Annotated in this window: 107 protein-coding genes and 2 tRNA genes (1 of these 109 only partly in view); 45 read left to right on the top strand and 64 right to left on the bottom strand. The window is 55.2% G+C overall.

All coding sequences use genetic code 11. The features are described from left to right. Positions 1-159 precede the first annotated feature (159 nt). The 7 genes from DS901_RS15435 to DS901_RS15405 form a co-directional block, all read right to left on the bottom strand. Positions 160-1,206, bottom strand: a complete 1,047-nt coding sequence (locus tag DS901_RS15435; protein ID WP_113777797.1) for a DUF6538 domain-containing protein — start codon at positions 1,204-1,206, stop codon at positions 160-162. A gap of 152 nt (positions 1,207-1,358) precedes the next feature. Then, positions 1,359-1,433: transfer RNA gene (locus tag DS901_RS15430), tRNA-Gln, on the bottom strand. 62 nt (positions 1,434-1,495) lie between these two features. Then, positions 1,496-2,770, bottom strand: a complete 1,275-nt coding sequence (locus tag DS901_RS15425; protein ID WP_113777796.1) for a mechanosensitive ion channel domain-containing protein — start codon at positions 2,768-2,770, stop codon at positions 1,496-1,498. Between the two features lie 68 nt (positions 2,771-2,838). Then, positions 2,839-3,672, bottom strand: coding sequence for a 3-deoxy-8-phosphooctulonate synthase (gene kdsA / locus DS901_RS15420; RefSeq protein ID WP_113777795.1), 834 nt, complete (start codon positions 3,670-3,672; stop codon positions 2,839-2,841). After that, positions 3,672-5,222: a capsule biosynthesis protein gene (locus DS901_RS15415; RefSeq protein ID WP_113777794.1), complete on the bottom strand. Its 1,551-nt coding sequence runs from the start codon at positions 5,220-5,222 to the stop codon at positions 3,672-3,674. The genes kdsA and DS901_RS15415 overlap by 1 nt, the downstream gene beginning before the upstream one ends. Then, positions 5,212-5,859, bottom strand: coding sequence for an ABC transporter ATP-binding protein (locus DS901_RS15410; protein ID WP_113777793.1), 648 nt, complete (start codon positions 5,857-5,859; stop codon positions 5,212-5,214). Before DS901_RS15410 ends, DS901_RS15415 begins: the two co-directional genes overlap by 11 nt. Positions 5,860-5,992: 133 nt before the next feature. Then, complete coding sequence (locus tag DS901_RS15405) at positions 5,993-7,276, bottom strand: Na+/H+ antiporter NhaA (protein ID WP_113777792.1); 1,284 nt, start codon at positions 7,274-7,276, stop codon at positions 5,993-5,995. 116 nt (positions 7,277-7,392) lie between these two features. Between DS901_RS15405 and DS901_RS15400 the strand changes: the two genes are divergently transcribed. Then, a complete protein-coding gene (locus DS901_RS15400) occupies positions 7,393-7,983 on the top strand; it encodes a uracil-DNA glycosylase family protein (RefSeq protein WP_404932353.1) in 591 nt (196 codons plus the stop codon). Next, positions 7,976-8,752 (top strand): SseB family protein, encoded by a 777-nt coding sequence (locus DS901_RS15395; RefSeq protein ID WP_113777791.1) that lies wholly within the window; start codon positions 7,976-7,978, stop codon positions 8,750-8,752. Before DS901_RS15400 ends, DS901_RS15395 begins: the two co-directional genes overlap by 8 nt. Here the strand turns inward: DS901_RS15395 and DS901_RS15390 are convergent. The 10 genes from DS901_RS15390 to DS901_RS15345 form a co-directional block, all read right to left on the bottom strand. Beyond that, positions 8,749-9,681, bottom strand: a complete 933-nt coding sequence (locus DS901_RS15390; protein ID WP_113777790.1) for a 2-hydroxyacid dehydrogenase — start codon at positions 9,679-9,681, stop codon at positions 8,749-8,751. The two genes, DS901_RS15395 and DS901_RS15390, sit on opposite strands and share 4 nt — an antisense overlap. Further along, complete coding sequence (gene rodA / locus DS901_RS15385; RefSeq protein WP_113777789.1) at positions 9,681-10,820, bottom strand: rod shape-determining protein RodA; 1,140 nt, start codon at positions 10,818-10,820, stop codon at positions 9,681-9,683. Before rodA ends, DS901_RS15390 begins: the two co-directional genes overlap by 1 nt. Beyond that, complete coding sequence (gene mrdA, locus DS901_RS15380) at positions 10,817-12,757, bottom strand: penicillin-binding protein 2 (protein WP_113777788.1); 1,941 nt, start codon at positions 12,755-12,757, stop codon at positions 10,817-10,819. The genes rodA and mrdA overlap by 4 nt, the downstream gene beginning before the upstream one ends. Next, on the bottom strand, positions 12,754-13,302 hold the full coding sequence (locus tag DS901_RS15375; RefSeq protein ID WP_258546755.1) for a rod shape-determining protein MreD: 549 nt from the start codon (positions 13,300-13,302) through the stop codon (positions 12,754-12,756). Before DS901_RS15375 ends, mrdA begins: the two co-directional genes overlap by 4 nt. 31 nt (positions 13,303-13,333) lie before the next feature. Further along, positions 13,334-14,266, bottom strand: coding sequence for a rod shape-determining protein MreC (gene mreC, locus DS901_RS15370; RefSeq protein ID WP_113778066.1), 933 nt, complete (start codon positions 14,264-14,266; stop codon positions 13,334-13,336). Positions 14,267-14,288: 22 nt separating this feature from the next. Further along, positions 14,289-15,326, bottom strand: a complete 1,038-nt coding sequence (locus DS901_RS15365; protein ID WP_113778065.1) for a rod shape-determining protein — start codon at positions 15,324-15,326, stop codon at positions 14,289-14,291. A 314-nt stretch (positions 15,327-15,640) separates the two neighbouring features. Further along, positions 15,641-17,200: a 2-isopropylmalate synthase gene (locus DS901_RS15360; RefSeq protein ID WP_113777786.1), complete on the bottom strand. Its 1,560-nt coding sequence runs from the start codon at positions 17,198-17,200 to the stop codon at positions 15,641-15,643. 12 nt (positions 17,201-17,212) lie between these two features. Continuing rightward, positions 17,213-17,569: a cupin domain-containing protein gene (locus DS901_RS15355; protein WP_113777785.1), complete on the bottom strand. Its 357-nt coding sequence runs from the start codon at positions 17,567-17,569 to the stop codon at positions 17,213-17,215. Positions 17,570-17,791: 222 nt separating this feature from the next. Next, on the bottom strand, positions 17,792-18,208 hold the full coding sequence (locus DS901_RS15350; RefSeq protein ID WP_113777784.1) for a VOC family protein: 417 nt from the start codon (positions 18,206-18,208) through the stop codon (positions 17,792-17,794). Positions 18,209-18,288: 80 nt separating this feature from the next. After that, complete coding sequence (locus tag DS901_RS15345) at positions 18,289-19,689, bottom strand: MORN repeat-containing protein (protein WP_258546772.1); 1,401 nt, start codon at positions 19,687-19,689, stop codon at positions 18,289-18,291. A 160-nt stretch (positions 19,690-19,849) separates the two neighbouring features. Here DS901_RS15345 and DS901_RS15340 point away from each other — a divergent pair, with 160 nt between their 5' ends. After that, entirely contained in the window at positions 19,850-21,517 is a 1,668-nt protein-coding gene (locus DS901_RS15340) for an NAD+ synthase (RefSeq protein ID WP_113777782.1), read from the top strand. Between the two features lie 61 nt (positions 21,518-21,578). Continuing rightward, complete coding sequence (gene gltX, locus DS901_RS15335) at positions 21,579-22,901, top strand: glutamate--tRNA ligase (RefSeq protein WP_113777781.1); 1,323 nt, start codon at positions 21,579-21,581, stop codon at positions 22,899-22,901. Here gltX and DS901_RS15330 read toward each other — a convergent pair. From DS901_RS15330 to DS901_RS15320, 3 genes are read right to left on the bottom strand one after another with little or no spacing between them, the layout of a single operon-like run. Further along, positions 22,888-23,436: a gamma-glutamylcyclotransferase gene (locus tag DS901_RS15330; RefSeq protein WP_113777780.1), complete on the bottom strand. Its 549-nt coding sequence runs from the start codon at positions 23,434-23,436 to the stop codon at positions 22,888-22,890. The two genes, gltX and DS901_RS15330, sit on opposite strands and share 14 nt — an antisense overlap. Then, positions 23,433-25,937: an ABC transporter permease gene (locus tag DS901_RS15325; RefSeq protein ID WP_113777779.1), complete on the bottom strand. Its 2,505-nt coding sequence runs from the start codon at positions 25,935-25,937 to the stop codon at positions 23,433-23,435. Before DS901_RS15325 ends, DS901_RS15330 begins: the two co-directional genes overlap by 4 nt. Further along, entirely contained in the window at positions 25,934-26,623 is a 690-nt protein-coding gene (locus tag DS901_RS15320; protein WP_113777778.1) for an ABC transporter ATP-binding protein, read from the bottom strand. Before DS901_RS15320 ends, DS901_RS15325 begins: the two co-directional genes overlap by 4 nt. On the opposite strand from DS901_RS15320, the gene DS901_RS15315 reads away from it, so the two are divergent. Then, positions 26,622-27,308 (top strand): arylesterase, encoded by a 687-nt coding sequence (locus DS901_RS15315; protein WP_113777777.1) that lies wholly within the window; start codon positions 26,622-26,624, stop codon positions 27,306-27,308. The genes DS901_RS15320 and DS901_RS15315 overlap by 2 nt on opposite strands. Here DS901_RS15315 and DS901_RS15310 read toward each other — a convergent pair. The 4 genes from DS901_RS15310 to DS901_RS15290 form a co-directional block, all read right to left on the bottom strand. Then, entirely contained in the window at positions 27,305-29,740 is a 2,436-nt protein-coding gene (locus tag DS901_RS15310) for a GcvT family protein (RefSeq protein ID WP_113777776.1), read from the bottom strand. The two genes, DS901_RS15315 and DS901_RS15310, sit on opposite strands and share 4 nt — an antisense overlap. Before the next feature lie 83 nt (positions 29,741-29,823). Beyond that, a complete protein-coding gene (locus DS901_RS15305) occupies positions 29,824-30,798 on the bottom strand; it encodes a LysR family transcriptional regulator (protein ID WP_113777775.1) in 975 nt (324 codons plus the stop codon). Positions 30,799-32,203: 1,405 nt separating this feature from the next. After that, positions 32,204-32,279 (bottom strand) — tRNA-Ala (locus tag DS901_RS15295). 102 nt (positions 32,280-32,381) lie between these two features. Next, positions 32,382-32,708 (bottom strand): TIGR02300 family protein, encoded by a 327-nt coding sequence (locus DS901_RS15290; RefSeq protein WP_113777773.1) that lies wholly within the window; start codon positions 32,706-32,708, stop codon positions 32,382-32,384. A gap of 109 nt (positions 32,709-32,817) precedes the next feature. Here DS901_RS15290 and DS901_RS15285 point away from each other — a divergent pair, with 109 nt between their 5' ends. Then, positions 32,818-33,510, top strand: a complete 693-nt coding sequence (locus tag DS901_RS15285) for a M48 family metallopeptidase (RefSeq protein ID WP_113777772.1) — start codon at positions 32,818-32,820, stop codon at positions 33,508-33,510. Positions 33,511-33,543: 33 nt separating this feature from the next. Continuing rightward, entirely contained in the window at positions 33,544-34,191 is a 648-nt protein-coding gene (locus tag DS901_RS15280) for a GntR family transcriptional regulator (RefSeq protein ID WP_113777771.1), read from the top strand. Here the strand turns inward: DS901_RS15280 and DS901_RS15275 are convergent. The 12 genes from DS901_RS15275 to mdh form a co-directional block, all read right to left on the bottom strand. Beyond that, on the bottom strand, positions 34,188-35,024 hold the full coding sequence (locus DS901_RS15275; RefSeq protein WP_113777770.1) for a TerB family tellurite resistance protein: 837 nt from the start codon (positions 35,022-35,024) through the stop codon (positions 34,188-34,190). The genes DS901_RS15280 and DS901_RS15275 overlap by 4 nt on opposite strands. Positions 35,025-35,206: 182 nt before the next feature. Beyond that, positions 35,207-36,595 carry a dihydrolipoyl dehydrogenase gene (gene lpdA / locus DS901_RS15270; RefSeq protein ID WP_113777769.1) on the bottom strand — a complete coding sequence of 463 codons (1,389 nt, stop codon included), beginning with the start codon at positions 36,593-36,595 and terminating at the stop codon, positions 35,207-35,209. A 65-nt stretch (positions 36,596-36,660) separates the two neighbouring features. Then, complete coding sequence (locus DS901_RS15265; RefSeq protein WP_113777768.1) at positions 36,661-37,071, bottom strand: MAPEG family protein; 411 nt, start codon at positions 37,069-37,071, stop codon at positions 36,661-36,663. Then, positions 37,061-37,939, bottom strand: a complete 879-nt coding sequence (locus DS901_RS15260; RefSeq protein WP_147249948.1) for a hypothetical protein — start codon at positions 37,937-37,939, stop codon at positions 37,061-37,063. The genes DS901_RS15265 and DS901_RS15260 overlap by 11 nt, the downstream gene beginning before the upstream one ends. A gap of 162 nt (positions 37,940-38,101) precedes the next feature. After that, positions 38,102-38,446, bottom strand: a complete 345-nt coding sequence (locus DS901_RS15255) for a hypothetical protein (protein WP_113777766.1) — start codon at positions 38,444-38,446, stop codon at positions 38,102-38,104. A gap of 5 nt (positions 38,447-38,451) precedes the next feature. Further along, positions 38,452-39,627, bottom strand: coding sequence for a 2-oxoglutarate dehydrogenase complex dihydrolipoyllysine-residue succinyltransferase (gene odhB / locus DS901_RS15250; protein WP_113777765.1), 1,176 nt, complete (start codon positions 39,625-39,627; stop codon positions 38,452-38,454). Then, positions 39,627-42,584 (bottom strand): 2-oxoglutarate dehydrogenase E1 component, encoded by a 2,958-nt coding sequence (locus tag DS901_RS15245; protein WP_113777764.1) that lies wholly within the window; start codon positions 42,582-42,584, stop codon positions 39,627-39,629. The genes odhB and DS901_RS15245 overlap by 1 nt, the downstream gene beginning before the upstream one ends. Further along, positions 42,581-43,033 carry a DUF805 domain-containing protein gene (locus DS901_RS15240; RefSeq protein WP_113777763.1) on the bottom strand — a complete coding sequence of 151 codons (453 nt, stop codon included), beginning with the start codon at positions 43,031-43,033 and terminating at the stop codon, positions 42,581-42,583. Before DS901_RS15240 ends, DS901_RS15245 begins: the two co-directional genes overlap by 4 nt. A 71-nt stretch (positions 43,034-43,104) precedes the next feature. After that, positions 43,105-43,986 carry a succinate--CoA ligase subunit alpha gene (gene sucD, locus DS901_RS15235; RefSeq protein WP_113777762.1) on the bottom strand — a complete coding sequence of 294 codons (882 nt, stop codon included), beginning with the start codon at positions 43,984-43,986 and terminating at the stop codon, positions 43,105-43,107. Positions 43,987-44,053: 67 nt separating this feature from the next. After that, positions 44,054-44,587 carry a hypothetical protein gene (locus DS901_RS15230; RefSeq protein WP_113777761.1) on the bottom strand — a complete coding sequence of 178 codons (534 nt, stop codon included), beginning with the start codon at positions 44,585-44,587 and terminating at the stop codon, positions 44,054-44,056. Further along, positions 44,587-45,780 carry an ADP-forming succinate--CoA ligase subunit beta gene (gene sucC, locus DS901_RS15225; protein WP_113777760.1) on the bottom strand — a complete coding sequence of 398 codons (1,194 nt, stop codon included), beginning with the start codon at positions 45,778-45,780 and terminating at the stop codon, positions 44,587-44,589. Before sucC ends, DS901_RS15230 begins: the two co-directional genes overlap by 1 nt. A 257-nt stretch (positions 45,781-46,037) precedes the next feature. Further along, on the bottom strand, positions 46,038-47,000 hold the full coding sequence (mdh, locus tag DS901_RS15220) for a malate dehydrogenase (protein WP_113778064.1): 963 nt from the start codon (positions 46,998-47,000) through the stop codon (positions 46,038-46,040). A 159-nt stretch (positions 47,001-47,159) separates the two neighbouring features. Here mdh and DS901_RS15215 point away from each other — a divergent pair, with 159 nt between their 5' ends. The 14 genes from DS901_RS15215 to DS901_RS15150 all read left to right on the top strand — a co-directional run bounded on the left by DS901_RS15215 (position 47,160) and on the right by DS901_RS15150 (position 58,347). Beyond that, complete coding sequence (locus tag DS901_RS15215; protein ID WP_113778063.1) at positions 47,160-47,915, top strand: sulfite exporter TauE/SafE family protein; 756 nt, start codon at positions 47,160-47,162, stop codon at positions 47,913-47,915. 85 nt (positions 47,916-48,000) lie between these two features. Next, positions 48,001-48,990 carry a formylglycine-generating enzyme family protein gene (locus DS901_RS15210; RefSeq protein ID WP_181820889.1) on the top strand — a complete coding sequence of 330 codons (990 nt, stop codon included), beginning with the start codon at positions 48,001-48,003 and terminating at the stop codon, positions 48,988-48,990. 173 nt (positions 48,991-49,163) lie between these two features. Further along, positions 49,164-50,006, top strand: a complete 843-nt coding sequence (locus tag DS901_RS15205; protein WP_113777758.1) for an HpcH/HpaI aldolase/citrate lyase family protein — start codon at positions 49,164-49,166, stop codon at positions 50,004-50,006. Continuing rightward, positions 50,003-50,548, top strand: a complete 546-nt coding sequence (locus tag DS901_RS15200; RefSeq protein ID WP_113777757.1) for an NnrU family protein — start codon at positions 50,003-50,005, stop codon at positions 50,546-50,548. The genes DS901_RS15205 and DS901_RS15200 overlap by 4 nt, the downstream gene beginning before the upstream one ends. Before the next feature lie 3 nt (positions 50,549-50,551). Next, complete coding sequence (locus tag DS901_RS15195; protein WP_113777756.1) at positions 50,552-50,755, top strand: DUF1737 domain-containing protein; 204 nt, start codon at positions 50,552-50,554, stop codon at positions 50,753-50,755. Next, on the top strand, positions 50,752-51,777 hold the full coding sequence (locus DS901_RS15190; RefSeq protein ID WP_113777755.1) for a MaoC family dehydratase: 1,026 nt from the start codon (positions 50,752-50,754) through the stop codon (positions 51,775-51,777). The genes DS901_RS15195 and DS901_RS15190 overlap by 4 nt, the downstream gene beginning before the upstream one ends. 835 nt (positions 51,778-52,612) lie before the next feature. Beyond that, positions 52,613-53,002, top strand: coding sequence for a succinate dehydrogenase, cytochrome b556 subunit (gene sdhC / locus DS901_RS15185; protein WP_113778062.1), 390 nt, complete (start codon positions 52,613-52,615; stop codon positions 53,000-53,002). Positions 53,003-53,014: 12 nt separating this feature from the next. Beyond that, complete coding sequence (locus tag DS901_RS15180; protein WP_113777754.1) at positions 53,015-53,386, top strand: succinate dehydrogenase, hydrophobic membrane anchor protein; 372 nt, start codon at positions 53,015-53,017, stop codon at positions 53,384-53,386. A gap of 20 nt (positions 53,387-53,406) precedes the next feature. Beyond that, entirely contained in the window at positions 53,407-55,212 is a 1,806-nt protein-coding gene (gene sdhA, locus DS901_RS15175; protein WP_113777753.1) for a succinate dehydrogenase flavoprotein subunit, read from the top strand. After that, the gene (locus DS901_RS15170) at positions 55,212-55,550 is read left to right on the top strand and encodes a succinate dehydrogenase (RefSeq protein WP_113777752.1); all 339 of its coding nucleotides are present in this window, start codon (positions 55,212-55,214) and stop codon (positions 55,548-55,550) included. The genes sdhA and DS901_RS15170 overlap by 1 nt, the downstream gene beginning before the upstream one ends. Beyond that, positions 55,550-55,852 carry a hypothetical protein gene (locus DS901_RS15165; RefSeq protein ID WP_258546754.1) on the top strand — a complete coding sequence of 101 codons (303 nt, stop codon included), beginning with the start codon at positions 55,550-55,552 and terminating at the stop codon, positions 55,850-55,852. The genes DS901_RS15170 and DS901_RS15165 overlap by 1 nt, the downstream gene beginning before the upstream one ends. 42 nt (positions 55,853-55,894) lie before the next feature. Further along, positions 55,895-56,674, top strand: a complete 780-nt coding sequence (locus DS901_RS15160) for a succinate dehydrogenase iron-sulfur subunit (protein WP_113777751.1) — start codon at positions 55,895-55,897, stop codon at positions 56,672-56,674. Between the two features lie 31 nt (positions 56,675-56,705). Further along, positions 56,706-57,356 carry a sulfotransferase gene (locus DS901_RS15155; protein ID WP_113777750.1) on the top strand — a complete coding sequence of 217 codons (651 nt, stop codon included), beginning with the start codon at positions 56,706-56,708 and terminating at the stop codon, positions 57,354-57,356. Positions 57,357-57,504: 148 nt separating this feature from the next. Then, on the top strand, positions 57,505-58,347 hold the full coding sequence (locus DS901_RS15150; RefSeq protein ID WP_113777749.1) for an urea carboxylase-associated family protein: 843 nt from the start codon (positions 57,505-57,507) through the stop codon (positions 58,345-58,347). On the opposite strand, the gene deoD is transcribed toward DS901_RS15150, so the two are convergent. Both deoD and DS901_RS15140 read right to left on the bottom strand, forming a co-directional pair. After that, positions 58,344-59,048 carry a purine-nucleoside phosphorylase gene (gene deoD / locus DS901_RS15145; protein ID WP_113777748.1) on the bottom strand — a complete coding sequence of 235 codons (705 nt, stop codon included), beginning with the start codon at positions 59,046-59,048 and terminating at the stop codon, positions 58,344-58,346. The two genes, DS901_RS15150 and deoD, sit on opposite strands and share 4 nt — an antisense overlap. Before the next feature lie 80 nt (positions 59,049-59,128). Further along, a complete protein-coding gene (locus tag DS901_RS15140; protein WP_113777747.1) occupies positions 59,129-61,090 on the bottom strand; it encodes a protein meaA in 1,962 nt (653 codons plus the stop codon). Positions 61,091-61,215: 125 nt separating this feature from the next. Here DS901_RS15140 and DS901_RS15135 point away from each other — a divergent pair, with 125 nt between their 5' ends. The 7 genes from DS901_RS15135 (at position 61,216) to DS901_RS15110 (ending at position 67,872) form a co-directional block, all read left to right on the top strand. Then, the gene (locus tag DS901_RS15135) at positions 61,216-62,592 is read left to right on the top strand and encodes a 1-acyl-sn-glycerol-3-phosphate acyltransferase (protein ID WP_113778060.1); all 1,377 of its coding nucleotides are present in this window, start codon (positions 61,216-61,218) and stop codon (positions 62,590-62,592) included. 79 nt (positions 62,593-62,671) lie between these two features. Further along, positions 62,672-63,019, top strand: a complete 348-nt coding sequence (locus DS901_RS15130; protein ID WP_258546753.1) for a hypothetical protein — start codon at positions 62,672-62,674, stop codon at positions 63,017-63,019. A 140-nt stretch (positions 63,020-63,159) separates the two neighbouring features. Next, positions 63,160-64,434, top strand: a complete 1,275-nt coding sequence (gene ccrA / locus DS901_RS15125; RefSeq protein WP_113778058.1) for a crotonyl-CoA carboxylase/reductase — start codon at positions 63,160-63,162, stop codon at positions 64,432-64,434. A 192-nt stretch (positions 64,435-64,626) separates the two neighbouring features. After that, positions 64,627-64,842 carry a hypothetical protein gene (locus tag DS901_RS18820; protein WP_181820915.1) on the top strand — a complete coding sequence of 72 codons (216 nt, stop codon included), beginning with the start codon at positions 64,627-64,629 and terminating at the stop codon, positions 64,840-64,842. After that, positions 64,820-65,551, top strand: a complete 732-nt coding sequence (locus DS901_RS15120; protein WP_258546752.1) for a helix-turn-helix transcriptional regulator — start codon at positions 64,820-64,822, stop codon at positions 65,549-65,551. Before DS901_RS18820 ends, DS901_RS15120 begins: the two co-directional genes overlap by 23 nt. Positions 65,552-65,669: 118 nt before the next feature. Next, positions 65,670-66,305: an acyl-homoserine-lactone synthase gene (locus DS901_RS15115; RefSeq protein ID WP_113777746.1), complete on the top strand. Its 636-nt coding sequence runs from the start codon at positions 65,670-65,672 to the stop codon at positions 66,303-66,305. Between the two features lie 40 nt (positions 66,306-66,345). Beyond that, positions 66,346-67,872 carry an ATP-dependent DNA helicase gene (locus tag DS901_RS15110; protein ID WP_113777745.1) on the top strand — a complete coding sequence of 509 codons (1,527 nt, stop codon included), beginning with the start codon at positions 66,346-66,348 and terminating at the stop codon, positions 67,870-67,872. 6 nt (positions 67,873-67,878) lie between these two features. Here DS901_RS15110 and DS901_RS15105 read toward each other — a convergent pair whose 3' ends face one another. From DS901_RS15105 to trpS, 13 genes are all read right to left on the bottom strand, one after another. Next, positions 67,879-68,631, bottom strand: a complete 753-nt coding sequence (locus DS901_RS15105; RefSeq protein ID WP_113777744.1) for a TIGR02186 family protein — start codon at positions 68,629-68,631, stop codon at positions 67,879-67,881. Beyond that, positions 68,628-69,542: a sulfite exporter TauE/SafE family protein gene (locus DS901_RS15100; RefSeq protein ID WP_113777743.1), complete on the bottom strand. Its 915-nt coding sequence runs from the start codon at positions 69,540-69,542 to the stop codon at positions 68,628-68,630. The genes DS901_RS15105 and DS901_RS15100 overlap by 4 nt, the downstream gene beginning before the upstream one ends. Positions 69,543-69,670: 128 nt before the next feature. Further along, on the bottom strand, positions 69,671-70,477 hold the full coding sequence (locus DS901_RS15095) for a purine-nucleoside phosphorylase (RefSeq protein ID WP_113777742.1): 807 nt from the start codon (positions 70,475-70,477) through the stop codon (positions 69,671-69,673). Further along, positions 70,461-71,426, bottom strand: coding sequence for an ABC transporter permease (locus DS901_RS15090; protein ID WP_113777741.1), 966 nt, complete (start codon positions 71,424-71,426; stop codon positions 70,461-70,463). The genes DS901_RS15095 and DS901_RS15090 overlap by 17 nt, the downstream gene beginning before the upstream one ends. After that, positions 71,427-71,849, bottom strand: a complete 423-nt coding sequence (locus tag DS901_RS15085; protein ID WP_113777740.1) for a hypothetical protein — start codon at positions 71,847-71,849, stop codon at positions 71,427-71,429. It lies immediately after the preceding gene. Position 71,850: 1 nt separating this feature from the next. Further along, positions 71,851-72,936 (bottom strand): ABC transporter permease, encoded by a 1,086-nt coding sequence (locus DS901_RS15080; RefSeq protein ID WP_113777739.1) that lies wholly within the window; start codon positions 72,934-72,936, stop codon positions 71,851-71,853. Beyond that, positions 72,936-74,474, bottom strand: coding sequence for an ABC transporter ATP-binding protein (locus DS901_RS15075; RefSeq protein WP_113777738.1), 1,539 nt, complete (start codon positions 74,472-74,474; stop codon positions 72,936-72,938). The genes DS901_RS15080 and DS901_RS15075 overlap by 1 nt, the downstream gene beginning before the upstream one ends. Before the next feature lie 75 nt (positions 74,475-74,549). Further along, entirely contained in the window at positions 74,550-75,545 is a 996-nt protein-coding gene (locus DS901_RS15070) for a BMP family lipoprotein (RefSeq protein WP_113777737.1), read from the bottom strand. 200 nt (positions 75,546-75,745) lie between these two features. Next, positions 75,746-76,156, bottom strand: a complete 411-nt coding sequence (locus tag DS901_RS15065) for a GNAT family N-acetyltransferase (RefSeq protein WP_113777736.1) — start codon at positions 76,154-76,156, stop codon at positions 75,746-75,748. Beyond that, a complete protein-coding gene (tsaB, locus tag DS901_RS15060) occupies positions 76,153-76,812 on the bottom strand; it encodes a tRNA (adenosine(37)-N6)-threonylcarbamoyltransferase complex dimerization subunit type 1 TsaB (protein WP_113777735.1) in 660 nt (219 codons plus the stop codon). Before tsaB ends, DS901_RS15065 begins: the two co-directional genes overlap by 4 nt. Beyond that, the gene (locus DS901_RS15055) at positions 76,802-77,365 is read right to left on the bottom strand and encodes a NifU family protein (protein ID WP_113777734.1); all 564 of its coding nucleotides are present in this window, start codon (positions 77,363-77,365) and stop codon (positions 76,802-76,804) included. Before DS901_RS15055 ends, tsaB begins: the two co-directional genes overlap by 11 nt. Positions 77,366-77,440: 75 nt before the next feature. Continuing rightward, positions 77,441-77,896: a universal stress protein gene (locus tag DS901_RS15050; RefSeq protein ID WP_113778056.1), complete on the bottom strand. Its 456-nt coding sequence runs from the start codon at positions 77,894-77,896 to the stop codon at positions 77,441-77,443. A gap of 228 nt (positions 77,897-78,124) precedes the next feature. Further along, positions 78,125-79,141: a tryptophan--tRNA ligase gene (trpS, locus tag DS901_RS15045; protein ID WP_113777733.1), complete on the bottom strand. Its 1,017-nt coding sequence runs from the start codon at positions 79,139-79,141 to the stop codon at positions 78,125-78,127. An 85-nt stretch (positions 79,142-79,226) separates the two neighbouring features. Here trpS and DS901_RS15040 point away from each other — a divergent pair, with 85 nt between their 5' ends. Next, positions 79,227-79,910 carry a rhomboid family intramembrane serine protease gene (locus DS901_RS15040; RefSeq protein ID WP_258546751.1) on the top strand — a complete coding sequence of 228 codons (684 nt, stop codon included), beginning with the start codon at positions 79,227-79,229 and terminating at the stop codon, positions 79,908-79,910. Here the strand turns inward: DS901_RS15040 and murJ are convergent. The 3 genes from murJ to DS901_RS15025 are packed head-to-tail and all read right to left on the bottom strand — an operon-like array spanning position 79,907 to position 85,417. After that, the gene (gene murJ / locus DS901_RS15035) at positions 79,907-81,469 is read right to left on the bottom strand and encodes a murein biosynthesis integral membrane protein MurJ (RefSeq protein WP_113777732.1); all 1,563 of its coding nucleotides are present in this window, start codon (positions 81,467-81,469) and stop codon (positions 79,907-79,909) included. The two genes, DS901_RS15040 and murJ, sit on opposite strands and share 4 nt — an antisense overlap. Then, the gene (locus tag DS901_RS15030; RefSeq protein ID WP_113777731.1) at positions 81,466-84,258 is read right to left on the bottom strand and encodes a [protein-PII] uridylyltransferase; all 2,793 of its coding nucleotides are present in this window, start codon (positions 84,256-84,258) and stop codon (positions 81,466-81,468) included. The genes murJ and DS901_RS15030 overlap by 4 nt, the downstream gene beginning before the upstream one ends. Beyond that, on the bottom strand, positions 84,239-85,417 hold the full coding sequence (locus DS901_RS15025) for a penicillin-binding protein activator (RefSeq protein WP_113777730.1): 1,179 nt from the start codon (positions 85,415-85,417) through the stop codon (positions 84,239-84,241). Before DS901_RS15025 ends, DS901_RS15030 begins: the two co-directional genes overlap by 20 nt. 92 nt (positions 85,418-85,509) lie before the next feature. Here DS901_RS15025 and rsmI point away from each other — a divergent pair, with 92 nt between their 5' ends. The 4 genes from rsmI to DS901_RS15005 all read left to right on the top strand — a co-directional run bounded on the left by rsmI (position 85,510) and on the right by DS901_RS15005 (position 88,625). After that, positions 85,510-86,370, top strand: coding sequence for a 16S rRNA (cytidine(1402)-2'-O)-methyltransferase (gene rsmI / locus DS901_RS15020; protein WP_113777729.1), 861 nt, complete (start codon positions 85,510-85,512; stop codon positions 86,368-86,370). Further along, entirely contained in the window at positions 86,367-86,723 is a 357-nt protein-coding gene (locus DS901_RS15015; RefSeq protein WP_113777728.1) for a YraN family protein, read from the top strand. Before rsmI ends, DS901_RS15015 begins: the two co-directional genes overlap by 4 nt. 68 nt (positions 86,724-86,791) lie before the next feature. Beyond that, positions 86,792-87,736, top strand: a complete 945-nt coding sequence (gshB, locus tag DS901_RS15010; protein ID WP_113777727.1) for a glutathione synthase — start codon at positions 86,792-86,794, stop codon at positions 87,734-87,736. 163 nt (positions 87,737-87,899) lie between these two features. Then, entirely contained in the window at positions 87,900-88,625 is a 726-nt protein-coding gene (locus DS901_RS15005) for an alpha/beta hydrolase (RefSeq protein WP_258546750.1), read from the top strand. On the opposite strand, the gene DS901_RS15000 is transcribed toward DS901_RS15005, so the two are convergent. The 4 genes from DS901_RS15000 to cobU are packed head-to-tail and all read right to left on the bottom strand — an operon-like array spanning position 88,595 to position 92,005. After that, positions 88,595-90,109, bottom strand: coding sequence for a YifB family Mg chelatase-like AAA ATPase (locus DS901_RS15000; RefSeq protein ID WP_113777726.1), 1,515 nt, complete (start codon positions 90,107-90,109; stop codon positions 88,595-88,597). The two genes, DS901_RS15005 and DS901_RS15000, sit on opposite strands and share 31 nt — an antisense overlap. A 51-nt stretch (positions 90,110-90,160) precedes the next feature. Next, complete coding sequence (locus tag DS901_RS14995) at positions 90,161-90,850, bottom strand: glutathione S-transferase (protein WP_113777725.1); 690 nt, start codon at positions 90,848-90,850, stop codon at positions 90,161-90,163. A 58-nt stretch (positions 90,851-90,908) separates the two neighbouring features. Beyond that, positions 90,909-91,487 (bottom strand): histidine phosphatase family protein, encoded by a 579-nt coding sequence (locus DS901_RS14990; protein WP_113777724.1) that lies wholly within the window; start codon positions 91,485-91,487, stop codon positions 90,909-90,911. Further along, complete coding sequence (gene cobU / locus DS901_RS14985) at positions 91,484-92,005, bottom strand: bifunctional adenosylcobinamide kinase/adenosylcobinamide-phosphate guanylyltransferase (RefSeq protein WP_113777723.1); 522 nt, start codon at positions 92,003-92,005, stop codon at positions 91,484-91,486. The genes DS901_RS14990 and cobU overlap by 4 nt, the downstream gene beginning before the upstream one ends. A 147-nt stretch (positions 92,006-92,152) precedes the next feature. Between cobU and coaBC the strand changes: the two genes are divergently transcribed. From coaBC to DS901_RS14955, 6 genes are read left to right on the top strand one after another with little or no spacing between them, the layout of a single operon-like run. Next, on the top strand, positions 92,153-93,346 hold the full coding sequence (gene coaBC / locus DS901_RS14980; RefSeq protein WP_113777722.1) for a bifunctional phosphopantothenoylcysteine decarboxylase/phosphopantothenate--cysteine ligase CoaBC: 1,194 nt from the start codon (positions 92,153-92,155) through the stop codon (positions 93,344-93,346). After that, the gene (gene dut / locus DS901_RS14975; RefSeq protein WP_113777721.1) at positions 93,343-93,798 is read left to right on the top strand and encodes a dUTP diphosphatase; all 456 of its coding nucleotides are present in this window, start codon (positions 93,343-93,345) and stop codon (positions 93,796-93,798) included. Before coaBC ends, dut begins: the two co-directional genes overlap by 4 nt. Continuing rightward, entirely contained in the window at positions 93,795-94,850 is a 1,056-nt protein-coding gene (locus DS901_RS14970) for a HesA/MoeB/ThiF family protein (RefSeq protein WP_113777720.1), read from the top strand. Before dut ends, DS901_RS14970 begins: the two co-directional genes overlap by 4 nt. 43 nt (positions 94,851-94,893) lie before the next feature. Then, positions 94,894-95,676, top strand: coding sequence for a transporter substrate-binding domain-containing protein (locus tag DS901_RS14965; protein WP_113777719.1), 783 nt, complete (start codon positions 94,894-94,896; stop codon positions 95,674-95,676). A gap of 17 nt (positions 95,677-95,693) precedes the next feature. Then, positions 95,694-96,485, top strand: coding sequence for an amino acid ABC transporter permease (locus DS901_RS14960; RefSeq protein WP_181820888.1), 792 nt, complete (start codon positions 95,694-95,696; stop codon positions 96,483-96,485). Positions 96,486-96,527: 42 nt separating this feature from the next. After that, on the top strand, positions 96,528-98,555 hold the full coding sequence (locus DS901_RS14955; protein ID WP_113777717.1) for a M3 family metallopeptidase: 2,028 nt from the start codon (positions 96,528-96,530) through the stop codon (positions 98,553-98,555). A gap of 18 nt (positions 98,556-98,573) precedes the next feature. Here the strand turns inward: DS901_RS14955 and DS901_RS14950 are convergent, their stop codons facing one another. Both DS901_RS14950 and DS901_RS14945 read right to left on the bottom strand, forming a co-directional pair. Further along, positions 98,574-99,482: a cation diffusion facilitator family transporter gene (locus DS901_RS14950; RefSeq protein WP_113777716.1), complete on the bottom strand. Its 909-nt coding sequence runs from the start codon at positions 99,480-99,482 to the stop codon at positions 98,574-98,576. 42 nt (positions 99,483-99,524) lie between these two features. Continuing rightward, positions 99,525-100,055, bottom strand: a complete 531-nt coding sequence (locus DS901_RS14945; RefSeq protein WP_113777715.1) for an SH3 domain-containing protein — start codon at positions 100,053-100,055, stop codon at positions 99,525-99,527. 109 nt (positions 100,056-100,164) lie between these two features. Here DS901_RS14945 and DS901_RS14940 point away from each other — a divergent pair, with 109 nt between their 5' ends. The 3 genes from DS901_RS14940 (at position 100,165) to DS901_RS14930 (ending at position 105,066) form a co-directional block, all read left to right on the top strand. Beyond that, a complete protein-coding gene (locus tag DS901_RS14940) occupies positions 100,165-101,151 on the top strand; it encodes a 2-hydroxyacid dehydrogenase (protein WP_113777714.1) in 987 nt (328 codons plus the stop codon). 43 nt (positions 101,152-101,194) lie between these two features. Next, on the top strand, positions 101,195-102,427 hold the full coding sequence (locus tag DS901_RS14935; protein WP_147249946.1) for a hypothetical protein: 1,233 nt from the start codon (positions 101,195-101,197) through the stop codon (positions 102,425-102,427). A gap of 137 nt (positions 102,428-102,564) precedes the next feature. Continuing rightward, positions 102,565-105,066 (top strand): GcvT family protein, encoded by a 2,502-nt coding sequence (locus DS901_RS14930; RefSeq protein WP_113778053.1) that lies wholly within the window; start codon positions 102,565-102,567, stop codon positions 105,064-105,066. Between the two features lie 15 nt (positions 105,067-105,081). On the opposite strand, the gene DS901_RS14925 is transcribed toward DS901_RS14930, so the two are convergent. From DS901_RS14925 to DS901_RS14910, 4 genes are all read right to left on the bottom strand, one after another. After that, positions 105,082-105,783 (bottom strand): GNAT family N-acetyltransferase, encoded by a 702-nt coding sequence (locus DS901_RS14925; RefSeq protein ID WP_113777712.1) that lies wholly within the window; start codon positions 105,781-105,783, stop codon positions 105,082-105,084. Between the two features lie 10 nt (positions 105,784-105,793). Continuing rightward, the gene (locus DS901_RS14920; protein WP_113777711.1) at positions 105,794-106,864 is read right to left on the bottom strand and encodes an NAD(P)/FAD-dependent oxidoreductase; all 1,071 of its coding nucleotides are present in this window, start codon (positions 106,862-106,864) and stop codon (positions 105,794-105,796) included. Then, positions 106,861-107,793: an aldo/keto reductase gene (locus DS901_RS14915; RefSeq protein ID WP_113777710.1), complete on the bottom strand. Its 933-nt coding sequence runs from the start codon at positions 107,791-107,793 to the stop codon at positions 106,861-106,863. The genes DS901_RS14920 and DS901_RS14915 overlap by 4 nt, the downstream gene beginning before the upstream one ends. 111 nt (positions 107,794-107,904) lie before the next feature. Continuing rightward, positions 107,905-108,336 (bottom strand): hypothetical protein, encoded by a 432-nt coding sequence (locus DS901_RS14910; RefSeq protein ID WP_113777709.1) that lies wholly within the window; start codon positions 108,334-108,336, stop codon positions 107,905-107,907. Between the two features lie 400 nt (positions 108,337-108,736). Between DS901_RS14910 and mgrA the strand changes: the two genes are divergently transcribed. The 3 genes from mgrA to dacB form a co-directional block, all read left to right on the top strand. Next, on the top strand, positions 108,737-109,792 hold the full coding sequence (gene mgrA, locus DS901_RS14905; RefSeq protein ID WP_113777708.1) for an L-glyceraldehyde 3-phosphate reductase: 1,056 nt from the start codon (positions 108,737-108,739) through the stop codon (positions 109,790-109,792). A gap of 182 nt (positions 109,793-109,974) precedes the next feature. Beyond that, on the top strand, positions 109,975-110,571 hold the full coding sequence (locus DS901_RS14900) for a nicotinate-nucleotide adenylyltransferase (protein ID WP_113778052.1): 597 nt from the start codon (positions 109,975-109,977) through the stop codon (positions 110,569-110,571). After that, positions 110,571-111,188 carry the 5' end (the start) of a D-alanyl-D-alanine carboxypeptidase/D-alanyl-D-alanine endopeptidase gene (gene dacB / locus DS901_RS14895; RefSeq protein ID WP_258546749.1) on the top strand. Its footprint extends 849 nt past the window's final position, so 618 of the gene's 1,467 nt are visible here — the first part of the coding sequence; it begins with the start codon at positions 110,571-110,573; its stop codon lies off the right edge, out of view. The genes DS901_RS14900 and dacB overlap by 1 nt, the downstream gene beginning before the upstream one ends.

Below are 111,188 nucleotides of genomic sequence, written 5' to 3'. Positions count from 1 at the left end.
AGCACAGGTCGACAAACCTGAAGCACAGGTCGACAAACCTGAAGCACAGGACTGTGAAAATGATGACTTTAGCCTCTAAAACGCCTCTATATTTGTGTTGATTTCCGCCAACATCTGATTGTAGGCAATCACGACAGTGATTTGACCAAAGCATTACTGTCAAAGAGTTGGTGTTTGCTCCCGCCCATGAGCACGTCCAATCACCCTGATAATTTTTCGAAACAGATTAGCAATCTTAGTGTTTGATGGTTTGACTCCAAAGAGACGCTCAAAGAATGGTGGCATGTCCGTCATGGTAATGCCATTATCGGTAACGTCTGCATGTCCGGATGCTATTTGGGTGACCAGAACATCCATTGCGGCGACGCCTGCGTCGAGCTCGGCTTCCTTTTGCAGGTAGCGTTCTTTTGCGTCCAGTGCATATCCTGCATCGTCCTCAGCTCGCGCCAATCTGCGTTCAACATCCTTGATGCTGGTTTTCAATTTCTGGGCCGTGGCTTTTTGAGCCTTATATTGCTGCGTGGAAAGGCGCTGCTTTCGAGGACCGTCGCGCAACAGGCCGCAGGGCTTGCCGACCTTCTCATGATATCGATCTTGCAGCTGTTTGAGCGCAGTGGTGTAAGCTTGCTTTTCCGGGATTGGTCCCCGGGCTTTACGCGCCACTTGGAGATGCTCCCCATTCTCTGCCTCCCATTCCTCCGTCAAAACCGCGTTGCGTGATACAACCTCGCGGCATTGCAATTCCCATGCGGCCAGTTGCGCTTCTCGTTTGATCTTGTTCTTCTTCTGGGTCTCCCGGTTTTTGGAAGGACGAGGCTGCTTGGGTTTGTTGGGGCGCTTTTCCAAAATGGGTTTGGGCACCGACGACACAGCCGTCGGCGTATCCAATTCTTCCCGCAGTTTGGCAGCGGCCATCTTGCCTGCGTGGAGTTTGTTGGCGTCAAGTTTAGGATCTGATGTGTTGATGGCAAGAATGTGGAAATGTACAAACCCCTCGGCGCGGGTGATCCGGTTGCTTTTCACGCGGCTGATAAAGGTCGCGAAGTTTAAGTTTACCAGTACCGCGACAGCCTTAGCTGTGGATAACTTTTTCGTTTTTAAGCTGACTTGAACAAAATCGCCAGTTTTACCCGTGACTTCTCGAGGTAGGCGCCGCCGCCAAACATAGACAGCGCCTCGGCGCGTTACGTGATTTAGATGCCCCATTTCGGCTCCTTCGGTTACTGGAAGGATGCCGGGCTTACTTGCATGAGAACTGCCATTTACGCACCAATGTGATGCATAGATGTGATGCAGTGGGGAAAATCCACCGCAGCCCCAAAGGGCAGTTCATATAAATCAAACACTTAGGGAATGGCTGGCTGGGGTGGTAGGATTCGAACCTACGGTACACGCTACCAAAAAGCGTTGCCTTACCACTTGGCTACACCCCATCAGCGAAGCGGTGAATACTGCGAAGGGGGGCGGGGTTCAAGCCCCGTTTTTACAAAAACCGCTATTCTTTTAAACTGTCTTCGCGCAGCAGATCTTCGGAGCTTTCAAGGCCCCGTTCTGCATCGACAATCCGTGTCAGCGCGGCATCGCCTTTGGCCGCGACTGTTTCAACGCCCGTGCTTTCGGCGCTTGCTGGCTTTGTCGGCTCTTTGATCATTTGGATGGCTTGCGTTGCGTCGGGAATCACAATGCCTGCGCCTTGAAGGGCCAATTTAACTTGCCGTAGCGCTTCGCCTTTGGCGCGCACAAGTGAGCTTTCATTTTGATTAACCCAGCCTGTCACAACCAGTTCAACACCTTCGGGGTGCAGGGCTTCGATCCAGGTGTCTGCGGCAGGTTCGTCCAAGGTAAAGGGCAGGGCTTGCACCGTGTCTGCGATCAGGCCGCGGGTGGCCTTTAGATCGGCGTCGCGTTCGACCATGATCGCAAATTTAAACCGGCGCTCCGCATTCTGGCTGAAGTTAATGATTCTGCTTTTGAACACGGTTGCGTTGGGAATGCGAATATGGTTGCCGTCAAATGACAAAAGGATCGTCGCGCGGCTGGTCAGGCGGATGACCTTGCCTTGGTCGCCGTTGATTTCGACCGTGTCATTGGGACGAAATGGTTGCCGGATCGACAGCATGATTGACGCAATAAAGTTTTCGACCGTGTCACGCACCGCAAAACCAAGCGCCAAGCCGATGATCCCGGCGGCCCCTAAAATCGTCGAAAGCAGGGCTGTCGCATTCACAATATCAAGCGCGATCACGATCCCGAAAATCACAAATGCGATGCGCAGCAATTGACGGAACAGTTCGGCAATAAACAGGTTCGGGGCCAGTCGTTCCCATGGTTGACGCATGCGTGCGATCGAAAAGCCAACAAAAACCACGAAAGAAAAGACAAGACCGGCAATCAGCGCGAGGGGAAAAAAAACAATGAACTGATCGATGCGCGCGCGGAACCGTTCGATTGCGGGGTCCAATCGGCGGCCGATATCCGCAGTTTCAGTCACTTGGTTTTTGACGGCAACGACGCCGGTGATCCCACCCGCCAAGGTATCAAGCGCTGTGATTTCTGTTGCGGATGTGGTCGTGCCGCGTAAGGTGATCACCCCATCGTTCACCTGAACGGTTACATCGCCGTAATTGCCCAATTCAGCAAGAATTTCGCGCATGCGCACCGCAATATCCGCGTCTTGCTGTTCGTAATCGGGTGAGATGCCAGCGGTGCTTTGGGCTGCGGCCGGTGCCGCAAACGACAGGGCAAAAACTAGAAATACAAAAATGCGCATAGAATCCGTCCGAATAATAACTTTGGTCGATCCTATGAAGATGCCGCGCGCGGGAAAAGCCCTAAATTTTAAACGCGCAGCGGGTCAGCCTTGGCCAATGCGTCAAAGCCCATCAGGCTTTTGACCAGCGCATCCATGTTTTCGAGTGCGATCATATTCGGCCCGTCAGAAGGGGCGCTGTCGGGATCTTCGTGGGTTTCGATAAACACGGCCGCAATGCCAAGCGACACAGCGGCGCGCGCCATAACAGGTGCAAATTCGCGCTGCCCACCAGATGATCCACCCATTCCGCCGGGCTGTTGCACCGAATGGGTCGCGTCCATCACAACCGGATAACCGCTGCGCGCCATCGTCGGCAGCGACCGCATATCAGCGACCAATGTGTTATAGCCAAACGATGATCCGCGTTCGGTGAGCATGATCCGTTTGTTGCCCGTGCTTTCGATTTTGGACACGACATTGGGCATATCCCAAGGTGCGAGGAACTGCCCTTTTTTCACATTTATGACGGCGCCTGTTTCGCCAGCCGCAAGCAACAGGTCCGTTTGCCGACACAAGAACGCAGGGATCTGCATGACGTCACAGACTTCGGCAACGGTTGCGCAATGTTCGGGCGCGTGAATGTCTGTCAGGACCGGGCAACCAATGCTGTCTTTGACCGATTGCATGACCCTCAGCCCTTCATCCATTCCCAGCCCGCGCACCCCATTCAGCGAGGTGCGGTTCGCCTTGTCGTAACTGCCTTTGAACACAAATTGCGCGCCGTGGCGGGCGCAAACCTCGGCCATATGTCCGGCGATCATTTGCGCGTGATCCACGCTTTCCAGCTGGCAAGGGCCAGCGATCAACAGCAAAGGGGCGTCATTACTGACGGTGAGTGGGCCAATGTCGACGTTATGCATCAAGAGCTTACCTGTTCGCGAAGGATTGAGACGGTGATAGATATAAGAAGGTAAATACCCGAGAATATCAACAAAGCCAGCAATGTGTTTTCGAATGCGCGAGGGTATGCTGGCTCATCCGGGATCACAGGGTTCACACTTTGCGACAGATAGCGGACCTGCCGGTTTGCCTCGATCCGGGCGGTTTCCATCTGGGTGAGCGCCTGCTGCACCATAGCTGTTTGGAAGTTATAGTTTTCTTCGGCCACGCGCAGTTCAGTATTGCGCACCGCGAGCGAAACACCGTCGCCGACAGACCCGGTTAATTCTTGCCGCAATTCTGCGATCAACGCGTCAATATTTGCGATTTGGTTCCGTAGGGCCTGTACTTGAATTTCGCTCGGCCGGTCAACGTTCAGGCGTGATTGCAACACAAGGCTTAACTGTTGGCGTTCGCTTTCGAGCGCGTTGATCTGGCCCATGCGGGCCCCCGATTCACTGCCCGCATCGATTTGCTGCATGCTCTCTTGCAACGCAAGCCAAACCGCCAGTGCTTCGGCGCGACGGGCTTCGGCATCTTCGTAGCTTTGCAATGCGCCGCGCATCTGATCGGTACGCAAACGCGCCGTCAGCTGATCAACCTGTTCTTCGGCGTAAGCAATCAGAGCGGTTGAGAATTCGAAGCTGGTCACAGGATCAGCGGCGATGACCTCCATCTTGATGATGCCTTCAGTGGGATCATAGCTGATGCGCACGTGGTCAGTGTACAGTTTAAATGTTTCTTCGTTGGTCGCATCAGCCTGAAGGCGCTGAATGGAATCAATATTTTCATCGCTATAATGCGCTCTAAACCCATGTTCTGCATCCAGTCGCAACAACGCCTCGCGCGAGGCCAGATAGGATTGCACCGCAATACTGTCTTGTTGCGTTGCCATCGATGTGCCTTGAAACAGGGTGGAGAGGCCGCTTGGTGCCGCTGATGCCGATTGTGCCTGCTGGATGACGATTTCGGATTTTGTCGCGTACATCGGGGTCGCCATCGTGTAGAAATACCAGCCCGTCATAAAGGTTGGCAGGAACACGAAAAACGCGAGCCGCGTGAACATCAGCAGCATTTTGCGCCGCCGCCGGCGCGCGATGTCGACTTGAATTTGGCGGATTTCCGCAGCATGTTCCGGGTTCATTTTGAGCCCGTTTTGTGTGCTGACCTGCGCGCTGTGGCGGCGGTTCACCTTTTGCGGCAATTGAATTTGCCCTTGTTCGCCCGCGTTCTGGCTGCCCTCGGGCATCACCAATTCAAGAACCGATTTTTGTTGGAACGGATCGATGCCCGCGGCACGCAATTGGCGGACAGCATCAAATTCAGAGGTAAATGTCAGCCCACGTTTTTGCGCAACACGGCGCGCCATTCGCAGCTGGCGTGCGGTCAGACCTTCGTTGCGGATTGCATCTATTTGGGCATCTAGATCGTCAGGGTTTGTGTCGACAGGCTGCTCTTGTGGTGCAGCTTGCGTGGCAGAAGCCGCGCCGCGCCGAATGCGAAACCGTTTGACCTTGGGGTTAGTACTCATATGCGGCCTTTGCCTCTTCCAAGGTGTCAAATAGGTAGAGCTGACCGTTCTTCAAAACAGCCGCAGAGCGGACAAAGCGTTCTAACGTGGCCGGTTGGTGCGACACGATAATCATCGTGGTTGTTTCCAAACGCTCGCGTAAGATTTCGCCGGCCTTGCGGTTAAATTCGGCGTCGGTTGATCCTGGCATCCCTTCGTCGATGAGATAGATGTCGAAATCAAGCGCGAGCATCAACGCAAATGAAAACCGCGATTTCATTCCGCTGGAATAGACGCCGACGGGCATGTCAAAATATTCTTCAAGCCCGCAAAGCCAGCGACAATAGGCTTCGACATAATCGGGGTCCAACCCATAAAGCCGCGCGATATAGCGACAGTTTTCATTGGCTGACAGGCTTTGCACCACGCCGCCCATGAACCCGAGCGGGAATGAAATGCGGCAGTTGCGGGTGATGCGCCCTTCGTCCGGTTTTTCAAGCCCAGCCATCATATTGATCAGCGTGGTTTTTCCGGTACCGTTTGGCGCAAGAATGCCAAGCGAATGCCCAAGTTCAACGCGAAACGAGGCGCGGTCAAGGATCACCTTGCGCTGGGTGCCTGTCCAAAACGATTTACTGACTTGTGCAAATTCGAGCATCTGATTCCCACGGCGCCCCGATAAGGGTTTGGTTGATCGTGACCGAAAAAGGTTAATACCCGGTCACGATCATCGCCTTATGATACAGTATCGCCAAATTGCGTCGGAAATACAGCACGATCTGTGCATGTCCCTAGCCGTGCTGCTTTTGTACCTTAGCCAACTTGCCAGCGGCGAGCGAAACGACCGCGGCAAAGAAGCTAAACAGCGCACCCATTTTCGCAGCATCTTGCACAGGCACGTCGCCCAGCATCACAGCGCTATCAAAGGCGACGGCGGCAATAAACAGCGAAACCGTAAAGCCAATCGCAGCCACGCAGCCGATCACAACCAAGTCAATGATCCGCATGCCTTCTGGAAGTCCTAGCCCAAGCGGACGTGCCGCAAACCAGCCAAAGAGCAAGATGCCAACCGGTTTCCCGATCAACAGACCTGCGAGGACAAGCCAAGTCGGCGAGCCAATGGACGAAAATTCGACTCCGGCGTTCAACAGTCCAAAGAAGAACAACACGACCTCAACCGGGTGTTTGAGAAGATGTTCGATGTGGTTCAAAAGGTCGGTCAGGTACTGTTCCGCCTCGGCAAAGATACCAAATGCGCGGTCTGCATGTGGGATCGTAGGCACGATTGGCAGGAGGCCGAGAGCCGGGTGAATACCCGCTTCTTGGAAGCCATACCAGCTCGCTGCGGCCGCAACGAGATATGGCCAGAACGACAGTTTGTTGCGGACCCATGTTGAATTCGGGCGCATTTCTTTGCCGCGATCCAATTGGCGCGGCAGGCGGTTAAAGAAGTAAAATACCGCGATGGCCGCGAAGAGTGACAGCAAAAGCCATTCCGGTGCCAATTCACCTGACGGGTAGAAGATCGCCAGAATGATCAGCCCAGCCGCATCGTCGGCAATCGCCAACAGCAACAAGAAACGCACCGCAGGGTGGCCAGCGCCAAACACCAAACGCCCAACGAGGTAGCTAAATGCGATGTCGGTTGCGGTTGGAATAGCCCAGCCGTTTGCCACCGCATCATAAGTTTCCGATCCAAGGAACAGCGCAAGTCCAAGGTAAACCGCGATTGGGCCGATCATGCCGCCAAGTGTTGCGAACAGGGGCGTCGCAGCTTTTTTGCCGCGCAGGCTACCGTTTTTCAGAATAACGGCTTCCCAGACTTCTTTCGCAGCAATTGCAAAGAAGAAGGCCATCAGCACATCGTTGACAAGGTAGTGCAGCGTCAGCGAACGGTATTCGACCTGCCCATTGGCGTCATAATGGGCGTGCCCAACCCATGAATCGTGGATAAGTTCCAAATCTACAAAATGATGATAACTTGTGGGATCAATATTCGCCCAAACGAGCGCAATCCCCGCCCCGATAATCAACAAAAGTGAGTAGTTCGTTAGAAAATTCCAGACGCGATACATGCTGTCCCCCAGTTTACTTGCTTCGCAATTACCGCAAAGGTGCGAAGGCATCAAGCGTGCGACAAATTAACTTGCTGTGAACGGGCAGTTTTGCGAATTCTAGGCTGGGAGAGAGTGTGAAGTTGGGTCTCAGGCATGACATATTGTCCTGTGAATTATGCGCTGATCGGTTTGCGCAGACCCAGACGGCGCATCACCCGCGGCCTGTTGTTTGGTTTGATGCTGCACCGCGCATATTGATCGCGGGCCAAGCGCCGGGGCTGCGTGTGCATGAAGCAGGCAAACCGTTTTGGGACCGTTCAGGTGATCGACTGCGGGATTGGTTAGGGCTTGATCATGACGCATTTTACGATGTCGCAAAGATTGCGATTGTACCCATGGCGTTTTGCTTTCCGGGATACAATGCGGCGGGATCGGACCTGCCCCCGCCGAAAACTTGTGCGGACACATGGCACAAAAAGGTGGTGGCCCATCTTGGTGAAGTGCCTTTAACACTGGTTATTGGTGGTCATGCGCAGCGCTGGCATTTGCAGAGCCGCGGCAGTGTGACTGACACAGTCGCCAGTTGGCGCGACTATGCACCACGCGTGTTTCCCTTGCCTCATCCGTCGTGGCGCAATACCGGGTGGTTAAAGAAAAACCAATGGTTTGAGACTGACCTGCTGCCTGCGCTGCGGGCCCAAGTGAAAGACGTGTTAAATGACTGATCTCGATACGGCCCATGCGGCCATGGAAGCTGCCCCTGAAGACGATGCAGCGCGTTTGCGGTTTTATGAAAGGCTTGCAGATACCGAATTATTCATGCTGCTCACCGCAGAAGCCGAAGGCGATCAAGTTTTACCCGAATTGTTTGAAATTGAAGACCAGCGTTTCGCGCTTGTGTTTGACCGCGAGGAACGGCTCGCGGAATTTGTTGGCCGTGCGGCCCCCTATGCTGGGGTGCCGGGGCGTGGGTTGGTGCAAATGCTGGCCGGGCAGGGGGTTGGGCTGGCATTGAACCTAGAAGTCGCGCCATCTGCGATGCTGATCCCCGCAGAGGCTGTGGATTGGTTAGTGCAAACGCTGTCACATGCGCCAGACGAAACCGAAGCCCGCCTGACCGAAATCAACGCACCCGGCGGTCTGCCCGAAGCTGTAGTGTTGGGGCTTGACCGGAAACTCGCGATTGCGGCGGGTATGGCTAAATCTGCCTATCTGGCCGCAGCGACCTATGAGGGTGGGGCGACAGGGCATGTCTTGGCTTTTATCGATGCAACGCCGGGCGCGGAACAGGCGCTCGCCAATGCGGCAAGTGAAGTGCTGACATTTTCGGGGATCGAAGCAGGGGTTATGGATGTGATGTTTGTGCGGGCCAGCGACCCGCTCGCGGCACATCTGGCCAAGGTCGGGCTGCGTTTTGATCTGCCTGAACCCGAAACACCACATGTACCCGGCGCCCCCGGAATGGACCCGGCAAAACCGCCCAAGCTGCATTAGTACCCGCGCCCGCGATCAACACGATTCTGTAAGGGGGCGCCGTTTTCGTGACCCGCGATATTGTTGGCAATGACTTTTGCTGCGGTCTCGGGGCGTGTTGTGGCGGCGATATGCGGGGTAACGGTCACCTGCGGGTGCCCCCAGAAAACATGATCTTGCGGCAGGGGTTCAATGCGGAACACGTCAAGCGTGGCATGGGCGACTTGGCCGGTTTCAAGCGCCGCGAGCAAGGCCGCATCGTCAATCAGCGGGCCACGGCCGGGGTTGATGATAAAGGCACCCGGCGCAAGCAAGGCAAGGCGGGCCGCATTCAAGGTGTTTTCTGTCTGTGCCGTCATTGGCAGCAAGAGAATGACAATCTGTGCACCGCTTAGCGCCTTATCCAACCCATCGTCGCCGTGCAGGCAATGCAGGTTTGGAACGTTCTTTGGTGATCTGCTCCACCCGGTTACTGGGAACCCAAGCTGATGCAGCGCTTGTCCACAGGCTGCCCCCAGTGCGCCGATCCCTAGGATCGCGACCGGACGATCTGCAGCAATGGGTGGATACACATCGTTGCGCCATATACCGTCTTGCCCATGAATATGCGCGTCCATTCCCAAATGATGGCGCATCGTGTGGCCCACGACCCAATCGACCATCGCATGCGTGAGGCTCGGATCAACCATGCGGCAAAGAGGTTGGGTCAAGGTCTTGTTTTGCGTTATTTTTTCGACGCCAGCCCAAAGGTTCAACACGGCCTTACAGCGGGTAAAGGGCGTGAAGTCATCGACAGGCCCGCCGGGGCCAAAGATGATATAATCCGTGGTCTCTGCTCTGTGATCGCGACGCAGATCGGCTGTGACGCGTGCGGTCTCAAGCGCCCGCTTTAACGCGGTTTCATAGTCGTCCCAAAGATCGTCAGTCGCGGCAAACAGAATGTTGATCATTAGCGGGGCCTATGGACATGGGCGCTTTGGACAAGGCCGAAGGCAACAAGAAGAACTAGCATGGCGGAGCCACCATAGCTGACAAGCGGAAGGGGCACGCCGACGACAGGCGCAAGTCCCATAACCATCGACATGTTGACCGCGAAGAAAAGAAAAAACGTCATGGCAATGCCCAAGGTCAAAAGTGCCGCAAAGCGGTCACGATTGCCGAGCGCCGAGACAATGCAGAAAACGACAATCAGAAGATAGAGCAGCAATAACGTCGAGGCGCCGACAAAACCGAATTCCTCTGCTAATGTGGTAAAGATAAAGTCGGTATGTTTTTCGGGTAAGAAATTCAGCCGCGATTGCGTCCCTTGCATAAAACCGCGTCCGGTCCAGCCACCCGACCCAAGCGCAATTTTGGCCTGCGTGATGTGATAGCCCGCGCCAAGCGGGTCATTGGAGGGGTCAATAAACGTATCGATCCGGCGATATTGGTAATCTTTCAGCAATTGCCAAGACGTGCCTCGGCTTTCGAACACGGCAACGATCGCACCGACACCCGCACCGACAACCGACGCAAAATAGGCCCAGTGTACGCCAGCAAGAAACATCACCGTTGTCCCACCGAACAAAAGCAAAAGCGATGTACCAAGGTCAGGTTGCTTAAGAACCAACATCGTTGGGACAAGGATAAATATCACAGGCAAGGCGACCCAGACAGGCCGCGATGTTTTTTCCAAGGGCAGCCAGTCGTAGTAGGCCGCAATAAACATCACCACGGTGATTTTTGTCAGCTCTGACGGCTGCAACACCATAAATTTCAAATCGATCCAGCGTTGCGCGCCCATGCGGACTTCGCCAAAGAACTCTACACCTAGCAGCAAGATGATTGATGCCGCATATGCAACAAACGCCATGTTGCGCCAAAACCAAATCGGAACCATGGCCACGATGAACATCAATACCATGCCAAGGCCAAAACGTTTGACCTGCGGTTCCATCCAAGGTGACGTGGACCCGCCCGCGACAGAATACAACATCAGGAACCCAGCGCTCGCTACGGCTGAAATCAACATGACCAACGGCCAATTGATATACCAAATTTTGCGTAGCCCCGTGGGGACGTGCTGCGTGTTATGGGCGAGATAGCTCATGCGCGGCTCTGGGCCTTTGCACCCATGGGGATACGCGCTTCGATGCGGCGTTGTTGTTGTTCAATCTTGTCGCGTTGGTTCGCCGGATAGGCGTCAAGCGGCGGGGCACCGCCATAGAGCGCTTGTAAAATGACATCGCGTGCGATGGGCGCCGCGGCACTTGAACCGCCGCCGCCATGTTCGACGATCACCGCAACAGCGTAGCGCGGGTTATCAAGCGGTGCATAGCTGACGAAAAGCGCGTGATCACGGCGTTCCCACGGCAGGTCTTCGTTGCGGGTGACCCCGGCGGCCCGTTCTTCGGGGGTGATGCGGCGGACCTGGCTGGTGCCACTTTTCCCGGCCATTGCGTAGCCTTCGGTCAAAATGCGCGACCCGTAGGCCGTGCCGCGTCGGTTGTTGCACACATCCGTCATGGCTGCACGGATGCGGCGCAATGTGTTTTCGTTCAAGCCAAGGCTTTCTCCGCGCCCAGAGGGCTGTTCAACCCCATCAATCAACCGCACCAGCCGGGGGGCAATTTCATGCCCCGTGGCGATCCGCGCGGTCATGATTGCCAATTGCAGCGGCGAGGTGAGCACATAGCCTTGTCCGATTGACGCATTCACCGTGTCCCCGATCCGCCAATCTTCGCCCCGGACCGATGATTTCCATTCCTTATCCGGCGCAAGCCCAGAAGCCACCGCAGAGAGCGGCAGATCATGTTTGGTCCCTAGCCCAAGCTTGCGTGCCATCGCCGCCATTTTGTCGATACCGACCCGCTGGGCGATCTCATAATAATAGCAATCGCAACTTTGCTTGAGGCTGTCGTGCAAGTTGATGTTGCCATGCCCGCCGCGTTTCCAACAGTGGAAACGGATGCCGTAAACATCGGTATGTCCGGGGCAGTAGACAGTTTCGTCTGCGGTCACGACGCCGTCTTCCATTGCGGCCAACGCCGTTACCATCTTGAAGGTTGAGCCCGGCGGGTAGGTGCCCTGCACCGCCTTTGCCGCCAGCGGGCGGTATTTGTCTGCGTTCAGGCCTTCCCAATCGGCGACAGAAATTCCGCGCACAAACAGGTTTGGATCGAAAGACGGGGCCGAAGCAATCGCGCGCAGATCACCATGTTCAAGATCGATGACAACGACGCCTGCGGATTCGCCGTCGAGCCGGGCTTGGGCGTAGGTTTGTAGCCGGTTGTCGATGGTCAATTGCACGTCTTTGCCAGCGTCGCCCTCTTGGCGGTCCAATTCGCGCATCACCCTTCCGACGGCGTTCACTTCGATCCGACGATGGCCCGCACTGCCGCGCAATGTATGTTCGAGCTTGTTTTCCGCACCCGTCTTTCCAATTTGGAACTTGGGAATTTGCAAAAGCGGATCTTGGTCGTCGATCCGGCTCAGGTCGTAATCGCTGACCGGGCCGACATAACCAACCACATGCGCCAGATCAGCGCCCCAAGGGTAGACGCGGCTTTGGCCGACTTCGGCGGAAATGCCGGGTAGGGCGGGGGTATTCAGATTGATCTTTGCGACATCTTCCCAAGTCAAACGCTCAGCGATGGTGACAGGCACAAAAGGCGAGCGGCGGTGCATTTCCTCCATTGCGCGACTTAGATCCTCGGGAGCGATATCGACAATTTCAGTGAGCCGGGCGAGCACTTCGCCCACGTCGCCTGCATCCTCGCGGACCATCACAACCCGGTAGTTTTGTTCGTTATCTGCGATGGCTATCCCGTTGCGGTCAAACACCAACCCGCGCGACGGTGGTAAAAGACGAATGTTGATCCGGTTTTCTTCGGCAAGCAGGCGGAATTCGTCGGCATGTTCAACCTGCATTGACCGCATACGCCAACCCAACACGGCCATTAGCGCAATTTGGGACGTGCCCAAAACCAACGCGCGCCTGCTAATGGTGCGGTTGCTTGCGATAATATCTTTCGGTTGCCGTTTCATACACGTTGCCCTCTGCTGCCGGTTTCACCGGGTGCCACGCGGGTAATGCCAAAGACATAATGCATGAAAACTGCAACAAAAGGGTAGACTGCAATTGTCAAAATCAGTTGAAGAAGCACCATGCCCAACGGCGGGACGTTCAGCGCGAATATAGCCAGCACCAGCCGATACGTTGCAAAAAGCGCAAACATGCCAAGCGCGACACTGCTCCATTCACCCAAAAATGGCATGGCCCGAAAATCACGGTGCCGTTTGCGCAGCTCTTCTGTCAACCAAACGACCATACCCGCCCATAGGCCAGGTGGGCGCTGAAAGACCAGATCGCTTAATAGGAAAGTACCTGCGATGATCCAAACAGGGATAAATTTAGGACGGCGTACGATCCAAACAATCGTTACAGCCAAACAAAGATCAGGAGGTACGATGCGCAAGCGCCAAGGTGCGAACATGTCGCCGGGCAAGGCAATCGTTAAGATATTGGGTTCCATGCTTTGCGGGACCAATTGCACAACCATGATCACAAAGGCGATCAATACATATGTCATGCATTTCACCCAAACCTGTGGTCCGACGGGGCTAGCCATCGTCGAAATCACCCAGTGGCAGCGGCTGCGGCGCAGTGACCGGCAAGGCCGCGGGTCCGAAGAATTCAGCGCCGGGAGTCAGCAATCCACCGGGGTCTGCGATAACCTCATGCGGGTGGGCGCGGAGCACGCGCAGAAATTCCAAACGTTGATAATCGGCGGATAAACGGACACGCAACCGCTGATCCGTTCCAAGGGCGACTTGGCCGACCAAAAGATCGGCTGGGAACACGCCACCATCAGACGATGACACAACCCGGTCACCAGGCCGCACCAATCCGGTATCTTCAAGAAATTCGAGCGGCGGGTTCAGCGTGTTATCCCCGGCCAAAATCGCCTTTTGACCAGAGGGCTGAATGATCACTGGTATACGGCTTGATGTGTCGGTCAAAAGCATGACGCGGCTGGTTTCTTGACCAACCCCGGCGATGCGCCCGACCAACCCGATGCCGTCCATCGTGGGCCAACCATCAATGATACCGTCGCGCGCGCCGACATTGACCAGCACTGATTGGCGAAAGGGCGACCCGCTATCCGTCACAACAACCCCGGTAACAAAAGTCATCTGTGGATCGATGCTCACGTTGTTCAGGTCAAGCAGTTTAGCGTTTTCTTGTTCCAACTGCAGCGCGGCTTCTTTCCACGCTTTCATCTGCTGCAGTTCACGGCGGAGGTCTTGGTTTTGATCGGCAAGTTGTTGATAGCTTTGAAAATCGCTGATCAAGTGCGCAATCCCGGTGATTGGGGCCATTGCCCAATCAAACGAAGGTACAAAATTGTCGATCGCAGCGGCGCGAAACCGTTCGACCCGTGGGCTATCAATCCGCCAGACAAGGAACAAACCAAACAGCACAAGCAGGATCACCCCAACCAGCAATCTACGCAGTGGGCCGATAAAGTCTTCGCTGTTTTTATCTTTTGCCAAGGGCAATTATCCCCGGTGTGTTTTAGCTATCGTAGTCAATAACGTGCCGCAGCTGTTTTTCGTACTCAAGCGCGCGCCCGGTGCCCAAAGCCACACAGTTCAGCGATTCATCGGCCACCGAAATGGCCAGCCCCGTTTGTTCGCGCAGTGCCAGATCAAGTTGCCCAAGAAGCGCGCCACCCCCGGTCAACATCACGCCGCGATCCACGATGTCCGCGGCCAAATCTGGTGGTGTGGCCTCAAGCGCGGTCATCACAGCCTCGCAGATTTGCTGCACGGGTTCTGCAAGTGCCTCGGCAACTTGGGCTTGACTGATTTCAGTTTCCTTTGGCACGCCATTCAACAGGTCACGCCCGCGAATGTGCATCGATTGGCCGCGACCATCGTCAGGCATCCGTGCCGTGCCGATGGATGTTTTGACCCGTTCCGCCGTGGCTTCACCGATCAGCAGGTTATGCTGGCGACGCAGATAGTTAATGATCGCCTCATCCATGCGGTCACCACCGACGCGAACAGAACGCGCATAGACAATATCGCCCAGCGACAACACGGCGACCTCGGTCGTACCACCACCGATGTCGACAACCATGTTACCAGTCGGGTCCGTGATCGGCATGCCCGCGCCAATCGCGGCTGCAATCGGTTCCGCGATCAGTCCTGCGCGGCGCGCGCCAGCAGACAGCACAGATTGGCGGATCGCGCGTTTTTCAACAGGTGTCGCACCATGTGGGACACAAACGATAATTTTGGGTTTGGAAAATGTTGAACGGCGGTGCACCTTGCGGATGAAGTGTTTGATCATCTCTTCGGCGGTATCAAAATCGGCGATAACACCGTCACGCATGGGGCGAATGGCTTCGATGCTGCCCGGCGTGCGGCCGAGCATCAATTTCGCGTCTTCGCCGACAGCCAATACTTTCTTGACGCCGTCTTTGACGTGATAGGCCACAACCGAAGGCTCTGACAAAATTATGCCTTTGCCTTTGACGTAAACGAGGGTGTTTGCTGTCCCCAAGTCAATCGCCATATCCGAAGAAAATAACCCGCCAAAGCCTGCCATTCGATGGCCTTCCGTATTTTTTGTTTTGTTCAACGCGCCGTCCCTGCGCATTCGCTCCTAAACGTTATACGGCGGCTCGTGCGAGGATAGAAGCCCTAGATTTTGGCGCAAACTGGCGGGTTTAATAGTATCATATTTCGAACATATATTTTCAAATTGTGCGTCTATTTGCAAAATTATAGCATATTTGCGATATGCATAGGTCAGCGCAATTGCGCCGTTGCCAAATCGTAATAGCGTTAATGTGATTGCAAAAACGCAAATGGGCGCCCCAATTTCATGGGGCGCCCATTGCGACGAGTCGCAACTTTAGCCTACCGATCTTTGTAACTCACGCCCTTAACGTCATAGCCCGGCGCAGATTCTTCACGCCGCACAAGCAAACGGTTGAGCGCGTTGATATAAGCTTTGGCGCTGGCCACGACAGTATCGGTATCCGCTGATTGCCCGGTCGCGATACGGCCTTCTTCTTCCATCCGCACGGATACAGTGGCCTGCGCGTCGGTGCCTTCGGTGACCGCGCTGACCTGATAAAGTTGCAATCGCGCGCCATGCGGGAACAGTGCCTTGACTGCGTTGAATGTTGCATCAACCGGGCCGTCACCCGTGGCTGATGTTTTAACGTCAGCCCCGTCGATCTCCATGACCATATCGGCTGTTTGTGGCCCTTCGGTGCCGCAGACAACGCGGAGCGATTTCAGTTTCAACCGATCTTCGTCACCGCTGTTTTGATGCATCAAGGCGAGCAGGTCATCGTCAAAGACTTCTTTCTTGCGGTCGGCCAAATCTTTGAAGCGGACAAAGACGTCTTTCAACTGGTTGTCGGCCAGATCGTCGAAACCCAATTCATTCAGTTTCGCGCGCAGCGCCGCACGGCCTGAATGTTTGCCCAAGGGCAGTGATGTGCCTGACAGCCCCACATCTTCGGGCTTCATCACCTCAAATGTTTCGCGGTTTTTCAACATCCCATCTTGGTGGATTCCGCTTTCATGCGCGAATGCGTTTTTACCGACGATGGCTTTGTTGAATTGCACCGCAAAACCTGACACCGCTGCAACGCGGCGCGAGATGTTCATGATCTTCGTCGTGTCAATGCCTGTCGCGAACGGCATGATGTCGCCGCGCACTTTTAGGGCCATGACAACTTCTTCAAGCGCCGTATTACCTGCGCGTTCGCCCAGACCGTTGATCGTGCATTCGATCTGACGCGCGCCGCCTGCAACAGCCGCCAGTGAGTTTGCGGTCGCAAGGCCAAGGTCATTGTGGCAGTGTGTCGCAAAAATAACGTCATCCGCACCCGGTACAGTCGCGATCAGATTGCGGATCAAATCGGCGCTTTCAACAGGCGCCGTATAGCCCACGGTGTCGGGTATGTTGATTGTTGTGGCACCCGCCTTGATCGCGATTTCGACTGTGCGGCACAGATAATTCCATTCGGTGCGGGTTGCATCCATGGGCGACCATTGCACGTTATCACACAGGTTGCGGGCATGGGTGACGGTGTCATGGATACGCTCGGCCATTTCATCCATCGTGAGGTTTGGGATCGCGCGATGCAGCGGCGATGTCCCGATGAACGTATGAATGCGCGGAGACTTCGCATGTTTTACGGCTTCCCAGCAGCGATCGATGTCTTTGTAATTGGCACGCGCCAACCCACAAATCGTCGACGTCTTTGCCAGTCGCGCGATTTCGCTGACGGCTTTAAAGTCACCTTCCGATGCAATCGGAAAACCGGCCTCAATAATATCGACGCCCATCTCGTCCAGAAGTTCCGCGATCTCAAGCTTTTCTGCATGGGTCATCGTCGCGCCCGGAGACTGTTCGCCGTCGCGCAAAGTGGTGTCAAAAATCAGAACATTGTCTTTGGTCATCTGATTAGTCCTTCAAATATGGTCTTTGGGGGCGGCGGGTCGATCCGCATCGCCAGAATTCGGTTCACCTTTTGGTTCGATCAAAAGCACTTTGGCCTCTTGTTCGGCTCGGGGGCGATGTACGACACCTTTGGGGACAATGAAAAGCTCGCCAGCGCGAAAAGTCACACTTTCTTGGTGATCGAAGTCCATTGTTACCTGTCCTTCGATCACGAGAAAGAAGTCATCGGTGGCGTCATGCTTGTGATAGGGGAATTCACCTTGGAATTTCACGACCATGACGTCGTTGTTATTGTAGCTGGCGACCACTTTGGGGTCCCAATGGCTGTCGAAAAGCGATAGCTTTTGCGCAATGTTAATAGCTTGCATGATTTTTCCTAACTCTGATGGGGTGCTTTAGCGCTGTATCTCAACTCCTCTGAGCACGCGCGCCAAACAAGGCCGCGCTCAGAGGCGAGTTAGGAGTAGGTCGAGCCCACGCGCAAACGGCGCCGGAAGGCGCTGCGGGTTTGCGATATGTTGGGCGTTAAACATGTGGCGACTATAGTCGGGTTTTTTGCGTTGAAAAGGTATAAATTCGCAACACCTGTTTTATCCATCCCGACCGGGCGCAGTCGGGTCATCGCAAAACAGCGCGATCTTATTGCCCTGAGGGTCGCGCAAATAGCCAACATAAAAATGTGACCCATATGAAGCGCGAAAACCGGGTTGGCCTTCGTCTGTGCCACCTGCGGAAAGCGCTGCAGCATGTAGATCACGTACCAATTCTTGGCTGCCTGTTTCAAAGGCGGTCATTGCACCATTCCCAGCAGAGGCTGGCTGCCCATCAAAGGTAGGTTTTACGTAGAAGTCTGGAGGCAAGGGTGATTGGCCCGACGCGACTGGCAATGCAAAACTGAGCCCTTCGGGCCCTTCTTTTAGATCATACCCAAGTTTAGGCAGGAACGCCGTATAGAACCGCTTGGCAAGTGAGATATCATCGGCCCCGACGGTAACGTAAGCAATCATTTTGCGCGTTCCTTAGGATGGGTACAAAGAAGCCCGCGATGCGGGTTGCATGCGGGCTTCTGGCTGTTTTCCGATTGGCTTTATTCAGTCGTTTCGGACACGAGCGCGCCGTCTGACCAGATGCCGATGCTTTCTTGGCCAGTGGCAAATGTCATTTTACCTTCGCCTTCGCGGCGGCCACGTACAAATGCGCCTTCATAAACATCGCCATTGGCATAGGTCGCAAGACCTTCGCCGTTGATAGTGCCATCGACCCAGTCGCCGACATAGTTGAACCCGTCGGGCAGGGTGATTTCGCCCTTACCGTTACGCTGGTTGTTCGAAAACTCACCAATGTAGACAGTACCGTCCGCATAAGAGGCTTGCCCTAAGCCGTTGCGTTGTCCTTCGGACCATTGGCCTTGGTATGTATAACCGTCAGTATAGGTCATTTTGCCAGTGCCATGGTTTTTCGCGTTCAGGAATTCACCTTCATAGACAAGACCATTGACGAAGGTCGCTGTGCCTGAGCCACTAATCACGCCGTTGTCCCAATCGCCTTCATAGGTTGAACCGTCAGGATAGGTCATTGTGCCTGTGCCATGTGCGAGATCATTCATAAATGTCCCGGCATAGACGGATCCGTCGGGGTAGGTGGCTTCGCCCGTACCTTCGATCCGGCCTTCGACCCATTCACCAACATAGACATACCCGTCAGCCCCTTGCAGTGTGCCGGTGCCGTGGCGTTTGTCATCCGCAAACGTACCTGTGTAAACGTCGCCATTTGCATAGGTAACAGTGCCTTCGCCTTCGCGCTTGCTGGCGACAAAGTTGGCGTCGTAGACATCGCCATTTGTCTGGGTCAGTGTGCCCCGTCCTTGTATTTGGCCATCGACCCATGCACCGCTGTAAATAACTCCGTCGGCCATGGTCATTGTGCCGGTGCCGTCACGTTCACCTGCAGTCAGATTACCGGTGTAAACGGCGCCGTCTGGATAGGTGATCGTGCCTTCGCCTTCTTTGATACCATTGACCCATTCGCCCGCGTAGACATAGCCTGTCTCGCTCGTCATGGTGCCTGTGCCGTGGTACATCGCGTTGCGAAATTCGCCTTCGTAGGTCAGACCATTTGCGTAATGTGAAATGCCTTGGCCGGTGATGTTGCCATCGACCCAATCGCCTTCAAACGTGCCGCCATCCGCAAATGTGATTCGGCCTTGGCCTTCGGGTTTGCCAGCGACAAACGCACCTTCATAGACGGACCCATTAGCAAAACGCGCAACGCCTTGGCCGCGAATTTCGCCTTCGACCCATTCCCCTGTGTATTCATAGCCGGTGGGCAATGTGTAGGTGCCAATCCCGTGCTGTTTTCCATCAAGGAATTCACCTTCGTAGACGCCGCCGTCATCGTACTGCTTTGTTTGGACTGTTTGCGCTTGCGCGCCTGTCGCCAACCCAACAGTAAGCAGGGCGACCGCCATTGTTTTTGGTAATCCAAACATAGTCATTCGAGTCCTCCGATTACTTAACTCACACCGCAGCTTAGGTAAGGCTCTGCATTCTGACAACGGTTAAGGGAACATTATCCCCACATTGTTTTGCAGCCGCCTTTTCAATACGCGTTATTCTGGTACATGCATTGCTGTGAATTAGGACAAAACTATGACAAAAATGTTCCGCCTTACGATGGCTCAGCTAAATTCCGCCGTTGGTGACTTATCAGGCAATGCAGACCTCGCCCGCGAGGCATGGGCCGCTGGGCGCGCCGCAGGGGCTGATATGGTCGCTTTGCCCGAGATGTTTATCACGGGCTATCAGACCCAAGACCTTGTGCAAAAGCCAGCATTTGTTGCTGATGCGATGGCGCATATCATGGCGCTTGCAGCGGATTGTGCGGATGGTCCGGCCTTGGCGATTGGTGGGCCGCAGTTTGAAGGTGACCGTCTTTATAACTGCTATTTTATCTTGCGCGACGGCAAAATTTCCGCCCGCATGAAAAAGCACTTTTTACCGAATTTTAATGTTTTCGATGAGGTGCGCCTTTTCAAAAGTGATGATATTTCAGGCCCATACACCGTGAATGATGGCCCGCGCCTTGGCAGCCCTATTTGCGAGGATGCGTGGTATCCTGACGTTGCGGAGGCGATGGTTGAAACGGGCGCAGAGATTTTGATTGTCCCGAATGGGTCGCCCTATTTTCGCAATAAATTTCCTGTGCGGCTCAACAATATGGTTGCGCGCGTTGTCGAAAACGATGTGCCGCTAGTCTATCTGAATATGGTTGGCGGGCAGGATGATCAAGTGTTTGATGGCGGGTCATTTGTGTTGAACCGTGGCGGCCAGTTGGCCGTACAAATGCCGATCTTGCAAACTGCGATCACCCATGTCGATTTCGAACAAACCGATACAGGATGGGAAGCAATCCCTGGCGAATTTGCGCCGATGCCCGATGACATCGCGCAAGACTACCACGTGATGGTTCTGGGTTTACGCGATTACATGCGAAAAACCGTTTTTAAAAAGGTACTTTTGGGCCTGTCGGGGGGAATCGATAGTGCCATCGTGGCAGCGATAGCGGTTGATGCTTTGGGTCCTGACAACGTGCGGTGTGTCATGCTGCCCTCTGAATATACGTCGCAGGCCTCGCTCGACGATGCGGCGGCGGCGGCGGATGCATTGGGCGTCAAATACGATATCGTCAATATCGCGGGCCCCCGTGCGGCCGTGACTGAGGCGCTAGCGCCTTTGTTTGGCGATATGCCCGCAGACCTGACCGAGGAAAACATTCAGTCGCGTATTCGCGGGTTGCTGTTGATGGCGCAGTCCAACAAGTTTGGTGAAATGCTGCTGACCACGGGCAATAAATCCGAAGTCGCCGTTGGCTATGCGACGATTTATGGGGATATGGCGGGGGGCTATAACCCGATCAAGGATATGTATAAAACGCGCGTGTTCGATACCTGCCGCTGGCGCAATGCCAATCACTGTGACTGGATGCAAGGCCCCGCAGGCGAAGTGATCCCAACTGCGATTATCGACAAACCTCCATCAGCTGAACTGCGTCCCGATCAAAAAGACGAAGACAGCCTGCCGCCGTATGACATTCTCGATGGCATCCTCACAATGTTGGTCGATGATGAAGCATCCGTCGCCGATTGCGTGGCTGCCGGGTATGATCATGAGACAGTGAAACGGGTCGAACATCTGATTTATATCAGCGAATATAAACGGTTTCAGTCAGCCCCGGGCCCGCGGCTGTCGCATCGCGCGTTTTGGCTTGATCGGCGTTACCCGATTGTAAACCGCTGGCGTGATAACAGCGGGGCATAAAGGCTAAACTGGACATCTTGCCTGTTGCATGGTCATAAGTGCGCCAACAGGAGATGACCCCATGACAACGACCAGATTCGCCCCTTCGCCCACCGGCTGGCTGCACATCGGCAACCTGCGTGCAGCGCTGTTTAACTATGCTATTGCGCGCCAAAACGGTGGGCAATTTGTGCTGCGGATTGATGACACGGATGCGGAACGGTCTAAGGAAGAATATGTTGAGGGCGTCAAAGAGGACCTGACATGGTTGGGCATCAAATGGGACCGTATTGAACGTCAGTCCCAAAGGATGGACCGCTATGAATTGGCGAAACAAAAGCTGATCGACATGGGGCGTTTGTATGAATGCTTTGAAACCCCGGTTGAACTGGACCTGAAACGCAAGAAACAGCTGAACATGGGCAAACCGCCGGTTTACGATCGGGCAGCCCTTGCTCTGTCTGATGCCGAAAAAGATGCACTGCGCGCCGAGCGTGGGTCGCATTGGCGCTTTAAGCTTGATCATGAACGGATCGAATGGGCTGACGGGATTATTGGCGACATTTCAATCGACGCGGCCTCTGTCAGTGATCCGGTGCTGTTTAAGAACGGTGGTCAAATTCTGTATACGCTGGCCTCGGTTGTTGATGATATTGAAATGGGTATGACCGATGTTGTGCGCGGGTCCGATCACGTCACCAACACCGCGACCCAAATTCAAATCATGCACGCGTTGGGCGGCACGCCGCCGCGTTTCGCGCATCACTCATTGCTGACGGGCCCGCAAGGTGAGGCACTGTCAAAACGGCTGGGTACATTGGCGCTACGCGATTTGCGCAAGGCGGGCATTGCTCCCGAAGCTATCTTGTCTCTGATGGCACGTCTTGGATCGTCTGAGCCGGTCGAATTGCGCGCAAATATTGATGAAGTCATCGCAGGTTTTGATATCAGCAAATTCGGCTCTGCGCCGACGAAATTTGACGCCGATGATCTCGGCCCTCTCACGGCGCGCCATTTGGCGACCTTGGATCATGCTGCTGTCACTGACACGATCAGTGCGGCGGGTGTACCAGATGCATTGGCCGAACCTTTCTGGAAAGTCGTGCGCGACAATATCAACACTTTGGATGATGTGGCCGCATGGTGGGTTTTGTTCCGCGATGGTGCAACGCCGTTGGTCGCTGACGAAGATGCAGAATTCGTCACGCAAGCGTTTGATATGCTGGGTGAGCCCCCGTACACGGCGACCACTTGGGGCGAGTGGACCACGCAGGCGAAGGCTGAAACAGGCCGCAAGGGCCGTGGGCTGTTCATGCCATTGCGCAAGGCCGTTACTGGCCTAGAACGTGGTCCGGAAATGGCGGATGTTATGCCGTTGCTACAGGTAAAACCTAAAGCAGGTTAAGCTGGTTCAAATGGTGATCCACCAACGCGGTTTCATCTGATGTAAGTACGCGGTGGCGCGGATACTGTGGGTCGCTCCGGTCTTCGATGATCGGAGCCCATGCATCGGTTGTGTCAAAAAACGCAGCTACGCCATCGACCCCAAACATCTGATGATAACCTTGCACAACAACATCTAGATAGCTGCGCAAAATCCCGTGGTTATTGGTGTGCGGCGTGTGGATGTCAGGGTTGACTTGGTACACCGCCGTCATTGCGCTGGGCGCGTCATGGATGACGGTATCTGTCACGTTATGACGGTTGTAGACGTCTTCGCGCGCGTCAAGCGCGACCCAATCTGCCCCCGGTACACGCGCAATTACCCCGGCGATTTCGCTTTCGGCATCTTGGATCACCGATAGATATGCGATGTTATGCGCGGTGGTACCCTGCCATGTGCGCCGCCAGCCTTTCAGCCGTGCGGGGCGCGGGTCATCGTAGTCGTGTGTGGATAGGTTGACGAGGCTACCATAGCCGAAAAACGCCGGATCGTTCATTCACGTGCCCTTAATACTCGGGCGGGCTTTGCCGCCAATGACCGCCATGCAAATCCAAGACCGGCGGCTGTTGATGCAAGCAACCCACCGAAAATGATCAGCAGGGCATTGCCCCAAATGACGCTATATGTGTTTTCCATAATAAACGTTGTAACGGCCCAACCACCCAAGATTCCAGCCCCCAATGCGACGATCCCAGCCGCGAGCCCCAAAAGCGCGGAACGCAGCGCAAAGCTAAGCAAAATGCGGCCTCGCGTGGCACCCAACGTCTTGAGCACGGCGGCTTCATAGGTGCGGGCGCGTTCACCTGCCGCGGTCGCCCCAATCAACACCAAAAAACCTGTGATCAGGGTGATTAACGCGCCATACCGCGTGGCGGCTGCGATGCCGCCGATTAGCGTAATAATCTGGTCAATCGCATCCCGGATACGGATTGCCGTGATATTTGGATAGGCTGTGGCAAGGTCATGCAGGATTGCAGCTTCGGCCTCTTCTTCGGCATAAACGGTCGCGATCCAGCTATGCGGTGCGCCTGCAAGCGCTGCTTGGTCCAGGGCAAGCACAAAGCCGATCCCAGCGTCTTCCCAGCTGACATTGCGGAAACTGGTGATAGTCCCCGTGATGTCGCGCCCAAGCACGTTGATGGTCATCGTGTCGCCCAGTTGCAGCCCCATCTCGGCGGCTTCTTCTTGTGAAAAGCTAATCTGCGGTGGGCCGTCGTAGCCGACCGGCCACCATTCACCCGCTGTAATTTCTGTGCCATTTGGCTGCGCATCGGCATAGGTGATCCCGCGATCGCCACGCACCACCCAATGGCCCCCGGCTGCCTGTTGGGCCGGTTGGTCGTTGATCCGCGTGATGACACCGCGTAGCATCGGGGCTGTTTCAACCTTGCTGACCGCAGGATCGCTATCAAGCCGGGCGTTGAACCCGTCAATTTGATCAGGCTGGATGTCGACAAAGAAATAGCTTGGGGCGATGCTGGGCAACTCATCAGTGAAAGAGCTTTGTAAATTGCCATCAATTTGTCCCACTGCGGCCAGTACCGTCAGCCCAAGCCCAAGCGATAGCACAACAGATGTGGCTTCGCCGCCCTGTGCACCGATTGCGCCAAGCGCCGAACGTAGGGCGGGCCGTCCGCGCGAAGACGTGCGCAGGCGTCTCGCAATCCAGCGGATCACAAAGGCTGCAAAGACGAGGATTGCGAGCGACCCCGCGATCCCGCCTGCCGTCCATAGGGTTAAGAATGCGGTGCCTGAAAAATAGATCGCTGCCGCGACAAGAGTGATGACTAATGCAGTCAACACGCTAAGATATTGGCGGGGCGGCAGCGTTTTTGACCCACCAAATGCGTCACGAAACAGGGTCGCGGCGCGGATGTCATCCGTCTTTGCAAGCGGCCAAAGCGTGAAAATAAGCGCCGCAAGTACGCCGTAAACGGCAGCCTCAATTAAGGGCGCGGTATATATGGTAAATACTGCGGGGATCGGCAGGCGTGCTTCGATCAGAGGAGCGAACATGAGCGGAAGTGCAGCCCCCAAGAGCAATCCGATGCTGATACCCACAAGCGAGAGCACCCCAATTTGAATGAAATACGTCTGGAAAATCGTCGCCCGTGTCGCCCCTAGGGTTTTCAGTGTGGCAATCACATTTGTTTTGGTCGCGAGATAGGCGCGGACGGCAGCGGACACGCCAACGCCGCCAACGGCCAATCCTGACAGGCCGACAAGGATCAAGAACGCGCCGATCCGGTCGACAAACCGTGCCGTCCCACCAGCGCCCCGACGGCTATCGCGCCAGCGTAGCCCATCGTCACGAAATTGCTGTAGGGCCTCGCGGCGCAGCTCAGAAAGATTGGCCCCTTCGGGCAGGACTAGCCGGTATTCTGTTGAAAACAATGTGCCTTCGTTTAGCAGCCCGGAATTCGCCAGCGCGGTAGTCAGAACAATTGTGCGGGGCCCAAGTCCAAAACCACCCGCCGCATTGTCGGGATAGCGATCAAGCACCGCGCGCAGGGTAAAGCTTTGCGTGCCCAGCCGAAACTGGTCACCGGGTGTCAGCCCTAACCGGTCAACCAAGACCCTTTCCATCACGGCGCCATAATCCGCAAGTGCATCTGCGAGCGGCATGGGTGGGTCAAGTGTCACGGCGCCAATCAGCGGGTATAGATCATCTACGGCCCGGATTTGGGTCAAACCACGGGCGTCACCGACAACGGCCATTGATCGAAAATCAACTGTTTCGGACACTTGGGTTGCGATGCTTTCCAGCCATTCACGTTCAGCGTCGCGCGCAAATCGATAGGTAAACGATATTTCGGCATCGCCGCCCAAAAGGGCTGCGCCATCGCGTTTGAGACCCGCCTCGATCCCGGCGCGTACGGTGCCCACGGCCGCAATCGCTGCGACACCTAGCGCAAGACAAGCCAAAAACACCCGAAAGCCGCGCAAGCCCCCACGCAATTCGCGCGCGGCAAAACGGGCAGCAATGCGCAGGCTCATTGTGGGGCCTGCGTTGCTGTGTCGATCCGACCACCGCGCAGGCGCACAACACGGTCACAGCGCGCCGCAAGTTCGGGCGCATGGGTAACCATGATCAGGGTCGCGCCGTGTTTGTCGCGCAAATCAAACAGCAGATCCATGATCGCTTGCCCATTGGTTTCATCAAGATTGCCCGTCGGTTCATCCGCAAGCAAAATACGCGGACGCGGTGCCGAGGCGCGCGCAAGTGCGACGCGTTGCTGTTCGCCGCCTGACATTTGACTGGGGTAATGGTTGATCCGGTCGCCAAGGCCGACGGCCTCTAATTCTGCTTGTGCGCGGCTGAATGCATCGCCCGCGCCAGCTAATTCGAGCGGGGTTGCGACATTTTCAAGTGCAGTCATTGTCGGGATCAGGTGGAAAGATTGGAACACCACCCCCATATTGTCACTGCGAAAGCGGGCCAACTGGTCTTCGGTCATTGTTGTCAGCTCTTGGTCAAGCGCCATGATGCTGCCAGATGTGGCCTGTTCCAGCCCGCCCAAAAGCATAAGGAGAGACGATTTGCCCGATCCGCTAGGCCCGATAAGCCCCAATGTTTCGCCCGCTGCGATATCCAACGAGATATCATGCAAGATGTCGACGCGCCCTGCATTTCCGTCGAGCGATAGGTTGGTGCCAGAAATAGAAAAAACAGGGTCGGTCATGCGTGGGGCCTTTGGTCAGATCATGTCTTTTGGATATGGCGCGCGCGGCGCATTTCGCAACCTTACTACTGCTGTTTTGCTAACAACAAGTTCTGTTCAGGCCCAAACCGTCACAATCGCGGCACTCGGGGATAGTCTGACTGCAGGGTATGGATTGCAGCAAGATGATGGCTTTGTGCCGCAGCTACAGGCGTGGCTGGACGGGCAGGGGGTGGATGCCCGGATGATCAATGCTGGCGTGTCTGGGGATACCACGGCGGGCGGGCGCAGTCGGGTGGATTGGACCTTAACACCGGATGTTGATGCGATGATCGTCGCGCTTGGTGGGAATGATTATTTGCGCGGCATTGACCCCGCAGTGAGTTTTGAAAATCTGGATACGATCTTGGCCGCTGGGCAAGCTGCGGGCGTTGGCATGTTGCTGGTTGGGCTTGATGTGGGGGCGAACTATGGTGCGGAATATGAGGCAGCGTTTGAGCAAAACTATGTGACGCTCGCGGCAAAATACGATGTTCCGCTTTACCCTGATTTTTTGGCGGGGATCCGCGCGGTGGTTGATACCCCCGCGGCGTTGGCCGAATTTGTGCAGTCAGATGGGCTGCATCCCAACCCCACTGGTGTGGGGTTGATCGTTGCAGATATCGGACCATCGGTTATGGAATTGATCGCAGCCTCCGTCGATTAAGCCCGCATACGCGCGTAGCTTGGATCATAAGGGCCTGTTGCAATCACGCGGGCGCTCACCGGTGCGCCGATGACGTCAACCGTCAGCGCGGTATCGACCTGCGCCAGATCGGGGTTCACAAAGGCATAGGCCAAATTGAGTCCCGTGCGATGCCCCCAGTCACCTGATGTGACAGTGCCGACAATTGCCCCATCGTACCAGACGGACGCGCCGCCATGGGCGGGGGCATCTTCGGTGTCGATCGCCAGTGTAACCAGTTTAACCTGCGGCCCGTTTTTAAAGCGTTTGAGCAAAGCTGCCTTGCCAATAAAGTCACCTTTGTCGAGTTTGACAAACCGATCCAGCGCCGTCTCGAAAGGGTCGAATTCGGTCAGGATATCGGCTTTCCAGTGCAAGAACCCTTTTTCGACGCGCATAGAATCGACCGCCCGCGCACCAAAGAGACGCAGATCATGCGCCTGACCTGCTTTGCGCAATGCGGCATAGGCGGCATGTAGGTTTTCATTCGGCACGTGGATTTCATAGGCAAGTTCGCCCGAAAAACTCACGCCGAGCACCGTGGCAGGGGCGATCCCTATATGGGTTTCACGGACCGACAGCCAAGGGAACGCCTCGCGGGACCAGTCACCACGTGACGCCGCAGCAAGAACATCACGCGCTTTTGGCCCCGCCAGCACAAGAATAGTCTGGCTGTTGGTGAGGGATGTAATGGTGACATCTTCATCGGCGCGTAGATGGCTTTGCAACCAATCCATATCGTGGAATTCAGACGCGGCGGCAGAACCATACCACACCCGTTCTGGACCACGGTCAGAGGCGGGCAGGTTGGCCACTGTGGCCTCGCCCTTCAGCAGGCCATGGTCGTTCAGAAGATACCCAAGCCCAACACGGCCCGCTCGTTTTGTGACGGTGCCACAGAACATGCGGTCAAGGAAGCTATGCACGTCACGGCCCGTCAGTTCAAAACGGTTGAAGCCAGAGACTTCGGTCATGCCCACGCCGGTTGAAACGGCTTTGACCTCTGCCGCGACGACATCATGCACCTCGTTAAAGCGAAATCCGAGCGTTTCTTTAAAATCAGGGGTCGGCTTGATGTAGTCGACGCGCTCCCATCCGTTGACAGTGCCCATCTCGGCACCTTCCGCCACGAGTACTGTGGTCAATGGCGTCGTTTTCATCGGGCGCCCGGCGGGGCGATGTTCATGCGGGAAGTGAAAGCGGAATTCGTTTTGGTAATCTTCGATCGCTTTGAGCGCGGTGAGCTCAACTGTCGCGTGACCGGTAAAGCGGCGCGGATCAATGACCCAAGTGTCATATTGGGCTTCGCCGTGCACGATCTGCTGGGCGAGCAGCCAGCCGTGGCCACCGCCTTCACCTAGCCCCGCACGCAGACCAATGATGCAATACGCATTTCGTTTGCCCGGGATAGGCCCAACAAGCGGCGCACCGTCGATGGTGTAGGTGATGGGACCGTTGACGATTTCGCGGATGCCCGTTTCCATCAAGGCGGGCATCCGTTCAAACGCCCCCTCAAGCACATCGGTCACACGCTCAAGATCATCAGGGCACAGGGCATTGGTGAAATGTGGGTCGATCCCATCCATGCCCCATGTCTGGCAATCTTGTTCATAAAAACCGAGTAGAAGCCCGCCTTTTTCTTGGCGGCTGTAATAGTCGCTAATTGGACAACGCAGCAGGGGAATCCGGTGACCAGCCTCAGCGATGGCGGGGATGTCTTCGGTCAGAAAATACTGGTGTTCCATCGAGGCAACAGGGTGCTGCACACCCATCATCGCGCCGATTTCATTACAGCGATAGCCGCCCGCGTTCACCACGATTTCACATTTCACATCGCCCTTTTCCGTGTGGACGGTCCATGTGCTATCGGCGTGTTGGGTCAGGCTGGTGACGGGGGTGTGGCGGTTGACCTCTGCCCCGGCAAGGCGGGCGCGGCGCGCCAATGCCTGACAGAGCTGTGCAGGGTCAATGTGACCATCGGTTGGGTCCCACAAACCGCCCAAAAGGTTGTCGGTTGAAATGAGCGGGTGCCGGCGGGCGCATTCTTCGGCGTCGATAACTTCAAATTCGACACCCATGCCTGCGGCCATTGACGCGAAGTGTCGATAACCGTCCATCTGTTCCGCAGTGTTGGCCAGACGAATGCCGCCATCGCCGTAGTTATAACCGACTGGATACTCTGGGTCGTCGCGCAGCTCTTTATACAGGTTGATCGAATGCGTTTTCAGCCCAACCATCGTTTGTGTCATGCCGAAGTTGGTGACCTGCGCAGCAGAGTGCCAGGTTGTGCCTGAAGTGAGTTCGTCACGTTCAATGAGCATCACGTCGGTCCAGCCTTCCTGGGTCAGGTGATACAGGGCAGAACAGCCGGCGATCCCGCCGCCAATAACAACAACGCGTGCTTGGTCTCTCATGTCGATTTATCCGTGATATATGGGTATTTCCCCTATCAAAGCGCAACGGGTCAAAAGGTCAATCTTGAAACAACAGTTTCGTATTATTCGAAACTAAGTTCCGAGATGTCCAGCGGCTCTGTCAGCCAAGGGTAGGCGGCACAGGCCGGTTGGATGATCTCGCGCCGCATGATTTGACGCAGCAGTGTTGCGACGGCTTCGCGGGTGGGGGTATCAATGGTATCGCGCGCAACAAGCGCTATACGCCGCGAAAATGCGGGCAATGGCAACGGGTGCAATGAGGTGTTTTGCGCAAAGCGCTGTGACCGTACAAAACCGACAGGCGTGATGATCGACCAACCGGTACCGCCCGCAATAATCGCCATAATTGATTGCACGCTGTCAAAATCTAAGCGGCGCGGCAGATCGATCTGATTGCGGGCAAGGTGTGCGGCGATTTGTTTGCCGATCAGGTGGCTTGGGTTGAAACGTAGAAAATCCAACTGCGCGCGCCCCCGGACAATATCCGCAGGTGCATCATTTTGCCTGTCAGGCAAGGCCAACACAAAAGGATCACGCATAAGACACAGGCGTGTGACACCCATCGCAGCATCATCGCTTTCGGCGACCACCGCAAGGTCGATCGCGCCTTTTTGCAAAAGATCGCCCGCTTGGTGGCTTAGGATGTTGCGGATCGAAAGCGTCGCTTGCGGCATTTCTTTGGCCAAAAACGTGGCTAATGCAGGTGTAACGTTGCTTTCGAATTCGTCGATCATACCGATGCGCAATGACCGGGCTTGCAACAGTCCAGAAATGACCGTCGCATCGGCGGCCTGCCGGATATGGTGCAGCCCCTTGGATAAATGTTGCAGGGCTTGATGCCCTTCACGGGTTAGGACAAAGGGCCGGGTCGTGCGGTCGAATAAAATCGTGCCTATCTGATCTTCTAGCCGCGCGATATGGTGCGAAACAGACGAAATCGAAAGCGCCATTTCAGCCGCAGCAGCCTGAATTGACCCGGTGCGAGCAACCCGCTCGAAGGCGTCTAAAGCCTGTAATGATACGCGAGGAAGTGACACAAATTGCCCTCTTCAGTTTCGATACAACTGGAACTGTGCAAGGCTTGGGTGATTAAGTCAAATGTGGTCTAAAGTAATCACTATAAGAATTTGGGGCGGGTTGTGTTCCCCGTTTCAAATCGTAACTTTGGGTAAAGTTTAGTGTATAGAAAGCACGGAGTTGGACCATGCCGCAGTCGACCTCAATAGCGTTGGGGTTCTCTTTGAAACCAGCTTGCAAAGTGCGTTGGATATACTCAGCGCCAACTGTCCAAGGCCCGTTGGCCACATAATCTAGGTCGACACCATCGTTAGGGCCAGATACGTGGATTCGCGTGAAGGTTATTATTGTCCCCATCACCCGTGCTGTAGCCGACAAAACCGTGCGCTAATAATCTCCCATCACATACCCAACGCCTTTAGGGGCGACCGCAGTGCTTAGGTATGTGGACGAAACATTTTCGAGCATCAGCCCACCTGATGATCAGGAATCCAAAGTTGCCCCTTTTTTTGCTCTTAAAGTCTAATGAAATCAATAGCTCTGTCTTCGAGTTGTGCAGTCGACCTTCCTTTTTGGCAGCATAGTTCTTCTTTCGATAATCGACGGAAAGCCGACGTTCGTAACCCGCTTGGCGACTGTCTGCTGTGCGGGCTTAGTTGCCATTTGCCTCAAACCCATGAACGCCCTTCAATCGAATGAAATTCACCAGTTATGTTGAGCCAAAACATTTTGCTTACAACGCTCATAGTTACTGCTTCGTTCTGCTTCTTCAGCAGCATCTTTTGGCCTTGTCGGAGGCAAATTGTAGAGAACACAATACTGATGTGCATCCAGCTTAATGTCATTAATCGCACACGACATTACATCCTGTTTCGACGTCAATCGATCGTTCCTCGAACAGTTATCATGATAGTATGCCAATCGTTCCTCAGCATTAGCATCCCAGAGAAACCAAGAGGGCCCCCCAATACGTTCAGGGTTTGGGTTGCTGCTTCGGCCACAATAGCCAGTCGGATTGGAACACCCCAGGAGGCTCGATGTAGCTGAACATGACGCCGCTCCAAGCCCTATGGTTACAAACGCAAATCCAATCATGATAGTCTTTTGCATAAAAAATTGACGTCCCGTGTTCGGTTTTATCATAAGTAAAGTTTAGCGTCAGAAGCTGATTGATTTCACATATTAGGCGTTCACGGGCCTGAATAAAAGGCTCCTGTGATCACTCCAAAACCTATGTTGTTCTGGGACCTTTTTGATTGACCAACGATAGCGGACATTAGCTGCATTGCAGAAAATCGGTAAAGAGAGCTCATAGCTGACATTCGCTGCATCCCACGCCAATGACCGCGAATGGTTTTGGTGAGTCGAAAGGTAGATTTATGCTGCCATAGAGGAGCGAATATGGGGTGCTGAGCATTTCAGTATTGGTGGAGCCTAGCGGGATCGAACCGCTGACCTCCTGCATGCCATGCAGGCGCTCTCCCAGCTGAGCTAAGGCCCCATCGTGATGACTATAGTCATCGGGTGCAACATCCGTTGCGAGGTGCTGTCTATGCAGCGGACCGGGCGAAATCAAGAGAAAATCGCGCCCGGAGTTAGAAAATTAATCGTCGTCGTTTGTGGCGACGTCAGCCAGTTCGTCCAATGACACTGTATCTTCGTCATCGTCGTCTTCAAGCACGTCATCGCCAAGATCTACGTCATCTGTATCGTCATCGTCATCGAGCACCAGATCATCCGTTTCATCGGCTTCTTTGGCTTTCTTGGACTGCGCGTCTTCGGCGTCTGCGACCATGGTCCGGGTTTTGGACGTATCGACAGCAACTTCATTGCCGGTGTAGGGGCTAATGATTGGTGTCGCGTTCAGGTCGTAAAAGCGTTTGCCGGTTTCAGGGCAAACACGCTTTGTGCCCCATTCTTCCTTAGGCATAGGCTATCCCTTCAAATTCTTGTCTAACCCTTGCGGGTGATCGGTGCCAACTGCCATAAGCAGGCAGGCGTGTCAAAGCCTTTGACACATAAATCATGAGTAGTTGGATATGGTGCGTCATAAGCTTGAAGGCAACCCCTCTATTGAGGTGGATTTGCGGCGTTCTGCGCGGTCGCGGCGGCTATCATTGCGTGTGTCCCGTCTGGACGGGCGTGTGACGCTAACAATGCCGCCGCGCACCCCCGACCGCGAGGCCTTTGCATTCTTGCGCGCGCAAGAAGATTGGCTACGCGGGCACCTTGCACAACTCGGCCCAGTGGTGCGCGTCGCTGTCGGAGGAACCTTGTTGTTGCGCGGCCAAGAATTGCCCGTCCGCCATGCGGATGTGCCACGTTTGCAGATCAAAGACGATGCAGTATTGGTACCAAACGGGGTCAAGCTGAACGAGAGCGCCCTGCAAGCCGCGCTCAAGGTGCTTGCACGCGATGCGCTGGCTGCCGCCTCTGACGCTTATGCGGCGCAGCTGGGGGTGGCCTATACGCGGCTGACCATACGCGATACGCGGTCGCGTTGGGGGTCTTGCAGTAGCGCGGGGGCGTTGATGTATGCGTGGCGGCTTATTATGGCCCCACCAGCGGTGTTGGACTATGTTGCCGCACATGAGGTCGCGCACTTGCGCGAAATGAACCATGCGCCCGCGTTCTGGGCGGTCGTGGCGCGGTTATGCCCGGATTATGAAATTCACCGGGTTTGGCTGCGCGAAAACGGGGATCAGCTGCACCGTATTCGATTCGACGATTGACCGCGGACCTGTTTGTGATCACATATTGCAATCATGATCCAACCGCGCCCCACTGATCCAACGATTGCCGCCCATGAACGGGTTTACCGTGCGTTGCGCACGCGCATCATGCACGGTGAAATCGCCCCCGGTGAGGCGTTGACCCTGCGCGGGATTGGGCATGACTACGATGTTTCGATGACCCCCGCGCGCGAAGCCGTGCGCCGACTTGTGGCGGAAGGGGCCTTGTTTCTTTCGTCTTCGGGGCGCGTGTCGACACCGGCCCTATCCAACGACCGGATCGAAGAGCTTGCGACATTGCGGGCGTTACTTGAGCCAGAACTGGCGTCGCGTGCCTTGCCGCGTGCCCATTTTGCGCTGATCGACCGGCTTGAATCCATCAACAACGGCGTGAGCCATATGATCGCGCGCCACGATTCGTCTGGCTATATTCGGATGAACCTTGAATTCCACCGCACACTTTACCTGCGCGCGCAGGCGCCCGCGATGTTGGCGATGACGGAAACAGTTTGGTTGCAGTTGGGGCCGACAATGCGCGCACTTTATGGGCGGCTGAACCGGACAGAGCCCCCTTATCATCACAAGCTGATTTTGGCAGCGTTGAAGGCAGGGGATGAACCGGGCTTGCGGCTCGCGGTGCGCACGGATGCGACGCAGGGTTTGCGGATGCTTAAGACCTAAGCGGCATCTTCGGATGCATAGACGAGATCTAGCAGGCGGCGAAAATCCTCGCCGGGGATGCCCAGCCCATAGGCCAATTCCGTTGCAAAGGCATGTTCCACTGGGATCAAGCGTCCGCTCGCGATGGCGACTGACAAAATGCCCTGCATCATCAAATCTTTTTCACGATCGCGTAAACCTTTGCCAAAGGCGATAAAGTGATGTTCGTCTAGGCCCGCCGACATATCAATCGAATCAACCATTTGGATTACCTCTGAGGTCGGGTAATTCCGCCCGGTCAGGCGACGAATGGTTTTGCGGATATGTGTGAGTTCAATCGAATCCACGATGCCATCGCATTTCGCCATGTGGCACATCGCAGACAAAATCCGAAGGGCGGCTTTCTTGCGCATTGGCCCGCGCAGGTCATAGCCAAGCAGGGATTTGACACGGCGGATGATCACCGCGATCAGCCCTAAACACCCCGAAAGCAAAAGCCCATAAATGCCTAGCTTATGTTTCCAATCATTGCCCGCTACCGGGTTTATCTCAGCGGGAATAAGGCCTAGGGCCTGCGCCGCGACTATCTTGTCTTCGGAATAAAGCTGGTCATAGCTGGTTTCGCAGCCGTCGCTGGCCAACGCATACCCCTGCACATCGCTGGTTAAGACAATGCCGAAAACGACCAAATCATCTGTGACATAGCAAAGCGACATCATGGTTTCATCGGCGCCCGGAATCCGGGTTTTGGTTACAAACTCGAGGCCGGGTGCGCGCGTAACAACTTCAGTTTGGGCCTGCGCAGCAGTGCCAAAGGTGCAAACAAGGAAAAGGGCAACTAAGAGATTATTCATTTCGGCTCTCACAAAACGTTGACGCCTTAAAACATGGATTGGGTGCAAAAATGTGGCGGATATATGGTCGCAGATGCCTAATAGCGCTGCAAGGTTAACTAGTTTTTCGGGAATTGTCTCTAAAATCGGATCAATAGAATTTCGAAATTGGCGCGCCGATTGTTGGTCGGCGCGCCAAAGTGCTAAACGTGGATAGCACCACCACCACAGGCCAAAGCGGCTTCGCGGACGGCTTCGGAATAAGTTGGGTGCGCATGGCAGGTGCGGGCGATGTCTTCGGCAGCAGCGCCGAATTCCATCGCAACACAGATTTCATGAATCAGATCACCGGCCATCGGCCCAATGATATGCGCACCCAAAATGCGGTCTGTTTGCGCATCGACCAGCAGCTTTACAAAGCCGTCGCCGGCAAAGTTGGCTTTCGCGCGGGCGTTGCCCATGAACGGGAATTTGCCGACCTTATAGGCGCGTCCGGCAGCTTTGAGCGTTTCTTCGGTTTCGCCAACATTGCTCACCTCGGGGTGGGTGTAGATTACGCCGGGGATGACACCGTAATTCACATGCGGCTTTTGGCCTGCGATGCCTTCGGCGACGGCCATGCCTTCATCCTCGGCCTTATGGGCAAGCATCGGGCCTGCGATCGTGTCACCAATTGCGTAGATGCCGGGAACGTTAGTCGCGTAGTTCGCATCGGTTTTGATCTGACCACGTTCAGAAAGCGCAACGCCAAGCGCATCAAGCCCCAGACCGGTTGTGAAAGGTTTGCGGCCTGTCGCAACCAAGACCGCATCGGCAGTGATCGTGTGATCGCTTTCGTCTTTACGCAGCTGATAGCTGACAGTGGCTTTGTTGTTCTTGACTTCAACGCCTTGAACCGCCGCGCCCAGTTTGAATTTAAGGCCCTGCTTGGTCAGCATTTTTTGGAACTGACGCGCGATTTCCGCGTCCATGCCGGGGGTGATCGCATCCAAGAATTCAATCACTGTTACCTCGGCGCCAAGGCGGGCATAGACTGACCCAAGCTCTAGCCCGATGACGCCAGCACCGATTACGACCAGTGATTTAGGGACCTTGTTCAGCGTCAGCGCGCCTGTAGAGGTCACGACAGTCTTCTCATCGACCTCGATCCCCGGCAGGACAGATGCTTCGGACCCGGATGCGATAATGATGTTTTTGGCGTCATATGTGTCGTCACCGACCTGAACTTTGCCAACGCTTGGGATGGTTGCCCAGCCTTTGATCCAGTCGATCTTGTTCTTCTTAAACAGATATTCGATGCCACCAGTATTCTGGCCAACAACGTTATCTTTGTAGGATAGCATCTGCTTCCAATCGACCGAAGGCGCTTTGCCCTTCAGGCCCATATCCGCAAAGTTATGTTCTGCTTCATGCAACATGTGCGTCGCGTGCAACAGTGCCTTTGACGGGATACAGCCCACGTTCAGGCAAGTGCCGCCAAGTGTTTCACGGCCTTCAACCACGGCCACTTTCATCCCCAATTGGGCACAACGGATTGCGCTGACATAGCCGCCGGGGCCTGCACCGATTACGATAACGTCATAGCTGGACATGGTATCTCCTTTAGATTTCTTACTGTCGGACTTACGTCGGACATTTGTCGGTTTTTAGTCGGCGTCTAGAACAGTGCCGAGATTATCATGAGCATGGTCGAGAGAAACCCCACAAACCAAATCAGCGAGCGCCAAGGCGTCCAGCCAAAATAATATGCGGGGACATAAAGAATGCGGGCGGCCAGATAGGTCCACGCACAAATCGCGCTAAACCCGGTGCCCTTGTCGCCAAGCGTGATCACGACCACGGCAATGGTGAACAAGATCAACGCCTCAAAATGGTTATTCATCGCCCGGAACAGGCGGCCGGTGCCAACGCTGGCTTGGTCCATCAACGGTTTGCCAAGGCGTTGCGGGTCACGTGGACTGGCGGTCTTGCCGGGGCCAAGTTCGATATTGGCGGGAATGGCCATTAGGCAAAATTGGATCGCTTGCAAGAGTGCCGCAAGGGCAAGTACGGTGAGTTCAGCTGGCATGGAAGTTGTCTCCGTCACTTAGGGGGGATACTGGCCGCACTTCTTGTTCAGCCACCTCAGGTGGATCAAGAATGTCTATTAGTTTTCCCTGTGCTTTCAAACGGATTGAAACATTATGCGGTCGCGAGTCATGCGCAATTTGGGTGATATTGGGGAGATCAGCCAAATAGCCGTGTTGTCTCGTATCGAGTTTGTTTTTGTCGGAAAAGTGCATTTCTGCATGCCCTGAAAGAGGGTTTTCTATTAGAACTTTACGAAGGTCGTTTTCCGGCATGTCGTGCCGAAACCGGGTGCGATGGTCACGCGGGTCGCTATAAACTCTGACAACGTGACGCGTTAACAAAGTCTGCGCGCCAAATGTCACAATGCGTTCAGCATCAAGTGCATGCCCGAACAGCAGCGCCGCATACCCGCCAGCGCTTGCACCTAAAACCGTGAGCGGACGTGGGAAGTCCTGCAAGAGGGATTTCAGAAAATTGATTGTTTCTTCCCGGTTCTCGGTCATCCCCATGAGCCCATTTTGATACCAGATTTTTTCAAAATCTTTGATATAAATCTGGTCGCAATTGACCGAGCTCAATGTCCCCTCAAATTCCAACTTAGAAATCATATCGCCGCCGCCCATACTTCCGCAGATCAGAAACGTGCCGCGTGGAGCTGGAGAGCGCTTAATGCGGACAGGCATAAAATCGGGTTGCGTGGTATAGGCATTAAACCCCTCCGCCTGGATCAAGAGCCGTTGAAACCTGCGCCGGCGTCCCAGCTCGCGTCGGTACAACACATCTTTTTCGGCGAGGGCACGGATACGTTCATCGCGAACCATATCAAGCGCCTCCAGCAATAACGCGAGCGATTGGGTAGTGGCCAAGAGGTCCTTTGCAGGCGAATTGCGCAAGCATCACTTCACCCACAGAGGTCAAAAAATTGCAGGCGTTAGCCGACATATCCATAGATCGGCTATCCCGCAAACCACGTGAAACGTGGGTTCGGTCTCTTGAACGAACTGCGAGCATGATTGGCAAAACTGTCATTACATTGCCCGAATGTCTTTTTGGTCATCAAAGTAATTTCGGCCCGTGATTTTCTGGTATTGCGATAGAAACTGTTCGGCTGCCGCACTTTCTGAGTGTTTGCACTCCACATAGAGCGAGTGACAAGAGCTCCAAGCTGACCGAACCCCATGGAGGGCTTCGGAGGCCGATATTTTTTTGGAAGTGACCGCTTCGCGCATCTCTTCATGACTGATCAAGAGCTCCTCGCGCAGTTTGTAAGTTGCGTCGTCGTACATATGTTTCTGAGCGGCACGGGCGGCATCAAAACAGTCCCAAATATGATCAAAGATGACCATAACCTGTTCTGATGTCCGCCGGGCCATGTGGTTTACAGATCCATCAACAAACGGCGTGGGTCTTCGAGCGCTTCTTTGACGCGTACGAGGAACGTCACAGCGCCTTTGCCGTCGACGATCCGGTGGTCGTAAGACAGCGCAAGGTACATCATTGGTCGGATCACAACTTCACCGTTGATCGCCATTGGGCGGTCTTGGATTTTGTGCATGCCGAGGATGCCGGACTGTGGGGGGTTCAGGATCGGTGAGGACATCAGCGAGCCGTAGACACCACCGTTTGAGATGGTGAATGTGCCGCCTTGCATTTCCGCCATCGACAGTTTTCCGTCACGCGCTTTGGCCCCTTTTTCCGCGATTGCTTTTTCGATGTCAGCAAATGACATCTGATCGGCATCGTTGATCACGGGAACCACAAGGCCAGTGGGCGTGCCCGCAGCGATGCCCATGTTGACGTAGTTTTTATAGACAACGTCGGTGCCGTCGATTTCGGCGTTCACATCAGGCACTTCATTCAGCGCGTGGATACATGCCTTGGTAAAGAAAGACATAAAGCCAAGTTTGACGCCGTGCTTTTTCAAGAACAGGTCTTTGTACTGGTTCCGCAGGGCCATGACCTCGGTCATGTCGACCTCGTTATAGGTGGTCAGCATGGCAGCGGTGTTTTGGCTTTCTTTCAAGCGGCGCGCGATGGTTTGGCGCAGGCGGGTCATTTTGACACGCTCTTCACGGTCAACCTGATTGGCAGCGACTGGTGCGCGCGGTGCGGCCGGGGCTGCGGGTGCAGGGGATGCCAGTGCGTTTAGCACGTCTTCTTTCATGACGCGGCCATCTTTGCCGGTGCCTGTAACGTTAGACAGGTTGTTTTCTGCCATCAGTTTTTTCGCGGATGGGGCGTCTTCAACGTCTTTGGCAGCGGGTGCGGCTGCCGGGGCTGCAGCGGGTGCTTCGGTCTTGGGGGCAGGGGCTGCGTCGCCTGCGGCGATTTGCGCCAGCAGCGCGTCAACGCCGACAGTGTCGCCTTCAGCGGCGACGATTTCTGACAATGTGCCTGCGACGGGTGATGGCACTTCGACGGTGACTTTGTCGGTTTCAAGTTCGCACAGCATTTCGTCAACAGCCACGGCGTCGCCGGGCTGTTTGAACCATGTGGCAACTGTGGCTTCGGTGACGGATTCGCCAAGCGTTGGTACGCGGACTTCGGTGCTCATTACTTTGTTCCTTTGATAGTCAGGGCGTCGTTAACGAGCGCCGCTTGTTCTGCTTTGTGTTTGCTGGCAAGGCCCGTCGCCGGGGATGCCGCTGCGGCGCGACCTGCGTAGACAGGGCGTGTGGTTTTGGCTTTGGTCCGGGTCAGAACCCATTCGATGTTTGGTTCCATAAAGGACCAAGCACCTTGGTTTTTGGGTTCTTCTTGGCACCAGACCATGTCGGCGTTTTTGAACCGGGTCAGCTCGTTCATGGCCGATTGGGCCGGGAACGGATAGAACTGTTCGAACCGCAAGATGTAAACGTCGTTTATGCCGCGTGCGTCGCGCTCTTCTAACAGGTCATAATAGACCTTACCTGAACACATCACGACGCGCTTGATCTTGTCGTCTGCGACGAGTTTGGTGTCAGAATTACCTTGCTGCGCATCATCCCACAAGACGCGGTGGAAACTAGACCCGGTGGTAAATTCTTCGGCCTTGGAAACCGCCATCTTGTGACGCAATAATGATTTCGGCGTCATCATGATAAGCGGTTTTCGGTAACTGCGGTGCAGCTGACGGCGCAGAATGTGGAAGTAGTTTGCAGGTGTCGTACAGTTCGCAACGATCCAGTTGTCACCACCACACATGGTTAAAAACCGTTCCAGACGCGCGCTTGAATGCTCTGGCCCTTGTCCTTCGTAGCCATGCGGCAGGAGACACACGAGACCCGACATCCGCAACCATTTGCTTTCACCCGAAGAAATGAACTGATCAAACATGATCTGCGCGCCGTTGGCGAAATCGCCGAACTGGGCTTCCCAAAGGGTCAGCGCGTTAGGTTCGGCCAGTGAATAGCCATATTCGAAGCCAAGCACCGCGTATTCCGACAGCATGCTGTCGATAACTTCGTATTGCGCCTGGCCTTCGCGGATGTTGTTCAGCGGGTAATAGCGATCTTCGTTTTCTTGGTTAATCAGACCCGAATGGCGTTGGCTGAATGTCCCGCGTGTACTATCCTGCCCGGACAGGCGCACAGGGTAGCCTTCGGTGACAAGCGACCCAAATGCGAGCGCTTCACCCGTGGCCCAATCGAAGCCTTCGCCGCTTTCGAACATTTTAGATTTGGCACCCAAAATGCGATTCACGGTTTTGTGGACAGGGAAACCATCCGGCACAGTTGTCAGACCACGCCCGATTTCTTGGAATGTCTTTTCATCGATGGCGGTCGCGCCACGTTGATAATCTTCCTTTTGGCGATCCAGATGTGACCATTTCCCATCAAGCCAGTCGGCCTTGTTGGGCTTAAAGGTCTTACCGTTCTCGAACTCCGTATTCAGGTGCGCTTGGAACGCGGCCTTCATATCTTCGATTTCGCCTTCGGGGATCAGCCCGTCTTTGACCAGACGTTCGGTGTAAAGCGTCAGCGTGGTTTTTTGCTTTTTGATCTTTTTGTACATCACCGGGTTGGTAAACATCGGCTCATCGCCTTCGTTGTGACCAAAGCGGCGGTAGCAAATGATATCAAGAACCACGTCTTTGTGGAATTTTTGGCGGAACTCGGTCGCGACGCGTGCGGCATGCACGACAGCCTCTGGGTCGTCGCCATTGACGTGGAAAATCGGTGCCTCAACCATCAGCGCAATATCAGTAGGGTAGGGGCTTGAGCGGCTAAAGTGCGGCGCTGTGGTGAAACCGATTTGGTTGTTCACCACGATATGCATCGTGCCACCTGTTTTGTGACCCTTAAGGCCGGACAGGCCGAACCCTTCAGCTACGACACCTTGGCCAGCAAAGGCCGCATCGCCGTGCAATAATATCGCCATAACGCGGGTGCGATCAACGTCATTCTTTTGGTCTTGCTTGGCGCGGACCTTACCCAAGACAACCGGGTTCACGGCTTCTAGGTGGGACGGGTTGGCGGTTAGCGACAGGTGCACTGAGTTGTCATCAAAGCTGCGGTCTGATGATGCGCCAAGGTGATATTTCACATCGCCGGAACCATCGACATCCTCGGGCTTGAACGACCCACCTTGGAATTCGTTAAAGATCGCGCGGTAAGGTTTTTCCATTACGTTCGCAAGAACAGAAAGACGCCCACGGTGCGGCATCCCGATGATGATCTCATCCATGCCCAGTTGACCGCCGCGCTTGATGATTTGTTCCATCGCCGGGATCAGGCTTTCGCCGCCATCTAGGCCAAAACGCTTGGTGCCCATGTATTTGACGTGCAAGAATTTTTCAAAACCTTCGGCCTGCACCAGGCTGTTCAAAATCGCCTTACGGCCATTCTGGGTAAAGGTGATTTCTTTGCCGTAGCCTTCGATACGTTCTTTCAGCCAGCCCGCTTCTTCGGGGTTGGAAATATGCATGTATTGCAAGGCAAATGTGCCGCAGTAGGTGCGTTGCACGATCGCCATGATTTCGTTCATTGTCGCGACTTCGAGGCCCAGCACGTTGTCGATAAAGATCGGGCGATCCATGTCGGCGGCGGTAAAGCCGTAAGATTTTGGATCAAGCTCTGGGTGCGGGACGTTCTCACGCATGCCCAGTGGATCAAGATCCGCAATCAAATGGCCGCGAATACGGTAGGCGCGGATGATCATCAGCGCGCGGATGCTGTCCAACACGGCGTTGCGCACTTGGTTTTCGTCTAACGACACGCCTTTTTCGGCGGCTTTCGCTTTGATCTTTTTACCCGCAGCTTCAGGTTCGGCTGGCCATTGGCCGTCAAGCGCAGATGTCAGGTCGTCGTTGGGAACCGGGGGCCAATCCATACGGCCCCAAGACGGGCCTGCGGCCTCTGCCTTGGCGTCCGTTGGAGCATCACCCAGCGCCTTGAAAAATTCACGCCAGCTTTCGTCAACCGCATTGGGGTTGTCAGCATAGCGCGCATAAAGCTGTTCTACATATTCCGCATTATGCCCTTGCAGGAACGATGAGGCGTGGAGAATGTCGTTAGGTGATTGATCGTTCATGAGAGAACCTCATTGGGGGGCTGATTTAAAGGTGGTTTCAGGCCGATCTTGGTCAATATTGCTAGGCCGAGGATGAAAAGGATGGCTGCTATCACCGGGAAGTATTCTGTACTTGCTGGGTCTGGTGGCATTTCGGAAACATGGAATCCGTAAAGGCCTAGCCCGAATAGTGAGATCATGGGGCCATACTGAGCACCAGCTAAGCCCAATCCAGATTCGTTTGCTCGGCGGGCAGCCATTGCCATAGTCGGCGCTGAAATACTTGCCGCAATGACAAAAATGACGAGAAACGTATCTTTTGAATTCGCGAATGGGATCAAGGCCAAATAAACACAAAACGATAGTACGAGTAAGGGGGGGACAAATATCCAAAACTCACGCCTTGACGCCTGACCTTCAAAGTCAAACGTAGAACGAATTCCTGCTTGGATTATTTGCAGTGACTTCATCTTGTCTATCCTAGACCGTCTTACGTGCGGTTGATTGCACGGCGCAATTGAATTGCACCGTGCGGTGTCTTTTAGCCGATTGCCTTGAGCACAGCTTCGCCAAGTGTGGCGGGGCTGTCTGCGACGATGATGCCGGCAGATTTCATGGCTTCGATCTTGCTTTCCGCGTCGCCTTTACCGCCGGCAACAATCGCGCCAGCGTGACCCATGCGGCGGCCCGGAGGTGCCGTGCGGCCGGCGATAAAGCCAGCGGTTGGTTTCCAGCGGCCCTTTTTGCGCTGATCAGCAAGGAATTCTGCGGCTTCTTCTTCTGCAGAGCCACCGATCTCACCGATCATGATGATGGATTGTGTTTCATCATCGTCAAGGAACATGTCCAGCACGTCGATGTGCTCTGTGCCTTTGATGGGGTCGCCACCGATGCCGACAGCGGTTGACTGACCAAGACCGGAATCAGAGGTCTGCTTCACCGCTTCGTAAGTCAATGTACCAGACCGCGACACAACACCAACGGACCCACGTTTGTGGATGTGGCCCGGCATGATGCCGATTTTGCAGGCGTCAGGCGTGATCACGCCCGGGCAGTTTGGCCCGATCAAGCGTGAGGCAGAACCTTCGAGCGCGCGTTTGACCCGCATCATGTCCAGCACAGGGATGCCTTCGGTGATACAAATGATCAGTTCCATTTCAGCGTCGATCGCCTCGAGGATTGAATCGGCTGCGAACGGCGGCGGCACATAGATGACCGATGCGTTGGCTTCGGTGACGTGCTTGGCTTCGTGGACCGAGTTAAAGATCGGCAGGTCTAGATGAACCTGTCCGCCTTTGCCGGGCGTCACGCCGCCAACCATTTTTGTGCCATAAGCAATGGCTTGTTCAGAGTGGAATGTCCCCTGCGAACCCGTAAGGCCCTGACAGATGACTTTGGTGTTTTCGTTTACGAGAATGGCCATGTGGCTGGTTCCTAAGTTTTCTGTTTGCGTTGCGGCGACGTCTCGTCGCCGCAGTGTTTTTCCGGCGCTATTGCTCTCGCCTCAATATTACGTTGAACTCGCCAGCACCGGTCGATCTACGCACGTCGACAGTGACACCGTTCTTTACAAAAAGGATCTCTGCAAAGTGTTCGTTTTGTGGACGAATTTGTTTCGTGAAACCTGCTTGAATAAGGGCGGGTTCTATCCAGTTTGTAACGGTGCTAATGTCCCGGAAGGCTACTGGCGATGTCGTGACGTGGCACTCGCCACGCCGCGGAACTGCAACAATTTTAGAGTTTCCCAGCGCATTGGGGTTTTCCAATCGGATAGTTTGTTTGGTCCCGGATTGTTGAAATCCGTGACTTCCGAGTGAAGACAGCGCTGTACCCGAGACGACGTAATTTGCACATGCGGCGATCGCGTTCTCAAAACTGTTTTCGACGGTCGTGTTGACCAGCGAAGCGCGCAACGAAGGAGCTCCGCCTGAAGTTTGGTCACTTGTTGACGTCGGTGCTGTAGCACACGCGGCAAGCAACGAGATTATCGATGCAATGCTCAGGTTTTTGACCGCCTTTTGCATCACCCTTTGACCGCTTTCACGATTTTTTGGGCACCGTCTTTGAGGTCGTCAGCTGCAATCACGGCGAGGCCGGAATTGTTGATGATCTCTTTGCCTTTTTCGACGTTCGTCCCTTCGAGGCGGACAACCAGTGGCACTTGCAGGCCGACTTCTTTGACAGCCGCGATTACGCCTTCGGCGATGACGTCGCAACGCATGATGCCGCCAAAGATGTTCACGAGGATGCCTTTGACGTTTGGATCAGATGTGATGATTTTGAAGGCTTCGGTTACTTTTTCTTTGGTCGCGCCGCCACCAACGTCGAGGAAGTTGGCAGGTTCAGCACCGTAAAGTTTGATGATGTCCATTGTAGCCATCGCGAGGCCCGCACCGTTCACCATGCAGCCGATTTCGCCTTCAAGGGCGATGTAGTTCAGGTCGAACTTTGATGCGGCCAATTCTTTGGGGTCTTCTTCGGTTTCGTCGCGCAGCGCGGCAATATCCGCGTGGCGGTAGATCGCGTTGCCGTCGAATGAAACTTTGGCATCCAACACTTTGAGGTCGCCGCCGTCGGTGACGATCAATGGGTTGATTTCCAGCATTTCCATGTCTTTTTCGACGAAGGCTGTATAAAGCTGGCCCATAAGTTTGACGCATTGCTTTGTTTGCGGGCCATTCAGGCCAAGTGCGAACGCAACGCGGCGGCCGTGGAACGCCTGATAGCCAGTCGCAGGATCAACTGTGAAGTTCAGGATCTTTTCAGGGGTGTTTTCGGCAACTTCCTCGATGTCCATGCCGCCTTCGGTCGACACAACAAAACCAATCCGGCTTGTTGCACGATCAACGAGCAGGGCGAGATACATTTCAGTTTCAATGCCTGAACCGTCTTCGATGTAGATGCGGTTCACAACTTTGCCGACGGGACCAGTTTGATGCGTGACCAATGTGCGGCCCAGCATCTTTTTGGCTTCTTCGGCAGCTTCTTCGACTGATTTAGCAAGACGGACACCGCCTGCTTCGCCTGCGTCAGCTTCTTTGAATTTGCCTTTGCCGCGCCCACCTGCGTGGATCTGCGCCTTGACCACCCAAAGCGGGCCATCAAGTTCGCCAGCGGCGGTTTTTGCGTCTTCTGCACGGGTGACAGGGCGGCCGTCAGAAACTGGCGCGCCGTAGCTGCGCAAGAGTGCTTTGGCCTGATATTCGTGGATGTTCATAGGGACATGTCCAATTTGGCTTCGGTTGACCTATCTAAACCACAAGGAATGAATGTTTTGTAACTGAAAAATGAAAAATATGGGCATAATCGAACATTTGTGATCACACGTTTTTGCGCTGTGATCACAAATTTGATGTCACCTAAGTTGTTCGCGCGGAACTTAGTTATATAGAGGGATTCGCGGTAGTGTCAGCTATACGAAACGCAAAAGGGCGCCCCGAGGGGCGCCCTAGTGTAAACGATGCGATATGGCGCTTAGGCCAGTGAACCGTCGATGTCTTTACATGCTGCGACCAGACCTTTGACCGCGTCGACAGATTTGTCAAACATGGCTTGCTCGTCTTTGTTCATCTTGATCTCGACAACGCGCTCAACGCCGCCAGCGCCGATTACTGTTGGCACGCCAACATAGAAACCGTCCAGCCCGTAAGCGCCGTCAACGTGGGCTGCACATGGCAGAACACGTTTTTGGTCTTTCAGGTAGGCTTCTGCCATTTCAATGGCGGATGTCGCTGGGGCGTAGAAAGCAGAACCTGTTTTCAGCAGACCAACGATTTCGGCGCCGCCGTCACGTGTGCGCTGTACGATCGCATCCAGCTTGTCTTGTGTCGTCCAGCCCATGCTGACCAGATCAGGCAACGGAATGCCTGCGACGGTGGAGTAGCGTGTCAGTGGGACCATTGTGTCGCCGTGGCCGCCCAGAACAAAGGCGGTGACGTCGCGCATGGAGACTTTGAATTCATCCGCAAGGAAGTGACGGAAACGTGCTGAATCCAGAACGCCAGCCATGCCGCAAACTTTGTTGTGGGGCAGGCCAGAGAATTCGCGCAGCGCCCAAACCATCGCGTCAAGCGGGTTGGTGATGCAGATGACAAATGCGTTTGGCGCGTGGGTTGCGATGCCTTCGCCAACGGCTTTCATCACTTTAAGATTGATGCCCAAAAGATCGTCACGGCTCATGCCGGGTTTACGTGCAACACCAGCTGTGACGATGCAAACGTCAGCGCCTGCGATATCCGCGTAATCTGCGGTGCCCGCCATTTCGGCGTCAAAACCTTCAGATGGGCCGGCTTCGGCGAGGTCAAGCGCCTTGCCTTTTGCTGCGCCGTCATTGAGGTCAAGCAATGTGACATCGCCGAGTTCTTTGATCGCAGCGAGGTGTGCAAGCGTGCCGCCGATTTGTCCGGCGCCGATAAGAGCAATCTTGGGTCTGGCCATTGAAATGGATCCTTTGGTGGTTCGATTTGCGACATTGGGTAAGCCTTTGAACGCGCCTGCGCAAGTGTGCCGCATCGCGGCATCCCATATTGTAATGTGGTCCATTATCCTGTTAGGCGCTAACAAAGGGTGAAACCAAGGTATTTAAGAGGCGTGGCCGTGTTCGAACTCGACTGGCATTTTTTCGCGGCGGGCATTCCCGCGATGGTCTTTGCAGGCATATCTCGGGGCGGATTCGGTGGTGGTGTCGCCTTTGTCGGCGGTGCGATTCTGGCGCTGGTCGTACCGCCGGGGGCTGCGCTTGGGATTATCCTTCCACTTTACATGTTGGTCGATGTCGCGACGATGAAAGCCTATTGGCGCAAATGGGATTGGCCATCGGCCAAGGGGTTGATCCAGGGCGCGTTGCCTGGGATCATCTTTGCTGTGTGGGTCTATACGGTCGTTGACGCCGATTTTGTCCGACTGTTGATTGGGTGCGTCTGTCTCGCTTTCGTGGTCTTTCAGTTTAGTCGCTCGCTTGGGTGGCTCAAGATCGGCGATGCCCCGTTTTCGCAAAACTTTGCACGCGGCGCGGGGTTTGTGGGCGGTTTCACCAGCTTCATAAGCCATGCAGGCGGGCCGCCAGCAACGGTCTACTTGCTGTCGCAAGGGCTCAGCAAAACCACGTATCAAGCGACAATGGTGGTCACTTTTTGGGCCGTGAACTGGATGAAAGTGCTGCCCTACGCGTTTTTAGGCGTCTTCACTTGGGACACGCTCATGGGCAGCCTTGCGCTGGCCCCGTTTGCACTATTGGGCGGATGGATTGGCGTGCGCGCCCATAACGTGGTGCCCGAACGGCTATTCTTTGGGCTGACCTATGTCTTGCTGGTGCTGACGGGGGCGCGGCTGATTTGGGTGGCACTGGCTTAGGCGCCTGATCCGATGCTTTACTGGGGTGCGGCGCACTGATAGCGATTGCGGTGATATGGTTTTGCTGCCAGAGGGTGTGTCCAAAATGAACGCGACGATTAAGACAATTTTGTTTGCACTCGGATGTGTGTTTGCAGCGACGACCAGCATAGCCGAAACAGCCCCCACCTATCAGCTTACTGACGGGCAGACCGTCGGCGAACTTGAAATGTTCCAAGAATGCGCCGATTGCCCAGAGATGATCGTTATGCCGCTGGGGTCATTTATGATGGGGGCTATCCTCGGTGAATCGCGCAACCCGTTTGATATTTATGGCCCGGACGCAACGGGTACTGTGCGTGGTCCTGATGAGATCAATATTATCCCGAGCGAGCATCCCCGCCATCAGGTCGTGATGGATATTCCTTATGCCATGGCTCGGAACGAGCTTACCTACGCGGAATGGATGATCTGTGTCGACGCAGGTGGTTGCTCACACAGCCCGGATATCAACGTCCTGACGCGGCAAGGCTACGTCGTGATTGGCCCCGATCATCCGGTGATCAACGTCTCGTATCTGGATATTCTTGAATATGTTGCGTGGCTAAATGCGCAGGTCGGGGATGACGTTTATCGTCTACCGACAGAGGCCGAATGGGAATATGCGGCGCGCGCAGGGACAACGACGCGCTTTGCGCAGGGCGATGATCTGACCTCAGATCAAGCGAATTTTTCGGGACGGGCAACAGAACATTTAAGACGAGGGCAATCAATGCCCTACCTAGCCAACCAAAACGCGCCCATACCCGTTGGAGAATTAGATGCTGCGAACACATGGGGCCTTCGGCATATGTCCGGAAATGTTAGAGAGTACACTTTATCCTGCTGGTCTGACGAACACCTCGGCCTGAGTTCCGATAGCGCGTACCTTGCAGATGCTCTCGGACAAACTGATTGTGAACGGCGTGTTGCAAAGGGCGGAGCACACAATGGTGCAATGGATAGCTTGCGTCTAGCTCGTCGAGTCCGACCTGAGAATACAACCCGCCGTGACTTTTTTGGTTTCCGGCTCATCAGAACATTCGACACAGGATAAAATCGATGCTGATCGGGCTTTAGCCGATCACATTGCGATACCGCAGAACCTAGATATCTATCACCGTTGCGTTGGGCGCTAATTGATGATGTTGCCGCGCTGCGGCATATTTTCACTTGAATTATCATTCAACTTCTGGCCATGTGTGCGCAATTTTATTGCGAGGAAACGTCATGCAAACCCGCCCCTTTCGTTCGGCCCTTTATATTCCCGGCTCTAAACCGCGTGCGCTGGATAAGGCGCGCGGCTTGCCTGTGGATGTGATCTTGTTCGATCTTGAAGATGCGGTGACGCCTGATGCAAAGGTCGAAGCGCGCGGTACCTTGGCGGATGCCTTGGCGCAGGGCGGATATGGCCCGCGTTTGAAAATCGTGCGGATGAACGGGTTAGATACCGACTGGGGTGCCGATGATGCGGCGGCTATTGCCGCGATGGATTGTGATGCGATCCTATTGCCCAAGGTGAATAGCGTGGCCGATCTGGACGCGTTGGCGGCGCTGATTCCTGACCTGCCAATTTGGGCGATGATGGAAACGCCGCAAGGGATTTTGAACGCCGCGAGCATTGCCGCACATCCGCGGATGGCGGGGTTTGTGCTGGGCACCAATGATCTGGCCAAAGACCTGAACGCGCGCGGACGTCCTGCGATGGTCACTGCGCTTCAGCTTTGTGTGCTGGCCGCCAAAGCCGCAGGAATCGTGGTGCTGGATGGCGTCTATAACGCGTTTAAGGACGACGATGGGCTTCGTGCCGAATGTGCGGAAGGGCGCGATATGGGGTTTGATGGCAAGACATTGATCCACCCCGCCCAAGTTGCGATCAGTAATGCTGCCTTTGGCCCGAGCGCTGAAGATATCGATCTGGCCCGCCGTCAGATTGCCGCCTTTGACGCTGCCGCTGCCGAAGGGCAGGGGGTGGCCGTTGTGGATGGGCGCATCGTTGAGAACTTGCATATTGTCACCGCGCGGGCGACGTTGGCGAAAGCTGACGCCATCACCGCATTGGAGACACCGTGATACTACTTATCTTTGGACTTGCCCTTTGGGTTGGGGTGCATTTTTGGAAACGGCTTGCCCCGGCGCACCGTGCCAAATTTGGCGATCAGGGGAAAATGGCCGTGGCCATTGGCGCTGTTGTCGGTCTGATTTTGATGATTATTGGCTACCGTATGGCACAAGGCACCTATTATTGGGGCCGGACACCGGCGCTGGTAGGGATCAACAACCTTTTGATGTTGCTTGCATTTTATCTTTTTGCGGCGTCCGGATCAAAGGCCCGGATCACCCAATACATCCGCCACCCGCAGTTGACGGCCGTGATGATCTGGGCGCTTGCGCATTTGATCGTCAATGGCGACACCCCATCGTTTGTTTTGTTTGGCGGGTTGCTTGTTTGGGCAAGCTCCGAAGTGCAGCTGATCAACCGTGCGCAACCTGATTGGACGCCGGGCCCAGCCGTGCCCATGAAAAAAGAAATCACAGCCTTGATTGCCACCGTTGTCGTCTTTGCCGTCGTGGCGGGTGTGCATGTGGCGCTGGGCTATAACCCGTTTGGATAAATCATGAAAATTTACCGCTTATTGACCGAAGATGACACATCCGCGTTTTGCCACAAAGTGTCCTTGGCCTTGTCCAAAGGGTGGGAATTGCACGGCAGCCCCACCTACGCGTTTGATCAGGCCAATGGCGTGATGCGGTGCGGGCAGGCCGTGACCAAAGATATCGACGCGCCCTACACACCGGACATGAAGTTAGGTGAGCAATGAGCAAGACAAACGCAGGACGGTTTTTCGAAGATTACGCGGTTGGCGATGTGATCACCCATGCCGTGCCGCGCACGATCAAGATGGGCGAACGCGCACTATATCACGCGCTTTATCCTGCCCGGCACGCGTTGCATTCGTCGGATCAATTCGCGCAAAGCTGCGGTCTGCCGTTTAGCCCGCTGGATGATCTTGTGACCTTTCACACGGTATTTGGCAAAACGGTCCCGGATGTGTCGTTAAATGCGGTTGCTAATCTGGGCTATGCCGAAGGGCGCTGGGAAACGCCGCTTTGGCCCGGTGATACAATCACCGCCACGTCCGAGGTGATCGGGGTTAAGCAAAATTCAAACGGCAAAAGCGGTGTCGTTTGGGTGCGGACCACCGGGCGTAACCAGCATGGCGAAGTGCTGATGTCATATGTGCGCTGGGTGATGGTGCGTAAACGCGGCGATGATCCCGCGCCTGAGACGGTGATCCCTGCGCTGAACAGCGCCGTTGGGGCGGATGATCTGGTGATCCCAGAGGGGCTTGATTTCAGCAACTATGATTTTGCACTGGCGGGGGAACCGCACCGTCTGTCTGACTATGCCGTCGGCGAAGTCATCGACCATGTGGACGGCGTCACCATTGAAGAGGCCGAACATATGCTCGCCACCCGGCTTTGGCAGAACACCGCCAAAGTGCACTTTGACGCAACTAATCGACCAGATGGCAAACGGCTGATCTACGGTGGTCACGTGATTTCAATGGCGCGGGCGCTGTCGTTCAATGGGTTAGCTAATGCGCAGATGATTGTGGCGTTGAATGGCGGCGCACATGCAAATCCATGTTTCGCAGGCGACACGGTGCGGGCATGGTCCGAGGTTTTGGACATCGCTGAAACAGCTGCGCCGGGAGTCGGCGCGATCCGGCTACGGCTGGTCGCGACCAAAGGCGCGGCGGGTGCGTTGCGTGGGGACGATGGGAAGTATCACCCCGATGTGCTGCTTGATCTGGATTGTTGGGCCTTGATGCCGGAGTAACCTGTTATTCTAGCGGAGCAGTAGGCGGCTCGCACCCAGCATAGAGGCTTTGGCATCTAGATTTGGGGACCACTGGGGCGTTCTCTGGCAGAACAGGTCGCATTCAATAAACGGTGGTTTTAGGGTTGATCCCAAACTTTATGTATTGGCATCAATAAGTTTTAACAGAACGCTTAACCGTTCTGTTTGACGGACCCACTTACTTTCACTTGAATGCCAACATTCAAATACAATCCAGTCGCCGGCATTTCCTATAAAGCGACAGGCTCCATATTCTGGGTGATTAAAGTTACCGTTGATCACGACGAATTCTCCTCACTGTCAACTTTCAACTTATAGAGGGCAGCCATTCAATCAAGAGTGATCCAAAGCTCTCCTTCTTGATACGATGTAAAACATCGCAATTTGCGTTCACTAAAACCCGTTCAAAACCTCCTTAGTTGCTGTAGGCTTTTGAAAGCCGAATGATAGCCGACATTCGTAGTGGTGCATAATATTGACAAGGTTGGGCTCATAGTTGCCTTTCGCTGAGCGGAGCCGATGTCGGGGTAGTTATCCTTTGTTCGTAGGTCGTGATATGACGTTGCTTAAGCGAGCGTTAACGATCTTATTGCCGGGCGTGAGCGATCATCCTTAAGTATTCCGACTAAATAACTCAGTTTTTATTTGTGATCACATGGAAAAAATGTGTGATCACAAAGGGCGGTATTTTGCATAATTGCGGCAAGAATTCACTGTTTATCCATCTTACTTTGCGTGACTCTTGGCTGGAATTGGTGCAAAAAAGACTAAAGGCGCAACCGAAATGGCAGCCAAGCCAAAGAAGGGAACATTCATGGCCGACAATAATCAGGACAACCGTCCTCTGTCACCGTTCATGATCGGGCAATATTACCGACCGCAGTGGACCTCTATGTCGTCAATCTTTACGCGGATCACCGGGCTCTCGCTGCTGGTTGCGTCTCTGATGATCGTTTGGTGGTTTGTTGCCGCCGCATCTGGCCCCGAAGCATTTGCAACTGCAAATGGGTTTATCACCAGCTGGTTCGGCGATTTGATCTTGTTCTTCTCAACCTGGGCGATGTTCTACCACATGCTGTTTGGTATTCGCCACCTGATTTGGGATTCCGGCCGAATGCTTGAGGTTGATCAATCCGAAATGTACGCCCAAGCGGCGTTGGTTGGGTCCGTTTTGCTGACGATCTTTGTCGTCATCGTACTGTAAGGGAGACGGATCATGGGTTTCATCACTGACCGTAAACGCGCTGCCGGGCTTGGCTCTGCGAAAACTGGTACTGAACATCACTGGCATATGATGGTCACCTCTGTGGCGTTGCTGCCACTTGTGCTTATGTTCATCTTGTCTTTCGGCGCGATCCTTGGCTCGCCCTATTCCGAAGTGATCGCTTATTATCAGCGCCCGTTCCCGGCGATGATTGCGATCCTGACCATGCTGGTTGGGTTCAATCACTTTGCCCACGGCGCCCGGTCCACAATCGAAGATTACACTGGCGGATTGACCCGCAAAGGTTTGATCATCGGCGTGAACTGCCTGTCTTATTCTGCTGCTGCCTTTGCGATTTTCGCAATTGTGCGCATCGCCCTTTAATTTAGCGGAGCAACAAAACAATGGCTGCATACGAATACGAAACCCACACCTATGACGCGATCGTTGTCGGTGCTGGTGGTGCTGGTCTGCGCGCGACGCTGGGTCTGGCGGAACAAGGGCTGCGGACAGCCTGTATCTCAAAGGTGTTTCCAACCCGGTCGCACACAGTTGCGGCGCAGGGCGGCATCGCGGCGTCCCTTGGTAACATGGGCCCTGATAGTTGGCAGTGGCATATGTATGACACCGTCAAAGGGTCTGATTGGCTGGGCGACACGGATGCGATGGAATATCTCGCACGCGAAGCCCCCAAAGCGGTTTACGAGCTGGAACATTACGGTGTGCCATTTAGCCGGACCGAAGAAGGCAAGATTTACCAACGTCCATTTGGTGGCCACACAACAGAGTTTGGCGAAGGCCCGCCCGTACAACGGACCTGTGCTGCTGCCGACCGGACCGGTCATGCGATCTTGCACACGCTTTATGGTCAATCGCTGAAACAGCAGGCTGAATTCTATATCGAATATTTCGCGCTTGATCTGATCATGTCCGAAGATGGCGTCTGCCAAGGCGTCATCGCATGGAAGCTGGACGATGGCACCATGCACGTGTTCAACGCGAAAACTGTTGTTCTGGCGACTGGCGGCTATGGCCGCGCCTATTTCTCGGCTACGTCTGCCCACACCTGTACTGGTGATGGCGGCGGCATGGTCGCCCGTCAGGGGCTGCCACTTCAGGACATGGAATTCGTGCAGTTCCACCCAACCGGGATTTACGGTGCTGGCTGTCTGATCACAGAAGGCGCGCGCGGCGAAGGTGGGTATCTCACCAACTCTGAAGGTGAACGGTTCATGGAGCGTTACGCCCCGAACTATAAAGACCTTGCCCCACGTGACTATGTCAGCCGCTGTATGACAATGGAAATTCGCGAAGGGCGCGGTGTTGGCGCAGGGGGGGATCATATTCACCTGAACCTCAACCATCTCCCATCCGAGGCTTTGGCCGAACGTCTGCCAGGTATTTCAGAATCGGCCAAGATTTTTGCCGGTGTCGACGTGACCAAAGAACCGATCCCGGTTCTGCCAACGGTTCACTATAACATGGGCGGTATTCCAACCAACTATTACGGTGAGGTGTTGAATCCCACTGCCAAAGATCCTAACGCTGTTGTGCCGGGCCTGATGGCTGTTGGTGAAGCTGGCTGTGCCTCTGTGCATGGTGCGAACCGTCTTGGTTCTAACTCGCTGATTGACCTTGTGGTCTTTGGCCGTGCGGCTGCGATCCGCGCTGGTGAGGTTGTTGACCGCAACGCGCCAAACCCAACTTTGAACCAGCCATCAGTCGACGCATGTTTTGATCGTTTTGATGGTCTGCGCCATGCCAAAGGCAATATCGCTACGGCTGATCTGCGTCTTGAGATGCAAAAAGCAATGCAGGCAGACGCTGCCGTGTTCCGTACCGACAAAACACTGGCCGAAGGTGTTGATAAAATGACAGCGATTGCGGGCAAGATGGATGACCTCAAGGTCACCGACCGCAGCCTCGTGTGGAACTCTGACCTGATGGAAACGCTTGAACTGACCAACCTGATGCCAAACGCCTTGGCAACAATCGTTGGTGCTGAGGCCCGCAAGGAAAGCCGCGGCGCCCACGCGCATGAAGACTACGCAACGCGTGACGATGAAAACTGGCGGGTGCACACCATCAGCCACGTTGATGGCGATAGCGTCAAGCTCAGCCACCGTCCTGTCATCACGACCCCACTGACAACCGAAAAACAGGGCGGCATTTCCGAAGCGAAAATCGCGCCCAAAGAAAGGACGTTCTAATGTGGAAATATGGATTGATTGCTGCGGCGGCGTTTGGCCTATCTGGGTGTCTTGACGCGTCTGATAGCGTTGATCAAATCGCGCGCAGCAGTGCAAAAACTGTGGTGAATGGCGTCGTCGAAAGCAAGTTCCCTGGGGTCGATGCGACGCCGGTGACTGATTGTATTATCGACAACGCATCTAGCAGCGAAATCGTTGAAATCGCACAGGCTGCTGTTGTTGGCACGACCTCTGCGACAACGGATCTGGTGGTCGAAATTGCCGGGCGTCCGGATACGATTTCATGCATCGCGGACGATACATTGGGTGTTGGCGATCTGTTGTCGGTGTTTGGCTGATGCGCGTGTGGCGGGGCAGTTTCGCAATTTTGGCCATGTGCCTTGTGGGTGCCTGCGCGGCAATGCCGCCTACGCCCGAGGAAGCAGCCCAACGTTGCGAAGAACGTGCGCGTGCCGCCCAAGCCCCCACAGGTGGGGTCAGCGTTGGTGTGAATAGCGACACAGGTGTTTCAACCGGCATTAGTATTGGCCTGTCCGCCGATCTGCTGCGTGGACGCGACCCACAAGAAGTATACGAAAGCTGCGTCATCGATTTGACGGGCGAAATGCCGATCCGCCCCGCGCGGCTGCGGTCATTGTAAGAATTTTCGGGCAATATAGCCCGTGACGGAAGGAACATCGCGATGGTGCAACTGACACTCCCTAAGAATTCCCGCATGACGGTGGGAAAAACCTGGCCAAAGCCCGAAGGCGCGACCAATCTGCGCAAGGTGCAGATTTATCGTTGGAATCCCGATGACGGGAAGAACCCGCAGCTGGACACATATTTCGTCGATATGGACACCTGCGGCCCGATGGTGCTGGACGTTCTGATTAAGATTAAGAACGAAACCGATCCAACCCTCACGTTCCGCCGCTCATGTCGCGAAGGTATTTGTGGGTCATGTGCGATGATGATCGACGGGGTGAATACACTGGCGTGTATCTACGGGCTGGATGAGATTAAGGGCGACGTAAAAATCTATCCTTTGCCGCATATGCCTGTGATCAAGGATTTGATACCTGACCTGACCCATTTTTATGCGCAGCACGCCTCTATCATGCCGTGGCTGGAAACAAAAACGAACCGCCCCGCGAAAGAGTGGAAACAGTCAATCGAAGACCGCAAAAAGCTTGATGGCCTGTATGAATGCGTGATGTGCGCGTCTTGCTCAACATCCTGCCCATCCTACTGGTGGAACAGCGACCGCTACCTTGGGCCGGCTGCGCTCTTGCACGCGTACCGCTGGATCATTGATAGCCGGGATGAGGCAACAGGCGAACGTTTGGATGATCTTGAAGACCCATTTAAACTGTACCGTTGCCACACAATCATGAACTGTGCCAAAACCTGTCCGAAAGGCCTGAACCCGGCCAAGGCAATCGCGCATATCAAAGGTATGATGGTCGAACGCGTCGTTTAATCAGACGCTAATGCGGAAAGGACCTATGACTATGCAACGACCAAAAGTGTTTATTATAGGTTTTAATAAAACTGCGACAACAACACTCCATAGTTTTTTTCTCAAAAATGGCTACCATTCGGTGCATTGGTCGTTGCCTGATGGTCGTTTTCTGGCGCCGGTGATTACAACAAATGTATTAAACGGACGTCCGGCTCTCGCTTCTATTGACGCTTTTGATGTTTACTCAGATCTGAGCTTCACCGACGGCACAATGCATCTTGAGGCGAATTATTTTTACCGGGAGCTATATCGCGACTACCCTGATGCGTATTTCTTGTTGAACTGGCGGAATGCTGAATCTTGGTTGCTCTCTCGTAAAAATCATATCGGTAGACAGTACGCTGATTCTTTTCTTAAGCGGGCTGCGGCATCATATGGTGCTAACGATACGGAAACAGAGACAATTTGGCGCCATCGTCATGAAACATTCCATGACGATGTGCGGACGTTTTTTTCTAATCGTCCTGATGCAAAGTTCCTTGATTTTGATATTCAAACTGACGAGCCAGAAAGGTTAGCGACATGGCTGACGCCGGATTTTGATTGCGACCTTGCATTTTGGGGGAAACAAAATGCAACGAAAAACAAGAAAAAGGTGTCGACCTCGAAAAGGTTACGTTTGCGACTGCGGATGCGATAGGATGACTGTGGATATGGAAACCTGTAAGTTGCAAGCCGAGGCGAAGTAAGTGTATCCCGTCAAGCTTGGCGGGGCTGCGCTTAGCGAATGCATTTCGTGGCTCTTGTCGAACCTCCAGACTGTGTGCAGCTAAAGAAATGAGAGAACGGTGAAAGAGCCAAAAGACGCAGACGCGCGCCGGGCGATACAGCCGGTCATATGCTATCCGACGGATACGTTACCCGCTGCCGATGTGGCGCTGTATCAAACCGCCCGCGACAGGTTGACACCTCTGTCGCGGGTGACTGTCGCGCCACGTGATGCAGCGGTCATCACAGTGCCTGCCGGACATTTCTTGCGTATTCATTCGGTCGATGGTCCGCAGGTCGGTGATCTGAACTTGTTTAACGCCAACGACCTGTCAGAGCGGTTCTATTCCGGCAAAACCCGCGCGTTGCATGGCACGCATGTCACAACCGGCGATCGGCTTTGGTCGTCGTTTCCGACGCTACGCCCAATGGCGACGGTCACACATGATACGTTGCAGTGGTACGGGATGGATGAATTTGGCGGGTCTGTGCATGATGTAATCGGGACACGCTGTGATCCTTACACTGGGAACTTGTTGTCTGGGGCGCAGTATCATCATTGTTGTCATTCAAACCTGACGCGTGCCTTGGCTACGCATATGGGGCAGGGGCTTGATGTGGCCGAGCCACTGGTGCACGACGTGCTGAACGTCTTTATGTGTACCGGGTTTACCCACGATACCGGACAATATTTTATGAAAGCGAGCCCGGTGCGCCCCGGCGATTACATTGAATTATTTGCGGAAATTGATTTGCTTGCCGTGCTTAGCGCTTGCCCCGGCGGTGATTGCAGCGCTGAGCATTCAAGCGATGCGGCGGCGTGCTATCCGCTTGATATGGAAGTGCTGCGCCCCCAAGACGGCACCCTTGATGCATGGGTGCCGCCTGTTGTGAACGGGTATGATCGCCGTCACGGTATTTAGGCAAAAGCCGCTTCAAGCGCGATTTCGACCATATCCCCAAAGGATTTTTCACGGTCTTCCGCAGGCAGGGCCTCATGGGTGATGAGGTGATCACTGACAGTGAGAACCGCAAGCGCGCGTCGTCCGTGCCGCGCCGCAAGATTGTATAGCTCGGCCGCTTCCATTTCGACGCCTAGAATCCCGTGTCGCACCATCTGTTCATTCAGATCAGGGCGTTCGTCATAGAATACGTCAGATGAATAGATGCCGCCAACATGTGTGGGCACGCCTTTGGCTATGGCCGCGCGATGGGCGGCGGCAAGCAATCCGTAGTCCGCGCATGGGGCAAAGTTGAGTTCTTTAAATATGCCACTTGAAGGGGTCGAAAGGGTGGATGCCGTCATTGCCAAGATCACATCGCGAATGCCGACATTCTTTTGCATTCCGCCACATGACCCAATGCGGATCAGCGTTTGCGCGTCGTAATCTTTGATCAATTCATTGGCGTAGATCGACAGTGACGGCATGCCCATGCCCGACCCTTGAATTGTGACCGGATGGCCGTTCCATGTGCCGGTAAATCCCAACATGCCGCGCACCTGATTGATGCAGCGCGCGTCTGTGAGGAACGTTTCTGCCGCCCATTTCGCGCGATACGGATCGCCCGGCATCAGGACGGTAGGGGCAATGTCGCCTTTTTCAGCGCCGATGTGGATGGTCATGTCAGGTCTCCTTTTGCTTTTGCGTCAGACTATGCCGAACAGGTGCAAAGCGGGAGACCCGAAGTTAGATTTCAGTCAGCTTAAGGTTTCTCGCGCGGGTCGACCAATTGAACGATATCACCCATGATCTTGTTCAATTCGAAATCTTTCGGCGTATAGACTTTCGCGACGCCCATTTTTTGCAGCGCAATGGCGTCATCGTCAGGGATAATGCCGCCCGCAATGACGGGGATATGTGTCAAGTTTGCGGCGGCAAGCTTTGTCATCACATCACGGACCAGTGGCACGTGCGAACCGGATAGGATCGACAGTCCAATGACATGCACTTCGTTCTCGCGCGCGGCTTCGACAATCTCATCGGGCGTTAGGCGAATACCTTCATAGCTAATATCCATGCCGCAATCGCGCGCACGGGTTGCGATTTGTTCGGCGCCGTTAGAATGCCCATCAAGACCGGGTTTACCGACCAAAAATTTCATACGTCGTCCCAGTGCGGAACTGACCAGGTCGACCTGTTCACGTAGATCATCCAGCCCCTCAGTCCGGTTGGATTGGTTCGCGCTCACCCCGGTTGGGGCGCGGTATTGGCCAAAGACGCCGCGGATCACATCGGCCCATTCGCCTGTTGTCACGCCCGCACGCGCGCAGGCAATGGACGGGGGCATCATGTTGCTGCCGTCTGTGGCGGCAGTACGCAGGGCGGCGAGTGCAGTTTTAACCGCAGCATTATTGCGGTCAGTTTTCCATGCACGCAGACGGTTCAGCTGATCGGCCTCTGCTTCGGGGTCGGCAACCATAATCGCGTCATCGCCCGCGGTCAGCGGTGAGGGTTCGCCCGCTTGCCATTTATTGACGCCGACAACGGTGGTGCGCCCGTCTTCGATGCTTGCGATCCGCGCGGCGTTGCTTTCGACCAACCGTGATTTCATGTACCCAATCGCGCCAACCGCGCCGCCCATCCCGTCGATTTGCGCCAGTTCTGCACGCGCCCCTTCTTTGAGCGCGCCGACCTTGCGGTCAATGGCCGGGTTGCCGTCAAAGAGATCGTCGAATTCCAACAGATCCGTTTCATAGGCCAGAATTTGTTGCATTCGCAGCGACCATTGCTGATCCCAGGGGCGCGGCAGGCCAAGCGCTTCGTTCCAAGCAGGTAACTGCACCGCGCGGGCGCGGGCATTTTTCGATAGGGTCACGGCGAGCGTCTCAAGCAAAATGCGATAGACGTTGTTTTCAGGCTGCTGTTCAGTCAGACCAAGGGAGTTCACCTGCACCCCATAGCGGAAGCGTCGGTATTTTGCGTCCTCCACCCCGTAGCGGGTCGCGCAGATTTCATCCCACAGCTCGACAAAGGCGCGCATTTTGCACAGTTCGGTGACAAAGCGGATGCCCGCATTCACAAAGAACGAAATGCGGCCCACTATCGCAGGGAAGTCAGCGGTTGGTACTTTGTCTTTGAGGTCATCAAGCACGGCCGTCGCGGTCGCCAAAGCAAAAGCGAGCTCTTCTTCGGGTGTCGCACCGGCTTCTTGTAGATGGTAGGAACAGACGTTCATCGGGTTCCATTTAGGAAGATGTTCACGGGTATAGGCGGCGACATCGGTGATCATCCGCAAAGAGGGTTCGGGCGGGCAGATATAGGTGCCGCGCGACAGGTATTCTTTGATGATGTCGTTTTGCACGGTGCCTTGTAGGGCGGAAATATCTGCACCTTGTTCTTGGGCCACGGCAATATAAAGCGAAAGCAACCAAGGCGCGGTCGCGTTGATCGTCATCGACGTGTTCATCTGGTCAAGCGGGATGTCATTGAACAATGCGCGCATATCGCCCAAATGGCTGACAGGCACGCCGACTTTGCCGACCTCACCTTTGGCGAGTACGTGATCGCTGTCATACCCTGTCTGGGTAGGTAGATCAAAAGCCACCGAAAGCCCGGTCTGCCCTTTGGCAAGGTTCCCACGGTAAAGCGCATTCGATGCGGCCGCAGTCGAGTGACCAGCATAGGTCCGAAAAAGCCAAGGGCGATCTTTCTGCGCGTGCGACATGTTTGATCCTTGCGAAATATTATTGCGTTGAGGGATTAATACTCAATACTTTGTGGCGCTGTCAATTCGCTGCGTTGCGGCATGGCGGGATTTACGTTGGCGCGTTTCCCTGTCAGGTTCGCGCGATGACGCAAACTGTTTCAATGCCGTTGTGGGCTTTTGTCCTAATTATCCTGTTTGCCGGGGTGACGTTTGCGTCGCACTTCTTGTTTCCATCGGTACGGTGGTTTTTTCGCAAGCGCGCCGAACGTGTGATTGCACGGGTCAATCAGCGGCTTCAGCGTCCGATTGAACCGTTCAAGCTCGCCCGGCGCTATGACATGATCCAGCGGTTGATCTACGACCCCGAAGTGACCCGCGCAATCGTGGAATATGCCCGCAAAGAAAACGTCCCCGAAAACGTCGCCTTTGAGAAAGCCAAAGGCTATGCCCGCGAGATTGTTCCGTCCTTTTCGGCAACAGCTTATTTTAGCTATGGAATTCGGCTGGCGCGGTGGCTGTCGAAATCGCTTTACCGCATTCGTCTAGGAACATTTGACCGCAAGCAACTGGCTGAGATAGACCCCGATGCCGCTGTCGTCTTTGTGATCAATCACCGCAGTAATATGGATTATGTGCTGGTCACTTATCTTGCCGCCAGCGCTGGTGCGCTGTCCTATGCCGTTGGCGAATGGGCGCGGGTTTGGCCGCTTTCGCCGATCATACGGGCGATGGGGGCTTATTTCATCCGGCGTAGATCGCGCGGTGCGCTTTATCGTCAAGTGCTTGCGCGATATGTGCAAATGGCCACGCGCGGCGGCGTGAGCCAAGCGGTATTTCCCGAAGGCGGTCTTAGCCTTGATGGGCGGATGGCGCCGCCACGTGTTGGGCTGCTCAATTATATCATCGATGATTTTGACCCGGATGCGCGTGAAGTTATTTTCGTACCCGTCGCCCTGAATTACGACAGGGTGCTTGAGGATACGTTTCTCATCGCCGCTGATCAGTCAGGGACACGGCGGTTTCGACCACCTTTCATGCATGTGCTGCGCCGGGTCGGCCGACATGTTTGGTTGCGGATTACGCGCCAGTTTCGGACATTTGGAACTGCATCTGTCAGCTTTGGTGATCCGCTGAAGCTATCTGAGTTTCACACATCGGCCCCAGCCGATGAAGTCACCACGGCCGTCGCTGAGGAACTAAAGAAACGGATCATGCGGGCGATCCCGGTATTAGGTGTGCCATTGGTTGCGCATGCGTTAGTCTATGATAGCGTCACCGACAAAGCCGCGCTTGAGGCGGTGATCGTGCAAAAACTAGCGCAGCTCAAACCAAAACGAATGCCTCTGCCGCGACGCCCGGCGGATCAGATTGCGTCTGACGCGTTGGACCGGCTTGCCGCCCGCGGGGCTATCAGCGTCGCTGGCGACATCATTGAAATCACGGAAACTGGCCATGCGATCTTGGCTTATTATGCCAATACCATTGCCCATCACTTTGACACTGACGTAGCGGCACCCTAAAAATTGACCCGAATCAATCGGGGCGTTTGTCTTTGTTTTGTGGCCAGTTCGGGCGGCGATTAACGAGGGAATAAACGGTATGGCATTTCATTTTAAATCTTTGGCTCTGGCGGCGACGGTCGCATTGGGCGCCTCTGGCTGCGTTGAAACGAGCACCGCATCCAGCGGAATGAACCGCAATGTGCTGATCGTGAATAACACGGGCGGCACGATTTGGCGGTTCTACGGATCGCGCACCAGCACAAATTCATGGGAAGAAGACATCCTCGGATCGTCCATTTTGGCGAGCGGTAGCTCTGTTAACATCGATTTCAATGATGGTACGGGGTCTTGCATGTTTGATTTGAAAGCAGAATTCCGGGACGGAAGCAGCGTCGTACGCAACAATGTTAACGTATGTCAGGTCTCTACCGTGACTTTCAAGTAAATGACGCTGCGATGCGGCAGACATAAAATTACAAAATAAACTACATTAAGGTTGTAAAATTGCGCAGCCAATAATATCCATCACATAGGCCGCCGATTCTGCGGCGCAGCAAAATGTGACCTTATGTGATGGAGACCGACATGGCCCTAGATCTGAATGCCCCCGCAGCAGCACCGCAAAAGGCGCTCTATGAAGTCGGTGAAATTCCACCGCTTGGGCATGTGCCCGACCAAATGTATGCGTGGACGATCCGTCGCGAACGCCACGGCGAGCCTGAAGAAGCATTTCAAGTAGAGACGGTCGAAACTCCAAAACCCGATAGCCACGAGGTGCTTGTTCTCGTGATGGCGGCGGGCGTGAACTACAACGGCGTTTGGGCCGGGCTGGGTATTCCGATCAGCCCATTTGATGTCCATGGCGCGGATTTCCATATCGCCGGGTCCGATGCGTCCGGTATCGTTTGGGCCGTTGGCGACAAGGTCAAACGCTGGAAGGTCGGCGATGAGGTTGTTATCCACTGCAACCAAGACGATGGCGACGACGAACATTGTAACGGTGGCGATCCTATGTATTCCGAAAGCCAGCGAATTTGGGGCTATGAGACACCTGACGGATCGTTTGCGCAATTTACCTGTGTGCAATCCCAACAACTGATGGCTCGACCAAAGCACCAGACATGGGAGGAGAGCGCCTGCTATACGCTGACGCTTGCGACCGCTTACCGCATGTTGTTCGGTCACCACCCGCACGAGCTGAAACCTGGTCAAAACGTTTTGGTTTGGGGCGCGTCAGGCGGTTTGGGATCTTATGCTATTCAGTTGATCAATACCGCAGGCGCGAATGCGATTGGCGTTATTAGTGATGAAACAAAACGCGATTTTGTTATGTCACTGGGCGCAAAAGGGGTCATCAACCGGAACGACTTTAATTGCTGGGGGCAAATGCCAACCGTGAATACGCCCGAATATAAGACGTGGTTCAATGAAACACGTAAATTCGGCAAAGCGATTTGGGAGATTACCGGAAAAGGCAATAATGTCGATATGGTGTTCGAACACCCCGGCGAGGCCACGTTCCCCGTGTCCACATTTGTTTGTAAACGTGGTGGCATGGTTGTGATCTGTGCGGGGACAACAGGGTATAACCTGACGTTCGACGTGCGTTACATGTGGATGCACCAAAAGCGCCTTCAGGGCAGCCACTTTGCGAACCTCCAACAGGCGAGCGCCGCAAATAAGCTGATGATTGAACGTCGCCTAGACCCATGTATGTCCGAGGTATTCACTTGGGCAGAACTGCCCGAGGCCCATGCAAAGATGCGCCGCAACGAACATAAACCCGGCAACATGGCGGTATTGATCCAAGCCCCAAAGGTTGGTTTGCGGTCGCTTGACGACGCGGCTGAGGCAGATTGAATATACATGCAAAGGTTGAATTTAATCTTTTGGCGCTGCAATGTATCTGGTGCCAAACGTGTGCTTTGTTAGTGTGTTATCTGCCTAAACCCCCCAATATTGGGGGGTTTGCGCCTGCGGATAAATAATTAATAGTTATCGTGTTATTCTTGCAGAAAGAAGCAACGGTGTAATTAGTTAAGGAATTGACAAATGGGCCATGAGTGGATCCTCGATGTGATCACCGATCTGCAACGATATGCGCAAACTCATCACCTTTCCGATTTGGAGGCGCAGCTTGAAAATGCGGCAGCTTCCGCTAGGGTTGAGATGAACCGTGTGATTGAGAGTGCGATTTTGTCGACGCAAGGGGGAAAAACTGGAACTGAACAGCTTTCTGCAAACGTTGGAACAAGCGGAAGCGCTTGAGCAAATCCAAGATTTGACCGTGCAGCTACGCGATATGTTCGCGGTGGATCACGTGGTCTATCATTGGCTAAGTGCAGATGGTGAGCAATACGGGTTTGGCACCTATGATCCCGTTTGGGTCAAACATTATGTCGAAAACGATTATATCCGTATCGACCCTGTTATCATCGGATGCTTCCAAAGATTTCACCCTGTTGACTGGCGCCAATTAGATTGGTCATCGCGTGCGGCAAAAGCGTTCCGAAAAGATGCGATTGGGTATGGTGTTGGCAATCAAGGTTTTTCATTCCCAATCCGCGGCCCCAATGGGCAGCTTGCTTTGTTGACCACATCGCACACAACCGATGACGCAAGTTGGGATGATTTTATTCAAGCGAATCAACGCGAATGGATATTGATCGCACACTTCTTGAATAGAAAGGTGCTATCGCTTGCCGCGCAGCGACGGCCAGAACCGATACGCCAGCTGTCCCCGCGCGAAGTTGAGGCGCTGACATTTCTTGGAATGGGGCATGGGCGTGCGCAAGTTGCTGAATTGTTAAATATTTCTGAGCATACATTGCGCGCCTATATTGAAAGCGCGCGGTTTAAGCTTGGTGCGCTCAACACCACCCATGCAGTCGCACGCGCGGTTGGTGAAGGGCTGATTGTTGTCGGTGGTGCCGCCCGTGAGGCCAGCGGTGGCTGGCCCGGTCGCGAAGATGAATAGTGCTGTGGTGCAGCAATTTGTTAAAAATTTATTAATGCCTTGTACGCGCGGTTAACGAAGTGCCCGCGCACGCGCCCTTACCCTTGAGCTATCCAATCATGCTGAAGGGGAATTTTCTATGTTGCGCTATATCTACGGGAATGACTTGGCCCGCCGACCAGTTTTAAAGCACACAATGTACCGTGATCGGGCCGTACAATTTGCGGAGCGTCTACACTGGGCGGTGACCGTCGATGAAAACGGCGAAGAACACGACGAATATGATGCGATGAACCCGCTCTATGTCATCTGGGAAAACGCGGATGGCACCCATGGCGGTTCGATGCGGTTCTTGCCGACAAGCGAACGCACGATGGTCAATGATCATTTTTCGAATCTATTGAACGGTGAACGGATCGAAAGCCCCTATATCTGGGAGTGCACGCGCTTTGTTCTTGGTCAACAGGCCACCCCCCGTGTTGCAGCGGCAATGATGCTTGCGGGCGGCGAATTGATGCGCGCGTTTTCGTTAACACATCTTCTCGGTGTCTTCGATCCGCGTATGGTACGCATTTACAGCATGATTGGCGCCTCGCCAGAGGTATTGGGCAGCGCTGGAACAGGCCGCGATAAGATCAGTGTTGGTCTTTGGCCGTTCCGCCCCGAAGATCGTGCGCGCGTTTTGCGCCGTGCGCAGGTCACGTCGGACCAATCCGAAGCCTGGTTTGATCTATCGTTTGGTCAATCTATTCAGGCGATGCAAAAGGTGGCGTAATCCGCTGGCACGCCCGCGATAGCGCAGGTAGTGTCGCGGCATGAACGCACCTGCCATTACATTCTCTGACGATCAGGCCGAGGCATGGGATAACGTCGCGGCCGCGCTACGCCAATCGGGTGTGGATTTGGACGACAGTCTGCTGACGCCGCCCGGATCAGAAAAATCGTCTGTCATGGCGGTTATCGGTAAGGCTGGGTCTGGCAAAACCATGTTATTGGCCCGGCTATACAAGGCGCTTGAAGAGGCCGGCGTTGATGTGGTGTCGGGTGATTGGGAAGGTCGCAAGCGCAAAGATAGGCGCACCTTGGCGATCTTGGCCCCGACAAACAAAGCCGCCAGCGTGTTGCGCAACCGGGGCGTTCCGGCGACCACAATTCACCGCATTCTTTATACGCCAATGTACGACCCGGAATACGAAAAAATCGCCGAATGGCTAGCCGGGCAGGGGGACCGCCCCGAGATTGAAGGGCTGACAGATGTTGCGCTGGACCGCGCCTATGCGTCCTATCAGGTCAATAGCTCTGTCCCGGCAGCACTGGCGGCTGCGGGATTGCGTGGCAGTGATTTTATCACCGGATGGAAGCGCCGCGAAGACCCGTTGGACATAGGATTCGTCGATGAAAGCTCTATGTTGGATGAGAAACAGTTCGAAGACCTGCAAGAAATTTTTCCGACGCTCATTCTGTTTGGTGATCCAGCGCAGCTCCCCCCGGTGAAATCGTCTGGCGGGATGGTGTTTGAAACCCTGCCGGCCAAACGGGTACAGGTCTTGAACCGTATTCACCGCCAAGATGCAGGTAACCCGATCCTTGATTTGGCCCATGCGCTGGCCGATCCGATGGTGGATTTTTATGCGTTCGAGCGGATGGTTGCAGAGGCCGCAAAGACTGATGAACGGGTAGTAATGGCCCAACGCGTCGAAGCGGATCTGATGGCCCGTTCGCCCTGTTTGGTTTGGCGCAACGCGACGCGTATCCGGTTGATCCACGCCTTTCGCGCGGCCTTTGGTGCGCCGGGTGATGAATTGCTCGCGGGTGAGCCGTTGATTTGTGACGGGATTGAACTGCCGCTCAAGCACCGCAAAAAGCGCCTTGATCTAGAGGCGCGCGGGCTGATCAAGGGCGCGCAAGTCATCTACCTAGGGCCAGGCCGGAAACCCGGATTTTCTCGCCTGCATGTGATGGGTGCCGAAGACCCGCAAGTCAGTGCGGCCAGCATCGTGAAGATTGAACAAGAGGGTGACGAGGAACCGTTCATCCCCTTTGCCGCGCGGATGGGGGCGACGTTCTTACATGGTGCCGCGGTAACGATCCATAAGGCGCAAGGGTCGCAATGGGATACGGTGCAGGTCTTTGCGCCCGACATCGAAATTGCCAGCCGCATGGGCCGGGTCGAGGCGGGGCAGCCCCTGTGGAAACGGCTTGCATATGTTGCGATCACCCGCGCAGAAAACCAATTGCGCTGGGTCGTGCGCAACCGCTTGGCCCGCCCCGAAGGCACGCTACGTGTCGATGATTTGACGGTACCTGACGCGCCCTTCACGTTGGTAAGCGAAGAAGTTTAAGCGCGCCTAGCGCCGGATCATCCCAAAGACGGCTGATGCGCCCCATCCTGCCCCAACCGCAATCGCAAGCGACATCAATGCGTAGATCAGCGATTGATTGTGCGCGAGGTTATAGAGCCAACGTTCCAGCCCTACTTTTTGAACCGGAATTTCGGTGATATATTCATCGATAACCCGCCCATTGCGGGTCAAGAATATCCGCGCCTCATAGATGCCTTCGGTCAGGTTCGCGGGCAGGGTAATCGCGGTGCGAAACAACGTATCTTGCTCAAGATCGACTGCCCCCTCAAGCCGCTGGTAGAGCCCTTCATCGGTACGAATGCGGATCAGCGCATTCATGAAGGCGACGCTATCACTGACCTGCCCACCGATGGCCCGAATTTTACGGGGTGCGGTGATACGGTATTGTAGGTCTTCGACATGGTGCAGCACATCGCGCATCGGCGCCGATGTGGCGACGGCATAAAATGACGGGGCAGCGTCGACTTCAACTTCATCGGTGTTGATCCAAATACCGGCCCGTCGGTCTTTGCGCCAAATATCAACAGGCATGTCGGGGCCTGCGATGGTGACGATGACGCCCAACTCGCTTTTGTCGGGGATCGGCGTTTCACGCCTAACCGCACCGAACACAAGGATATTGGACCCTTCAAAGGTGGCTGTAATCGCGACCTGATCGTGTGACAGGCCAAGCACGATTTCTTCTTCCGCTGATGCGGGAAGGGCCAGAAAAATCATAAACATGACCAACCGGATCATAGTGCCCCCGCTGTTAGCGAATACAATTCAGTTGGCTGAATAAGCAAATCAATGGCCAGCTTGATACAAACGCCCAAGACGAGTGTGGCCAACAGAATGCGCAATTGTTCCGCCTTCATCCGCACACCCCAACGGGTGCCAAATTGCGCACCAACCACGCCGCCAATTAGCAGCAATAGCGCCAAGACCACATCAACCGTATGGTTGGTTGTGGCGTGCAGCACGGTGGTAAACCCGGCGACAAAGATGATTTGGAACAGCGATGTCCCAATCACAACCTTGGTCGGCATACCGAGCAAATAGATCATCGCGGGCACCATGATGAACCCGCCGCCGACGCCCATAATCGCGGCGAGGACGCCGACCAAGACACCTACCAGCAAGGGCGGGACAACTGAAATATAGAGACCCGAAACCCGAAATTTCATCTTGAACGGCAGGTTGTGGACCCAGTTGTGCTTGCGCCGCACGACACGGGCACCGGGGCGGTTGGCGCGGCGGATAGCGTTCAGGCTTTCCACAAACATCAGCGCGCCGATGACACCCAAAAACAGCACGTAACAAAGCTGCACAAGCAGATCGACTTGGCCAAGTGACCGCAAAAAATTAAATAGGAGGACCCCAAGTGCGGAGCCAGCAAGCCCACCAACAAGCAGCACCGTCCCCATCTTCATATCAACGGTTTTGCGCTTAAGATGCGCAAGAAGCGCAGAAAACGACGAGGCGACAACTTGGTTCGTGCTCGTCGCAACCGCAACCGCCGGGGGGATGCCGATAAAAAACAACAGCGGCGTAATCAAGAAACCACCGCCGACACCAAACATGCCGGACAAAATGCCAACAATCCCGCCAATTCCCAAAAGGAGGAAGGCATTCACCGAAATTTCGGCGATGGGAAGATAAACTTGCATGAGCGGATCCGGGCGTTTGTGGCTCTACACAAACGGTTTCACGCGCGGCTGTCAAACGGTCGCGGGCAGATACTGAGATTGCGGTGCGGAATTGCCGCGTTGGCGATACCGCCTATGCGGATCTGGACTCACGCCAATCCCCGCAAGTAGCCGCGCAACACCTTTTCAAGTTTGGCGGCACCGATCGGCGCCATTGCCTTGGTGTGTTCGTGGCTGATGGATTCGTCGCTCATGCCTGCGGCCATATTGGTGATGGTGGAAATCGCGGCGGCTTTCAGCCCCAAGAACCGAGCGAGGATCACTTCGGGCACTGTTGACATGCCAACGGCATCAGCGCCCAGAAGTTTGATCGCGCGGATTTCGGCAGGCGTTTCAAACGACGGGCCCGAATACCATGCATAAACGCCGTCAGCCATGGCTACATCGGCGTCGTCGGCGGCCGCACGCAGCGCTGCACGAATGGCAGGGTCATAGGCGTCATTCATTGGCACAAACCGTGCGTCTGTCGGTTCGCCGATCAGCGGGTTCAGTCCTGAAAAATTGATATGGTCAGACAGGCACATGATTGATCCGGTCGGCATATCGGGTAGCATAGATCCCGCCGCATTGGTTGCGATCATCCGGTCCGCCCCCAGTTCGCGCAGCACCTCAAGCGGCAGTCGCATCGCATCTGCCGTGCCGTTTTCATAGTAATGCGCGCGCCCGCCAAACACCGCCACGCGCACGCCTTCAAAATCACCGATCACAAGGTTAGGGTTGTGCCCAGATACGCCCGCATGCGGAAACCCCGGCAGATCGCCATAGGGGATTGCCACGCCATCAACCGCATCGGCAATATGACCAAGGCCAGAGCCGAGTATCATCCCGATTTGCACAGGCGCATCGCCTGCAATCGTCTTGATTTGGGCGGCAAGTGCCTTAGCGTTCTTTGACATAGGCTTGCCCCCCTGCTTTTGGGCCTGTGGCCTTGCCAACGAAACCTGTCAGCACAACGACGAGGATGAATGGCAACACATCCAACAGTTGCGCATTCAGTGCGAAGCCGATCACGCCTTCGACAACGTCGGACCGTAGGGCCATTGCTTGCAAGAAGCCAAACAGCAGGCAGGAATAAAGCGCATACCATGGACGCCATTTGGCGAAAATCAACGCAGCAAGGGCGATATATCCGCGTCCCGCGCTCATGTCTTTGGTGAAGCCGGCCTGTAGGGCGGTGGCCAGATAAGCACCGGCAATCCCGCACAGTACACCGCAAATCGCAACCGCCGCGAACCGTAGGCCAACCACAGATACACCAGCGGTATCAACCGCGGCAGGGTTTTCGCCAACTGCGCGCAAACGCAAGCCAAAGCGCGTGCGGTACAAAACCCACCACGTAATCGGGACCAACAATAGCGCGACATAAACAAGGATCGTATGACCCGAAATTAATTCATAATAGATTGCACCAAGAACTTGCACGTCTTGCAGTTGCTCAGCAAAGGGTAGCGTAATCGGTTCAAACCGTGCGTCACCCGATAGTTGGGGCGTGCGTCCGCCTTGGCGAAACCAGCTTTGCGCGACCACGACAGAAAGGCCAGCCGCCAAAAAGTTGATCGCAACCCCAGAAATCAATTGGTTGCCCCGGAACGTGATCGAGGCCAGCCCGTGGATAAGTGACAGCACCATCGATGCACCAATACCCGCCAAAAGCCCCAGCCAAACGTTACCCGTGACATATGCAACTGCCGCCGACATGAACGCGGCGGCGAGCATCTTACCCTCTAGCCCGATATCAAAAATTCCGGCCCGCTCGGAATATAGACCGGCTAAACAAGCCAGTAAAAGCGGGGTCGCTAGACGCAGGGTTGCGTCTAGCATCTGCAAAAGGGTCGCAAAGTCCATTTAGGCAACTTTCTCCATCAAGAAGGGGAAGAGCGAAAAGAAGCGATCCGCGACTTCTGGGTTCCGGCGAAGAGCGTCTTCGGCCTCTGCCTGCGAAATATCGACGGCTTGGGTTTTGTCGCGGCGCAAAAAGAATTGCAGCCCCAGCATCGCGTCAAAGCGGTCGTCGTTGATGAACGGGTCATGCGGGATGCGGCGCATCACAGCCTCGTTCGGGCGGAAGACGCTTGCGGGTTTTTGTAGCGCAAGCAGTGCCACCAAATGTGGTGGCACGTCGCCACCGGGTGTTTGTGCAATCACGTGATGGATCCACATGTGCAGCTCCTCCATCGTGATCATACCTAACGCCAAACAACTGAGCACAAAGCCCAGATCAGCGCCGGTATCGTCATCGACACCTATTTTAAAGGGTCCTGCCATCATTTTATGCTCTCCTCAATGATAGAAATAACCGCGCGAGCGGCATGCGCACCATATTATCTAGTGCACCCGTAAAGAGGATCACCAATGCCTGTATTACAATGATCAACTCACGGGGGATCGACGTCCATAGGGCGAGTTCTGCGCCGCCTTGATATAGAAAGCCGAAAAGAAGGGCCGCCAACAATACCCCGAAAGGATGGTTGCGACCCATGAGCGCGACGGCGATGCCAATAAAGCCAGCGCCCTCTGCTGCGTTCAGGACCAGCCGTTCGGCCTCGCCCTGTACGTTGTTGATGGCCATCATCCCGGCAAGCGCGCCAGAGATTAACATGGTGACCATAATAATTTTTGTGGGGTTAATGCCTGCGTATTTCGCGGCAGATTCAGATTCCCCAAATGACCGAATTTCGTAACCCAAGCGCGTGCGCCAGACCAAAGCCCATACAAACACACATGCTGCGATGGCCACAAAGAATGTCACATTTGCAGGTGCGCCACGAAAAAATGTGGTGTCGCCAAAGTTAAACATGTCTTGGAACGAAGGCAAATGCGTCGGTTCTGGAAACTTCGCAGTGGCAGGTTCCATGCCCGGTGCCTTCAACGCGCCGATCAGGAAGTAGTTCAGCAGCGCCGCCGCGATGAAATTGAACATGATTGTCGTAATCACGATGTGGCTGCCACGCTTGGCCTGCAAGAACGCAGGGATTGCGGCCCATGCCGCACCAAATAGCGCTGCCGCTGCCGCAGCCCCAAGAAGGGCTAACGTCCAATGGGGCCACGGGACGTAAAGACAGACGATCGCAACGCCCAGACCACCCAAAAGCGCCTGACCTTCACCACCGATGTTGAACAGTTTGGCCTGCGAAGCTAGTGCGACTGCCAGCCCGGTAAAGATAAAGTTTGTGGCGTAGTAAATCGTGTAGCCCCAGCCGTAGGTTGATCCAAGTGCGCCGTCCACCATCAGTTTCAGCGCAGCCCAAGGGTTTTCACCGATCGCAAGAATAACCAGTGCAGACAGAATGGCGGCAAGCAGGATCGAGATCACAGGAATCAGGATCACGTCCGCCCATTTTGGCATCGCGTCCATTAGGAATCGCTCCCTGTCATCCCGGCCATCAGAAGGCCGAGTTCTTTTTCGTCTGTATTTTGAGGCATCCGCTCGCCCATTATTTTTCCGTCAAACATAACAGCGATCCGGTCAGAGAGCGACAAAATCTCTTCTAACTCGACAGAAACAAGCAAAATTGCCTTACCCTGATCCCGAAGTGCAACAATTTGTTGGTGAATGAACTCAATCGCGCCGATGTCGACACCGCGTGTGGGTTGGCCAATCAGCAGCAAGTCTGGGTTGCGCTCAATCTCACGGGCAAGCACGATTTTCTGCTGGTTCCCGCCCGAAAAGCTTTTGGCGGCTAGGGTTGGGTCAGGCGGGCGCACGTCAAAACGCGCCATTTTTTCTTCGGTGTCGCGCTTAAGCGCTGCATTATCCATGAACAGCGCGTTCTTTTGATAGGCGGCGTCGTGGTGGTAGCCAAACCCGGTGTTTTCCCAGGCGTGAAAATCCATGATCAGCCCTTCACGTTGCCGATCTTCGGGCACATGGGCGATGCCGCGTGCGCGGCGGCTTTGGCCGTCGGATTTTGCGCCTGTCAGGTCAATTGTCTCGCCGTTCATCATGATGCTGCCAGTGGCGTTTTCATAACCGCCAAGTACTTCCAGCAATTCAGATTGCCCATTGCCCGCAACGCCCGCGACCCCTAGGATTTCGCCAGCATGTACATCAAAACTAACACCTTTCAGGCGGTGCACACCCTTGTCGTCGGTCACGTTCAGGTCTTTGACCTCAAGAATTTTGCGCCCGATTTGCGCCGGAGCTTTGTCCACGCGTAGCAAAACCTTACGTCCGACCATCAGTTCCGCCAAATGCGGGGGGTTGGTTTCCGATGTTTTGACGGTGGCAGTCATTTCGCCGCGGCGCATCACGCTGACTGTATCGGTGATGTCCATGATTTCGCGCAGTTTATGCGTGATCAGAATGATGGTTTTACCTTCGCGGCGCAGGTTTTCGAGGATTCGGAACAGGTGGTCGGCCTCGGCTGGGGTCAACACGCCGGTCGGTTCGTCCAAAATCAGGATATCGGCCTTGCGGTACAGCGCCTTAAGGATTTCAACACGTTGCTGCGTGCCGACGCCCACGTCTTGGATCACGGCGTCAGGGTCGACGTTGAGTTCATATTCGTCCGCAAGGCTTTTCAACTCGCGGCGTGCGCGCGCCAAGGACGGCTTCAGCAACCCTGAATCTTCGGCGCCGAGAACGATGTTTTCAAGCACCGTGAAATTTTCAACCAGTTTAAAGTGCTGGAACACCATCCCGATGCCCGCAGCAATCGCCGCCTGACTATCGGTAATATTTTTCTTGTCGCCCGCGATGAAGACTTCACCAGCGTCGGCTTTGTAGAACCCATAGAGGATCGACATGAGTGTCGATTTGCCCGCGCCATTTTCCCCAATGATCCCGTGGATCGTCCCCGGCATCACCCGGATAGAGATGTCTTTGTTGGCTTGCACGGGGCCAAAGGCCTTGGAAATGCCTTTGAGTTCAATCGCTGGGGCAATGTCGGTCATGGGATACCTGTCTAGAAATGGTTAGGGCCGCGCATATCACAGCGCGGCCCTATGTAACTGGCCTGTTCAGCGAACTTAGAAGTCGTAAGCTGGGCAGGTTTCGTCAGAATTGTAGTTATGCACAGCGATTTCGCCAGAAATGATTTTGGCTTCTGCATCGTCCAAGGCTGTCTGCATGTCAGCAGTGATCAGCGCTTCGTTGTTTTCATCAACTGCATAGCCAACGCCGCCGTTGTTCAGGCCCATGACGTTAAAGCCAGTTTCAACAGCGTCACCAGCGGTGAAGCTTTCATAAACAGCGTTATCAACGCGCTTCAGCATAGATGTCAAAACCGATCCTGGGTGCAGGTAGTTTTGGTTGCTGTCGACACCGATTGAATAGATGTCGCTGTCGGCTGCCGTTTGCAGAACGCCAACACCTGTGCCACCCGCAGCGGCATAAACAACGTCAGAACCTTGGCTGATTTGTGCCAATGTCAGCTCAGAGCCTTTTACCGGGTCATTCCAAGCTGCCGGTGTTGTGCCTGTCATGTTCGCAATAACCGTCACATCCGGGTTTGCTGCCAGCGCGCCTTGGGCGTAGCCACATGCAAAGTTGCGGATCAGTGGAATATCCATGCCTCCCACGAATGAGACGGTGTCCGTTTCAGACGCCATCGCAGCCATCATACCAACAAGGTACGATCCTTCGTGTTCGTTAAAGACTACCGAACGCACGTTTGGCGCGTCAACGACCATATCGATGATGGTGAATTTGGTGTCAGGGTAGTCTGCGGCAACTTCGCCCAATGGTGTCGCCCATGAGAAACCAGCCATAACAATCGGGTTCGCGCCAGATTCGGCAAAGCGGCGGATCGCTTGTTCGCGCTGCGCGTCAGATTGGATTTCAACTTCGGCGTATGAACCGCCGGTTTCGTCAGCCCAACGCTGCGCACCGTTGTATGCGCTTTCGTTGAATGATTTGTCGAACTTGCCGCCAAGGTCAAACAAGATCGCAGGGTCAGCGGTGGCCGTTCCAGCTGTCAATGCGACGGTCGCTGCAGCACCAAAAAGTTTTTGTGTAAGAGTCATTTATGGTCTCCCAAGTCGTTATGTGAGGCATTTTGGGCGCGATGCGCCGCCTCTATGAATATGTCGAGCCGATCTTAGCGTCGGTCCATCAACCGATAAGGCCCTGACTAAGACGGAAGATCAACAGGTTTTTCATTGATTGAACGATCATTGCCGCTGCAAGGGCGGTGAAATCAGAGGGTTACGCTGGGTTAGTCGTGCTAGAGTTGTTTTTGTAGCACGAGCGCCGCAATGGCTGCCCCATCTTTGGGCGTATAATAATTTGGGCGTCGCCCCATTTGGGCATAACCAGCCTTTGTATAGAGGGATTTTGCCGCGTGGTTGTCCTCGGCCACTTCGAGAAATACGGTGGTTGCGCCTGATTTTTGGGCAGATGCTTCGGCCTGCGAAAGGATCTGCGCTGCATACCCTTGGCGCCGCTGATCCGGGGCCGTTGCAATGGTCAGCACTTCGGCCTCGTCCAATGTCACGCGCAGCAGGGCAAAGCAGAATTCCTGCGCTGAAAGAATCGCGCCGGGTTGCTGTAGCAGGGTTGTGAACTCGGCCTCGGACCACGCGCGTGTTTGGGTAAACGCTGCGGCATGAAGCAGGGCAAGCTCTTGTGGTGTCATGATAAAATTTTTGGTGCGGGGTCACGCGGAGGCGCGGCATCTGCGGGACGCAGATAAAGTGGTGCGGGGCGTGTGGTGGCGGAATGCATGCGCGCGCTGGCTAATTTTGCGATCCCAACGATAAAGGGCGCTTGTGCGGTAACGGGTTGCCATCCCATCAATGCGCCAACTTCGCTTGCGGCATCGCCACAGACCTGCGGCTCTGCCCTTGCGGGCAGAGGTGGCATGTCATCAGCGCGCATATCGCACAGCGCGGGTTTTGTTGTTGGCCCGTCGCAAAAACCTTGCATATAGACCCGTCCACGCGGCGCGTGTTGGCACGACGCGACAACCCCAGAAAGGCCGTAAACCTGGGCCTCAAGCGTTGAAACGCCAATCGCAGGCTTTCCAAGGCCAAGCGACAGCCCACGCGCGGCGGCCACGCTAATCCGAATGCCTGTGAAATTGCCCGGGCCGATGCCAACACCGATGGCATCGATATCTGCCCATGCGAGCCCTTCGACGGCCAAAACTTCGTTCACCATCGGCATCAAATGTTCAGCTTGGCCTTTGGCCATCTCATCAATGCGGGTCACAACCCGGTCGCCCAATAGCAAAGCGGCGGCGCAATGCGCCGCCGATGTATCAAAGGCAATGATTGTTGGCCTAGGTTGCAACAGGGCGCACCTCGACCACCTCTGGGATGTAGTGACGTAGCAGGTTTTCAATACCCATTTTCAACGTCAATGTGGACGATGGGCAACCTGCGCAGGCGCCCTGCATATGCAGATAAACAATGCCGCGGTCAAAGCCGTGGAACGTGATGTCGCCGCCATCTTGGGCCACTGCCGGGCGCACGCGGGTATCCAGCAGTTCTTTGATTTGATCGACGATTTCGCCATCTTCGCCTGCATGTTCCGCGTGACCGCTGGCAGGGGCGTGGTCGTCGGCCATGACAGGCTGACCTGATTGGTAGTGTTCCATGATCGCACCAAGAATACCGGGTTTGATATGGTCCCATTCGACGCTATCGGCTTTGGTCACCGTCACAAAATCATTGCCAAAGAAAACGCCAGTTACTTGCCCTGCCGCAAAGATGCGCTTCGCAAGCGGAGAGTTTTCGGCGGCTTCGACGCTTGGAAAATCTGCGGTGCCTGCGTCCAGCACGTTCTGGCCGGGCAAGAATTTCAGTGTTGCGGGGTTGGGCGTAGATTCTGTCTGAATGAACATCGGGCAAACCTTTTTTGTCAGGGTTACGATATGCGCCTTGGCCCCGCCCGTGTCAAGGTTTGGAATAGTTCTAAACTAGGTAATGGCCTCAAGCCGCTCTTTGGAAAGATCGCCGGGCACAATGGTGATCGGGATCGGCAGGCTGCCGGATTGACGGGTGAGCTGCGTGACCAGTGGACCGGGGCCTTTATTATCGGTGCCGGCGCCCAAGACCAAAACACCGATCTCAGGGTCTTCAGTGACTTGGTTAATGATTTCGACGATCGGTTCGCCTTCGCGGATGATCAGCTCTGGGTGCACATTTTGGCGATCACGCATCCATTTGGCAAAGACTTCGTAGTGCACTTCGATACGTTCGCGGGTCTCGGCGCGCATGATTTCTGCGACGCCAATCCAGTGGTTGAACTCATCCGGCGGAATGACCGACAGGATCGCAACGCCGCCGCCCGTCGACGAGGCACGCATCGCAGCAAAACGCATCGCATTCAGGCATTCGCGACTATCATCAAGTACAACCAAGAACTTACGCATGTTCAGTATTCTCCCGTTGCCGGGATATTGGCGCATTGTGCGCACAGTGGCAACGGTTTTGAACCGGCCGCCAGAATTGGCGTTCGATGCCGGGGGGACACCGAACGCCGCTTTGACCAAGGCGTCCAACAAGGGGCGGGACGTGACGCGCGGGGCCGGGGGCGCATGGCGAATCGTTGCTGCGCGCCATCATGGTCGCCGTGCCGCGATTCAATTTTGTGACAGAGATTACCCGCGTAGTAGCCCAACAATATCATAGGTTTGTTTGAGAATCGGTTCAGCGATGGCCCGTGCTTTTTCGGCACCTGCGGCCAAGGTGCGATCGATTTCAGCAGGGTCATCCATCAACCGCGCCATTTCTTCGGAAATGGGCGCCAGTTTCGCGACCGCCAGATCGGCGAGCGCGGGTTTGAATGTGCCCCAACCTGCGCCGGGATATTGCGCGATGACGGCCTCGGGCGTTGTGTCGTCCAGTGCCGCGTAGATTTCGACCAGATTGCGCGCCTCGGGACGGCTGGCCAGACCTTCAACAGTTTCGGGCAGCGGTTCGGGATCAGTTTTTGCCTTCTTGAATTTTTTAGCAATCTTATCGGCATCATCCGTCATGTTGATGCGTTCCATATCGCTTTCGCCGGATTTCGACATCTTCTTGGTACCATCACGCAGGTTCATGATCCGCATGGCAGGGCCTTCGATGACCGGTTCCGTCGTTGGGAAGAAATCGACCTTATAGTCGTGATTAAACTTGGCCGCGATATCGCGGGTCAGTTCAACGTGCTGCTTTTGGTCTTCGCCAACGGGCACATGTGTCGCGTGGTACAGCAAGATATCTGCGGCCATCAATGACGGATAGGCATAGAGCCCCAGCGACACTTTTTCAGCATTGCTGCCTGCCTTATCTTTGAACTGGGTCATGCGGTTCATCCAGCCGACACGCGCCACACAGTTGAAAATCCAGCCCAGTTCCGCGTGGGCGGCGACTTGGCTTTGGTTGAACAAGATAGACTGTGACGGATCAAGCCCGGCAGCTAGATAGCCTGCGGCGACCTCGCGGGTCATATGGGCCAGTTCCTTGGGATCCTGCCAGACGGTGATCGCATGCATATCGACCACGCAATAGATGGTTTCCATCTGGCCCTGCATGCCCACAAACCGTTTGATCGCACCCAAATAGTTGCCAAGCGTCAGCCCGCCAGAGGGTTTGATTCCAGAAAAAACGCGGGGCGTGAATGTTGTATCTGTCATTGTGCAAATGTCCGGGCTGGATTTCAGGGCAGGGGTCGCATACCCATGCCAGACAGACCCGTCAACTTCAACATCTCAAGGCCATATGATGAAACCCGAAAGCCCAATCAATGCGATCCCGCCCATTATCATCGCGCTGGCATTGGCCATTATTGGGGTTGAGGCTGTTTTGCAGCTAGCTGATGCGGGGATCGTCGGCGGGCAACGTGGTGTCGGCTGGCGTTTGGACGCGATCCAAACATACGGGTTTTCGAGCGCTGTCTTAGACCGCGTGATGATCAACAATGATTATTCTGCCTCTTTGCTTGCGAGGTTTGTAACCTATCCGTTTATCAACACGGGTCTCACGCAGGTGGCGTTTTGCGCGGCGCTGACATTGGCCTTGGGTAAGTTCACGGCAGAGTTTTACGGCGGGGCTAAAATCCTCCTGCTTTATGGTGTCACCGCTATTGTGGGGGCCGTCGCGTTTGGATTGATCGCCCCCAATAATTACCGGTTGATTGGGGGCTTTCCCCCTGTTTACGGGCTGATCGGGGCTTATACTTATGCGCTTTGGCTGAACCTTAAAGCGATGGGGGAAAACCAGCTAAAGGCGTTTCGCCTGATTGCCGTATTGCTTGGCTTGCAGCTGGTATTCGGGCTGATTTTTGACACCGGCTATGGCTGGGTCGCGGAATTAACTGCGTTTGTCGTTGGCTTTGCCCTGTCGCTTTTGCTTGCGCCCGGTGGGTGGGCCGCATTTTTGCGCCGGATGCGGCAGCGATCCTAGCGGCGCAAGCTGCGTTTAAACTCAGCAAGCTTGAACGCGCCAACCACATGCCCAATTCCAAAGTAGCTGATGATCCCGCTGATAACTAAGGCCAAAAGCGCGCCGTAGCGTAGGGTCGCGATTGCGAAATATGGGGATAGTAGCGCGGCGATTGCCCAAAGAATGGCCCCCATACCGAATGACGCAATCAAAATGCGCGGTAGCCGCCGTTTGAACCGCGCGTCAAACCGCGCTGCCCCATCCATATCGCGCGCGCCGTTCCACAAAAGCAGCACCGTCGCCCAACCGGTCAACGTGGTCCCAATGGCGGCAGCGATATAGCCGATGTAAGGGGCCAGCCCAATCGCGAGCGCCGCATTCAACACAAGTGCAACCAGCGCGTAGTAGAATGGCCGCTTGGTATCTTCGCGGGCGAAAAATAGCGGATTGAGCGTCTTTTGCATCACGAACGCGGGCAGCCCCAACCCGTAGATTGCGACGGCAATGGCGGTCGCGGCGGTATCAGTTGTGTCAAACGCGCCGCGTTCAAATAGGACGCTGACAAGCTGATATGGGATCACCATCAGCGCAATTGCAGCAGGGATCGTTAGCGCGAGGCTGATTTCGCAGGCCCGGTTAAACGCATTTTGGCCCCCTTCAGTGTCGCCCGCACGCAAACGCCGGGACAGATCAGGCAGTAAGACAACACCAATCGCGATACCCACAACACCAAGCGGCAGTTGATACAGCCGATCCGCATAGTTCAGCCAAGCCACTGCGCCGTCAAAAAAACTAGCGACTTGACGGCCAACCAACAGATTGATTTGCACGACCCCACCCGCAAGTGCGGCAGGGGCGGCGATGATCGCAAGGCGTTTCAGTTCAGGCGTCATCTTTGGGCGTCGCAGCCGCAGTGGGAATCCCGCGCGCGCTGCCGCCCACCAGACCAATGCCATCTGTGCAATGCCAGCTATAGGCACTGCCATGGCAAGCGCATTGCCTACTGCGAGGCTTTGCACCTCTTGCGTGCTAGAGCCCAACAAGGCCGTCCCGATGATGGCGATCAAAAAGATCACATTCAGCAAGACAGGGGCTGCAGCGGCAGCCATAAAGCGGCCAGTTGCGTTTAAAACGCCCGACAAAAGCGCGGCCAATGAGATGAATAGGATATAGGGAAACGTAAAGCGCCCGTAGGCCACTGCCAGATCAAACCGGGCATCCCCAATAAATCCGCTGGCCATCGCGGTGACCAACAAAGGCATGAAGATAATGCCAAGGATCGTGAAACCAGTGAGCATGACTGTCATGCCGACAAAGGCATCCTGGGCGAACTGATGCGGGCCGCCATCGCCTTCTAGCTTTTTGGAAAACATCGGCACAAAAGCCATGTTGAACGCGCCTTCGGCGAAAAAGCGGCGAAAAAGATTGGGCAATGAAAACGCGACCAAAAATGCCTCGGCCACAGGGCCGGTCCCAAGAAAGGCTGCGATCATGATGTCGCGCACAAAGCCTAACAGCCGGCTGGCCAGCGTCCATATGCCGACGGTGAAAAAGCCGGACATGAGGCGAATAGGCTTCATTTATGCGCCCGCTCTGCGCCTTGTTCGATGGCTTCGCGCAGCTTGCGTTCTAAGGTTGCGCGTTTTGTGTCAGAGTAGAACTTTAACCCAACCATGTCTTTGACATAGAACGTATCAACAACCTGTTCGCCGTAGGTCGCGATCACGGCGCTGGCGATATAGACATAGCTATTGGCCAAGGTCCGGGTCAGGTCATAAAGCAGGCCGGGGCGGTCACGCGATTCAACTTCGATGATGGTGTAAATCTCGGACCCATCATTGTCGAAGGTGATATTGGTCGGGACCTTAAAGGCACGTTCGCGTTTCTTGATTTTATCTTTGCTGACCAGCGCATCGCGCGCAACGACATCGCCACTTAGTGTCTTAGAAATCATTTGCTGAAGCCGGGGCAGGCGCGATTCTTCATACGGATTGCCGTCGTTGTCTTGGACCCAAAACACGGCCGTGACGTAACCGTCTTTCGATGTGTAGCTGCTTGCATCGACGACATTTGCGCCAACCAATGCCAGTGCCCCAGTCATCCTGCTGAATAGCCCCGGATGATCCACCATCGCAAAACAGGTGCGCGTGGCGTCGCGGTCTTCGTCAAGCATTAGATCAAGCCGCATTTCATCGTCAGAAATACCGCGCAGTAAACTGGCGAACGTGACATGGCTGGCCAGGGGCATGCCTTGCCAATAGGGGCCGTAGTGGCGCGCGATTTCAGTCTTGATGTCTTTGGCTGACCATCCCGTTAGTGCCGCGCGGAGGGCGCGTTTTGCTTCTGCCTCGCGGGTGTCGCGGTTAAGATCTTCAAGCCCGTTTTGCAGCGCGTTTTTTGTGGCCTTATAAAGGTTGCGGAGCAGAACGGCCTTCCAGTTGTTCCAAGTGCCCGGTCCAACCCCACGGATATCACAGACAGTGAGCACCGTCAGAAGATCGAGCCGTTCCACAGACTTCACGGCCTTTGCGAATCCACGCACTGTACGCGGTTCAGAAATATCGCGTTTTTGTGCAACATCTGACATCAGCAGATGATACCGAATCAGCCATTCAACGGTGGCGCAATCTTTTTTACTAAGACCCAGCCGCGGCGCGACTTTTCGGGCAATCTGTGCGCCCAAAATTGAATGATCCTCATCTTGGCCCTTACCAATGTCGTGTAGCAATAACGCGATGTACAATACCTTACGATTTACGCCCCGTTCCAATATCCCCGACGCAACCGGGAGTTCTTCGATCAGCTCTTTGCGCTCAATCTGGGCGAGATTGCTGATACATTGGATCGTGTGTTCATCGACGGTGTAATGGTGATACATATTGAACTGCATCATCGCGACGATGGGTGCAAATTCTGGAATGAAGGCGTCAAGTACGCCAAGCTCGTTCATCCGGCGCAGGGCGCGTTCAGGGTTCCCGTGCTTGAGAAGAAGATCAAGAAAAATGCGGCGCGCTTCACGGTTTTGGCGCAGATCATCGTCGATCTGTGCAAGATTCGCCGCAATCAATCGCATCGCATCGGGATGAAGCAAGGTGCCCGTGCGCAATGCCTCTTCAAAGATGCGCAGCATGTTTACTTTATCAGTAAAAAACGCGTCTTCATCTGCGATGGTCAGGCGGTTTTGCTTGATCGCATAAGGGGCTTTGGCTTTTTTACGGCGTCCGAAAAGGCGAAGCAGCATAGGTTCCGGCTTGGTATGCGTTGCCTCGAGCGCGGTGAGGAAGATGCGGGTCAATTCACCAACACGGTTTGCCTGCCGGAAATAGGCCTGCATGAAATGTTCAACCGCGCGGCGTCCACCATGATCGGTGTAGCCCATTGCACTTGCGACCTCGACCTGAAGATCAAATGTCAGCTGATCTGTGGCACGTTTGGTGATCAGGTGCATGTGGCAGCGCACGGCCCACAAAAAGTCAGCGGCGGTGACAAATGTTTCAAACTCTTCGGCCGTGAAAACGCCGAGGTCTACTAGGTCGGACGCTTTTTTGACGTCGTAGATGTACTTACTGATCCAGTACAAAGATTGCAGGTCGCGCAACCCGCCTTTGCCTTCTTTGACGTTTGGTTCAACAACATAGCGCTGTCCACCTTGCTTGCGATGGCGCTCCGCGCGTTCCTCAAGCTTGGCCTCGATAAATTCGCCGGCCGTGTTCTTAAACAGGTCTTCCCAAAGCTGTTCACCCAAGTGTTCCGCCAGTGGGGAATCGCCCGCGATATAGCGGTATTCAACTAGTGAAGTGCGGATTGTGTAATCTTCGCGGGCCAAACGCACGCAATCTTTGACCGTGCGGCTGGCATGCCCCACCTTTAGCTTCAGGTCCCACAGCATATAAAGCATGGATTCGATCACGCTTTCGGCCCAAGGGGTCATTTTGTAGGGCGTTAGAAACAGCAAATCGACGTCAGATTCAGGGGCCATTTCGCCGCGCCCGTATCCGCCAACCGCGATCAGCGATAGTTTTTCGCCTTGGGTCGGGTTGGGTAGCGGGTGCAACCGTTCTAGTGACACTTCAAGCACGAGCTTCACAATTTGATCAGTGAGCCAGCTATAGGCCTGCGTCGTTGCGCGCGACGCAAAGGGCTGCGCATGAAACGCTTCGGCAATCGCCGCGCGGCCCTTATCGCGTGCCGCAGATAGAATGCCTACAGTTGCAGCGCGCACGTCTTTTTCGGACTGCGCATTGTTGTTTGCCTCGGTCAGCGCTGCGCTGACTTGGGCATGGTCAAAAATAGCAGACGCCGGACAGATCAAACTATCCGGCGTGCTTTGATGGGGCTTGGCCGCGTGGTCAGAGACCGGCGTTGCCAAAACTGCGTGGGGCTTGTTCAAGGACGACTACCTGATTTTCTTGAATGGTTGCGATGGCCAATGCGCGTTGGTTAAGCCCGTTTGGCAAGAGACGGAAGACGCCTGATGTGCCACTGAAGCCTTGTGGACTGGTGAGTGCGGCTTTGGTCAAGGCTTCTGTATTTCCTGCGGCAACCAGTGCGCCGATCGCTGCGATTCCGTCATAGGCTAGACCTGCGAGTGGATGCGGTGCTTGGCCGTAAGTCGCTGAATAGCGGTTGGCGAACAGCGTCGCTGTGGATTGATCTGGCATTGCGAACAACCCGCCTTGGACGCCGGGCAAGGCATAGAGTTGCGGTACGGTATCCCAACGTGTCAGACCAATGAAATTGACACTGTCATTCATACCTGCGTCTGGCAGCGCGGTGGCAATAATGGGCAAGTCAGCCGTTGCACCAGCGGTGGTGAACACGGCCTGCGCCCCAGAACTACGCACGCTTGAGACAATGCGCCGGGTCGATGTAAAGATGCCTTGCTGCGACAGTGGGTAGCTTTCCATGCCAACAACTTGGCCGCCGTTATTTTGGACGGCCCGCGCAATGGCTTGGCTACCGATTTGCCCAGCAGCATCATCGCCATAAGCAACCAGATAGCGGCTGATCCCGGTGCGGGTGCCATATTGTACTAGGCGGTTGGCCGTATTTTCAAAGGTTGCCCCCAGTACGAACACGTTACCGCCTGCGATGCTGGTCGTGTTTGAAAACGACAAAACGTTCACATTGCGCCCCGCGACGGCCACGCCAACCGCATTCGCCGCTTCGCTATAAAGCGGCCCAAGGATGATTTTGGCGCCATCATTGACAGCCGTCACAGCCGCCGCCGCCGCAGTTGTTGGATCGCCAGCGGTATCATAGACACGCAGTTCAATTGTCGCGCCTTCAAGGTCTGCGATTGCAAGACGCGCGGCATTTTCGAGGTTTTGCGCAAGGAAATCGTCGCTACCTGTGCCAGACCCACGCGGCACCAAAAGCGCGACAGGCACCGGATCAGCCGGGTCGATGTCTTGGCCAACATTGGCGTTCGGATCGACGGTAACGTCACAGGCCGCCAGCCAAAGCAAAGCGGTAAAAGCGAAAAAACGTGCAACAATCTGACGTGCACTACTGTATCGGGCGAACATTTGCGGTATCCCTCCAGGATCGGGCGCTGGTCTGAATTGGTGGCAACGCCATTTGATCGCCATCATAAAGCAGGGGACACGCGGGTCTAGATATGAATTTCATTAACAAGCCACTCTCTGCTGGATTATATTTTGTTGCCACGCCTATCGGGTCAGCGCGCGATATGACGCTGCGCGGGCTCGATATCCTTGCCAGTGCGGATCTAATTGCTGCCGAAGACACGCGTACGGCCCGCAAACTGATGGAAATTCATGGTGTGCCGTTGAATGGGCGCAAAGTGGTGGCCTTTCATGACCATAGCGGCGACGGTGCTGTTGCACGGTTGGTGCGTGATATTCAGGGAGGTAAGTCAATCGCTTACGTCTCTGAAGCCGGAACACCATTGGTCGCTGATCCGGGTTACGAATTGGGTGTTGCCGCAATCGAAGCAGGTCTTTTTGTGACCTCTGCGCCGGGTGCGTCGGCGGTTTTGGCCGCACTCACAGTGTCGGGGCTGCCAACAGACCGATTCGCCTTTGTCGGATTCTTGCCCGCTGCGAAGCAGCAACGCGAGACCGAGATTGCGGCACTGCGTGATGTGCCTTTTACCTTGGTATTTTACGAAAGTCCCAAACGCGTTGGCGAAATGTTAAACAATTTGCGCGATGTTTTGGGAGGGGACCGGCAAGCGGTCGTTTGCCGCGAACTGACGAAGAAATTTGAAGAAACGCAACGCGGAACCTTGATGGAATTGGCAAATGCCTTTGATGGGCGTGCAGTGAAAGGCGAATTGGTCGTGCTGGTTGGGCGTGCAGGGGCGACTGATGTCGCTGAATTGGACGTCGAAGACGCGCTGCGCGAAGCGATGCAAACGATGCGGGTGAAAGACGCGGCGACGGTCGTGGCCGGTGCGTTGGGCCTGCCGCGCAGGCAGGTTTATCAGACCGCGCTTGGCATGAAGGATGATGAATGACGGGGCAACCCGGATATCACGCAGGGCTAGCGGCAGAAACGATTGTCGCGCGTGATTATTTGCGGCGCAATCACCGGGTTGCCGGTGAACGCTGGCGCGGCCAAAGCGGTGAAATTGATTTGATTTGTCGTGACGGCGACACGGTTGTTTTTGTCGAAGTTAAGAAAAGCCGTAGTTTCGCGCGCGCGGCGACCCGGCTAAACCGCAAACAAATGGACCGCATTTGTGGCAGCGCTGCTGAATTTTTGGCCGGCGAACCGCGTGGGCAACTCACTGATGTGCGCTTTGATTTGGCGTTGGTCGATGCGGTTGGTTGCGTGAAAGTGATTGAAAACGCATTCATGGAAACATGACTGCCCATTGCACTAGGCCGGGGCCTGCGCCATGTATCAGGCAACACTAGATGCATAGAGGTTGCCCCATGTCGCTGAAAATTGCTTTCCAAATGGACCCGATCGGCCCGATCGACATCGACGCCGACAGCACGTTTCGGATCGCCGAAGAGGCACAAGCACGCGGCCATACGCTGTTTTACTATACCCCGGATAAATTGGCTTATGATCAGGGGTGTGTCACGGCGCGTGGCTGGCCATTCACGGTGCAGCGCGTCAAAGGCGATCACGCGATTTTAGGCGACGAACAGACCGTGGATTTGGCTGATTTTGACGTGGTTTGGCTACGCCAAGATCCGCCATTTGACATGGGCTATATCACCACGACGCATATTTTGGATATGGTCCACCCGAAAACGCTTGTGGTTAACGACCCGTTTTGGGTGCGCAATTATCCCGAAAAACTGCTGGTGCTGGGCTTCCCTGATCTGACGCCACCCACGATGATCGCGCGTGATCTTGATACGTTGCGCGGGTTTCGCGAAGAGCATGGCGATGTCATCCTAAAACCGCTTTATGGCAATGGCGGCGCGGGTGTGTTCAAGCTTGCACACGCCGATAGCAACCTTGCCTCATTGCACGAATTGTTTAGCGGGATTAACCGCGAACCGCTGATTATGCAAAAATTCCTGCCTGCCGTCAGCAAAGGCGATAAACGCGTCATTCTCGTAGATGGCGAACCCGTTGGCGCAATCAACCGCGTGCCTGCAAAAGGCGAAACGCGGTCTAACATGCATGTCGGTGGGCGCCCCGAAAAGGTTGATCTTACAGATCGTGACCGTGACATATGCGCCAAACTTGGCCCGTTGCTGCGCGAAAAAGGCCAAGTTTTTGTCGGTATCGATGTGATCGGTGATTGGCTGACAGAAATCAACGTGACCTCGCCCACGGGCATTCAAGAGCTTGAACGCTTTGACGGCGTCAATATCGCAGAAAAAATCTGGCAAGCCATTGAGGCGCGAAAGGCCAACTGATTTGCGTTTAAGATTGCTTAATCTTGGGTTGCGCATTTTTGTGCGGCCCATGCTTCGGCTGTCAAAGTCGCCGTCTCAGGCAAAATGGGCGTTTGATCTTATTGGGCCCCGTCTTTTTCCAGGGCCGCCTTTTATTTGCCACCTGTCAGAAACGCTAGGTAATTTGACCCTTCATTGGGTCAGTGTCGGCCCTGTGGAACCCCGACACGTCATCCTTTATTTTCACGGTGGCGCCTATTTCGTTGGAAGCGGAACAGCCTATCGCGGGCTGCTTGGCCGTATATCAAAACTGACAGGGGTGCGCGTTTACGCCCCTGATTACAGATTACTGCAAGATGCCCCGTTTCCCGCTGCGTTTGACGATGCGGTTGCCGCGTGGGACGCGCTGATCGCCAAAGGCTATCGGCCCAAAGATATCATACTTGGCGGCGACAGCGCTGGTGGCGGATTGATGTTGGCGTTGCTTGCGCATTTGGTCGCGCAAGGTGACCAACCGTGCGCCGCATTGGCGATGTCCCCTTGGACTGACTTAACCCTAAGCTGCCCCAGCTTGCAGGCTAAATCCGAAGTGTTGCTGCCAGTGTCCCGAATGGAAGAAGTCGTCGATCGATATCTTTGTGGTGCGGACCGCGACGATCCGCGTGCATCGCCGCTATTTGCAAGGATTGAGCGCGCGCCGCCGGTTCTGATTCAGGTCGGAAGCGGCGAAGCTTTGCGTGATGATGCTGTGTTTATGGCAGATGTTTTGGGTGACGCTGCAACGCTAAAGATTTGGGAGGACGTCCCGCATGTTTGGCAAATGTTTGTCGGGTATATTCCACAAGCGCGCGCAGCTTTGACGGAAATTGCGCGCTTTGTTCAGGCTTCATTCGAGAGCGACAGCCGGTAACTGACCGCCTCGGCCACATGGGGTTTGCGTACCTCGCTTGATCCATCCAAATCGGCGATGGTGCGCGCGACCCGCAGCACCCGGTGGTAGCCGCGCGCAGATAGACCAAACCGTTCTGCGACTTTGAGCAACAAATCGCGCCCGTCAGCGTCCGGGGTTGCGATTTCTTCAAGCACGCTTCCTTCGGCGTCAGCGTTCACGCGCATTTTGCTATGCCCCGAAAACCGCGCTGATTGCACGTCGCGCGCCGCTGCCACGCGTGCGGCGATGGTTTCGGAACTATCGCCATCTTGAGGTAAATCGAGGTCAGTGAACGCGACGGGCGGGACTTCGATCCGTAGATCAAACCGGTCCATCAACGGCCCCGATATCCGCCCCAAATAGTCATCGCCACATAGCGGCACCCGCGTGCAGGCGCGGGCGGGGTCAGACAGGTATCCGCATTTGCAGGGGTTCGCAGCCGCGACGAGCATAAACCGGCAGGGGTAACGCACATGCGCATTGGCGCGGGCCACGACCACTTCGCCTGTTTCAATTGGCTGGCGCAACGTTTCGAGTACGGTGCGCGCAAATTCGGGGAATTCATCCATGAACAAAACGCCGTTATGGGCAAGGCTGATTTCACCGGGTTTGGCCGTGCGCCCGCCCCCGACGATTGCGGCCATGGATGCGGTGTGATGGGGTTCGCGGAACGGGCATTCGCGGTTAATTCCGCCTTCGTCCAACAGGCCTGAAAGCGAATGGATCATCGATGTCTCTAGGGCTTCGACGGGGGTAAGCGGCGGTAGAATACCCGGAATGCGCGCGGCGAGCATGGATTTTCCTGATCCGGGCGACCCTACCATGATCAGATGGTGGCGCCCGGCTGCTGCAATTTCAAGCGCGCGTTTGGCGCGCTCTTGGCCTTTGACCTCTGACAGGTCACGCATGTTTGCGGGGCGGTTCACTTCGCCGGGTTCAGAGGGTGCAAGCACCGATTGCCCGGTGAAATGCCGGACCACATCGGCCAATGTACGCGGCGCGATCACATTTGCGGCCCCGACCCAAGCGGCCTCCGGTCCGCAGGCGCACGGGCATAAAAGCGTCCGGTCGTCTTCGGCGGCGGCCATCGCTGCGGGCAACGCGCCAACCACGGGCACGAGTGTTCCATCAAGCGATAGTTCGCCCAAGGCCACGGTTTGGGCCGCTTGATCCGACGGGATGATTTCGAGCGCGGCAAGCAATGCCAAAGCGATGGGCAGATCGAAATGCGATCCTTCTTTGGGCAGGTCGGCGGGCGATAGGTTCACGGTGATCCGTTTGGATGGCAGGGCGATTGCCATGGCCGTTAGGGCCGCCCGCACCCGTTCACGGGCCTCTGACACGGCTTTGTCGGGCAGTCCAACGATTGAAAATGCTGGAATGCCCGGGCTGACGGCGCATTGCACCTCGACCAACCGGGCATCGATCCCTTCAAATGCTACTGTATAGGCCTGTGCGACCATGACCACGCTCCGCTTTTGGTTAACGGTTACGTGGTCGTGGTTTACGAATGGTTAAGATTCGTCGCCGGGCCAAGGTTTGCGTCCCAAATCCATCGGGTAAGGCCAGGGTTCGTAGGATTCGGATTTTGAGGCTTCACGCCATGCCAAAAACGCGGGATCAGACAGATGGGCGTCAATATAGGCTTGTGCGGCAGCGCTCGCAGGTAAGTCATAGGTCGTGATCCGGAGTGCGACGGGCGCATAGAATACATCAGCCAGTGAATATTCGCCGAATAGCCAAGGTCCATTTTGTCCGTGCCGTGACCGCGCGAGCGCCCAAAGCTCTTCGACACGTGCAATGTCAGCGAGAACTGCATCGGATGGTTCAAAACCGTTCCAAACATGCGTAATCATATTGGGGCAAGCATCGCGCAGGGCCATAAACCCGGAATGCATTTCATGGGTAATAGTGCGTGCCAATGCACGCGCCGCCCCATCGCGCGGGTACAGGTTTACGTCTGGGTGCCGCTCAACCAGCGTTTCGCCCATCGCCAAGCTATCCGTCAGCACATAGCCTTCTGGGGTCTGCAACGCAGGCACCGTGCGCGCCGGCGCAAGATGCGCCAGTTCTTCGCGGTAAGTACCAGCATAAAGCCCGACGATATTGGTGTTATAATCCAGCCCGAATTTTTCGAGCATGAGCCAGCCGCGAAGCGACCAACTGCTAAAGGTGCGATCACCGATGTATAGTTGATATGTCATAGCGCGACGTTAGCCGGTCATAGCCATTTCGCAAAACGACAATATGTGACGCACCCCATCACGCAATGTGATTAATCGGTCCAAGCGCCCAACCCTGCGGCCCATACGACATGCCCGTGATCGACAGGTTATCAATGTGATGCCCCATCGCCTGATAGGCGGTGCTGCCGCTGGCGCGTTGGATTTGCGTCATGATCACGCCCATATGGGCCGTCAGGATAATATCTTGGTCCGCATGGCTGGCGATTAGATCATCGACTACGGCATTCACGCGCGCAGCGACTGCGTTCCAGCTTTCGCCGTCGGGGGCGCATAAATCGCCAGGGGTTTCCCAAAATGCGCGGCTGAGGATCGGATCGCGGTCTGCGACCTCGGAAAAATGCATCCCGTCCCATGCACCAAAGTTGAATTCGCGTAAGTCAGGATGGTCCGGCAATCGGGTGCGGTTCCGCGCAATGGCGTCAGCGGTGGCGGACGCGCGGATTAAATCCGAAGATACAACCACGGCGCTTGCCGGTAGATGATCTGCGACGCGTGCGATGCGGGCGTGGTCTGATAGGTCAGCAGGCACATCGCGCCAGCCGACAAAGTTCTTCTCGTGGGTTGGCCCATGGCGCACCCACCAAAACCGGGTCACGGCAATTGCCCTTTGAGCGCAAGTGGGAGGCCTGCCATGACTGCGACGACAAGCCCCGCCTTGGCGGCGATATCTTGGTTTAGCCGTCCTTGGGCATTGCGGAATTGGCGTGACAGGGCATTGTCGGGAACGATTCCTTGGCCGACTTCGTTTGAGACAATGACAATCGGCGCCGGGCAAGCATCGATCGCGTCCAATAACGCGCGTGTTTGCTGTGCGACGTCATGATCCCCAAGGATCAGATTAGTGAGCCAAAGCGTTGCGCAATCGATCAAGACAATTGCGTCTTCGGTTGCCGTGCTCAGCGCATCCGCGACCGCAATGGGTTCTTCGATGGTGGTCCAGTTGCTCCCACGTTGGTCACGGTGTTTCACGACCTTTTGCGCCATTTCATCATCATAGACCTGCGCCGTCGCGACATAGATTTGCCGCAGCCCTGCGTCCTGCACAAGGCTTTCGGCAAATGCCGATTTGCCAGAGGCGGCACCGCCAAGAACAAGTGTAAGTTTGGGCAACATCGCTATGCACCTTTGTCGATCCGTATCGTCACCGCCCTAGCACGGTTATGTATCCGTACGCACGGGTTTATGACGATGCGGGCGCGTCATTGTGCATGGCTTTGAACTAACCTAAGTTCGCACCATATATGGTATCGGAGACGTGTCATGCTGGCGGACAAACATATCTTGCTCATCGTTGGCGGCGGTGTCGCGGCTTTTAAGGCGTTAGATTTACTGCGCAGATTACGCGAGCAAGGCGCGCATGTGACCCCGGTGTTGACCAAAGCCGGGGCTGAATTTGTAACCCCGCTCAGCCTTTCGGCCCTATCGGCAAGCAAGGTGTATCAAGACCTGTTCGATCTGACCGACGAGGCCGAAATGGGCCATATCGAACTGTCGCGCGCGGCAGATTTGATTGTCGTCGCCCCGGCCACGGCGGATCTGATGGCGAAGATGACGCACGGATTGGCGAATGATCTGGCATCGACGTTGTTGCTCGCCACCGATAAACGCGTGTTGATTGCACCATCAATGAATGTGCGTATGTGGAATCACCCTGCGACGCAGCGCAATTTGACGACGCTGAAAGATGACGGTGTTTTGGTTGTCGGCCCGGACGATGGCGCAATGGCCTGCGGTGAATTTGGACCGGGCCGCTTGGCCGAAACCCCTGCGATTATTGCGGCGATTGATGCGGCCTTGTCGGATGGCCCATTAAACGGCAAACACATCCTTGTCACCTCCGGCCCAACGCATGAACCGATTGATCCCGTGCGTTATATCGCAAACAGATCGTCAGGCGCGCAAGGCACCGCGATTGCAAAGGCGCTGGTTGCGCTGGGCGCAGACGTGACATTTGTGACAGGTCCAGCCGATGTCGCCCCGCCTGTGGGCGTCAACGTGATCGCCGTGCAAACGGCCAAACAAATGCTGGACGCCGTCAATGCCGCAGCCCCAGCCGATGCCGCCGTTTTTGCCGCCGCCGTGGCCGATTGGCATGTGGCGAATGCGGGCGACAGTAAGATTAAGAAAGACAAATCCGGACTACCAACGTTGGAGTTCGTGGAAAATCCCGACATTTTGGCAACCGTGTCGCAGCTCAAGTCCGGCCGTCCTGCACTGGTGGTGGGCTTTGCCGCTGAAACCGATGATGTCATTGCCAACGCGACTGCCAAACGTCTGCGCAAGGGCTGCGACTGGATTTTGGCCAATGACGTTTCCCCCGAGACAGGCATTATGGGTGGGTCCGAGAACGACGTGACCCTGATCACTGCTGACGGTGCCGAGGATTGGCCGCGCATGTCCAAAGACGCAACAGCCGTCGCACTTGCCGCCCGTATCGCAAAGGCCATCACGTGACCCCTGAAATTGCAATCCAATGGGATGAAGGGGCCGATGTCGGTCTTGGTCTGCCGTCTTATGAAACCCCCGGCGCTGCGGGGGCTGATCTGCGTGCGAACCTTGCTGATAAGCGTGCGATTGAATTGCCGCCGGGACGCCGCGTTTTGGTGCCGACAGGGCTGCGCATGGCAATCCCCCAAGGGTTTGAGGTGCAAATCAGGCCGCGATCAGGTCTTGCGCTGAAACATGGGATTGGCTTGGTCAACAGCCCCGGCACGATTGATAGTGATTATCGCGGGCCGGTTGGGATCATTTTGATCAACTGGGGCCAAGACTATTTCACCATCCAACACGGCATGCGCATCGCGCAGATGGTTGTGGCCCCTGTGGTGCAGTCAAAGTTTAGACCTGTCGCAATGCTTGACCTGACCACACGTGGGTCCGGTGGTTTTGGGTCAACCGGTCTATGATGATGGTTGGTTCAATGGCGTTGGCGCTTTGGGCGATTACAACGCTGATGGGTGCCCCGATGCGGGTGCGCTGGGTGATGCTGGTGGTTTTGATCAGCGCTGTGATTATGGTGCATCTCCTTTTGCCCGATGGTCATCCGCTGCGCATGGCCACGGGCGGCGACGCCCGGTTTTGGGCTTTGTTTGTTGTGTTTGGTGTAATGGTCGCAGGTTATCGGAATTTGCTTGGCCGGTTAAAGGCGCGTGCGCCGGGGCATGACACAGTTGCGCAAACCCCAGACAGCTTTTCCGAAACAGAACTGAACCGCTACGCCCGCCACATCATGTTGCGCGAGGTCGGCGGACCGGGGCAAAAGGCGTTGCGCGATGCCCGCGTTTTGGTTGTTGGGGCAGGGGGGCTTGGCGCGCCTGCGCTGCAATATTTGGCTGCGGCCGGTGTCGGGACAATCGGGGTAATCGATGATGACCTCGTTGAAAATGCCAATTTGCAGCGCCAAGTGATCCACCAAGATCGTAACATCGGCATGCCCAAAGCACATTCCGCCGCCGAGGCTATGCGCGCGCAAAACCCGTTTGTCACGGTGAACCCCTATAACCGCCGCCTGACCGAAGACGTGGCGCGCGACCTGTGCGCAGATTACGATCTGATCTTGGATGGCACCGATAATTTTGACACCCGCTATCTGGTTAACCGTACGGCCGTGGCACTGGGTATGCCATTGATTGCGGCGGCACTGACGCAGTGGGAAGGGCAGATCAGCCTTTATGACCCTTCGGCGGGCGGGCCTTGCTACGCATGCATATTCCCAACCGCGCCCGACCCTGCATTAGTGCCAAGTTGCGCCGAAGCTGGCGTGATCGGCCCATTGCCCGGCGTGATCGGCGCGATGATGGCCGTTGAGGCGGTCAAAGAAATCACAGACGCAGGCGACGGATTAGCTGGGCGGTTGCTGATTTATGATGCGCTTTATGCGCAAACGCGGATCATTGCGATTAAGCCGCGCGCGGATTGCGCTGTTTGCGGTGGCAAGGGCTTGCAGGTCCCGGACTGACGGGCCTAGGCTGCTTTTCAAATCAAACAGATTGGAGACACTAATGAAAACGCTCGCGACACTTGCCTTCACAATTTGTGCAACTACGGCGTTGGCGGATGGCCATCTGCCTGATCTTGGCGGCCGCGAGATCGTGGTTGTGACCGAAAATGCCTATCCGCCGCTGCAGTTTATTGATGGTGACGGGAATGCGGTTGGCTGGGAATATGACGCGATGGCCGAGATCGCCGCACGGCTGAACGCCACGATCACCTATGAAAACATCAGCTGGGACGCGATGATTCCAGCGGTGTCCGGCGCGCAATATGATATCGGCATGACCGGGATCACCATCCGCGAAGACCGCGCCGAGATCGTTGATTTTTCGGACAGCTATATGACCTCTGAAATGGTGATGCTGGTGCGTGGTGATGAGGATCGGTTCGACGATGCCGCGGGCTTTGCCGCTGATGATGATCTTTTGATGGCCGCACAACCCGGCACGACGCCGTTTTATGTCGGTGTTTACGATGTGCTGGACGGCAATGAAGCCAACCCGCGTATTCAGCTGATGGAAACCTTTGGTGCGACAGTGCAAGCCTTGCGCGTTGGCGATGTGGATTTGGTCTTGACGGATGGCACCGCTGGGAACGGCTATGTCGAAGCCTCTGACGGTGGGCTGAAGATTATCGGTGAAAAGCTAGGGACCGAGGATTTTGGTTTTATCTTTCCCAAAGGCTCTGATCTGGTTGGCCCCATCAACGCAGCAATTGCGGATATGGCGGCTGACGGAACAATCGATGCGCTCAATACGCGTTGGTTCCTTGACTATAAGCTTGGCGAATAAGCGCAGGTTTTTTCGCGTTGCAGTCTCAAAATACGGGCAAAGCGGACTTTCCTTACTGGCTGGTCGCGGTGATCGCGATCGGCCTTTACTTGTTTTGGCAGGTCTTTACGGATGACACCTATTCCAAGGTGCTGAATACATTGCGTAAAGGGATTTGGGTGACGGTCTATGTCACGTTGATCGCCTATGCGATGGCCTGTTTGCTGGGGCTTGCGCTGGCGCTTGCGGCCTTGTCGCGGTCAATCATCTTGCGCCAGATTGCACGGTTTTATATCGAAATTATGCGCGGCGTGCCGATTATTGTGCTGCTACTTTACGTGGCCTTTGTTCTGGCGCCGGGGTTGGTGATGGCGTGGAATTGGGTGGCTGAGATCATCGGGGCTGACCCGATCCGCACGCGTGATTTTTCGCTGCTCTGGCGCGCGATTATTGCGCTGACACTGGCCTATGCGTCGTTCTTGGCCGAGGTTTTTCGCGCCGGGCTGCAATCCGTTGATATCGGACAAATTGAGGCCGCAGAGGCACTTGGTATGAACCGCTGGCAGCGGTTCCGGCATATCGTATTCCCGCAGGCCTTGCGCACAATCCTTCCCCCGCTTGGCAATGATTTTGTCGCGATGCTCAAGGATTCGAGCCTTGTCTCTGTGCTGGGCGTGACCGATGTGACACAATTGGGCAAGGTCACTGCGGCGGGGAATTTCCGCTATTTCGAAACTTATAACGTTGTTGCGCTGGTCTATCTGACGATGACAATCAGCCTATCGATTGCGCTGCGCCGATTTGAAAAACGTATGCGCCACCGCTCGTAATTATGTGCTGCACAGCATATCTATCCGGTAAAGGAGATCACCATGACCAACCCGCTGCTGAGCAATTGGGATACCCCGTTTGGCTTGCCCCCGTTTGACCAAATTTCTGACGCCGATTTTGCTCCCGCCGTTGATGTGGCCCTAAGCCAATCGCGCGCCAATATCGCAGCAAGTGCGGAAAATACCGACAGGCCGACCTTCGACAACACGATTACCGCATTGGAAACGGCTGATGAATTGCTGGGTCGCGTGTTGGGTGCGTTTTATGCGCTGGCAGGGGCAGACAGCAATGCCGCGCGCGAAGAATTGCAGCGTGAATTTGCACCAAAGCTGAGCGCATACGCCTCTGAAGTTTCCGAGAATACCGCGCTTTTCGCACGGGTGGAAACCTTGTGGGATCAACGCGAGACGCTTGCGCTAACGGATGAGCAGCAGCGCGTTTTGATGCTGACCCGTCGCGGATTTGTGCGTGCGGGTGCGCAATTGACTGGCGAAGATGCCGCCGCGCTGCGCGATGCCAAGTCGCGGCTTTCTGTCTTGGGCACGGATTTCATGCAAAACCTCTTGGCAGATGAACGCAGCTGGTTCTTGCTGTTGGGGCCCGATGATTTGGCTGGCCTGCCTGATTTTGTGATCGCGACGGCCAATGCCGCAGGTGTCGAAAAAGAGGCGGGCGGTCCCGTTGTGACCCTTTCGCGGTCCTTGATTGTGCCGTTTTTGCAGTTCTCGGATCGGCGCGATCTGCGTGAAAAAGCCTATGAGGCTTGGGGCGCGCGTGGCGCCAACGGCGGCAAGACCGATAACCGGGCGCTGGCGGCTGAGACGCTTAAGCTGCGCGAGACACGCGCGAAGCTGCTTGGCTATGATAATTTTGCCAACTTCAAACTGGAAACCGAAATGGCTGGCACGCCCGCTGCGGTGAACGATCTTTTGATGCAGGTTTGGGCACCGGCCAAAGCCGCTGCTGAAGCTGACGCCAAAGTGCTGACACAGATGTTGCATGCTGATGGTTTTGAGGGGCCTTTGGAGCCTTGGGACTGGCGCTATTATTCTGAAAAACGCCGCAAGGAACTGCATGATTTGGATGAGGCTGAAATTAAGCCCTATCTGCAACTTGACCGGATGATTGAAGCCGCATTTTCATGCGCGACGCGGCTGTTCGGGTTGGAATTTGCGCCGCTTGAAGGGCCGACCTATCATCCCGATGTCCGTATGTGGGAGGTCACGCGTGACGGCGCGCATGTCGCGGTGTTCATCGGTGACTATTTCGCGCGCGGCTCAAAACGATCGGGTGCGTGGTGTTCGGCGATGCGGGTGCAAACGCGGATTGGCGGCGATATCCGCCCGCATGTTGTGAACGTCTGCAACTTCGCCAAGCCAGAAGACGGCAAACCTGCGTTGTTGTCCTATGATGACGCGCGGACCTTGTTTCATGAATTTGGCCATGCGCTGCATCAAATGCTTTCAGATGTGACCTATGAAAGCATTAGTGGCACATCGGTGGCCCGCGATTTTGTGGAACTGCCCAGCCAGCTATATGAGCATTGGCTGGAGGTACCAGAGGTGCTTGCAGAGTTTGCCACCCATGCGGATACGGGTGTGCCGATGCCGCAGGATTTGTTGGACCGCGTGCTAGGCGCTGCGACCTATGATATGGGGTTTCAGACAGTGGAATATGTGGCCTCGGCGCTGGTAGATCTGGCGTTTCACAATGGTCCCGCGCCAGCGGACCCGATGCAAAAACAGGCGCAGGTTTTGGAACAAATCGGCATGCCGCACGCGATCCGCATGCGCCACGCCACCCCGCATTTTGCACATGTGTTTGCAGGCGACGGCTACTCGAGCGGCTACTATAGCTACATGTGGTCCGAAGTCATGGACGCTGATGCGTTTAACGCGTTCGAAGAGGCGGGTGATCCGTTTGACCCGGACACGGCGAAGCGTTTGGAAGAAACCGTGCTATCGTCGGGCGGATCAGTGGACGCAGCAGACCTTTACATTGCGTTTCGGGGGCGTTTGCCGGGGGTGGATGCGCTTCTGAAAGGGCGCGGGTTGGCAGGGTCAGCGTAGGGTGGATCAAGATCCACCTTACGAGCGCGGATCATCGGGGTGTTTTTCGACGCCAATTGGGTCTTTGTGGATCAGCACATCTGCTTGCGGATAGGCGGCCACAATCGCCCTGCGGAGCGCCGCCCCTTTTGCGTGGGCATCACTGAGTGATTGCGTACCATCAAGTTCGATATGCATATTCACAAACACCCGGCTACCTGCAACACGGGTTTTAAGGTCGTGATAGCCTTCGATACCCTCGCAGGCATCCGCGATTGCGCAAATGCCGCGGATCATCGCAGGATCGGCTTGCCGATCCATCAGCGCATCCCACGCACCCTTGCCGATCCGAAGTGCGCCAACAGCCAATAGGGCCGCCGCGCCCAGTGCCACCACGCTATCAATCTGCCCAAGCCCCAAACTGGCCGAGGCCCATAGCGCAAAGATCGCCCCGATGTTTGGGATCAGATCGCCCAGATAATGCAGGCTGTCGGCTTGCACGACTTTATTGCCTGTCTTTGCTGCGACCCGCCGCTGCCAAATCACAAGCCCAAGCGTGACCACGATTGAAAATACCATCACCCCGATCCCTTGGGCTTCGTGTTCGGGCAAGGCGACGCTGTCATCAAGCAGCCGCAAAATCGCGGCCGTGGCAATGACTCCGGCTGAGATCAGGATAAAAAGAGACTGCCCAAGCGCCGCTAAGTCCTCGGCCGAGGTATGGCCAAAATTATGGTCGTCATCGGCCGGTTTTGCAGCATAGGCGATTGCAGCCAAGCCCCCAAGCGACATCATCAAATCCATTGCGCTATCTGCCAAGGTCGCCGCGATTGACAGCGATCCTGTTTGCCCAAGGGCCCAGAGTTTGGCAATCACCAGGACCAACGCCACTGCAACGGATAGCAATCCGGCGGAAAGGTTCAGGCGAGTGGAATGGGTATATGGCATGTTTGAGTGCTAGGCGGTTTCCGGCGTGATCGCAAGCGCGGCTTAATCCCTGATTTCCACATCAGACACGCCCCAGATCATCGTTTTTAGGACCCAGCCATCGTAGCCGCCCGCGCTGATTTCACACCATGTCGGGGTGCAATCACCCAAGCGTGCAATCACCCCGTGTTCAAGGACGGCGCGTGTGCCCGCATCCTCGGAAGGGGACGCGCGCAGCGGTGTATCGTCGCCACTGATCAACACGGTGCGGACGCCCGATAACATCGTGTAATGCACCCAGCCGCCTTGGCCGTCGCGGTCAATCACCCGCCGCCAATGGCCGTATTCCGCGATCACTTGCAGGGGCATGTTGCGCCGTTGAAACACCCAGTCGATCCGGTGAGACAGTGATGGACCGCGCCGCACGTTTGCCTCGGATGCCTTGAGCGAGACAAAACGCGGTAGTGGTAGGTTGGTTTCGGGGCCTAGCGCAGGGGCGTCGTTTGCGTCTTGCGCAAACACTATGCCGGCGCTGAGCCCGCAGGCAAGTATCGCCAGATGAAACACCCGAAGCCATCGCAGCAAATTACCCATCGTTTACCTTACAACTGCTCAAAATATGGCGCGCGGTTCTTGTGCTGCGCGTCCCTTTGGCGCAACCTGACACGGAATGCAGAATTTGGAAAGCCACGGGAGGCGCCCCATGCCAGGCAAGCGTATAAGTGTTGTTGTGACGCGACGGTTACCCGACGTTGTTGAAACGCGGATGAAAGAACTATTCGACGTGACCCTGCGGGATGACGACACGCCAATGACCCAAGATGAACTGGCCGCGGCAATGGGAACGACCGAAGTTTTGGTCGCGACGATTGCCGATCAAATTGATGCAAAACTATTAGCGCGTGCGGGACCAGATCTAAGACTGATCGCGAATTATGGGGCGGGTGTCGACAATATCGACGTGGCCACGGCACGCGAACGTGGGATACATGTCTCGAATACGCCCGGTGTCGTGACTGAAGACACCGCCGATATGGTGATGGCGCTGATCCTTGGCGTGACGCGCCGATTGGCGGAAGGGCTCCGGTTGGCGCAATCAAACGACTGGCAAGGTTGGTCACCAACGGCGATGATGGGCGGCCGCATCCGCGGACGTCGCTTAGGCATTCTTGGGATGGGTCGAATTGGGCAAGCGGTGGCACGGCGTGCCGCTGCGTTTGGCATGCAGGTGCATTACCACAACCGCAAACGCCTACGGCCCGAGATAGAAGAGGCATTAGACGCCACCTATTGGGAAAGCCTTGATCAGATGGTGGCCCGAATGGATGTCATTTCGATTAACTGCCCGCATACGCCTTCAACCTTCCACTTGATGAACGCACGGCGTTTGAAACTGATGAAGCCCGAGGCGGTCATTGTGAATACCTCGCGCGGCGAGGTAATCGACGAAAACGCGCTGACACGGATGCTGCGGGCGGGCGAGATCGCAGGTGCTGGGTTGGATGTGTTCGAGCGGGGAAGTGAAATAAACCCGCGTCTGAAAGAATTGCCCAACGCGATTTTGCTGCCGCATATGGGATCAGCGACGGTCGAAGGCCGCATTGAGATGGGCGAGAAGGTGATTGTAAACATCAAAACCTTTGCCGATGGGCATCGCCCCCCCGATTTGGTTGTGCCCGCAATGCTATAGCGTTAGCGTTGCAAAAGAAATTTATATTAAAGGATGGGTCGCGATGCGATTGATGATGCCGCTTATTGGGCTGTTGATGCTGGTTGTTGCAGGCGCGATTGTCTTTACCTTCAAAATCGTTTGGGACGAACATGTTTTCCAACAGCGCCTGGTCAGTGTTGCGGTCAGCGCCCCCGATGGATGGGAGGCCGTCCCATATGAAACAGCCCATGGCGAAGCAATCGTCGGAGAGCCGCTGGCTGCGCCAGATACACCCGCAACAACGACACAGCGCATTTTGCGTGGTCTTGACGATGTGAACGGCGATCCTCTGAAAGGGGCCGTTTGGTCATTCATGAATGGTCAAGAAAGCGTGGTCATGCGCATGGAATTTGCGCCACACCGCCCGCCCCGGAACAATATTTTCGCGAAAATGTCTCAGGCTTCTGCTGGTGCGCCCCCGCCAAATCTTGACGTTGAAGTTGCGGCAATTCACGGGATCACCTTGATTGCAAAACCGCGTATTTCAATGACGCCTAATTCTGATATTTCTGAACCTGTGAATTACCGCCGTTTCCAAATGCGCTTTGGAGATCAGGAGATTGACGAGGTACTTGACGTCACTTTGATCACCAATGCCAGCGACGCAGCTGTGGCGAATGCATTGATGCAGGTCGATCTCGCGCGTGCGCATGGTTTGCTGGATACGCCTGATCCGGCGTTTGACCAATCTTCAGGGGTTGTGACGCCCGACCAGCAACCTTTGGCGTCGACAGCACCGCCGCCTTCCCTTGCCTTTGTGGCAGCGGGAATGCTTGAAAACGGCGAAGACCTTGGCGAACCTTGGATGGATGTTTTGGCGGGGATCAAGGCGGATGAAATTGCGGATTGGGAAAGCCTGATTGCGCTGTACCCAGATGACATCGCGCAAATCCCGCTCCCGCTATTCGAATTGCTTGATGATGGGTCACAAGAAAATGCTGCGCGGTACTTTGCGGCCCGCATGCGTGCAAGCGACAGAACCTGGAATGATCACGAACATTACATCTTGGGCAAAATCATCAATCCCGATAGCAGCCAAGCAGATCTTGCTGACTATCTGACCGGGTCACCTGATGTGGCTGATGATGTTATCGCGCTCGTTCTGCAACTTCCCGAAGTGGGTGCTGAGGCCGTAGTTGATGCAGGCCCTGAAATGGGGCAAGCGACTGGAACACAGGGTGCGAACACCATTCTTCAGTCCGAAAATTGCCGGATTGAGAACGGCATCCGTCGCTGTACGGTTGACGGAAATTAATTCGTAGAATTCTATATGAAAAAATGGCATTTTTTTTCATATTGTCGTAATTGTATGATGAGAGGTCGGATGGTTCGCTCAATATTGGGCGGTTCGGCGCAATCTAAATGCAACACGTGGAAAAGGGATTCGGGCTTATGAAAACGCATGTCAAAGCATTGGTCGTCGGTGGCGGGGCCGTTGGGACATCAATCGCATATCACTTGGCAAAGGCAGGGTGGGATGATGTCATGCTGCTGGAACGCGACGAGCTGACATCGGGATCAACATGGCATGCCGCGGGCCTGCTGCCCTATTTCAACATGTCCTACGCATCTAGCCACATCCATGACTATTCGATCAAATTCTATAAAACGCTTGAAGAAGAAACAGGATTGAACCCTGGCTTTTCCGTTGTCGGGAACCTGCGCATGGCGCAGTCACAGGCACGTATGGATGAATACATGCTTTACGCATCGACAGCGGAAACTGTTGATATCCCTTACGAATGGATGACCCCTGATCAAATCCGCGAACGCTGGCCGTTGGTGCGCACCGAAGATTTGGTCGGTGCGATTTTTCACCCGACTGACGGCTACATCAACCCGGCTGACGTAACGATGGCAATGGCCAAAGGGGCCCGTCAACGTGGTGTCACGATTGAGCGGCGCTGGCAGGTTGATGGCTATCACTGGACGGGCGACCACTGGGATGTGACCTGCACTAAAATGGTTGAAAAGGGCGGCAATTTGATTGCGTCCGACGAACAGATTGTGATCCATGCCGAACATGTTGTGACCGCAACGGGCAACCACGCACAGCGCACGGCCAAGCTGTTGGGGATCAAAACCCCCGCGATCCCAGTTGAGCACCAGTTCATCGTCACCGAACCCGATCCCGCCCTTGTTGAATGGCGCAAACAGCACGGCGAACATCCCGTTTTGCGTGATGTTGATGCGCGCTGGTACGTGCGCGAAGAACGCGGTGGCTGGATTCTTGGGCCATATGAAGACGGCGCGCCGTCGCGTTTCCGCTATGGGGTCCCGGATAGCTTCCGTGCGGATCTGTTTCCACTGAACCTTGAACGGATCGAACAGGAATATATGGACTTTATCCACCGTATTCCATCTACCGAAGAAGTCGGGCTAAAGGATGATTTCAACGGTCCGATTTGTTACACGCCTGACGGTAACCCGCTGATCGGTCCAGCGCCGGGTCTGCGCAACATGTGGCTGGCCGAAGGATTCTCGTTTGGGATCACGGCGGGCGGTGGTGCAGGATACTACCTTGCGCAAATGATGGTCGAAGGCGAGGCCGAGATCGACATGGCGTCCCTCGACCCCAAACGCTATGGTAATTGGATGACGTCGGAATATGCGGTTGCCAAGAACGAAGAAACCTATCCGTTCCTTCTGAAATTGCATTGGCCAGACGAAGAACGTCCAGCTGCCCGCCCACTGCGCACAGCACCAGCCTATGATCGCCAAGCCAAGCGCGGTGCGCAATTTGGTCAGGTGAACGGTTGGGAACGCCCGAACTACTACGGCCCGCTTGATGCGCCGCAAAACTACGACGAAGAAACGAATTCCTTCCGCCGTGGTGGCTGGTGGCAACATGCTGTGGATGAGGCCAAAGCGATCCGCGAAGGCGTCGGCCTAATCGACGCAACCGCCTTTACCAAGCACATCGTCAAAGGGCCGGGTGCGGAGGCGTTCCTTGATTGGTTCACCACCAACAAACTGCCCAAGGTTGGCCGGATCAACCTGACCTATGCGCTCACATCTGCGGGGACGACCCGGACAGAATACACGATTGTCCGGCTCAAGGATGATGAATTCTATCTGGTCTCAGCCGGGGCGTGGACGGCCTATGATTCCGATTACCTGCGCAAAGCGATCGAAGACAAAGAGGCTGAATTTGGTCGGATCGAAGTCCAAGATGTCACGACCCAATGGGGCGTCTTTGCGATTGCAGGTCCAAAAGCGCGCGATGTGCTGAAATCGGTGATCTGCGACGTTGACCCAGAAACAGCGCTTTCGAACAAGCGGTTCCCATGGCTATCTGCGCGCCAAATTGAATTGGGCATGTGTCCGGTTAATGCGATCCGCGTGGCCTATACGGGCGAATTGGGCTGGGAATTGCATCACCCGATGGAAATGCAGAACTACCTATTTGACCTGCTTGAAAAAGCGGGCGCTGACCATGGAATGAAACTGGTCGGTGCGCGTGCGCAAAACTGGCTCCGTCAGGAAAAATCGTACCGGGCCTTCGGCACCGAGTTGGGCCGTGATGCGACCCCACTTGAGGCGGACCTGCCACGGTTTGTTGACCTGTCCAAAGATTTCTACGGCAAAGCCGCGATGGAAAAAATCGGTGTACGGTCAACTTGTGTCACCCTGCTGATTGATGGCCCTGACGATGCGGACCCATGGGGCCGCGAGGCGCTGTATGACATGGATGGGACCCGTGTTGGGCGTCTGACCTCTGGTGGTTATTCCGTCGCTTTCGGGAAATCCATCGGGATGGGTTACGTCAAACCTGGCGGGGCGGCTGTCGGCACGAAGCTACAAGTCAAGATGTTTGATAAATTATGGCCTGCTGAGATCGTCGAAGACAGCCCGTATGATCCCAAAAACGCAACCATTCGTATCGATGGTTAAAGAATTGAGGGCGCGCTATATGCGCGCCTTGAGCGCATTGATCTGCTGGCCGTTTGTATCAAAGTTCGCTGGATCAAGCCAATTTTGAAACGCCTTGTCAATGCGCGCCCAGTCCTGATCAAGCACCGAAAACCATGCGGTGTCGCGATTTCGGCCTTTGTACACGACGGCCTGCTTAAACAGCCCATCATAGCAAAAACCAAGCCGCGCAGCCGCGTTACGTGATGGTGCATTCAGCGCATCACATTTCCACTCATAGCGGCGGTAGCCCAAATCACCCAAGGCACGCTTCATCATCAGGTACATTGCCTCGGACGCGGCTGGGGTGCGTTGCAGCGCAGGCGCAAAGGTGATGAAACCGACCTCGACCACACCATTTGTCGAATCGATGCGTAGGAAACTGGCCACACCGACAGGCTTTCCACTGGCTTTGGCGACGATAGTAAAAAACAATGGGTCAGTACTGTGTTGCGCCGTTTCGACCCAAGCAGCATAGTCCTGTGCCGTCGCAAACGGTCCAACAGGCATATAGGTCCAGAGCGTGCCCGTGGTGTCGGCATCAAACGCGGCAAACAGATCAGCGCTATGCGTCGCCTCAAGCGGTACCAGATCGCAATACTGCCCATGCATTGGCGTACGCGGAATGGTTTCGCAGCCAGCCCAATTTGGCACGGGCGCGCCAATGGGTTGGCCTTGAGGGTTCTTATGCTGGGTCATGAGATATCTTTTACGCAAAGCGCGCGGGCGACAGTGCCGCCACGGCATCGGCTGGAATATCGGGCGTACGCCCTGCGAGAATATCGGCAAGTAACTGGCTCGCCGCGGGCGACGATTGCATCCCATAGCCGCCTTGCCCGGCGCACCAGATAAAGCTTGGATCGCGCGCATCGGGGCCTAAAACCAATGTCCGGTCGGGCGCGAATGTGCGCATCCCGGCCCAGGACGCAAGTAATCTGGTCACGGACATCGTGACGTTTTCTTCGAACCGCGCGAGCCCCTCTGCAAGCACCATATCGTCGGCATAGACATCATGTGGGGTTACCAAATCTTCGTCAGCGGGGGACACGATCAGCGCGCCCGCGTCTGGCTTTGAATACCAAGTTTCGCCTGCGGCAAACACCATCGGCCAGCTGCTGACGTCCATGCCATCAGGCGCTGGGATGCGCGCCATTGATCGGCGCAAAGGGGTGAAACCAAGCGGTGTGATCCCCGCCATTACAGCGATTTCGTCGACCCAGCCACCTGCGGCGTTGACGATCGCCTTTGCATCATAAGTCTCGGATGCCGTGGTCACAGCCCAGCCGTTGTCGTGGCGGGTGATTGCGGTGACTGCAGCTTTGGTAACGATGTTCGCGCCATTCTGACGGGCGATTCGCGCAAATGTCTGGACCAGTTTGTCGGTGTCGATGTCTTGGGCGCGGTCGTCATAACCCACTTGGGTAACGACATTTTGGTCCAAAATCGGGAAGTGCGCGGCGGCTTCATCGATGGTCAGGCGATTAAGCCCCATCTGGGCGAAATCTGCGTCGAATGCGGCTTGGTCATTTGCGGCGCCAAGCAGCATCAACCCGCGCGGGCTGAGAATATCAGCGTCTTTGTGAAAGCCATATGAGGCCGCGTTTAGCGCGATGGTCGCAGGCTTGCCGTAGTTGCGCTCAAACAGCGCCGCCGAACGGCCGGAGGCATGGTAGGCAAGTGCGCTTTCGCCTTCCAAAACCGTGACGCTGCCCTGTTCTGACAGGCGCGCCGCGGCGGAGATTCCAGCGATGCCGCCACCGATAACCAGAAAATCAATCATGCCTCTTCCAATCTGTCAGTCGCGGGGGCGGGTGTGATACTCAGCGCGGTGATTTGGGTATAAAGCGCTTGGGGCATGTCAAAATCCTGCGCCGCCAATGATGGGGTTAATTGCGTAACGGACCGGGCCGAAATGATCGGCCGCGGGGCCGTAGGGTGGGTCTTGACCCACGCCACGGCAAGAGTTGCAGGATCAGTGCCCAAATCAGCGGCAAGCGCGGAAAGTTCACGGGCGGTATTGTGCATCCAAGGCTGATTATAGCGGGCCTTATAGCGCGAATCCTCGGTCAGACGCCCATTGCCACCCGCGGCGTATTTTCCGGTCAACAGCCCGCCGCCAAGCGGTGAATATGGCATGACCGTGATATCTTGGTCTTGTGCGACCGGGATAATCTCGACCTCGGACTGGCGTTTCACAAGGCTATACATCGGCTGGACCGCGTCAATTTTGGTGCCAAGCGTTTGGGCGATACCTTGGGCCTTCATCACTTGCCAAGCGGCGTAGTTTGACACGCCGATATAGCGGATCAACCCTTTGGCTTGCAGTTCTGCCAGCGCACTGAACGTGTCCAACAGCGTTGTGTCAGGATCAAAACGGTGCAGATACAAAAGATCGATGGCATCTTCGTTCAGTTGCGCACGGCTGCGGTCGAATTGTTCAAGTAGGTTTTGGCGTCCGGCACCGCCGACATAACCAACCTTGCTTGCGATAAACAGATCATCGCGGGCATCTTTGATCATCGGGCCTAGCAGCGTTTCCGACGCGCCACCCGTATAGCCGACAGCCGTATCAAAATGGTTCACGCCGGCAGTAATTGCGGCATCAAACATCGCGCGGCTCGCGGCGACGTCGGCGGTGCCGCCAAATTGCATGGTGCCAAAGGTAAGGTCGGAAACGGGCGTGCCGTTGCGGGTCAAAAGCTGTGTCATGGCTGCACTTTTACACGCCTAATAGGCCAAGAAAAGCACGCGATTGTACCCGTCACAATCTATGGGTTGGTGCTGTTTGGCCTGCCGCACTGGGACAGGCCAAATAGATTATTATATATGCGCCGAGGCGTTGTCGGTGGTCACATAGGTGCACGCATGACAGGCCGCCGCGCCCGTTTGGTCAAACCAACGGCATGTTGCGCGAATTGGGCATGCGGGAAGACCGTTCTGGACTGGCAGGTCCATGGTTCCGAGATGCGTCAATACCCGATCGATCACCCCACATCTGCTGCCGGTCCATTGGCTGCATCCTTCCGTTGCACAGCGCGATGCAAAACGCATGCGTTGTTCGGGCGGGCCTGCCTGCCGTGCAGTGTCCACGAAATGCGCATCAATTGGCATTGCCGTGCGCAGATGGTTGATCCGCCCGTCTTCCCCTTTGACGCCCAGTAATGTGGCGCCCGGTTCGCAACGCGCACTGGGGCAAGTGCGGTCTGCCCCAGTGCTGGTGACTTCCGGAACGCCCTTTTCAGGGCTGCCCATTAGAAGGCACCCAGCCGTTTTCCGATCTCGGCTTCGATATCGCCAAGGCGATCAAGGTCGGGGTGTAGAATAATCCCCCACCATTCGCGCGGGAATTTAACTGCGAAGGGTTTGTCATACCCAAGCCGCGCAACGTGTTTAAGCGCGACTGATTGCAGTTCATTTTGGAGTTGAAGTTGGTCTTCCTATGACATTGGCATTTTACCAAGGTCGATTGCAAAACGTGCCATAAGAGCACTCCTTTTTGATTTAAAGTTGCCGTCGCTGAAAATAGGATGCGACAGGGTGATTGTAGCACACGCAAAGGTTGTCGTGGGGTCAGGTATTCCTGACTACCCCGTTGACATCGGGGTTGGCGCATGGTCGCTTGCGTCGAAATCGATGTAGGGGAGGAAAGCCTATGACATATGTACCAGCCGAAAACCGTTATGAAAAAATGGTTTACCGCCGCTGCGGAAACTCAGGTGTGAAGTTGCCTGCTATCTCGCTTGGGCTTTGGCACAACTTTGGCCATGACACCCCCCATGAGACCAAACAGGCGATTTGCCATACCGCATTTGACAATGGAATCACCCATTTTGATTTGGCCAACAATTATGGTCCGCCTCCGGGATCAGCCGAACATGCGTTTGGGTCGATCTTGGCAGAAGATTTTAAAGGCCACCGCGATGAGTTGATCATCAGTTCGAAGGCCGGCTACGGGATGTGGCCGGGCCCTTATGGTGAATGGGGAAGCCGCAAATACCTGGTGTCATCATGTGATCAGTCGCTTAAACGGATGGGGCTTGATTATGTGGATATCTTTTATTCCCACCGATTTGACCCCGACACGCCGCTCGAAGAAACGATGGGTGCGCTGGATTATATCGTGCGATCAGGTCGCGCGCTTTATGCGGGAATTTCGTCTTATAATACCGAACGCACCCGCGAAGCCGTCGCGATTTTGAACGATCTGGGCACACCGTGCCTGATCCATCAGCCATCCTACAATATGCTGAATCGCTGGGTCGAACGCGATGGGCTGAAAGATACGTTGGAAGATTTGGGCGTGGGATCGATTGCATTTACCCCGCTGGCCCAAGGTATGCTGACTAAGAAATATCTGGGCGGCATCCCCGATGACAGCCGCGCCAGCCAAGGCAAATCGCTGTTTCCAACGATGCTGACTGACCGTGCGATTGAAAATATCCGCAAACTGAACGAAATTGCCGAAAATCGCGGCCAGACATTGGCGCAAATGGCGATTGCATGGGTGTTGCGCGAGGGCGGCATCACAACAGCCCTGATCGGCGCATCCAAACCTTCCCAAGTTGTGGATTGTGTAGGCGCTGTGGCCAACCTTGACTTCACCCCCGAAGAATTGGCGCTCATTGATCAATATGCTGACGAAGAGCAGATCAATCTATGGGCGGCTTCGGCCGAGCAATCCAAGGGTGCGGCAGACCGCCGGAAATGATCAAGCGCGGTTATTTGCACATAATTGCAGCGGTCGTGTTCTAATTCATAGAGGTGCATGGTCGTTGGAGGCCGCATGCAAACAATGGCGCTTTGCTTGTGCGAACAATCGGTCTAAACCAACCGAATATGCTGGTTTTGGCATAGTGTGTGTCGTGTGATCCTTGGTTTGACGGAGATAATATTGTGGACGGATTTCCAACCGCGAAACCGGGGCAAGTGATCGGGCTGTTGGGCGGCTCTTTTGATCCGCCGCATGCGGGGCATGTACACATTACCAAAGCCGCGCTTAAACGGTTTGGGCTGGATCATGTGTGGTGGCTGGTTAGTCCGGGAAATCCGCTCAAGGAAAGCGGGCCTGCGCCATTGGGCGACCGGATTCAAGCCAGCCGCGCGTTGATGCAGCATCCGCGCGTCAAAGTGACTGGGATCGAATCCCAGCTTGGCACTCGCTACACCTCCCAAACTTTGAAGGCGCTAAAACAACGTTATCCCGGCGTACGGTTCGTGTGGTTGATGGGCGCAGATAATTTGGCGCAGTTTCATCTCTGGCAAGATTGGCGTTGGATCATTGAGAATGTGCCAATCGGCGTGATCGCACGGCCCGGCGACCGGATCGCAGCACGTTTATCGAAGACTGCAAAAGTCTATGCGCAATCCAGGGTGCCCAGTCGCGCGAGCTGTATCCTTGGCAGGCTTCCAGCGCCTGCATGGGCATTTGTGAATGTGCCGATGTCAGATACGTCATCGACGGCAATCCGCGCGCGGGGTGAGTGGTAATGCGGTTAACACGGCGGGCAATGTTGATGGGGGCCGCGTCTAGTTGCGCAACAGCGACTTGGGCCGATGCGCCAATGACGTCACGCCGTCCGTTAGCGCGCCCATTCTCAGACAATATACTTGTGCCGCTTATCGCGACATCCGGGCTGAGCGGTGATGTCGGGGCTGTGCTTGCGGATGTGCAAACGGGTGAAATTATCGAGTCCTACGGTGCTGAGATGTTGCAGCCACCTGCGAGCGTGGCCAAAGCGGTTACCGCACTTTATGCATTAGAACACTTGGGGCCAGATTATCAGTTTGAAACTGCTATTTTTGCGAACGGTAGCATAAATGATGGTGTTTTAGATGGTGATTTGATCTTGTCTGGCGGCGGCGATCCAAACCTTGTGACGGATCAACTGGCCGACCTGGCACAGCGTTTACGTGCGGCGGGGATCACGCAAGTCACTGGCGCGTTTTATGTCTGGGACGACGCACTGACCAATTTGGACGAAATCGACGACAGTCAGCTTGATCACTTGGGCTACAACCCGACAATCACCGGGCTGAATTTGAATTTCAACCGGGTGCATTTTGAGTGGAAACGTGAAGGTGGCGACTATGCAACCTTTATGGAT

Origin of the sequence: Loktanella sp. D2R18 (assembly GCF_003318235.1) — a bacterium.
In the GTDB taxonomy this organism is placed as follows: domain Bacteria; phylum Pseudomonadota; class Alphaproteobacteria; order Rhodobacterales; family Rhodobacteraceae; genus Yoonia.
This window is presented reverse-complemented; position numbering and strand designations above follow the sequence as displayed.

What these genes read in the sequence shown, in the direction of transcription:
- DS901_RS14955 (WP_113777717.1), top strand. Translation starts at nt 96,528, where the DNA reads ATGACCAACCCGCTGCTGAGCAATTGGGATACCCCGTTTGGCTTGCCC.
- DS901_RS15355 (WP_113777785.1), bottom strand. Translation starts at nt 17,569, where the DNA reads ATGCAAGCTATTAACATTGCGCAAAAGCTATCGCTTTTCGACAGCCAT.
- mgrA (WP_113777708.1), top strand. Translation starts at nt 108,737, where the DNA reads ATGACATATGTACCAGCCGAAAACCGTTATGAAAAAATGGTTTACCGC.
- DS901_RS14945 (WP_113777715.1), bottom strand. Translation starts at nt 100,055, where the DNA reads ATGGGTAATTTGCTGCGATGGCTTCGGGTGTTTCATCTGGCGATACTT.
- DS901_RS15110 (WP_113777745.1), top strand. Translation starts at nt 66,346, where the DNA reads ATGAACGCACCTGCCATTACATTCTCTGACGATCAGGCCGAGGCATGG.
- lpdA (WP_113777769.1), bottom strand. Translation starts at nt 36,595, where the DNA reads ATGTCCAGCTATGACGTTATCGTAATCGGTGCAGGCCCCGGCGGCTAT.
- DS901_RS15085 (WP_113777740.1), bottom strand. Translation starts at nt 71,849, where the DNA reads ATGATGGCAGGACCCTTTAAAATAGGTGTCGATGACGATACCGGCGCT.
- DS901_RS15390 (WP_113777790.1), bottom strand. Translation starts at nt 9,681, where the DNA reads ATGATCAACATTCTGTTTGCCGCGACTGACGATCTTTGGGACGACTAT.
- DS901_RS15130 (WP_258546753.1), top strand. Translation starts at nt 62,672, where the DNA reads ATGGCATTTCATTTTAAATCTTTGGCTCTGGCGGCGACGGTCGCATTG.
- gltX (WP_113777781.1), top strand. Translation starts at nt 21,579, where the DNA reads ATGACAACGACCAGATTCGCCCCTTCGCCCACCGGCTGGCTGCACATC.
- DS901_RS15435 (WP_113777797.1), bottom strand. Translation starts at nt 1,206, where the DNA reads ATGGGGCATCTAAATCACGTAACGCGCCGAGGCGCTGTCTATGTTTGG.
- DS901_RS15140 (WP_113777747.1), bottom strand. Translation starts at nt 61,090, where the DNA reads ATGTCGCACGCGCAGAAAGATCGCCCTTGGCTTTTTCGGACCTATGCT.
- DS901_RS14950 (WP_113777716.1), bottom strand. Translation starts at nt 99,482, where the DNA reads ATGCCATATACCCATTCCACTCGCCTGAACCTTTCCGCCGGATTGCTA.
- DS901_RS15160 (WP_113777751.1), top strand. Translation starts at nt 55,895, where the DNA reads ATGGTGCAACTGACACTCCCTAAGAATTCCCGCATGACGGTGGGAAAA.
- DS901_RS14920 (WP_113777711.1), bottom strand. Translation starts at nt 106,864, where the DNA reads ATGATTGATTTTCTGGTTATCGGTGGCGGCATCGCTGGAATCTCCGCC.
- cobU (WP_113777723.1), bottom strand. Translation starts at nt 92,005, where the DNA reads ATGTTGCCCAAACTTACACTTGTTCTTGGCGGTGCCGCCTCTGGCAAA.
- DS901_RS15070 (WP_113777737.1), bottom strand. Translation starts at nt 75,545, where the DNA reads ATGACTCTTACACAAAAACTTTTTGGTGCTGCAGCGACCGTCGCATTG.
- rodA (WP_113777789.1), bottom strand. Translation starts at nt 10,820, where the DNA reads ATGAGCTATCTCGCCCATAACACGCAGCACGTCCCCACGGGGCTACGC.
- DS901_RS15425 (WP_113777796.1), bottom strand. Translation starts at nt 2,770, where the DNA reads ATGCGCATTTTTGTATTTCTAGTTTTTGCCCTGTCGTTTGCGGCACCG.
- DS901_RS15155 (WP_113777750.1), top strand. Translation starts at nt 56,706, where the DNA reads ATGCAACGACCAAAAGTGTTTATTATAGGTTTTAATAAAACTGCGACA.
- DS901_RS15055 (WP_113777734.1), bottom strand. Translation starts at nt 77,365, where the DNA reads ATGTTCATTCAGACAGAATCTACGCCCAACCCCGCAACACTGAAATTC.
- DS901_RS15115 (WP_113777746.1), top strand. Translation starts at nt 65,670, where the DNA reads ATGTTGCGCTATATCTACGGGAATGACTTGGCCCGCCGACCAGTTTTA.
- DS901_RS14925 (WP_113777712.1), bottom strand. Translation starts at nt 105,783, where the DNA reads ATGACCCAGCATAAGAACCCTCAAGGCCAACCCATTGGCGCGCCCGTG.
- DS901_RS15345 (WP_258546772.1), bottom strand. Translation starts at nt 19,689, where the DNA reads ATGTTTGGATTACCAAAAACAATGGCGGTCGCCCTGCTTACTGTTGGG.
- DS901_RS15315 (WP_113777777.1), top strand. Translation starts at nt 26,622, where the DNA reads ATGCGTGGGGCCTTTGGTCAGATCATGTCTTTTGGATATGGCGCGCGC.
- deoD (WP_113777748.1), bottom strand. Translation starts at nt 59,048, where the DNA reads ATGACCATCCACATCGGCGCTGAAAAAGGCGACATTGCCCCTACCGTC.
- coaBC (WP_113777722.1), top strand. Translation starts at nt 92,153, where the DNA reads ATGCTGGCGGACAAACATATCTTGCTCATCGTTGGCGGCGGTGTCGCG.
- kdsA (WP_113777795.1), bottom strand. Translation starts at nt 3,672, where the DNA reads ATGCATAACGTCGACATTGGCCCACTCACCGTCAGTAATGACGCCCCT.
- DS901_RS15265 (WP_113777768.1), bottom strand. Translation starts at nt 37,071, where the DNA reads ATGCCAGCTGAACTCACCGTACTTGCCCTTGCGGCACTCTTGCAAGCG.
- sdhA (WP_113777753.1), top strand. Translation starts at nt 53,407, where the DNA reads ATGGCTGCATACGAATACGAAACCCACACCTATGACGCGATCGTTGTC.
- DS901_RS14995 (WP_113777725.1), bottom strand. Translation starts at nt 90,850, where the DNA reads ATGACATATCAACTATACATCGGTGATCGCACCTTTAGCAGTTGGTCG.
- DS901_RS15365 (WP_113778065.1), bottom strand. Translation starts at nt 15,326, where the DNA reads ATGGCAGGCTTTGGCGGGTTATTTTCTTCGGATATGGCGATTGACTTG.
- sdhC (WP_113778062.1), top strand. Translation starts at nt 52,613, where the DNA reads ATGGCCGACAATAATCAGGACAACCGTCCTCTGTCACCGTTCATGATC.
- ccrA (WP_113778058.1), top strand. Translation starts at nt 63,160, where the DNA reads ATGGCCCTAGATCTGAATGCCCCCGCAGCAGCACCGCAAAAGGCGCTC.
- DS901_RS15405 (WP_113777792.1), bottom strand. Translation starts at nt 7,276, where the DNA reads ATGTATCGCGTCTGGAATTTTCTAACGAACTACTCACTTTTGTTGATT.
- DS901_RS15195 (WP_113777756.1), top strand. Translation starts at nt 50,552, where the DNA reads ATGAAAATTTACCGCTTATTGACCGAAGATGACACATCCGCGTTTTGC.
- DS901_RS15330 (WP_113777780.1), bottom strand. Translation starts at nt 23,436, where the DNA reads ATGAACGATCCGGCGTTTTTCGGCTATGGTAGCCTCGTCAACCTATCC.
- DS901_RS14930 (WP_113778053.1), top strand. Translation starts at nt 102,565, where the DNA reads ATGAAAACGCATGTCAAAGCATTGGTCGTCGGTGGCGGGGCCGTTGGG.
- DS901_RS15105 (WP_113777744.1), bottom strand. Translation starts at nt 68,631, where the DNA reads ATGATCCGGTTGGTCATGTTTATGATTTTTCTGGCCCTTCCCGCATCA.
- DS901_RS15325 (WP_113777779.1), bottom strand. Translation starts at nt 25,937, where the DNA reads ATGAGCCTGCGCATTGCTGCCCGTTTTGCCGCGCGCGAATTGCGTGGG.
- trpS (WP_113777733.1), bottom strand. Translation starts at nt 79,141, where the DNA reads ATGACAGATACAACATTCACGCCCCGCGTTTTTTCTGGAATCAAACCC.
- DS901_RS15080 (WP_113777739.1), bottom strand. Translation starts at nt 72,936, where the DNA reads ATGGACGCGATGCCAAAATGGGCGGACGTGATCCTGATTCCTGTGATC.
- DS901_RS15320 (WP_113777778.1), bottom strand. Translation starts at nt 26,623, where the DNA reads ATGACCGACCCTGTTTTTTCTATTTCTGGCACCAACCTATCGCTCGAC.
- DS901_RS15280 (WP_113777771.1), top strand. Translation starts at nt 33,544, where the DNA reads ATGATCCAACCGCGCCCCACTGATCCAACGATTGCCGCCCATGAACGG.
- DS901_RS15240 (WP_113777763.1), bottom strand. Translation starts at nt 43,033, where the DNA reads ATGAAGTCACTGCAAATAATCCAAGCAGGAATTCGTTCTACGTTTGAC.
- DS901_RS15170 (WP_113777752.1), top strand. Translation starts at nt 55,212, where the DNA reads ATGTGGAAATATGGATTGATTGCTGCGGCGGCGTTTGGCCTATCTGGG.
- DS901_RS15285 (WP_113777772.1), top strand. Translation starts at nt 32,818, where the DNA reads ATGGTGCGTCATAAGCTTGAAGGCAACCCCTCTATTGAGGTGGATTTG.
- DS901_RS15190 (WP_113777755.1), top strand. Translation starts at nt 50,752, where the DNA reads ATGAGCAAGACAAACGCAGGACGGTTTTTCGAAGATTACGCGGTTGGC.
- DS901_RS15230 (WP_113777761.1), bottom strand. Translation starts at nt 44,587, where the DNA reads ATGCAAAAGGCGGTCAAAAACCTGAGCATTGCATCGATAATCTCGTTG.
- DS901_RS15255 (WP_113777766.1), bottom strand. Translation starts at nt 38,446, where the DNA reads ATGGCCCGGCGGACATCAGAACAGGTTATGGTCATCTTTGATCATATT.
- DS901_RS15245 (WP_113777764.1), bottom strand. Translation starts at nt 42,584, where the DNA reads ATGAACGATCAATCACCTAACGACATTCTCCACGCCTCATCGTTCCTG.
- DS901_RS15015 (WP_113777728.1), top strand. Translation starts at nt 86,367, where the DNA reads ATGACGGGGCAACCCGGATATCACGCAGGGCTAGCGGCAGAAACGATT.
- DS901_RS15000 (WP_113777726.1), bottom strand. Translation starts at nt 90,109, where the DNA reads ATGGTCGCACAGGCCTATACAGTAGCATTTGAAGGGATCGATGCCCGG.
- rsmI (WP_113777729.1), top strand. Translation starts at nt 85,510, where the DNA reads ATGAATTTCATTAACAAGCCACTCTCTGCTGGATTATATTTTGTTGCC.
- DS901_RS15395 (WP_113777791.1), top strand. Translation starts at nt 7,976, where the DNA reads ATGACTGATCTCGATACGGCCCATGCGGCCATGGAAGCTGCCCCTGAA.
- DS901_RS15275 (WP_113777770.1), bottom strand. Translation starts at nt 35,024, where the DNA reads ATGAATAATCTCTTAGTTGCCCTTTTCCTTGTTTGCACCTTTGGCACT.
- sucD (WP_113777762.1), bottom strand. Translation starts at nt 43,986, where the DNA reads ATGGCCATTCTCGTAAACGAAAACACCAAAGTCATCTGTCAGGGCCTT.
- DS901_RS15415 (WP_113777794.1), bottom strand. Translation starts at nt 5,222, where the DNA reads ATGAGTACTAACCCCAAGGTCAAACGGTTTCGCATTCGGCGCGGCGCG.
- DS901_RS14970 (WP_113777720.1), top strand. Translation starts at nt 93,795, where the DNA reads ATGATGATGGTTGGTTCAATGGCGTTGGCGCTTTGGGCGATTACAACG.
- DS901_RS15340 (WP_113777782.1), top strand. Translation starts at nt 19,850, where the DNA reads ATGACAAAAATGTTCCGCCTTACGATGGCTCAGCTAAATTCCGCCGTT.
- DS901_RS15095 (WP_113777742.1), bottom strand. Translation starts at nt 70,477, where the DNA reads ATGTCAAAGAACGCTAAGGCACTTGCCGCCCAAATCAAGACGATTGCA.
- DS901_RS15165 (WP_258546754.1), top strand. Translation starts at nt 55,550, where the DNA reads ATGCGCGTGTGGCGGGGCAGTTTCGCAATTTTGGCCATGTGCCTTGTG.
- DS901_RS14940 (WP_113777714.1), top strand. Translation starts at nt 100,165, where the DNA reads ATGCCAGGCAAGCGTATAAGTGTTGTTGTGACGCGACGGTTACCCGAC.
- DS901_RS15350 (WP_113777784.1), bottom strand. Translation starts at nt 18,208, where the DNA reads ATGATTGCTTACGTTACCGTCGGGGCCGATGATATCTCACTTGCCAAG.
- DS901_RS14965 (WP_113777719.1), top strand. Translation starts at nt 94,894, where the DNA reads ATGAAAACGCTCGCGACACTTGCCTTCACAATTTGTGCAACTACGGCG.
- gshB (WP_113777727.1), top strand. Translation starts at nt 86,792, where the DNA reads ATGTCGCTGAAAATTGCTTTCCAAATGGACCCGATCGGCCCGATCGAC.
- DS901_RS15135 (WP_113778060.1), top strand. Translation starts at nt 61,216, where the DNA reads ATGACGCAAACTGTTTCAATGCCGTTGTGGGCTTTTGTCCTAATTATC.
- DS901_RS15100 (WP_113777743.1), bottom strand. Translation starts at nt 69,542, where the DNA reads ATGCAAGTTTATCTTCCCATCGCCGAAATTTCGGTGAATGCCTTCCTC.
- sucC (WP_113777760.1), bottom strand. Translation starts at nt 45,780, where the DNA reads ATGAACATCCACGAATATCAGGCCAAAGCACTCTTGCGCAGCTACGGC.
- DS901_RS14935 (WP_147249946.1), top strand. Translation starts at nt 101,195, where the DNA reads ATGCGATTGATGATGCCGCTTATTGGGCTGTTGATGCTGGTTGTTGCA.
- DS901_RS14915 (WP_113777710.1), bottom strand. Translation starts at nt 107,793, where the DNA reads ATGACACAGCTTTTGACCCGCAACGGCACGCCCGTTTCCGACCTTACC.
- DS901_RS15360 (WP_113777786.1), bottom strand. Translation starts at nt 17,200, where the DNA reads ATGACCAAAGACAATGTTCTGATTTTTGACACCACTTTGCGCGACGGC.
- DS901_RS15410 (WP_113777793.1), bottom strand. Translation starts at nt 5,859, where the DNA reads ATGCTCGAATTTGCACAAGTCAGTAAATCGTTTTGGACAGGCACCCAG.
- DS901_RS15290 (WP_113777773.1), bottom strand. Translation starts at nt 32,708, where the DNA reads ATGCCTAAGGAAGAATGGGGCACAAAGCGTGTTTGCCCTGAAACCGGC.
- DS901_RS15050 (WP_113778056.1), bottom strand. Translation starts at nt 77,896, where the DNA reads ATGCGTAAGTTCTTGGTTGTACTTGATGATAGTCGCGAATGCCTGAAT.
- DS901_RS15075 (WP_113777738.1), bottom strand. Translation starts at nt 74,474, where the DNA reads ATGACCGACATTGCCCCAGCGATTGAACTCAAAGGCATTTCCAAGGCC.
- DS901_RS18820 (WP_181820915.1), top strand. Translation starts at nt 64,627, where the DNA reads ATGGGCCATGAGTGGATCCTCGATGTGATCACCGATCTGCAACGATAT.
- odhB (WP_113777765.1), bottom strand. Translation starts at nt 39,627, where the DNA reads ATGAGCACCGAAGTCCGCGTACCAACGCTTGGCGAATCCGTCACCGAA.
- DS901_RS15065 (WP_113777736.1), bottom strand. Translation starts at nt 76,156, where the DNA reads ATGACACCACAAGAGCTTGCCCTGCTTCATGCCGCAGCGTTTACCCAA.
- DS901_RS15040 (WP_258546751.1), top strand. Translation starts at nt 79,227, where the DNA reads ATGATGAAACCCGAAAGCCCAATCAATGCGATCCCGCCCATTATCATC.
- DS901_RS14910 (WP_113777709.1), bottom strand. Translation starts at nt 108,336, where the DNA reads ATGGGCAGCCCTGAAAAGGGCGTTCCGGAAGTCACCAGCACTGGGGCA.
- DS901_RS15180 (WP_113777754.1), top strand. Translation starts at nt 53,015, where the DNA reads ATGGGTTTCATCACTGACCGTAAACGCGCTGCCGGGCTTGGCTCTGCG.
- DS901_RS15205 (WP_113777758.1), top strand. Translation starts at nt 49,164, where the DNA reads ATGCAAACCCGCCCCTTTCGTTCGGCCCTTTATATTCCCGGCTCTAAA.
- mrdA (WP_113777788.1), bottom strand. Translation starts at nt 12,757, where the DNA reads ATGAAACGGCAACCGAAAGATATTATCGCAAGCAACCGCACCATTAGC.
- DS901_RS15090 (WP_113777741.1), bottom strand. Translation starts at nt 71,426, where the DNA reads ATGGACTTTGCGACCCTTTTGCAGATGCTAGACGCAACCCTGCGTCTA.
- DS901_RS15210 (WP_181820889.1), top strand. Translation starts at nt 48,001, where the DNA reads ATGAACGCGACGATTAAGACAATTTTGTTTGCACTCGGATGTGTGTTT.
- mdh (WP_113778064.1), bottom strand. Translation starts at nt 47,000, where the DNA reads ATGGCCAGACCCAAGATTGCTCTTATCGGCGCCGGACAAATCGGCGGC.
- DS901_RS15310 (WP_113777776.1), bottom strand. Translation starts at nt 29,740, where the DNA reads ATGAGAGACCAAGCACGCGTTGTTGTTATTGGCGGCGGGATCGCCGGC.
- DS901_RS15375 (WP_258546755.1), bottom strand. Translation starts at nt 13,302, where the DNA reads ATGACATATGTATTGATCGCCTTTGTGATCATGGTTGTGCAATTGGTC.
- murJ (WP_113777732.1), bottom strand. Translation starts at nt 81,469, where the DNA reads ATGAAGCCTATTCGCCTCATGTCCGGCTTTTTCACCGTCGGCATATGG.
- DS901_RS15025 (WP_113777730.1), bottom strand. Translation starts at nt 85,417, where the DNA reads ATGTTCGCCCGATACAGTAGTGCACGTCAGATTGTTGCACGTTTTTTC.